This is a genomic window from Paenibacillus litoralis, from assembly GCF_046244365.1.
In the GTDB taxonomy this organism is placed as follows: Bacteria; Bacillota; Bacilli; order Paenibacillales; family NBRC-103111; genus Paenibacillus_V.
On sequence record NZ_CP176395.1, the window covers coordinates 6875108 to 6990450 of the forward strand.

The 115343-nt window shown below is 53.0% G+C and carries 98 protein-coding genes, 2 pseudogenes and 1 other annotated feature (2 of these 101 running past the window's edge); of the genes and pseudogenes, 35 read left to right on the top strand and 65 right to left on the bottom strand.

Features of this window, described 5'->3' with window-relative positions:
• Positions 1-1060, top strand: the 3' portion of a protein-coding gene (locus ACKGJP_RS28905; protein ID WP_409342232.1) for a response regulator. It extends 86 nt beyond the left edge of the window; only the last 1060 of its 1146 coding nucleotides appear in the window; the start codon falls outside the window, past its left edge; its stop codon occupies positions 1058-1060.
• Positions 1061-1240: 180 nt separating this feature from the next.
• On the opposite strand, the gene ACKGJP_RS28910 is transcribed toward ACKGJP_RS28905, so the two are convergent.
• From ACKGJP_RS28910 to ACKGJP_RS28960, 11 genes are all read right to left on the bottom strand, one after another.
• On the bottom strand, positions 1241-2038 hold the full coding sequence (locus tag ACKGJP_RS28910; RefSeq protein WP_409342233.1) for a polysaccharide deacetylase family protein: 798 nt from the start codon (positions 2036-2038) through the stop codon (positions 1241-1243).
• 63 nt (positions 2039-2101) lie between these two features.
• Positions 2102-2554: a VOC family protein gene (locus ACKGJP_RS28915; protein WP_409342234.1), complete on the bottom strand. Its 453-nt coding sequence runs from the start codon at positions 2552-2554 to the stop codon at positions 2102-2104.
• Between the two features lie 167 nt (positions 2555-2721).
• Positions 2722-4281: an FAD-dependent oxidoreductase gene (locus ACKGJP_RS28920; protein ID WP_409342235.1), complete on the bottom strand. Its 1560-nt coding sequence runs from the start codon at positions 4279-4281 to the stop codon at positions 2722-2724.
• A gap of 17 nt (positions 4282-4298) precedes the next feature.
• Positions 4299-5045, bottom strand: a complete 747-nt coding sequence (locus tag ACKGJP_RS28925; protein WP_409342236.1) for a sugar isomerase domain-containing protein — start codon at positions 5043-5045, stop codon at positions 4299-4301.
• A 64-nt stretch (positions 5046-5109) separates the two neighbouring features.
• On the bottom strand, positions 5110-5988 hold the full coding sequence (locus tag ACKGJP_RS28930) for a MurR/RpiR family transcriptional regulator (protein ID WP_409342237.1): 879 nt from the start codon (positions 5986-5988) through the stop codon (positions 5110-5112).
• A gap of 244 nt (positions 5989-6232) precedes the next feature.
• The gene (locus ACKGJP_RS28935) at positions 6233-7171 is read right to left on the bottom strand and encodes a metallophosphoesterase family protein (RefSeq protein WP_409342238.1); all 939 of its coding nucleotides are present in this window, start codon (positions 7169-7171) and stop codon (positions 6233-6235) included.
• Between the two features lie 215 nt (positions 7172-7386).
• Complete coding sequence (gene asd, locus ACKGJP_RS28940; RefSeq protein WP_409342239.1) at positions 7387-8472, bottom strand: aspartate-semialdehyde dehydrogenase; 1086 nt, start codon at positions 8470-8472, stop codon at positions 7387-7389.
• 116 nt (positions 8473-8588) lie between these two features.
• Positions 8589-8846, bottom strand: a binding site (T-box leader).
• 152 nt (positions 8847-8998) lie between these two features.
• Complete coding sequence (locus ACKGJP_RS28945; RefSeq protein ID WP_409342240.1) at positions 8999-9514, bottom strand: ABC transporter ATP-binding protein; 516 nt, start codon at positions 9512-9514, stop codon at positions 8999-9001.
• 5 nt (positions 9515-9519) lie between these two features.
• Positions 9520-11739: a peptidase domain-containing ABC transporter gene (locus ACKGJP_RS28950; protein ID WP_409342241.1), complete on the bottom strand. Its 2220-nt coding sequence runs from the start codon at positions 11737-11739 to the stop codon at positions 9520-9522.
• Positions 11740-11763: 24 nt separating this feature from the next.
• Positions 11764-12540, bottom strand: a complete 777-nt coding sequence (locus ACKGJP_RS28955) for a peptidylprolyl isomerase (RefSeq protein ID WP_409342242.1) — start codon at positions 12538-12540, stop codon at positions 11764-11766.
• Between the two features lie 91 nt (positions 12541-12631).
• Positions 12632-12961: a hypothetical protein gene (locus tag ACKGJP_RS28960; RefSeq protein ID WP_409342243.1), complete on the bottom strand. Its 330-nt coding sequence runs from the start codon at positions 12959-12961 to the stop codon at positions 12632-12634.
• A 718-nt stretch (positions 12962-13679) separates the two neighbouring features.
• On the opposite strand from ACKGJP_RS28960, the gene ACKGJP_RS28965 reads away from it, so the two are divergent.
• From ACKGJP_RS28965 to ACKGJP_RS28975, 3 genes are all read left to right on the top strand, one after another.
• On the top strand, positions 13680-15158 hold the full coding sequence (locus tag ACKGJP_RS28965) for an Lsa family ABC-F type ribosomal protection protein (RefSeq protein ID WP_409342244.1): 1479 nt from the start codon (positions 13680-13682) through the stop codon (positions 15156-15158).
• 260 nt (positions 15159-15418) lie between these two features.
• Positions 15419-16453 (top strand): Cfr family 23S rRNA (adenine(2503)-C(8))-methyltransferase, encoded by a 1035-nt coding sequence (locus ACKGJP_RS28970; protein WP_409342245.1) that lies wholly within the window; start codon positions 15419-15421, stop codon positions 16451-16453.
• Between the two features lie 174 nt (positions 16454-16627).
• Entirely contained in the window at positions 16628-16831 is a 204-nt protein-coding gene (locus tag ACKGJP_RS28975; protein ID WP_409342246.1) for a CD3324 family protein, read from the top strand.
• 203 nt (positions 16832-17034) lie between these two features.
• Here the strand turns inward: ACKGJP_RS28975 and ACKGJP_RS28980 are convergent.
• From ACKGJP_RS28980 to ACKGJP_RS29010, 7 genes and pseudogenes are all read right to left on the bottom strand, one after another.
• Positions 17035-17106: pseudogene (locus tag ACKGJP_RS28980) on the bottom strand (acyl-CoA dehydrogenase family protein); the annotation flags it as partial.
• 224 nt (positions 17107-17330) lie between these two features.
• A complete protein-coding gene (locus tag ACKGJP_RS28985) occupies positions 17331-18098 on the bottom strand; it encodes a Cof-type HAD-IIB family hydrolase (protein ID WP_409342247.1) in 768 nt (255 codons plus the stop codon).
• Between the two features lie 31 nt (positions 18099-18129).
• Positions 18130-19290, bottom strand: a complete 1161-nt coding sequence (locus ACKGJP_RS28990) for an ROK family protein (protein WP_409342248.1) — start codon at positions 19288-19290, stop codon at positions 18130-18132.
• A gap of 88 nt (positions 19291-19378) precedes the next feature.
• On the bottom strand, positions 19379-20485 hold the full coding sequence (locus tag ACKGJP_RS28995) for an SGNH/GDSL hydrolase family protein (RefSeq protein WP_409342249.1): 1107 nt from the start codon (positions 20483-20485) through the stop codon (positions 19379-19381).
• A gap of 46 nt (positions 20486-20531) precedes the next feature.
• Positions 20532-21374, bottom strand: a complete 843-nt coding sequence (locus ACKGJP_RS29000; protein WP_409342250.1) for a carbohydrate ABC transporter permease — start codon at positions 21372-21374, stop codon at positions 20532-20534.
• 27 nt (positions 21375-21401) lie between these two features.
• On the bottom strand, positions 21402-22349 hold the full coding sequence (locus ACKGJP_RS29005) for a carbohydrate ABC transporter permease (protein ID WP_409342251.1): 948 nt from the start codon (positions 22347-22349) through the stop codon (positions 21402-21404).
• A 63-nt stretch (positions 22350-22412) separates the two neighbouring features.
• Positions 22413-23864 carry an ABC transporter substrate-binding protein gene (locus ACKGJP_RS29010; protein WP_409342252.1) on the bottom strand — a complete coding sequence of 484 codons (1452 nt, stop codon included), beginning with the start codon at positions 23862-23864 and terminating at the stop codon, positions 22413-22415.
• 312 nt (positions 23865-24176) lie between these two features.
• Here ACKGJP_RS29010 and ACKGJP_RS29015 point away from each other — a divergent pair, with 312 nt between their 5' ends.
• Positions 24177-25349, top strand: coding sequence for an ROK family protein (locus ACKGJP_RS29015; protein WP_409342253.1), 1173 nt, complete (start codon positions 24177-24179; stop codon positions 25347-25349).
• A gap of 131 nt (positions 25350-25480) precedes the next feature.
• Here the strand turns inward: ACKGJP_RS29015 and ACKGJP_RS29020 are convergent, their stop codons facing one another.
• The gene (locus ACKGJP_RS29020) at positions 25481-29527 is read right to left on the bottom strand and encodes an FIMAH domain-containing protein (protein ID WP_409342254.1); all 4047 of its coding nucleotides are present in this window, start codon (positions 29525-29527) and stop codon (positions 25481-25483) included.
• Positions 29528-29988: 461 nt separating this feature from the next.
• Here ACKGJP_RS29020 and rplD point away from each other — a divergent pair.
• Positions 29989-30267, top strand: a pseudogene (gene rplD, locus ACKGJP_RS29025) (50S ribosomal protein L4); the annotation flags it as partial.
• Between the two features lie 344 nt (positions 30268-30611).
• On the opposite strand, the gene ACKGJP_RS29030 reads toward rplD, so the two are convergent.
• The 3 genes from ACKGJP_RS29030 to ACKGJP_RS29040 all read right to left on the bottom strand — a co-directional run bounded on the left by ACKGJP_RS29030 (position 30612) and on the right by ACKGJP_RS29040 (position 35087).
• Positions 30612-32714 carry an ABC transporter ATP-binding protein gene (locus ACKGJP_RS29030; RefSeq protein WP_409342255.1) on the bottom strand — a complete coding sequence of 701 codons (2103 nt, stop codon included), beginning with the start codon at positions 32712-32714 and terminating at the stop codon, positions 30612-30614.
• Complete coding sequence (locus tag ACKGJP_RS29035; protein WP_409342256.1) at positions 32711-34594, bottom strand: ABC transporter ATP-binding protein; 1884 nt, start codon at positions 34592-34594, stop codon at positions 32711-32713. The genes ACKGJP_RS29030 and ACKGJP_RS29035 overlap by 4 nt, the downstream gene beginning before the upstream one ends.
• Before the next feature lie 214 nt (positions 34595-34808).
• A complete protein-coding gene (locus tag ACKGJP_RS29040) occupies positions 34809-35087 on the bottom strand; it encodes a hypothetical protein (protein WP_409342257.1) in 279 nt (92 codons plus the stop codon).
• Positions 35088-35224: 137 nt separating this feature from the next.
• On the opposite strand from ACKGJP_RS29040, the gene ACKGJP_RS29045 reads away from it, so the two are divergent.
• Positions 35225-36208 (top strand): metal-dependent hydrolase, encoded by a 984-nt coding sequence (locus ACKGJP_RS29045; protein ID WP_409342258.1) that lies wholly within the window; start codon positions 35225-35227, stop codon positions 36206-36208.
• Between the two features lie 188 nt (positions 36209-36396).
• On the opposite strand, the gene ACKGJP_RS29050 is transcribed toward ACKGJP_RS29045, so the two are convergent.
• Positions 36397-36618 (bottom strand): alpha/beta-type small acid-soluble spore protein, encoded by a 222-nt coding sequence (locus ACKGJP_RS29050; protein ID WP_113035009.1) that lies wholly within the window; start codon positions 36616-36618, stop codon positions 36397-36399.
• 124 nt (positions 36619-36742) lie between these two features.
• On the opposite strand from ACKGJP_RS29050, the gene ACKGJP_RS29055 reads away from it, so the two are divergent.
• The gene (locus ACKGJP_RS29055) at positions 36743-36919 is read left to right on the top strand and encodes a DUF5325 family protein (RefSeq protein ID WP_409342259.1); all 177 of its coding nucleotides are present in this window, start codon (positions 36743-36745) and stop codon (positions 36917-36919) included.
• 82 nt (positions 36920-37001) lie between these two features.
• On the opposite strand, the gene trpS is transcribed toward ACKGJP_RS29055, so the two are convergent.
• Both trpS and ACKGJP_RS29065 read right to left on the bottom strand, forming a co-directional pair.
• Complete coding sequence (gene trpS, locus ACKGJP_RS29060) at positions 37002-37988, bottom strand: tryptophan--tRNA ligase (protein WP_409342260.1); 987 nt, start codon at positions 37986-37988, stop codon at positions 37002-37004.
• Between the two features lie 407 nt (positions 37989-38395).
• Positions 38396-39445, bottom strand: a complete 1050-nt coding sequence (locus tag ACKGJP_RS29065) for an FUSC family protein (protein WP_409342261.1) — start codon at positions 39443-39445, stop codon at positions 38396-38398.
• Between the two features lie 439 nt (positions 39446-39884).
• Here ACKGJP_RS29065 and ACKGJP_RS29070 point away from each other — a divergent pair, with 439 nt between their 5' ends.
• Positions 39885-40835 (top strand): aldose 1-epimerase, encoded by a 951-nt coding sequence (locus ACKGJP_RS29070; protein ID WP_409342262.1) that lies wholly within the window; start codon positions 39885-39887, stop codon positions 40833-40835.
• A gap of 202 nt (positions 40836-41037) precedes the next feature.
• On the opposite strand, the gene ACKGJP_RS29075 is transcribed toward ACKGJP_RS29070, so the two are convergent.
• From ACKGJP_RS29075 to ACKGJP_RS29105, 7 genes are all read right to left on the bottom strand, one after another.
• Entirely contained in the window at positions 41038-43221 is a 2184-nt protein-coding gene (locus tag ACKGJP_RS29075; protein WP_409342263.1) for a family 20 glycosylhydrolase, read from the bottom strand.
• Between the two features lie 26 nt (positions 43222-43247).
• Positions 43248-44840: a response regulator gene (locus ACKGJP_RS29080; protein WP_409342264.1), complete on the bottom strand. Its 1593-nt coding sequence runs from the start codon at positions 44838-44840 to the stop codon at positions 43248-43250.
• A gap of 49 nt (positions 44841-44889) precedes the next feature.
• Positions 44890-46662 (bottom strand): sensor histidine kinase, encoded by a 1773-nt coding sequence (locus tag ACKGJP_RS29085; protein ID WP_409342265.1) that lies wholly within the window; start codon positions 46660-46662, stop codon positions 44890-44892.
• Positions 46663-46759: 97 nt separating this feature from the next.
• Complete coding sequence (locus ACKGJP_RS29090; protein WP_409342266.1) at positions 46760-48403, bottom strand: extracellular solute-binding protein; 1644 nt, start codon at positions 48401-48403, stop codon at positions 46760-46762.
• A gap of 136 nt (positions 48404-48539) precedes the next feature.
• A complete protein-coding gene (locus tag ACKGJP_RS29095) occupies positions 48540-49430 on the bottom strand; it encodes a carbohydrate ABC transporter permease (protein WP_409342267.1) in 891 nt (296 codons plus the stop codon).
• 12 nt (positions 49431-49442) lie between these two features.
• Positions 49443-50408, bottom strand: a complete 966-nt coding sequence (locus ACKGJP_RS29100) for an ABC transporter permease (protein ID WP_409347284.1) — start codon at positions 50406-50408, stop codon at positions 49443-49445.
• A 313-nt stretch (positions 50409-50721) separates the two neighbouring features.
• The gene (locus tag ACKGJP_RS29105) at positions 50722-51216 is read right to left on the bottom strand and encodes a hypothetical protein (protein WP_409342268.1); all 495 of its coding nucleotides are present in this window, start codon (positions 51214-51216) and stop codon (positions 50722-50724) included.
• A 209-nt stretch (positions 51217-51425) separates the two neighbouring features.
• Between ACKGJP_RS29105 and ACKGJP_RS29110 the strand changes: the two genes are divergently transcribed.
• Entirely contained in the window at positions 51426-51659 is a 234-nt protein-coding gene (locus tag ACKGJP_RS29110; RefSeq protein WP_409347285.1) for a small, acid-soluble spore protein, alpha/beta type, read from the top strand.
• A 132-nt stretch (positions 51660-51791) separates the two neighbouring features.
• Here ACKGJP_RS29110 and ACKGJP_RS29115 read toward each other — a convergent pair whose 3' ends face one another.
• The gene (locus tag ACKGJP_RS29115) at positions 51792-52193 is read right to left on the bottom strand and encodes an O-methyltransferase (protein WP_409342269.1); all 402 of its coding nucleotides are present in this window, start codon (positions 52191-52193) and stop codon (positions 51792-51794) included.
• A gap of 247 nt (positions 52194-52440) precedes the next feature.
• Positions 52441-52665 (bottom strand): hypothetical protein, encoded by a 225-nt coding sequence (locus ACKGJP_RS29120; RefSeq protein ID WP_409342270.1) that lies wholly within the window; start codon positions 52663-52665, stop codon positions 52441-52443.
• Positions 52666-52934: 269 nt separating this feature from the next.
• Here ACKGJP_RS29120 and ACKGJP_RS29125 point away from each other — a divergent pair, with 269 nt between their 5' ends.
• The 3 genes from ACKGJP_RS29125 to ACKGJP_RS29135 all read left to right on the top strand — a co-directional run bounded on the left by ACKGJP_RS29125 (position 52935) and on the right by ACKGJP_RS29135 (position 54724).
• Positions 52935-54179 (top strand): methyl-accepting chemotaxis protein, encoded by a 1245-nt coding sequence (locus ACKGJP_RS29125; protein WP_409342271.1) that lies wholly within the window; start codon positions 52935-52937, stop codon positions 54177-54179.
• Positions 54180-54302: 123 nt separating this feature from the next.
• Positions 54303-54485, top strand: coding sequence for a YycC family protein (locus tag ACKGJP_RS29130; RefSeq protein ID WP_409342272.1), 183 nt, complete (start codon positions 54303-54305; stop codon positions 54483-54485).
• Positions 54482-54724, top strand: coding sequence for a hypothetical protein (locus ACKGJP_RS29135; protein WP_409342273.1), 243 nt, complete (start codon positions 54482-54484; stop codon positions 54722-54724). The genes ACKGJP_RS29130 and ACKGJP_RS29135 overlap by 4 nt, the downstream gene beginning before the upstream one ends.
• Positions 54725-54845: 121 nt before the next feature.
• On the opposite strand, the gene ACKGJP_RS29140 is transcribed toward ACKGJP_RS29135, so the two are convergent.
• Both ACKGJP_RS29140 and ACKGJP_RS29145 read right to left on the bottom strand, forming a co-directional pair.
• The gene (locus tag ACKGJP_RS29140) at positions 54846-55556 is read right to left on the bottom strand and encodes a DUF2225 domain-containing protein (protein ID WP_409342274.1); all 711 of its coding nucleotides are present in this window, start codon (positions 55554-55556) and stop codon (positions 54846-54848) included.
• Between the two features lie 65 nt (positions 55557-55621).
• On the bottom strand, positions 55622-56017 hold the full coding sequence (locus ACKGJP_RS29145; protein WP_409342275.1) for a globin: 396 nt from the start codon (positions 56015-56017) through the stop codon (positions 55622-55624).
• A gap of 188 nt (positions 56018-56205) precedes the next feature.
• On the opposite strand from ACKGJP_RS29145, the gene ylbJ reads away from it, so the two are divergent.
• The 3 genes from ylbJ to ACKGJP_RS29160 all read left to right on the top strand — a co-directional run bounded on the left by ylbJ (position 56206) and on the right by ACKGJP_RS29160 (position 59133).
• Positions 56206-57453, top strand: a complete 1248-nt coding sequence (gene ylbJ, locus ACKGJP_RS29150; protein ID WP_409342276.1) for a sporulation integral membrane protein YlbJ — start codon at positions 56206-56208, stop codon at positions 57451-57453.
• A 121-nt stretch (positions 57454-57574) separates the two neighbouring features.
• Positions 57575-58249, top strand: coding sequence for a PilZ domain-containing protein (locus ACKGJP_RS29155; RefSeq protein WP_409342277.1), 675 nt, complete (start codon positions 57575-57577; stop codon positions 58247-58249).
• A 74-nt stretch (positions 58250-58323) separates the two neighbouring features.
• Positions 58324-59133, top strand: a complete 810-nt coding sequence (locus ACKGJP_RS29160) for an NAD kinase (RefSeq protein ID WP_409342278.1) — start codon at positions 58324-58326, stop codon at positions 59131-59133.
• Positions 59134-59475: 342 nt separating this feature from the next.
• Here the strand turns inward: ACKGJP_RS29160 and ACKGJP_RS29165 are convergent, their stop codons facing one another.
• Together ACKGJP_RS29165 and ACKGJP_RS29170 are read right to left on the bottom strand one after the other, a co-directional pair.
• Positions 59476-59781 (bottom strand): hypothetical protein, encoded by a 306-nt coding sequence (locus tag ACKGJP_RS29165; protein WP_409342279.1) that lies wholly within the window; start codon positions 59779-59781, stop codon positions 59476-59478.
• A gap of 130 nt (positions 59782-59911) precedes the next feature.
• The gene (locus tag ACKGJP_RS29170) at positions 59912-62164 is read right to left on the bottom strand and encodes a helix-turn-helix domain-containing protein (protein ID WP_409342280.1); all 2253 of its coding nucleotides are present in this window, start codon (positions 62162-62164) and stop codon (positions 59912-59914) included.
• 192 nt (positions 62165-62356) lie between these two features.
• Between ACKGJP_RS29170 and ACKGJP_RS29175 the strand changes: the two genes are divergently transcribed.
• From ACKGJP_RS29175 to ACKGJP_RS29190, 4 genes are all read left to right on the top strand, one after another.
• A complete protein-coding gene (locus tag ACKGJP_RS29175; protein WP_409347286.1) occupies positions 62357-63316 on the top strand; it encodes an ABC transporter permease in 960 nt (319 codons plus the stop codon).
• Positions 63317-63349: 33 nt separating this feature from the next.
• Complete coding sequence (locus tag ACKGJP_RS29180) at positions 63350-64234, top strand: carbohydrate ABC transporter permease (protein ID WP_409342281.1); 885 nt, start codon at positions 63350-63352, stop codon at positions 64232-64234.
• 133 nt (positions 64235-64367) lie between these two features.
• On the top strand, positions 64368-65942 hold the full coding sequence (locus tag ACKGJP_RS29185) for an extracellular solute-binding protein (RefSeq protein ID WP_409342282.1): 1575 nt from the start codon (positions 64368-64370) through the stop codon (positions 65940-65942).
• Between the two features lie 269 nt (positions 65943-66211).
• A complete protein-coding gene (locus tag ACKGJP_RS29190; RefSeq protein WP_409342283.1) occupies positions 66212-66373 on the top strand; it encodes an LPXTG cell wall anchor domain-containing protein in 162 nt (53 codons plus the stop codon).
• A 150-nt stretch (positions 66374-66523) separates the two neighbouring features.
• Here the strand turns inward: ACKGJP_RS29190 and ACKGJP_RS29195 are convergent, their stop codons facing one another.
• The 3 genes from ACKGJP_RS29195 to lipA all read right to left on the bottom strand — a co-directional run bounded on the left by ACKGJP_RS29195 (position 66524) and on the right by lipA (position 70266).
• Entirely contained in the window at positions 66524-67543 is a 1020-nt protein-coding gene (locus ACKGJP_RS29195; protein ID WP_409347287.1) for an efflux RND transporter periplasmic adaptor subunit, read from the bottom strand.
• A gap of 20 nt (positions 67544-67563) precedes the next feature.
• The gene (locus tag ACKGJP_RS29200; RefSeq protein WP_409342284.1) at positions 67564-68397 is read right to left on the bottom strand and encodes a YutD-like domain-containing protein; all 834 of its coding nucleotides are present in this window, start codon (positions 68395-68397) and stop codon (positions 67564-67566) included.
• 987 nt (positions 68398-69384) lie between these two features.
• Positions 69385-70266 carry a lipoyl synthase gene (gene lipA, locus ACKGJP_RS29205; RefSeq protein ID WP_409342285.1) on the bottom strand — a complete coding sequence of 294 codons (882 nt, stop codon included), beginning with the start codon at positions 70264-70266 and terminating at the stop codon, positions 69385-69387.
• A 425-nt stretch (positions 70267-70691) separates the two neighbouring features.
• Here lipA and larE point away from each other — a divergent pair, with 425 nt between their 5' ends.
• Genes larE through ACKGJP_RS29220 form a run of 3 tightly spaced genes read left to right on the top strand, consistent with a single transcriptional unit; the run spans position 70692 to position 73494 of the window.
• A complete protein-coding gene (larE, locus tag ACKGJP_RS29210; protein ID WP_409342286.1) occupies positions 70692-71549 on the top strand; it encodes an ATP-dependent sacrificial sulfur transferase LarE in 858 nt (285 codons plus the stop codon).
• Positions 71546-72322, top strand: a complete 777-nt coding sequence (gene larB, locus ACKGJP_RS29215; protein ID WP_409342287.1) for a nickel pincer cofactor biosynthesis protein LarB — start codon at positions 71546-71548, stop codon at positions 72320-72322. The genes larE and larB overlap by 4 nt, the downstream gene beginning before the upstream one ends.
• 32 nt (positions 72323-72354) lie before the next feature.
• Entirely contained in the window at positions 72355-73494 is a 1140-nt protein-coding gene (locus ACKGJP_RS29220) for a LarC family nickel insertion protein (protein ID WP_409342288.1), read from the top strand.
• 62 nt (positions 73495-73556) lie between these two features.
• On the opposite strand, the gene larC is transcribed toward ACKGJP_RS29220, so the two are convergent.
• From larC to nagZ, 3 genes are all read right to left on the bottom strand, one after another.
• Positions 73557-74030, bottom strand: a complete 474-nt coding sequence (larC, locus tag ACKGJP_RS29225; RefSeq protein WP_409342289.1) for a nickel insertion protein — start codon at positions 74028-74030, stop codon at positions 73557-73559.
• A 75-nt stretch (positions 74031-74105) separates the two neighbouring features.
• Positions 74106-74267 (bottom strand): hypothetical protein, encoded by a 162-nt coding sequence (locus ACKGJP_RS29230; protein ID WP_409342290.1) that lies wholly within the window; start codon positions 74265-74267, stop codon positions 74106-74108.
• Positions 74268-74425: 158 nt separating this feature from the next.
• Positions 74426-75724 (bottom strand): beta-N-acetylhexosaminidase, encoded by a 1299-nt coding sequence (nagZ, locus tag ACKGJP_RS29235; protein ID WP_409342291.1) that lies wholly within the window; start codon positions 75722-75724, stop codon positions 74426-74428.
• Positions 75725-75892: 168 nt separating this feature from the next.
• Between nagZ and ACKGJP_RS29240 the strand changes: the two genes are divergently transcribed.
• Positions 75893-76921 carry a M23 family metallopeptidase gene (locus ACKGJP_RS29240; protein WP_409347288.1) on the top strand — a complete coding sequence of 343 codons (1029 nt, stop codon included), beginning with the start codon at positions 75893-75895 and terminating at the stop codon, positions 76919-76921.
• Positions 76922-76966: 45 nt separating this feature from the next.
• Here ACKGJP_RS29240 and yunB read toward each other — a convergent pair whose 3' ends face one another.
• Positions 76967-77782 (bottom strand): sporulation protein YunB, encoded by an 816-nt coding sequence (gene yunB, locus ACKGJP_RS29245; protein WP_409342292.1) that lies wholly within the window; start codon positions 77780-77782, stop codon positions 76967-76969.
• Positions 77783-78010: 228 nt separating this feature from the next.
• Here yunB and ACKGJP_RS29250 point away from each other — a divergent pair, with 228 nt between their 5' ends.
• Positions 78011-78343: a DUF1904 family protein gene (locus tag ACKGJP_RS29250; RefSeq protein ID WP_409342293.1), complete on the top strand. Its 333-nt coding sequence runs from the start codon at positions 78011-78013 to the stop codon at positions 78341-78343.
• A 78-nt stretch (positions 78344-78421) separates the two neighbouring features.
• On the opposite strand, the gene galU is transcribed toward ACKGJP_RS29250, so the two are convergent.
• Positions 78422-79309 carry a UTP--glucose-1-phosphate uridylyltransferase GalU gene (galU, locus tag ACKGJP_RS29255; RefSeq protein ID WP_409342294.1) on the bottom strand — a complete coding sequence of 296 codons (888 nt, stop codon included), beginning with the start codon at positions 79307-79309 and terminating at the stop codon, positions 78422-78424.
• 388 nt (positions 79310-79697) lie between these two features.
• On the opposite strand from galU, the gene ACKGJP_RS29260 reads away from it, so the two are divergent.
• The gene (locus ACKGJP_RS29260) at positions 79698-80759 is read left to right on the top strand and encodes a stalk domain-containing protein (RefSeq protein ID WP_409342295.1); all 1062 of its coding nucleotides are present in this window, start codon (positions 79698-79700) and stop codon (positions 80757-80759) included.
• A gap of 142 nt (positions 80760-80901) precedes the next feature.
• Here the strand turns inward: ACKGJP_RS29260 and ACKGJP_RS29265 are convergent, their stop codons facing one another.
• Both ACKGJP_RS29265 and thyA read right to left on the bottom strand, forming a co-directional pair.
• The gene (locus tag ACKGJP_RS29265) at positions 80902-81075 is read right to left on the bottom strand and encodes a hypothetical protein (protein ID WP_409342296.1); all 174 of its coding nucleotides are present in this window, start codon (positions 81073-81075) and stop codon (positions 80902-80904) included.
• Between the two features lie 118 nt (positions 81076-81193).
• On the bottom strand, positions 81194-82027 hold the full coding sequence (gene thyA / locus ACKGJP_RS29270) for a thymidylate synthase (protein ID WP_409342297.1): 834 nt from the start codon (positions 82025-82027) through the stop codon (positions 81194-81196).
• Between the two features lie 257 nt (positions 82028-82284).
• Here thyA and ACKGJP_RS29275 point away from each other — a divergent pair, with 257 nt between their 5' ends.
• Entirely contained in the window at positions 82285-82596 is a 312-nt protein-coding gene (locus tag ACKGJP_RS29275; protein ID WP_409342298.1) for a YbjQ family protein, read from the top strand.
• Positions 82597-82709: 113 nt separating this feature from the next.
• On the opposite strand, the gene ACKGJP_RS29280 is transcribed toward ACKGJP_RS29275, so the two are convergent.
• The gene (locus ACKGJP_RS29280; protein WP_409342299.1) at positions 82710-83534 is read right to left on the bottom strand and encodes a phytanoyl-CoA dioxygenase family protein; all 825 of its coding nucleotides are present in this window, start codon (positions 83532-83534) and stop codon (positions 82710-82712) included.
• A gap of 244 nt (positions 83535-83778) precedes the next feature.
• Here ACKGJP_RS29280 and ACKGJP_RS29285 point away from each other — a divergent pair, with 244 nt between their 5' ends.
• Both ACKGJP_RS29285 and ACKGJP_RS29290 read left to right on the top strand, forming a co-directional pair.
• Positions 83779-84591, top strand: coding sequence for a helix-turn-helix domain-containing protein (locus ACKGJP_RS29285; protein ID WP_409342300.1), 813 nt, complete (start codon positions 83779-83781; stop codon positions 84589-84591).
• Between the two features lie 72 nt (positions 84592-84663).
• Positions 84664-85434, top strand: coding sequence for an exodeoxyribonuclease III (locus tag ACKGJP_RS29290; RefSeq protein WP_409342301.1), 771 nt, complete (start codon positions 84664-84666; stop codon positions 85432-85434).
• A gap of 71 nt (positions 85435-85505) precedes the next feature.
• Here the strand turns inward: ACKGJP_RS29290 and ACKGJP_RS29295 are convergent, their stop codons facing one another.
• The 3 genes from ACKGJP_RS29295 to ACKGJP_RS29305 all read right to left on the bottom strand — a co-directional run bounded on the left by ACKGJP_RS29295 (position 85506) and on the right by ACKGJP_RS29305 (position 88080).
• Positions 85506-86312 carry an aminoglycoside adenylyltransferase domain-containing protein gene (locus ACKGJP_RS29295; RefSeq protein ID WP_409342302.1) on the bottom strand — a complete coding sequence of 269 codons (807 nt, stop codon included), beginning with the start codon at positions 86310-86312 and terminating at the stop codon, positions 85506-85508.
• Positions 86313-86389: 77 nt separating this feature from the next.
• Positions 86390-87400, bottom strand: a complete 1011-nt coding sequence (locus ACKGJP_RS29300; RefSeq protein WP_409342303.1) for a LacI family DNA-binding transcriptional regulator — start codon at positions 87398-87400, stop codon at positions 86390-86392.
• 134 nt (positions 87401-87534) lie between these two features.
• Positions 87535-88080: a DUF402 domain-containing protein gene (locus ACKGJP_RS29305; protein WP_409342304.1), complete on the bottom strand. Its 546-nt coding sequence runs from the start codon at positions 88078-88080 to the stop codon at positions 87535-87537.
• Between the two features lie 221 nt (positions 88081-88301).
• Here ACKGJP_RS29305 and ACKGJP_RS29310 point away from each other — a divergent pair, with 221 nt between their 5' ends.
• On the top strand, positions 88302-89213 hold the full coding sequence (locus ACKGJP_RS29310; protein ID WP_409342305.1) for a serine hydrolase domain-containing protein: 912 nt from the start codon (positions 88302-88304) through the stop codon (positions 89211-89213).
• Positions 89214-89737: 524 nt separating this feature from the next.
• Here ACKGJP_RS29310 and ACKGJP_RS29315 read toward each other — a convergent pair.
• From ACKGJP_RS29315 to ACKGJP_RS29330, 4 genes are all read right to left on the bottom strand, one after another.
• Positions 89738-90631, bottom strand: a complete 894-nt coding sequence (locus ACKGJP_RS29315) for an N-acetylneuraminate lyase (protein WP_409342306.1) — start codon at positions 90629-90631, stop codon at positions 89738-89740.
• Between the two features lie 84 nt (positions 90632-90715).
• Entirely contained in the window at positions 90716-91555 is an 840-nt protein-coding gene (locus ACKGJP_RS29320) for a carbohydrate ABC transporter permease (protein WP_409342307.1), read from the bottom strand.
• A gap of 8 nt (positions 91556-91563) precedes the next feature.
• Positions 91564-92466: a carbohydrate ABC transporter permease gene (locus ACKGJP_RS29325; protein WP_409342308.1), complete on the bottom strand. Its 903-nt coding sequence runs from the start codon at positions 92464-92466 to the stop codon at positions 91564-91566.
• 99 nt (positions 92467-92565) lie between these two features.
• Positions 92566-93915, bottom strand: coding sequence for an ABC transporter substrate-binding protein (locus tag ACKGJP_RS29330; protein WP_409342309.1), 1350 nt, complete (start codon positions 93913-93915; stop codon positions 92566-92568).
• A gap of 184 nt (positions 93916-94099) precedes the next feature.
• On the opposite strand from ACKGJP_RS29330, the gene ACKGJP_RS29335 reads away from it, so the two are divergent.
• On the top strand, positions 94100-95899 hold the full coding sequence (locus tag ACKGJP_RS29335; RefSeq protein WP_409342310.1) for a sensor histidine kinase: 1800 nt from the start codon (positions 94100-94102) through the stop codon (positions 95897-95899).
• Positions 95877-97490, top strand: coding sequence for a response regulator (locus ACKGJP_RS29340; protein ID WP_409342311.1), 1614 nt, complete (start codon positions 95877-95879; stop codon positions 97488-97490). Before ACKGJP_RS29335 ends, ACKGJP_RS29340 begins: the two co-directional genes overlap by 23 nt.
• A 476-nt stretch (positions 97491-97966) precedes the next feature.
• Here ACKGJP_RS29340 and ACKGJP_RS29345 read toward each other — a convergent pair whose 3' ends face one another.
• Positions 97967-100396, bottom strand: a complete 2430-nt coding sequence (locus ACKGJP_RS29345) for a LamG domain-containing protein (RefSeq protein WP_409342312.1) — start codon at positions 100394-100396, stop codon at positions 97967-97969.
• 385 nt (positions 100397-100781) lie between these two features.
• Between ACKGJP_RS29345 and ACKGJP_RS29350 the strand changes: the two genes are divergently transcribed.
• From ACKGJP_RS29350 to ACKGJP_RS29360, 3 genes are all read left to right on the top strand, one after another.
• On the top strand, positions 100782-101192 hold the full coding sequence (locus tag ACKGJP_RS29350; protein ID WP_409342313.1) for a VOC family protein: 411 nt from the start codon (positions 100782-100784) through the stop codon (positions 101190-101192).
• Between the two features lie 376 nt (positions 101193-101568).
• Positions 101569-101850: an ArsR/SmtB family transcription factor gene (locus tag ACKGJP_RS29355; protein WP_409342314.1), complete on the top strand. Its 282-nt coding sequence runs from the start codon at positions 101569-101571 to the stop codon at positions 101848-101850.
• A gap of 69 nt (positions 101851-101919) precedes the next feature.
• Complete coding sequence (locus tag ACKGJP_RS29360; RefSeq protein WP_409342315.1) at positions 101920-103122, top strand: MFS transporter; 1203 nt, start codon at positions 101920-101922, stop codon at positions 103120-103122.
• A gap of 147 nt (positions 103123-103269) precedes the next feature.
• Here the strand turns inward: ACKGJP_RS29360 and ACKGJP_RS29365 are convergent, their stop codons facing one another.
• From ACKGJP_RS29365 to ACKGJP_RS29400, 8 genes are all read right to left on the bottom strand, one after another.
• On the bottom strand, positions 103270-103548 hold the full coding sequence (locus ACKGJP_RS29365; protein WP_409342316.1) for a hypothetical protein: 279 nt from the start codon (positions 103546-103548) through the stop codon (positions 103270-103272).
• Positions 103532-104155, bottom strand: a complete 624-nt coding sequence (locus ACKGJP_RS29370) for an SAM-dependent methyltransferase (RefSeq protein WP_409342317.1) — start codon at positions 104153-104155, stop codon at positions 103532-103534. The genes ACKGJP_RS29365 and ACKGJP_RS29370 overlap by 17 nt, the downstream gene beginning before the upstream one ends.
• A gap of 141 nt (positions 104156-104296) precedes the next feature.
• Positions 104297-105385, bottom strand: a complete 1089-nt coding sequence (serC, locus tag ACKGJP_RS29375; RefSeq protein ID WP_409342318.1) for a 3-phosphoserine/phosphohydroxythreonine transaminase — start codon at positions 105383-105385, stop codon at positions 104297-104299.
• 343 nt (positions 105386-105728) lie between these two features.
• The gene (locus ACKGJP_RS29380; protein WP_409342319.1) at positions 105729-106160 is read right to left on the bottom strand and encodes a DUF2269 family protein; all 432 of its coding nucleotides are present in this window, start codon (positions 106158-106160) and stop codon (positions 105729-105731) included.
• Positions 106161-106167: 7 nt separating this feature from the next.
• Positions 106168-106518 carry an ASCH domain-containing protein gene (locus ACKGJP_RS29385; RefSeq protein ID WP_409342320.1) on the bottom strand — a complete coding sequence of 117 codons (351 nt, stop codon included), beginning with the start codon at positions 106516-106518 and terminating at the stop codon, positions 106168-106170.
• 382 nt (positions 106519-106900) lie between these two features.
• Positions 106901-112294, bottom strand: a complete 5394-nt coding sequence (locus ACKGJP_RS29390; protein ID WP_409342321.1) for an S-layer homology domain-containing protein — start codon at positions 112292-112294, stop codon at positions 106901-106903.
• Between the two features lie 255 nt (positions 112295-112549).
• Positions 112550-113923 carry an extracellular solute-binding protein gene (locus ACKGJP_RS29395; RefSeq protein ID WP_409342322.1) on the bottom strand — a complete coding sequence of 458 codons (1374 nt, stop codon included), beginning with the start codon at positions 113921-113923 and terminating at the stop codon, positions 112550-112552.
• A gap of 444 nt (positions 113924-114367) precedes the next feature.
• Positions 114368-115343, bottom strand: the 3' portion of a protein-coding gene (locus ACKGJP_RS29400; RefSeq protein WP_409342323.1) for a hypothetical protein. It continues 752 nt past the right edge of the window; only the last 976 of its 1728 coding nucleotides appear in the window; the start codon falls outside the window, past its right edge; it ends in the stop codon at positions 114368-114370.

The window sequence follows — 115343 nt, forward strand, 5'->3', positions numbered from 1 at the left end:
CGCCGCAGCTTTCACCGATCCCGTCAAGGCCGTTCAGGCGGCGGCGGAGCTGAAGCCCGACGTTATTTTTCTCGATATCGACATGCCGGAACTTTCGGGGATGCAGGCGGCGGAAATGCTTCACAGCGTATGCCCTGCTGCGGATCTCGTTTTCGTTACGGCTTATAATGCGTTTGCGACGGAAGCCTTCGAGCTGAATGCGCTGGACTATGTCCTGAAGCCGGTTCAACGCGACAGACTCGTGAAAACCGCCCGCCGCTTGGAGCAAAAATGGGCGCAGCCCGCCACTAAAACGCCGCAGACGAACAACCTGTTCATTCGCTGCTTCCAAACGCTTCGTTTCGAACGAAAAGATGCGGCGCCGGAACCGATCCGATGGCGGACAACCAAAACGCAGGAGCTCTTCGCCTATCTGCTTCATCAACAAAATCAACTGGTTCATAAGGATGTGCTGATTGAGGCGCTCTGGCCGGAGTATGTTTACGATAAGGCGGCAACACTCCTGTATACGACCATCTACCAACTGCGCAAAAGCTTGAAGCAAGCCGACATTAACGTAAGCATCAATAATGCAAGCGGAGGTACCGGGTATACGCTCGATTTGCTGGAGGCAGCCGTCGATACGGTCGAATGGGAGCGAAGCATTAAGGAATTGCTCCCACTCCAGTCGGACAGCTGCGAGGAACATCAGCGTTTGGTCGACCTTTATTCCGGCGACTATTTCGGCGACTGCGATTATGCGTGGGCGGAGAACGAGCGGCAGCGCTTGCGGGCGATGTGGCTTCAGCTCGCCAAGCAAGTGGCGGCATTTTATGAGGACAACGGCAGGTTTGCGGAAGCGATATCGCTGTACCAGCGCATTTTGCAAGTTCAGCCTTATTATGAAGAAGGCCACTGGATGCTCATGAAAATGTACGACAGTCTGGGTGAGCGCGCCGCCGTAGAAGGACAGTTCAAGAACGCCCAACATTTGCTGGTGCAGGAGCTCGGCATAGGGATGCCGGAGACCATCGAAAGCTGGTACGAGCAATGGAAGCTTCACAACATGAGGCAGCCGTAAGCCCTGGGGCGATGGCGCAGCGAGTAAGACAGACGGCAAGATGATCATATGGCGCGGACCGCGTCTAGCCTATGTCTTGCTTTTCCGCTTACGGGCGGCGAGGATCGATCGCCGCCCGAAAAGGACCTTCTTTCCCCACAAAAAAAAGAGACCTTTACGGTCTCTTTTTCATTAAATAGCCTACAAGCGGACAACCGCTCCCGGATCGATCTTGAGCGACTCGTCATTCACTCCGATCCACACCGGGATGGCGGAAGGATTATGGACGATCGTACACCGGGCGGAGAAACGCAGCCGCTCGACAGCCTGCATATAGGCTGCGATTTCGGCATTGGTCGCATACCAGATGTCGTCCCTGTTGCCCGCAAGCTGTCCGAACTGATCCACGATGTCCCAGTTTCCGTCGTTCTCGAACTCGTAGCTGTGCCCCCATACGTAAAGCATGGACATCTTAGGGTATTTGGGTTTATGGGAAATAAACTTCTCCCCGTACTCGAGCATCTGCTTATGATGGCATGTCGGGTTCCACGTCAAGAAACGGCTGGGCATATCGAACGTCCCGGTGCTGTTAACCGTCCGCGCATACTCGATTCCAAGCGCAGGGAGCATCGAAACGACGCGCTCATTGTACGTGCCGAATGGGTAGCTCATCCCTTTCACCGGGTAGCCGACCAGCTGCTCCAGCATACTCCGGTCCTCCGCCAGCTCCGTAATGATCCGTTCGGAAGGCGTCTGCTCCAGAAAAGGATGATTCACCGTATGGGCGGACACCTCGTGTCCCTCGAACAACGAGGCTGTTTCCTCTGCCGTTATGAAACCTTCCCGGCCGAGCGTGCCTGAATTCAGATGAAACGTCCCCTTCAGTCCGTACTTGTTAAAAGCCTGCACGAGTCTACGGTCATGCACCCGTCCGTCATCAAAGCTTAGCGTAAGCGTCTTAAACCTTCCACCGGGAAAACGGTCAAAACGAATTTGCATCCTGCTCCACTCCTTACACTCCCTTATTTTCGCGCGCAAAGCTGCCGGTCCCGCCGTATCCGGTTACCCCGGCTGATAGTTAAGCTTGATGATATTGCCGTTGGGATCCCATACCGTAAACACGGTGCCGCATCCTCCGCGGTCCGCAATTTCCCCGACCTCTACTCCATTCGTCCGGAGTCTGTTCCAAACGTCCTCTGCCGGTTCGCCGATCTCCATGATGAGAAAAGGCTTGGGCTCCCCCTTTAGCGTAAAACCCAATCTTTCGTTCCCGTCGGTTTGCTGAAGCATGATCGGTACGCCGCCAGAAGGATAAATGAATATTTCCGTCGACGTTTCCCAGATCGAAGGCGGATTTTTGCGCAGATCGATAAAGAAGCCAAGCTGCCCGACATAAAATTCAATCGATCGCTTCATATCGGACACAGGCAGTTCGATCACCATCATGCTTTTCACTCGCGCAGCCTCGCGGCTGACCGGCAGTTGCTCCATATCGATTCCCGTTTGTTCCGGCAAAAGGACCCTCCCTTTCCTTACCTTCTATCACCTATATAATTACAATTTTCGGAGGAGGTCAAGAAAATTATTTCTCGCCAACCAAGCGCCGGCTCCGCCAAGCGCCCCGACCCAAGCAAAAAGCCACCGACAAGTTGTCGATGGCTGTGCCTCACAGGTAGACCGGCTTATAACGCTTGAATAATCGGCCAGCTTAACTCGATTCCGTTCAAGGAAAGATAGGCTTGGAATTCCGCGAGCTTCGCGTCATCGTTACGCACCTGTGCCGGTTCAAATCCTTTGTGCAGGCAAAATGCCGCCAAATAACCGGCTGATTCTCCGATGTTCCATTCTACCGGGTGCAGCCGGTAGCAGCCGTTCGTAAGGTGCGTGACCCCGATATTTTTGCAGGCGGGCAGAAGGTTTCTCACGCGGACCGGAATCATGCTGCCCATCGGAATCTGAAACGGATGACACGAGTTGTAAAAACCCGCTCTTCCTCCCGACGTCGGATGCAAATCCATCCGGTAGCTGCCGATCCCGACCGAATCCGCGAACGGCTCCGCTTTGTCCCGTACCGCGGGGCTTAGATGCTGCTCCAGCACGGTAAACTCCGCTTGAATCCGCCGCGACTCGCGAATGTACGGCGCCATGGCCATCCCATCCTCCGTTCCGACGACGTCCTTCCGCAGCCGTAAACCGGGGTATCCCGCTCCGCCGTCCGGTCTCGGAGCTTCCGTTTGCAGCCAGTACAATAGCGAAAAGCTTAGCTGCTTGGCCGCTTCCAGATGACGCTGCCGCTCTTCTTCGCCGACGTCGATGATCGGTCCGAGCCAATAATCGTTTTGCGGCCAATTGACGAGGGTAACGTCGCTATCGAATGCCCCCGGTTCGAACAACTCCTTATCGATAACCCGGCGATACTCCCAGAGCGAAAAGTAATTTGGACGTTTAAACAGCGAATAGCCTTCGACAGGACTATGCTTCGGGGCCGACCAGCTGAGATGATGGCCCGGCCAAAAATCGGCTTTGTACTGCCGCCAGAAGGTATAGTCCCGCGGCTTGTCGATCGTGAAGTCTTCTCCTTGCTTATAGTCCAGCGCGAAGCAATACGTAAAGGATTGCATATCGAGCGGTTCCGGATCGCCCGGTAGTGCGTTCGGCTCGCCGGTTTGACGCTGCGATTCGGCGCCTGTCACATATTCGACGCCGGCGAGAGGCAGCAGATCGCCGCACTCCGTAGCATCCAGAAAATAGGGTGCGCGCAGAACGGTGCAGTCGCCCGTTTGCGTGTTTCGCACCGTCACGGAAACGACCTTATCGCCATCCGTTTCGGCCTTAACCGGCACGCATCTGTTCATGATGGCAAGACGTCCGCTAAACGCATAGGGCGCCAGCATATCCTGAAATACGGCTAACGCCGCCCGCGGCTCCACACACAGTTTGCTGACTATGGCGTTGCCGGGATTGAACCGCTCATTCGCCGCGGCTTCCGTTCGCAGCTGAAAATTGCGTTTATAGTAGGCGCGAAGCGATTGGCGAAAATTCCGGTAGCTTGACGTGCAGCCGAACTGTTCAATCCAACTGTGCTCGTCGGGAGGCACCGCCTGGCTGGTGAATTGCCCCCCGATCCAGTCGGTTTCCTCGGTCATCACGACCGTTTTTCCCATTTTGGCGGCTGCCATTGCGGCTGCGCATCCGCCTGTGCCGCCCCCGATAATGACAACGTCGCAGGTCTGTTCACGCATGGTTAGTCAACTCTCCATCAGTAGGTAATTTTCCGGTGGGTGTACTGCGCGACTATCTTCCTGTTATGCTCGTCGCCCCCGTCCACGTTGGCGCTTATATACACGGGAGGCGTACGGTCCGCCTGTACGAAGCGGCCGATGATCTCGACGGTCAACGACTGAGCGATCATCGCGCCGGCAACGCTGGAAGCCGAGCCCGTTTTTTCCTGCACATTAGGAATGTCCAAAATAACGTCCCCGTACGGACAACAGTTATCGATCACGACGTCCGCAACCTCATACAGCTTCTTCCCGCTCGGGTGCCGGCTGTCCGTATGCCGCGAGTGCGCAAGCGACGTGACCGCTATGACTGGAATACCGCGTCTCCGGCATTCGACCGCCAGCTCCACGGAGGAACCGTTTCGTCCCGAATTGGAAACGATGATGAAGGCATCCTCCGGCTGTACGTCATGCAGAGCGAGCAGGCGGTGCGCCGTTTGAGGATCGCGCTCCAGCTCGATTAAATTAATGCCCCGCTCGCCCCCTAGCGAAGCGATGTCCTCCAGCCCGACCAGCTTCATCGGCACAAGTCCTCCGGCGCGGCCGCACATTTCCATCCCGAACGCACGCGAATGCCCGGCTCCGAACACATGAATGATACCGCCTTGCAGAAGCTTTTCGCTAAGCTGTCCCGCTGCCGTTACGATCAGTTCCATTTGCGTCTCTCTTACCTCTTTGACGATCGACATAATTTCATCGAATACCTTTTTTGCTCCGAAAGTCATGGAATGCCCTCCTATACAAAATGTAATCTATCATTTCCGCATGGCTAGATTTGCCGGCGGCGAATCAATAGAGCTTGTCGAGTATCGAATCCGTCGTTTTCCAGAGCTTCTTTTTGGATTCCGCCGTTTGCTCCGTCAGATGAAGGGTCAGCATAACGGTCAGCAGCTCGATGACATACAGAATCGACGCTTTGCTTTTGAAGCTCTCCACAATGTTCGACATGCCCCGCTGGGCGCAGACAAGACGTATATCGGACACCTCGGTGATCGGCGACTTCCCTTGCGCCGTAATGCAGACTGACGTCGCTCCGGTTGCCCGGGCGGCACGAATGGCCGTGACGATATCCTTCGTACTGCCTTGCTGTGAAATGCCGATGACCGCGTCGCGTTCGTCAAGATGCGCGGCGGATATGGATTGCAGATGGACGTCGACGTGAGCGTCGGCCACGAGCCCGATGCCTATCAGCTTGATCTTGAGAAGCTGCGCCATCGGCCCCGACTCCCCCAGACCGAATATGACGATTCTACGGGCTGAAGCGAGTCTCTTCACCGCTTGATCAAGCGCCTCCTGATCGATGTTCGCAGAAGCGTCTACAATGCTGTTCGCTGCCGTTTGCGCCATTTTCTTCGAAAGGCTTCCCTCACCCTGATCCTCGCTTGCGGGATTCGTCCTCTCCGTATCCTGAGCGAGCCGAATCTTCAATTCCTGAAAGCCCCTAAGCCCGATCGTACGGCAAAAACGCGTCACGGTAGACTGCGCAATAGCCAATTCCTCGGCGACCTGCGTGACGGAATTGTAGATGATTTGCTCGGGCGAATTCAGCACGTAGTCGGCAATTCGTTTCTCCGTTGCGCTTAAGCTCCCATAGGCGCTTTGGATTTGAGTAAATAAGGTGGAGCCTTCCGCTGTGAAGTCGGCTTCTTTATTCCGCTTGTCGTTCATCGTTTACCTTCCCGTCATTGTGAATAATTTGACTTCAGTATACGTGTGCCGATTCGCATTTGCAAGAAAATATTTTCGATTTATATTTATAGAATAAATATTTTATCGATATCGCTGGAGTGGCGTCCCCCATACAAAATAGACCGCCGAGCACTAAATCTCCGGCAGCCTTGTTGGTATTGCTATCGTTTTTTGTGTGCTCCCGACTCGATTCGCGGCAAGAGACGTTTGCGGGGCTTGACTATCAGATGCTCAATAAACGGCTCGATATAGCGGGAGTAATCGGGTGCCCTGACACCATGCCGCTATGGCCGAGCTCCTTTGGACCGGGACCTGCGAATTCGCTGTCGGCGCCTTCGATCTGCATCCCGTTCGGCATAAGCGTCACGATAGCATACAAAGGATCCCGGTAAGGAACGACATATTTCAGATTGGGATGCGCATTCGAGATTGCTTCCGAATATCGCACGCAAGCGTACGAATCGCCTAGCCATTGGTTGGATATGCTGTTCACTTCCACATAATGGATTCCATCGACCGTCGTTACGTTGTCGACATGGTTATGCCCGTTCATGCAAGCCGCAACCTTGCCAAACCCGGCTTCCTCATTTGCTGCTGTCAATAGATTATGCATATCGGTCCGATTGACAATGCCGTCCTCCTCGTTTAGCAAGCCTTGGTGGCTGAAAATGATCGTTTGCTTCTCCGTAGCCGACAAGTCCCGGCGCAGCCAGTCGAGCTGCTCGTCCGTTACGAACGGAATCGATTGCGGAACGGCATAATACGGACTGTAATTCCCGCGTTCGAAAGCAAGCATTCGCCCATCCTCCGCCCTGAAAAAGTTCGCGTCCAGCACGACAAAATGATAATCTCCCGCATCGAAGGAATAGTAGTTGCGTTCCATCCCGATGAATGCCATGAAGGCTTCCCTCGTGCTTATATCCGTGTCGTGATTGCCGATCACATGATATTTGGGACCGGTGAAGCCGTTCCAAATACGCAAAATCGTCTCGTTCTCGGGCTTAGGGAGGCAAAGATCGCCGAGTTGGATAATAAAATCGACCCGCTCGCGCTCCATCCTTTCAATAAAGGCTTGAAGTCTTTCCGGTGCGTCATGCATGATATCCTGATGCAGGTCGGCAAATATGCCGAAACGAAGCGGTTTTCCGGTTCGGTTAGTCATCTTCTATCCCTCCGTCAACTAAACTCCAATCACTCGCACGGAATCTCTCGGTATCAGCCTGGTTCACCAAGAAAATAACAAGGAAAACCACATAATAAAAGCATCCCCTTGCATTTTATCACACGAAATTGCAAATTAAAACGCAAACCATCGAGGAAAACCGTTAGCGGTTTCCTCGATGGTTTGCGCATTGAATCGAACAGTATTCGTTGTATTTACTTCGCCTGAATGTAACCTTCCGCTTTCAGCAGCTCGGCGATCAGAACGGCACCGCCAGCCGCTCCGCGCAGCGTATTGTGCGACAGCCCCACGAATTTATAATCGTAAATGGAATCCTCGCGCAATCTGCCCGCCGAAACCCCCATGCCGCGCTCAATGTCGCGATCCAGTTTCGTTTGCGGCCTGTTCTCTTCTTCAAAATACGTGATGAACTGCTTTGGCGCGCTTGGCAGACCGAGCTCCTGCGGACGTCCTTTGAATTGCAGCCAGCGAGCGAGAATTTCCTCTTTGGAAGGCTTGTTCTCGAACGAAACGAATACCGTAGCCAGATGCCCATCCGTTACCGGAACGCGAATGCACTGCGTTGTAATCAAAGGCGCGCTTGCTTTAATAATTTCGCCGTTTGCAATGCTGCCCCATATGCGCAGCGGCTCCTGCTCGCTCTTTTCTTCCTCGCCGCCAATATAAGGGATCACATTATCCAGCATATCGGGCCAGTCGGTAAAGTTTTTGCCCGCTCCGGAAATCGCCTGATACGTCGATGCTACCACTTGGGTCGGTTTGTAATCGAGCAGGGCATGAAGTGCCGGCACATAGCTCTGGATGGAACAGTTCGGCTTTACGGCAATAAATCCGGTGGAGGTTCCGAGCCGCTTTCTCTGAGCGGCAATCACTTCGATATGGCCCGGATTGATTTCCGGAATGACCATCGGGATGTCGGGCGTCCAGCGGTGAGCCGAATTATTGGAAATAACGGGCGTGCCCGTTTTGGCGTATGCCTCTTCCAACGCTTGAATCTCATTCTTTTTCATGTCAACCGCACAAAAAATAAAATCGACATGTGCGGCAACCTCTTCCACTTTCGAAGCATCCTGAACGACGATATTTTTCACATCTTCAGGAATCGGGCTAGCCAACTTCCATCTGCCTTGCACGGATTCTTCATAAGTTTTACCTGCCGATCCTGCACTGGCTGCAATGGCCGTTACCTGAAACCAAGGGTGCTGATCCAGGAGCTGAACAAACCGCTGGCCTACCATGCCCGTTCCACCGACAATACCGGCCTTCAATTTTTTTGTCATACGATGATCAAATCCTTTCAAAATGGTAGTTTGGATAAGTCGTACAATATTTTGATTTTGTGCGCCGCGTTTTCCTTTTGCAGCAATAAAAAAAATCCCACCCCCAAGACCGATGTCTTGAGGACGAGATTTGTATGCTCGTGGTACCACCCCAGATTCGCTAAAATGTCGCCATATTAGCCTCTTCAAGTACGGCATTACAAGGGAATGCTTATACTCTAGCTCTGTAACAGGAGCTCCTGTCACACCATCCCCCAAGGTTCCGATGTGCTGCTCGGAGTCTTTTTTCAATAAAGGGTTCTTTACTCCTTTCCAGCTAACGGAGCTCTCTGTGAAAGAATCCTTTTATTTACTCGTCTCTTCATCGCATTTGAATATTGCAAATATATTATCAAAAAACGACCGTGCGGTAAAGAACATTTTTGAAACATGCGGACTTGGCACCGATTTGCAGTTGCGTATTGCACCAAAATACCAGTCCGTCACAACTAACGCACGGCACTTCACATGTGTTACGACGGTAGCGTTAATCCAACGGTTGACTGACCAGCATCTGGTAAAGGCCTTTCTCCGCCATTAGCTGCTCATGGGTCCCCGACTCTGCAATAACCCCTTGATCCAGTACGAGAATACTGTCCGCATGCCGGACGGTGCTCAGTCGATGCGCGATGATGAGGGTCGTTCGATCTTTGAGTATCGTACTCATATTCCGTTGAATCGTCTTCTCGGATTCATTGTCGAGCGCGCTCGTCGCTTCGTCGAATATCAGAATGCGCGGATTGCCGATTAGCGCCCGCGCAATGGCGATCCGTTGGCGCTGTCCTCCGGATAAGCTCGCACCCCGCTCTCCGACTTGCGTATCGTAGCCATTCGGAAATGTCATAATGAATTCATGCGCTCCCGCAAGCATGGATGCGGCCATCACCTCATCCATCGAAGCACCCGGAATTTGATAAGCAATATTTTCACGAATCGTTCCGCTAAAAAGTCCCGCTTCCTGCTGTACGACTCCGATTTGCTTGCGGAGCGAAGCGGCCTGCACCTGCTTCAGGTCGTGCCCGTCGATGCGAACCGTCCCGCTGCACTAAAAGCCATCAGTTCCCCTACGCTCAGCTTCTCCCCGATTATATATTGAGCCCCTGTATACAGAACGGTTACACCGCTTAAGGTTTGCAGCACCGTGGCGACGGAACCGGAGAAGAGGCCGATTTTCCAACCCTTCATTTGTACGAAAGTCGATTGACGGAACTTGCCCTCCACTTTCTTCCTTACCTCGTCCTCGGCTGCGAGAGCTTTCACCGTGCGCATGGAGCCCATGGCTTCCACCAACACGTTCTGCAAGTCGACATCCGCTTGGAATTGCTTCCTGCTGTTGCGTTTCATAAGCGGAGTCACAATTAGCGTCAGCGCAATGAAGCATGGAATGAACGCCAGCGCGATCCAGGCCAGCGTAACGTTATAGGCAAACATTATGCCTATGTATACGACAATCGTCATCACATTCAGCACGGCATTCATACTGTTCGTTACGAGAAAATGGCGGATGACTTGATTTTCCCCGGCGCGCGTCAAGATGTCACCCACTTTCCGCGTGGCGAAGTAGCGCATGGGCAAGCGAAACACATGCCGATAAAAACTCATGATCATGTCGATGTCAATTTTCACGAATGTACCCGCTATGACCCATTCCCTGATCGATTGAACGAGCATGGTAAGCAACGAGACGCCCAGCATGACGATCAGCATAACGTTCAGGTCATCGTAATTCCCGCCGACAAGCACCCTGTCGATCACCTGCTGCGTAAACAGCGGCAGCGCCAGGTTAATGACCTGTAATAGAACGGTCAGCCAAACGATATGGAACAGAGCCTGCTTGCGGGAGGCAAAAAACGCCCAGTAGCGCCCGAATGAAGGCATGGACTCTTCTTGCGCGAAGAAAGCATCGACAGGCTTCAGAAACACCGCGTTCAGCGTCCATCCTTTCAGAAAATCGTCATGCGAATACGTGAGTAAACCGATACCCGGGTCAGCCACGGTCACATAGCGTTCGTCCACTTTTACGACCACGACATAATGATTGCCTTTCCAATGGGCAATAGCGGGCAGCGTCTGCTCGTTCAGCCCCTTCAAGCTGCTGCGGACCGCCTCCGCTTGAAAGCCGATCGATTCCGCGGTTTTGCAGAGATTGAATAGCGTGCTTCCTTCCAAGCCTACTTGTGCCTGTTCTCTGAGCCTATGGATGCTCAACCGCTTGCCGTAATGCTGCGCGATCATAGAGAGGCAGGTTGGGCCGCAGTCCAACTCGCTTTGCTGAATGCGCTCCGGAAACCGGTTCCATATGCGCCAAGTCCGCAGGCCGCCGTCTCGCTGCCGCTTCTGTTGCCCGGCATCTTCCGCCATGCTTTCGGCAGCGTAACCTGCGCTATCCTCTGCGCTAACGTTCGTTTTCGTATTCCGAGGCGCATCCGCATTTTGTAAATAAACGGAAGCAATACCGATAATCGTTTCTCTGACTTTCGGAAATTTCATGATTAACTTGTCAAAATCGTTCTTGACCAGACAGAACACGGAAACCGCTTCGTCAGCTACAACACTGGCCTTTCGAGGATCCCCGGTCAACAGCGCCAGTTCCCCGAAAAAATCCCCTGCCTTTACCTCATTCAGCTTCCGGTTTCCTTTGCTTTCCTTAAGTACGGAAGCCTTACCGGAGCGAAGGATATAGAAAGCGTCTCCTGCCTCTCCTTCACTGACAATCGCTTGGCCGGGGGCATATTCTTTTATTATCATATTATCAAGCAAGGAGCGCAGCTCCTGATGATGCAGCGGGGCGAACAGCGCCGTTCGCTTCAAAAATTTGCGCATCGCATCATCGGCCAATTGCTCAAGCAAGTACCCCCTCAACTCGGGGTGTGCGTCGATCATTTGCATAAACGCGGTTCTGGACAATCTTAGCAGCTCTAGCTTTGTCGACGCCCTCAACGTATGTTCCTGCAATTCTTCATTCAGCAGCGCTTCCTGTCCGAAATGCGAGCCTGATTCCATTACACCTAAGTTAAGCTCCTTGCCATCCCTATCCTTGCCGATCATTCGCACTTTGCCTGTCAAAATGAGATAGAACGAATCTCCTCTTTCCCCTGCCTGAATAATGGTGTCTCCCATTTGGAAAGAAAGCTTCTCAAAGGAGGCAAATACCTCCCCTTTCTCCTGTGGCGACAGCACTTGAAAAATAGGGATCGTATCCAAAATCCTATCATGCAAATCCAGCATTCCCGTGCCTCCCGAACGATCAGCCTAATCCCCCGCCAAATAGTCCCCTAGGTTAACATCGACCTGCGATTTTTTTACAGCTTCGTCCAGCCACTCTTCAAATAGGAGATCGGCAAGCTTGATCCGAACCTCCGCGGTCAGTACGGCCGGAGACACTTCCCAAACATGAAGCAACCGATAGGAAGTACCGAACGGAAATGGCCCCACTGTTTGTCCGGCTTCCGAACCGAAAACGGACGCTTCCTCTTCACCGCTTAATTCCGCTCGACCGACCCACCCGACGTACCCGCCGTCATACTTGCTGCTGCCTTTCAAACAATAGGATTGCGCCAGCTTGTAGAGCGGCTCGCCCTCCTCTAGCTGAAAAAGAAGCTCTTGTGCCTGCTCCCTGCTGCCGATAACCAATTGAGATACGTTAGCTTTATCGAAGGAAAGCCGGTTTTCCAGAAAATAAGTATCCATACGACCTTGCGATACGATATGCTTCACCTTCTCCGTCAGCAGACGAGCTTTGGCCGTCTCGAACAGATCGGAGGTCGACAATCCTCGCCTACGAAGCCACTCCAAAGTTTCGGCCGCGCTGTATAACCCCATATGCTGCCGCATCTCATTGGCTTTCGCTTTCCACTCCAGTTCATCGATCGATATCTTGTGCTGTTCCGCGAATTCCAGTGTGACGGCTCTTCGAATGCTATCCTCAACAGCGCTAAAACCGCCCTCCATACACGCAAACTTGAGTACTTCACGCAGACGCCGTTCCGCACCGTTTACGCTAAACGTTACAAGTTTCATAGCATCCATATTAAGCCACCCCTTCACGTTGAAACGTAAAAAACCTAACTGTCGTTAGGTTTTTTACGTTTCAACAATCTCTTTTACAAGAATCCATCCATCACTTGTTTCCGAGTTTGTCTCTGAGTTCTTTCGGGACAAAACTAGGAATTGTTCCTGACCCCTTACTTGGTGTTGGGAGCATTAGGGTTGGAATTGGGTCTGAGGTTTTAAGTGTTGTTGGGGTGCCGGAAGCAAAAGGATTTGTTGGTCGTGGGGCGGGATTGACTGGAATATGTATTTCTGGCGGTTTTGTAAAATCTGGCATTTTGCCAAATTGGCCTGCAGCGAAAATGCCCTCTCCACCGGTTGTTTCTTTCATTTCCTGCTCCGTCAACGGCTTCTCCAAATCCTCAAGTTCAAAATCTTTCGATGTTTTATCATTGGACATTGCTAATTCCTCCCCTTCATTGGCACAACAGCATCAACAAAACCAATCGAAATCGGATAATAAGAATGATGAGTTCAGCATGATTGCTATAAACTAAGCTTAGTTCAGCCCAATAAAAGAATAATGAAAGATTTTGCCGATAACTATCAAGAAACCGCGTAACATCAAGCCTTCGCGGTTTTTATAAAATGACGTTTTTTTTGCCGGTACACATTTTACTGAGCCCGGTTCAGATTTCCTCGGCCTTGCCGATGAAGCTCTTTATATTCCGCTGGCGAAAGACCTGTCATTTTTTTGAAAGCCTTGCTGAATGAATGGACGGATTGGAGCATGCACACCTCCTGCTACAGCAGATAACATTTCTTTAGCCACCACCGGCAGCAGCCATTGCTCCTTGGTGGTCTATATGAGCATCTTTACCTAGTGGATTTCTTGATGGATACAAAGTTGAAATGTGAAATGGGTTGTGTTACAATGCAACTAATTAATTTAGGGGAGATGATGAGGATAATGTAATATTTCTTGCTTATTTTATCGAATGATAAAACAATAACTGTTTTATTCTTTGTTAAGCAAGAAAGTTACTTATTCTCTTCACTCAAATAAAATAACAATATCCAATCCATTAATTGGGTTGGGTTTAAGTATTTGTTTATTTGAGCTACAAGAAAGGTAACTTTCTTGTAGCTCTTTATTTTTTTTATGGAGGATTTTGACAATGTCTTTAATCAATGTGACCAACCTAACTTTTGCTTATGACGGTAGCTACGACAACATCTTCGAAAACGTTAGCTTTCAAATTAATACGGATTGGAAAATAGGTTTTACTGGAAGGAACGGTCGAGGCAAAACAACATTTCTGAACCTGCTGCTTGGTAAATATGATTACAGCGGAACCATTACAGCAAATGTCAGCTTTGAATACTTCCCCTTCCATGTTGCACACAAGGAATTTAATACCCTAGACATTATCGACGAAATTTATCCCGACTATGAGCATTGGCAGATCGTACGCGAGCTTTCGTTGCTGAAGGTGTCAGAGGATGTGTTGTATCGGCCGTTTGAAACCTTGTCAAACGGGGAGCAAACGAAAGTATTACTCGCAACCTTGTTTTTAAAGGAAAACAGCTTCCTGCTTATCGACGAACCAACTAATCACTTGGACATTCACGCACGGAAGCTGGTCAGCGATTATCTAAAAACCAAGCATGGATTTATTTTGATTTCACACGATCGCGCATTTCTAGATAATTGTGTGGACCACATTCTTTCGATAAACAAAACTCATATTGAGGTCCAGAAAGGTAATTTCTCGGACTGGTGGGAGAATAAACAAAGGCAGGATAACTATGAACTAGCCGAGAACGACAAGCTGCGAAAAGACATTAAACGACTATCCGAAGCCTCAAAGAGAACGAGTAACTGGTCGCACGAAGTAGAGAAAACAAAAAACGGCACTCGCAATTCCGGTTCGAAAGTCGATAAAGGGTATATCGGACACAAGGCCGCCAAAATGATGAAACGATCCAAATCGATTGAACAGAGACAGCAATCCGCGATTGAGGAAAATTCCAAACTCCTGAGAAACATCGAAAGCTCGGAAAGTCTGAAAATCACTCAACTTGCTTATACCAAAAAGCAAATGGTGGAATTAGAGCATGTTTCGATCTATTACGGAGAACACACTGTATGCAACGACGTAACCTTTACTGTTGAACAAGGAGAACGTGTTACACTTGCGGGTCCAAACGGTTCGGGAAAATCAAGTATTCTCAAACTAATTCTTGGCGAGGATATCCCTTTTACAGGAACATTTCGCAAAGGTAGTCAATTAAAAATTTCATACGTATCACAAGATACCTCACATCTACAGGGCAACTTATCAGATTATGCGAACCAGAACGAGATCGATGAGAGCTTGTTCAAAGCGATTTTAAGAAAACTCGATTTTTCGCGCATACAATTTGAAAAAGATATGTCTTCATTCAGCGGCGGACAGAAGAAGAAGGTACTGATCGCAAAAAGCTTATGCGAGAAGGCACATCTCCATGTATGGGACGAACCGTTAAACTTTATTGACGTCATTTCCCGTATGCAAATTGAAGAACTATTGCTGGAACATTCTCCGACAATACTTTTTGTAGAGCACGATAGTGAATTTTGTAAAAATATCGCCACCAAAATCGTCGAACTGTAATGTAACTTTTGCTTATATAAATTAGGAGGTTGAAATAAATGTTTGAAGTTGTAAATGTTCATGTGAACCGTTCATTGTCCGTTGGCACGGTTCACGATCAAACTAAACGGATGCCGGAGCATTTTCCATCTATTGATAGATGCACGTAGCGACTCTAGCTACAAGCTTCGTGGGTTTTAATTTAGTTGGTTAATGTAGATTTTAAGCACCTTTTATTGGTGCTTAAGGCATTTTCTCCGGCTCAAGAGGAGAAAAAAAACATGAAATCAACTTCGAAATACGAAATGATTCAACACATATTGTCTGAATTGAAACAACCCGCATATCGGTTCCAACAAATTGCGGATGCGATCTTCAAGCAAAGAATTGGTGAATATGACAGAATGAACATACTACCCAAGGGTATAAGAAACGAATTAATGAAGAACCTTGGCGAACGCGTTTTGAACTTAACCCCTGTCATGCAAAAGACATCCAGTCAAGTGAATAAAGTGCTTTTTTCCATTGAGGGCGGTGAACACATAGAAGCAGTTCAACTAAGCTATGAGCGCGGCTGGAAATCATACTGCATTTCCAGCCAGTGCGGATGCGGATATGGTTGCCGCTTCTGTGCTACAGGTACAATCGGACTGAAACGAAATCTAACCGCTGATGAAATTACCGATCAGCTGTTATACTTTCATTTAAATGGTCAAGCCTTGGATAGTGTTTCGTTTATGGGCATGGGAGAGGCGCTAGCCAATCCTAATATCTTCGAAACGCTTACGATTCTAACAGATCCACGAACCTTTGGCTTGGGGCATCGAAGAATTACCGTTTCCACCATCGGAATTTTGCCGGGCATCGATCGTCTGGCAAAGGAATTTCCACAGGTTAACCTGACCTTTTCACTCCATTCTCCGTTCGACGAACAGCGGAGCGAGCTAATGCCTATTAACAATCGGTTTTCGCTTAATGATGTGTTGAACAAGTTGGATCAGCATATTCGTGATACAGGTAGAAAAGTTTATATTGCGTATATATTACTTCGAGGAGAAAACGATTCAAATGAGCATGCGGAAGCCATCGCTACTTTGTTAAAGCACAGAGGTTTTTGGGAACATTTATATCACGTCAATTTGATCCCCTACAATTCAACCGACGTGACGCCTGAAAGCTTTCATCAATCAGACAAAGAACGGGTTCAAAAGTTTGTCACTATCTTAAAGTCAAAGGGAATCAAAGTCACTGTGCGAACTCAATTCGGAACGGACATTGATGCAGCATGCGGTCAGCTATACGGACACAACAAGTAAAATATAAAATTCAGAAAAGGAGAATGAATTTTGTCTCATAAAAATATTACAATCACCCATGTTCAATTCCATGCAAAGACAGGTATTTGGTGATTTTTGCATGGAATACCATCATCACCAATCATGCTGGCTTTGCTACTTGAGATATTTCATTTATACAAGGAGTGAGTCTACATGAGATATATCAACGCTAATGAAATTCTCCCAATAGAGTTGATTGAAAAATTGCAAGATTTTGTACAAGGTGAATACATCTACATTCCCGCAATAAAAGATCAACATAAAAATTGGGGAGAATTATCCGGTTTTCGTGAAGAGATTGATAGGCGAAATAGTGAAATTATACAAGCATATTGCTATCAGAAGAATAATTTATAACAAATAAAAAACGCTGAACTGTGATCCTTATTGTGGATTAATTAAAAACACTACGCTTTCAGAAGATGATCCCTGTACTCGCACGGGATCATCTTTTTAATGTCCACTGATGTTATACCAAACATTACAGAGCCGTGTTGTATATAGTTTATGTCATTTCTATCTGTTACTTTTATAACTAATGTCTCCGATGGATCCGCTCGCAAACATTTTGCGTCCCGTAATAACCGCTCGACGCGATACTCGCGCATATACCCATACCCGCCGAATATTTGCACCGTTTTTGACGGCGACGGCTGCCGCCGCGTTGACGGAAAATGTACAACAATTTTTCGTTTTGGCATCGATCCAAGCGCATATTGATGCACTTCTTGCAACATCCCTCATTAAACTAGGATTTTATACCATAATCATTGTGCAAGGTACAACAATTCTCGTTTTACCGGCATTTCCCCCTGCCTTTATGCCGGCACCAACCCCCGGCTCGCGGGGCCGACCCTTATACAATCGACCGGAACTCGGCTATGTCCAGACCGAAAATAAATTTTTGCACCACCTTGGCGACGCCGTCCTCGTTGTTGGACGCCGTAACGGCATCAGCGATCGCCTTGACCTGATCCTCGGCGTTGCCCATCGCTACACCAAGCCCGGCCGCCCGCAGCATCGAAATATCGTTCTCGCTATCGCCGACTGCCAAGACCTGCGCCATCTCGACGCCGAGCAGCCGGCAAACCTCCCGTACGCCGCTTTCCTTCGTGATCCCCTTGACGGAGATCTCCACATTGACCGGAGCGGAAGCGGTAATCTCCAGCTCGCCCCAGCCGAGCAGCTCCTCACGGATACGCGCCACTACCCCCAGATCGTCATGTTTGATGCCGAATTTCATCCAATCCGTTTCGAACAGATCTTCGCTCCAATTGCCCTGGCCGGACAGACACTCCACGGAATAGCCCCAGAAATGCGCATCCTCCCGGACAGCCAGCTCATGCAGCCGGCGTACCGTTTCGCGGGGCAAATAGGTGCGGGCCATCAACCGGTTCGGCCCTTCCCAAATCTCCGCTCCGTTCAACAGGACCATAGGCGAATCGAGCTCCAGCTCCTCCCAATATGAGCTTGCGGTCTGCACCCCCCGGCCTGTGGAGAACATCACGGTTACCCCATGGTCCACAGCTTTCCGGAGCCACTTCTTCGTTTCTTCCGTCACCTGCTTATCGTCGGTAAGCAGCGTACCGTCCATATCCAAAGCCAGCAATTTATATTCAGACATTCCCTCGATCTCCTTCGCGCTCTCTTTCCGATTACAGTGACAGGCTGTCGACAGGCACTTCAAATACACGCTTCAACACCAGGCCTGTGGCCAGAGCAGGTTCGTCTGGTTTCTGCCGCATATAACTCAGCCGCACTCCACGACACGATTCCGGCACGTTCGCCATAATCCGCTCGTCCATGGCCGGGATCAGCCAATCGCCCAAAACTTCAAAAAGCTTGCCCGTCATCAACACCTGGTCGGGGTTAAGAAACGTCACCACGTTGCTTACCGCCAAGCAGAGTGCGGTCAAAACGGTTTCGTACAGCTCCGCCGACCGCGTCTCGCCGGCTCGAACGCCTTCAGCGAACTCATTCAGCGTCAAGCCGACATTCCGTGCCAGTCCGCTTGTAGAGGCAAGCGTAGTCAAGCAGCCAGTTCCCCCGCAGTGGCAGCGGTAAGCGTTCGCGCCAGTGAACGCCTTGTAATGCCCGAACTCCCCTGCTGCGAACGTGGACCCGGTCACCAACTGATTATCGGCTACAATGGCGCCGCCTATGCCGTAATCGAATTTCAGCGTTATATTGTTCGACGAGCCCCTCAGACTGCCGTACATATTTTCATTGATCGCCAACAAATTAACGTCGTTCTCCAGGTAGAAGGGCGTATCGTACTTATTCTCCAACCGCTCCTGCAAAGGAAACCGGCCCCACCCTAATCCGGGAATCCGCAGGGCGATCCCCTTTTTGGAATCCACCAGCCCCTGTATGCTCAAGCCGATCCCCTTGATCCTGCTTCGTTCCGGCGCTAGCTCCAAAAGTTCCTCGATCACCTCGCACACAGTCGCAAGAATGTGATCTTCGTTCAAGTAGCGGTCGACAGGTCGCCTGGCTTCGCCTACAAGATCGTAGCGGAAATTGTGCAAGGCCCCCCTGACGTATTTGCCAGCGAGTTCAATGCCGATTGCGAACATATTCGTAACATTGACCGTCAGCGGAACCGGCTTGCGGCCTCTGCTGCTTGCACTGGGCGTACCCTCGACCACGATATCCTCCTGTAGCAGCCGGTTGACGATGTTGGTCACAGTTTGTTGGGTCAATCCCGTTATTTCTGCCAATTCCACCCGGGATATCGGTTCTTCGTTAAATATAAGATGCAGCACCTTTTGCTGATTGATTGATTTGAGCAGTTGCTGGCTCGTTACTCTAGCCATTCGCTTTTTTCATCACTCCTTTTGGCGTTCCGGGGTGTATACACAATTTAAGCGGCTAACCATTTGGCGAAAAATCATTACAAATCTATCAATCCGCCAGGATCCGCCGCAGCACCGGCTCCAGACCATCGGCCATGCGCAGGAAGCCCATGTCCGTCGGGTGGACGCCGTCAACAGTCGCTTCAGCCGGATCGGCGCCGAGCAGTGTTGAGCCGTCGAAGAAGAACAGACGGCGGTCTCCCTGTTCCTGCAGCTTCTGAACATGCTCCCGCTGGAACGTCAGTCGTTCCAGCCGACGGCGCAGCAGCTCGGGCTTCAGCGGCTCCAGCCCGTACGGGACTCGCGATATGACGAGCATCGGTGCCTCCGGGTGAGCTTCCCGCAGAATGCGGATAAACTCCGGCAGCGTTTTCCGGTAGCTCTCGGTGCTGCCGCTATTGCCTTCATAATCAAGGACGAGCAGCGCTGGGTCTTCAATCTGAGAAATGAGGCGAGCCAGCGCGGGCTCGCCTTTGCCGTTGCCGGAGAAGCCGAGATTAATAAACTCGTAATTGATCCTTCGGCTAAGAATATTCGTGTACGCCATTCCAGGGCGGGAAGCGCAGCCTCCCTGCGTGATCGAGGTGCCGTATAGGACAATTCGCTTCTCTGATTCATAGGCCTTGGGGGGAAGAATCCGCGCACCCGGCTCCAAACCGATCCAGACTGCCTCCACCCCTAGATACAGGGGCAGATTCAGGGTGAACTGGCGGAGATCGCCGGACTCTCCTACAAATAGTTCGCTCTCGTATTCCTGCTGCGACGGCAGAAACCTGGCCGTCCCGGCATATTGCAAGGCACCGGCTTCTCCTATGTAAGCATCGATGCCGCCTTCACCCGTAGCCGGCATGTGATACATTCCGGTCTTGGCTCTCAACCGCATCCGAACCGCCACCGACGGTGAGTTCGTTTGAAAGCGGATCTGTCCGCCTGCAGTGCAGTTAGCCAGGTCATCCACGGCGGACGGGATCTCCTCGTTCGGCTTCACCGGAAGCCGGCGGTACTGATACTCCAAGTCCCACCAGGCAAAGCCAGAAACGCGGAACGGACTCTCTAGCGGACTATGCCACTCTTTCCCGATCACTCCGCCGGTCTCCACTTTCATATTCTTATCCAACTGAATCGCATAACCTGCCGGTTGATTAGTCTCGGCCATAAACCGCTCACCTCCATGAATAATGAAACCGGTTCATACTCTACACTTAACCCTTAACCGCACCTAAAGTGGCGCCCTGCATAATCATCCGTTGGAACAGCATGAACACAATGACGGAAGGCACCATTGCAATCGTCACCCCTGCAAACAACGTAACCCAATCCGCCGTGAACTCCATCATTTTATTGGCTTGGTACATCTGCACCGCAATCGTGTATTTCTCGGGATCGCTCAAATAGATAAACGGCCCCATGAAGTTGTTATAGTATCCAAGGAATTTAAAAATCGCAACCGTAACAATCCCCGGAGTGGACAAGGGAACGATCACCCGCCAGAACACCTGGAAGATCGAAGCGCCGTCGATATGAGCACTTTCCTCCAAGTCCTTGGGCAGCGACTTCATAAACCCTCCGAGCAACATGAGATAGAACACGCTCTCCCCCAGGGAGGACAATAAGATTAACCCCGTTAAACTGTTCGTCAAATGCAGCTCCCTCATGATCACGTACTGCGGCACCAGGGCGTTAATCCCTGGAAGGAACAAGGAAAGCATAATAAGGCCCCAGATCAGCTGCCGTCCCTTAAACTCCATCCGGGTCAAGGCATAAGCGTTAAGTGTAGTAAATAACAAGCTGACTACAAGGCTTCCGCCTACATAATAAAGCGTATTTAGCAGCGAACGACCGAAGCCATATTCCGTCCAGGCTGTTATGTAGTTGGACCACTGAAGCTTTTTGGGAAGGCTCCAGATGTCTTTGAAAAATTCCGGATTGGACTTCAGAGACTCATAGAACACCCACACCAGCGGAAACAGGATTGACAAAGCCCACACATAAAGTAACAAACGCCACACGGCGTCCATAAGCGACATTTTTTCCTTCAACCTCATCTTCTCCCCTCTTTAAAAAATATGTTCCTAATACTCTACACCCCGGTTAGGCAGAAACTTATCCATCAGCAGTTTGGCCGTGATCAAGATGACAAACAGAATCATACCTACAGCGGATGCGTACCCATAGTTGATGTACTCTTTACCGAAAGCAAGGTTGAACATATAGAGACCGATTACATCCGTGGAACCGGACGGGCCGCCATTTGTCAAAATCAGAATAAGCTCGAAAGTCTTGAGCGTGCTGATCACGAGGAACAGCGCGCTGACCCGGACGACGGGCAGAATGAGCGGCAGCGTAATCTTGAATAACCGCGTCATATGCCCTGCGCCTTCGATAATAGCCGATTCATACAGCGACTTGGGAATGCCCGACATAGCATTTACGAAAATGATGACATAGAGCCCTACGCCTCCCCAAACCCATGGAGGAATCAGCGCCCACAGTGCCGTACTTTCGTTGCCCAGCCAATAAAAATGGTTCATGTCGATCCCGAGCAGCTTCAGGCCGCTGTTAAGCAGGCCGTATGTGCCGTCATATATGAACGCCCATAATAAAGCAACGACGACAATCGATAAAACGTTCGGAAAAAAGAACAGAATTTTCAGGAACTCATTTTCCACATAACTCTTGTATGTGACCAGATAAGCAAGCAGTAAGGAAATGAGCACGACCAGCACCGGTACCGTCGCCATAAAAATAAGGTTGTGCTTAAGCGCCCGCCATACATACTCGTCCTGAATCGCGGTAACAAAGTTGCTGAGCCCTACAAACTTGGAATCCGTGAGCCCGTCCCAATCCAATAACGCATAGTAAACGGATAATACATTCGGAAACAGCGTGAACAACAGATAGCCCCCGAACGGCGGCACGACAGCCAGGATGAGAAAAATCCACTTCTGAGTCCGCGCTTTATCCAATCCCATGCGGCCGGAATAAGAGGGTTTAACTTTCACTACAGTAGGTTCGGACAAGGGAAGTCAACTCCTATCAAGGGAAATGGAAAAGCGGAGAGGATCCCCTCCCCGCCTATAAACTTATTTCTTCTGAGCTTCTACGGCTTTCTTGAGCAAAGCTTCTGCTTCTTCGAGAATCGGCTTCGGATCCTGCTTGCCTAATACGATCTTCACCGTGGCTTCTTCCATCATCTTATTGGCTTTGGCCAGGTTCGGATCGGAAATGCTAACGGTTCTGTGCGGCTTATACGACCGGGCATCGTTATCCTTAATATACTTTAGAATCGCCTGCGCAGAGGTGGAAAGCTTAACGACTTTATTCGAATCGTCAATCAAATCCTTTCTCATCGGGAGGGCGCCCGCTTTTTCTGCGGCAAACTGCTGGTTATCCAGCGTCATCAGCCATAGAATGAACTCCTTGGACCACTTCTTGTTCAGATCAGGCTTGCCGGCCCACATGTATTGGAAGTTGGTGATTCCGCTTCGGATCCAAAGCTTTTGTTCCACCTTATCCCTGAACGGCACCGCCATAAAGCCCCATTTGAAGTCTTCCGGAGTGGTCTTCTTCATTTCGTTCTCCACGTGGCTACCTGTGGAAACCATCGCAGCCTGGCCTTGAATCACCTGCATCTGGGACTGGGTATGGTTTAACGCCGGCAATCCTTCCGGGAAGTATCCCTTCTTGCCAAGCTGATACAGGCGGTTCCAGTGTTCCAAGCTTTCCTCGCTCGTAAATTGAGGACTATTGTACGTTTTAAAGTTCTCGATTACCTTATCCGCATTTCCTTTGATATCGGCCAGCTCAAACATCTTTGCCGGTCCAAAGGCCCAGTCATAGTAATTAGGGTAAAGACCAGGGAAAGTAATCGGAGCCACGCCGTCCGCCTTAATTTTGGCAAGCAGGTCGTTAAACTCGGCCCATGTCTTCGGATTCTGGTTCCAGCCCTTCTGTTCGAACAGCGTCTTATTGAAGAACAATCCGCCGTAAGAGCTCGAGGTAGCAAACTCATATACCTTTCCGTTCACCCTGGTGAACGATTCGGCGAGGCCCGGCATCATGAGCTCCTTCATGGCTTTGCCCGGTACGTCCGGAAGCTTTTTGTCGAACATATCATCGAAAGGCTCGAGTTTTCCAGCTTCAGCAAGGGAAATGATACCCTGCCCTCCGGAAGGAGGCGTCGTGTTGAAAATGTCAAACATATCATTATCGTTATTGGCAGAAATCTTCGTTTGTATCATGTTCTTCATATCCGCCGATGCGGTGATGTCGAAGGAAACGTTCGGGTATTTGGCCTGGAAGGACTTTACGGCATAATCGAACCATTCCCTTCCATAGCCTCCCATGAAGAAGCCGACCTTAAGCGTCACTTTCTCCGTCTTCGACAGCCCGTTTTCGTAGACATCACCTTTAGTCTGATTCTGAGGTTGACTCGCGGAAGGCTGTTCCGTTTTTCCTGTACACCCTGCAAGCAGCGAACCCGACATAGCAACCGTAAGGCTTAAAGCCGTAAGCTTTCCAAATTTGTTTCTCATCCAGAAACCCCCTCTGATTTAATAAAGAAAATTGATTTATTAAGTTTAAGGATACAGGGTAATTGTTTGGCGATGATTATCGTTATGTACGGGATCTGTTAAAAATCGCTGATTCACGTGGTATGAACACGCTTACAATTTACACCCATTTAATAAATCAATTTTATTTAATATTATCCTACCTGTTTTTTCTTTATGATACAATAGAAATTTTTCGACAAAAATCCCAGCCTTTACCCAGTAATGACCTGCATGGTAAACTAATTTTTACTAAGAGAATAAACGTGTTCCTGTCAAGGAAGAGGTCGACTTATGTCCACATCGAAACATGCAAGCCATACGCTGCTTAAATCCATAAATCAGCAGAAGGTGCTGCATCTGATCTATTCTGAATGTCCGATCTCTCGTGTAGAGCTAGCTGGAAAAACCGGACTTAGTCAGCAAACTGTCACCAACATCGTCAACCGGCTTCTCGAGGATCAAGTGATCGTCGAAGGTGAACCGCAATCCCTTGAGAGCGGCAGCGGCCGTAAGCGCGTTCCCCTACTGCTTAACGGTTCCCGATTCAGTGCGATCGGCATCGAATTGTCAGGCACATCAGCACGGGGAGCGGTATACAACTTTCAGCACGTCCGCTTGGCGGAAGCTGCAGTGAAGGCAGACCGTTACGAGACCGAAGAGGACTTGCTCCGGGTGATCCGCAGCGTGATCGACAAACTCATGGGCCAGATCTCTGACCCTACTTGCCTGAAAGGAATCGGCTTCAGCGTCCACGGACTCGTTGACTCCTCCGAAGGTATTCTGCTTCGCTCGCCGGGGCTCGGCTGGAAGCGGATACCGCTGGCGAAGCTGCTGGAGGACGAGTACGGGCTGCCCGTCTTTCTGGAGAATGACACCAATCTGCTTGCGCTCAACGAGAATATGGGCGGAAGCCTGATCTCCTCGAAAAGCAATGTGACGCTTAAATTGGGCAATGGCATCGGTGGCGCCATCGTCGCAGAGAAACTGCTGGTCACCGGCTCCTCCTTCGTAGCAGGCGAGGTAGGCCACTATAAGGCGTTTATGCCGCCCTACGATTTTGAGTGCTACTGCGGCGGCAGAGGATGCCTAACTACTTTGGCATCCTCAAGGGGCTTGCTGCGAACGCTTGGCAGGAGTGTGGAGCAGTTCAGCGAAGCTGTCCGCGCCGGAGACCCCGAAACTGTTCAGCTTTACGAGATGGTGAGGTCAGCGATCGTTTACGCTGTTGCCAATATCGTCACCCTGCTCAACCCGGACCGGGTTCTGCTCACTGGGTTCATGCTGCCGGTATGGGGGAACTCGTTCGTTGACGAACTCAAAGCGCGAGTGATGGCCCAAGTGCCGGAAACGTGCCGGAACGTAGAGTTCCTACATCTCATCGACGTGGAGGACGAGACTGCGCTGGCCGTCGGGCTTGTCCTGCAGAGCGTGTTCAAGATCCCTCTTGACAGCTTGTCGCTGTGACTCGCAGTCACCGCTCGGTTGTCCTTCAGCAAACTGGAAACACAGGGTTGCGGACGATATTTTCGCAACAAAAGCCCCTGGAAGAGACAATCTTCCAGGGGCTTTTCGATAATTTGTGCCTTACAAGCGGGTCATCTGCCCCAGATGCGAAGCAGCGCCTCAGCTTTATCATTCAGCCACTGCCGGGCGTCCGCTGACGCCAATTCTTGAAGTGCTTTATTATTGAGGTGCTTAATAAAGTCCTCGATCTTCTTGGCTGCCTGATCCAGCTGTCCCTTCTGCACATGGCTCTCCGCCTGACTCAGCACATTCTCCAGCTGTTTGGCCAGCGGAGGGGTGACCTTGCCGAAGGCAATAAAGTGCTGCAGGCCGTTCTGCAGAGCAGGCAGGTCGATCAATGTTCTAAAACTTACCGGCTCGCTGAGCACGGATACCGCTCCCGACGAGTGTACGGCCTTTACCTGGAACGTATAGGCCGTATCCGGCTCCAGTCCCGTTAAATTGTACACCGTGCCGGTCACCGTGGTGACGGCCCCATGACTGCCGTACACCTGGTAGGTCACACTGCTTCCATCGGATGCTGTTACCGGGGACCAGCTCAACTGCGCCGAACCCTCGGTCACGTTTGCCGCCTTCACACCTTGCGGGGCTTCAACGGTAAGCCGGGTGCGGAAAGACCAAATATCCGAGTACGTCCGTCCGCCGAAGCTGTCCTCCGCCAGAGCGTACCATTCGTAATTCGTGCTGCCCTTCAGACCGTTCCAGTTGACCATGGCTGTGGAACCGCTGGCCGCTTGCGCCGATCCGATCGCGTCGTTAGCGTACACTTTTACCGTCATCGCGTCGGTCGCCACTCTTTTCACCATCGGCTTCAGGTCCAGCGACAGCTTAAATTCGTCCTTGCTCGGATCGTAATAATTGTAATCGTCCAAATACGGCGAATACGTATTAACATAGACGGTATCCGTCTCCGTATCAAAATGCAGAAGCTTCAAATATCCATTTCCGCCGTTCGGAATGCCCTGATAATCGTTAAGAATCTGGTATACTTTGCGATCCGGCTGTCCGTCCTTGTTATCGTCAAGCTGATCGGTACGCAGCGCACTTCCGGTGAAATGACCGCTCATGACCATCCATACGTTAGGATTCGGCACTACCACCTTTTGGTAAATTTGATTGCCGGTTGCGGATCTCGTTGCGTTATTTTGCAAATATTCATGAACCACAATGACCGCTTTACGGTCCGGATACTGCTTCAGAACGTTGTTCATCCATCCCATATCCTCATCATTCATGCCCCAGCCCATGTAGACGAAAATAAAATCGTTGCCGCTCGCCGAGATCAGATCATAGTGACCTTTGTTATCTTTGTACGACTCTCCGTAGTAAGGCTTATCCTTAAAGCGGTTCTCTCCGAAATACTTCGAGAATTCCGAGTAATCCGGCACTGACGTCGCGCCTCCGTCGAACACGTCATGGTTGCCCGCGACTAAACCCCAAGGAATTTGGGCGTCTTCCACCACCTTCATAAACTTATCCGCACGTTCCCACTGTCCTTTGATTCCTGCAGAGTTTACAATGTCCCCCACTTGCATCACATATTGAATATTCATCGATTCTTTGGCATCGCGCAGGAAGTTGACTTGGGACTCAAAATACTCCGGCTGAATTTCCGCGTAGATCTGTGTGTCCGGTATAGAGGCAATGGTAAAATCGTACTGCTCACGGCGCGGAATCTCGTCCTGAATCAGGACTTGGACTTTGCCGTTTCTTGCATAATTGCCGCCGTCCACCGCCGCAGAGAGGGTAAAGTCTTCCTCGGAAACGGCCACTGTGGACGTTAGGGAATCCCACTTTTCCGTTGAATAATTCCATGCGTACAAACCTACTTTACGACCCTTGAGCGAATGCCCTTCCCAGCTAAGCTCGAGACGATCGCCGGCGCCGGTTTCCGCCTCCACTTCCACTTCAAAGCGCTGATAAGGAAACTGTTCAGTCGAGTCCGAAGTGACGTAACGGTCATCGGAGGCTCCGGCCGCTGTTTGTTCTTCGGCAGTCAGCTGCGTTTCTCCCGGACTCGTCAAGGTCAGAGGGGGCTCCACATCAGCCGCATGCTTATAAGCAATCACTCCCGCATCCGCGGCGGTGATCGTTTGCCCTTTAAAGAACTTCACGTTCAGCGGGTCGCCGGTCGGATCGGAAACCGATACCTGCAGGCTCACGTTCGTGTCCGTATCCTGTGCACCGTCCGCCGGCGCCGCTAGGAGCGGCTTACCCGGAAGCTCTGCAGGAGTTGTGAACTTGATCGTTTTCTCCGTCGATTTGCCCCCGGCGTCTACAGCCTTAAGCACAAGATTATGCTCCCCCGGAGTGAGTGCCGCAGAGGAGGTGGAATACGGAACCTCAATGAGCTTGCCATCCAGTTTCACCTCGAAGGATTTGACGGAGGAAGCCGCATCCGATGCGGAAGCTTGTATATCAAAAGCCCCTTTGTAAGTGCTGCCTTCCGTAATATTCGTAGTTACTACCGGACCCTGATTGTCTACGATCACGCTCGCTGTGTCCTTGCTGCCGTCAGACAGCGACACTTCGACCCGATGAGGTCCATCAACGGCTGATGCGGTATTCCATCGGTAAGAGATCCCGTCCCAATAGCGCTCGGGAATCGTGAAATTGAAGTACACTACCGGAAGGAAGCGTCCGTTATCTCCCATGTCGAGTATGGTTGCCGGATTCGCATATTTCGGGTCGCGGATGACCGTACCGTCCGCCAAAACAAGCCGGACATTGCGGATATTGAAATCATCCAAGCCTGACTCCGGCTGGTTCTCATAATAAGGCCTGGTTACTGAACCCGCACGCAGGGCAATCGGATTCGCTTGACCGTACTTGAACAAATCGGGCCGTACCGGTACTACCATAGTTTTGTAGTCCTGAGTGCTGAACGGAATCAAGTGGAGCGTCTCAGTGCCCATGGTGGTCACGTTCTGCCCTTTGTCTATGTCGTCCGCTTCAAATACGAAATAAGCCGTTTTCTCGAGAGCATGTTCCGTTGGACTGACCGGCTGGCCGTCGATCGACAGCGACAAGGACCCTTCGGTGGCAGACGAACCGATCAGAACCCGCTCACCTGACAGAATATCGCTTTCACGAACGTTCAGCGCAGGGCTTATCTCATTTCCCGCCAGGTTGAGCGTTCTCGGAGCGGTAGACGTTTCGTTGAAGGTATCGGACGCTTGGAAATAGTAGTCGAGCGTCGGGCTCCCGAACCATTCCATCATCTCCAATGAATAGCGGAAGCGTCCGTCGGCGCCGCGCGGTAAGGTTACCCTTTTATAATTCGTCGTCTTGTTGGATTTATAATATAGATTAACGGACGCAAGCAGACGATCATCTGCCGCTTCGGCCATCAGCTCAATCGGCTTGATCAGGTCAATGCCGGAGAGATCCGTAAGATCTTTTACCGACGGCGGGACAGTGTCGTTCACAGTGCGGACAGGCTCCGCGGGTACGTTAGCCGAGTTGAAGGTTCCCGGGGAGGCCGGCACCTTCTTGGAGCTGAGCTTCTTCATATCGAGACTGCCGTCGTCCGGAACGCCGTACTCGATACTCAGATCCGCAGCTGTATCGATCACGCCTGGATTATAGCTCGCGCTCACAATGTCGGTTCCTGTACTAGTAGCCACCACGATGGTTCTTTCTCTCAGGTTGTTAAGACCCCCGGGAATCCGGACAATGTCTTTATTTTCAACGAGCGAGGTTTGAAAATGCTGATTAAAGTCAGCCACCGTCTTGGGCTCCCCTGACTGTGTAACCGCCCAGAAAACCATGACCTGCTTAGGCTGGATGATAATCTGTTCATCGGTGTAAGGCCGCCAGAACAAATCATTGCCGGGGTCTCCCGGGTACCTGTATAAAATAGAATAGTCCTTGAAGTCGATCGGCTGGTCGCTGTTGTTATAAACCTCTAGGTACTCGTAGGGATCCTCTCCCAGTGCATCGTCTCCACCGGAGTCAGGGACCAATTCAGTAATGAGCATGCGGGGGATTCCAGCTGCCGCTTCGATGGCGGCTGCGCTTTCTGCAGCTGCAGAGCTGCTAAGCGGCAACATAGAGCCGGCGACAAGCTGTGTGGCCATCAGGCAGGTGAAGCAACGGGCTAACAGTTTCTTTTTCACTTGTTAGTCATCTCCTTGTTTTCAATTTTCACAATGATTTCGAAATACAGGAAATAGCTCCATTCGTGTAGCTAATTAATTTAATAAATCTATTAGATTTATTAAATTACTGATAAATATCATTCGCCATCAATGCCACGTTTCCTCTTTGTTTTTGTAAAGGTTTTATTGAGATATGGATATAGATTATATCTGAGGGGTGTAAGTAGAGCCGCAGCATACTTTGCTACCTAATTAAATAACTCAAAAAAGTCTCATCATGATGTGTAAAAGGTTGCTTAAAAAATATCATATTCATCTCTTTCCTAAATAAAAAGTGTGCTGAAATCGTTTTCGATCATCACACTTTTATGTATACATTATTTTGTATAATAATACATTACTCATCAATTATGAAAATTATCTCTCAGTAATTTTGAAAAAATTCTCTCTAATTATGACACCACACATCTGCATTATCTAGCAAAGTACAGAACAAAGAATTCATTGTCGTCGACGAGATCAAGTTAGAAAATTACAAGACAAAGTCTATAGTAGCTATGCTTAATGCTCTTGGCGCAGAGAATAAGGTGCTAATTGTTACACCTTTGATAAATAACTTTGTTTTTAAAAGCGCCAATAACATACCTGGTGTAGAAACCGCCGTAGCTGATTCACTTAATGTATACAATGTTCTGAATTGCGATAAATTAATAGTCACTAAAGAAGCTGTCACTATGATTACGGAAATGTACTCTTAATGAAAGGCATCAAATGGTGTAAACATCAAACAAGACCGACTTCCACACAAGTTGCACAATGAGCTATATGGATCCCGACTTCGAAAAAATGTTCATATCGAAGTGCGGGGTCATGTGCATTACATCGTCCTTAAGTTATGATAAGAAGCCTCCATCCCACAATTACAGTGGTCTGGAGGCTTCTTATTTCCGTTGTTATGGTATTTCCTCTCACGACGGACGCCCTTGCCTTTGGCTACGGTAGGCGCTCGCCAGCCCCCGTTCGGGACTTTCACCCTAAAGATGCGCCCATGCTGGGCGTACCATTGACGCCACACACTCTTCAAGGCTTCCCGGACTTGTATCTATTTCGCCGACTGCATCCCGCGCTGCTCCTTATACTGCAGCTCGAAGAGCCTGTAGTACGAGCCGCGCTGCGCGAGCAGCTGGAAGTGATTGCCCATCTCGCGCACCTTTCCTTTGTGCATGACGATGATCTGATCGGCATGCTGGATCGTCGACAGCCTATGCGCGACGATCAGCGTCGTGCGGCCGCGCGAAATATTGTGCAGCGCATCTTGGACGACGAGCTCCGTTTCGGTGTCGATGTTCGACGTCGCTTCGTCGAGAATAAGAATTTGCGGACGGAAGGCGATCGCCCGCGCGAACGATAACAGCTGCCGCTGGCCGAGTGAAAGCGTAACCCCGCGCTCGCCGAGCGCCGTTCGCATGCCCTGCGGCTGCCTCGCGATAAACTCTTCCATGTGAACCATTCGTATCGCTTCATTCACCTGTTCGTCCGTGATCGCTTTGTTGTTGAGCCGGATATTCGACGCGATGTCGCCGGTGAACAGGAACACATCCTGCTGCACGATGCTGATCGTATAGCGGAGCTCGCCCAGCGGAATGTCGCGGATATCGATGCCGTCGAGCTTGATCGACCCTTTTTGCACGTCATAGAAACGGTTGATCAGCTGGATGATCGAGCTTTTGCCCGCGCCCGTCGCTCCTACGAACGCCACCGTCTGTCCCGGCGTAATGCGGAAGCTGACGTCCTTCAGCACCCAATCTTCGTCGTTGTAGGCGAACCATACGTTCTCGAACGCAATTTCCCCGCGCACCTGCTTCGGCAGGCTGACCGGCTTGGCGGCGTCGACGATCGACGGCTTCTCGTCCAGCATATCGAAAATACGCTCCGCCCCGACCATGGCGGTTTGAATTTGGTTATATTTCTCCGCCAGGCTCATCAGCGGCTGGAAAAACTGCCGGATATAATGCGTGAACGCATAGACGACCCCGAACGTAACCGCGCCGTCGATTACTTTTACCCCGCCGTACCAGAGCAGAAGCGCTATCGAAACATTGCCAAGCATGCCGATCGCCGGGTGGAAAATCGAGTTGACGATCGTGCCGACCATCCCCGCCTTATAATTTTCCTTGTTGAGCTTGTCGAACTGCTCCCACTGCCGTTCCTCGCGGACGAACAGCTGGGTAATGCGGATGCCGGACAAATTTTCGGCGAGGAACGAGTTAAGTCTGGCCAAAATAATTCGCGACCGCCGCTGCGCATTCCGGACGATATGCCGGTAGATCATCGTGAACAGCAGCAGCACGGGCAGTACCGCAAAGGCGAGCAGCGACAGCTTGACGCTCATCTGCAGCATGATGACGACGATCCCGATGACGACGATCACGTCCTTGACCAGATTGACGACAACCTGGGAATACATCTGATTGAGCGATTCCGTATCCTGCGTGACGCGAACGACCAGCCGCCCTACGGGGTTCCGGTCGAAGTAGGACATCGACATCCGGCTTAAATGCTCGAACAGCTTTTGGCGTATGGCGAAAATAATGCTTTGTCCCGTATACTGCAGCAGATTGCTCTGTACATAGTTCAGTACGGCTGCCCCTACAACCGCCAGCAGAAAAAACAAGCCCAGCGATATAAAGCCCGTATAATCCTGCTTCCGGAATTGCTTAACGGCAGCTTCATCCAGCTCCTTCGCGGCAAAGCGTTCCGTTCCGCTCTCGATGACCGCGGCGCCGTTCTCTCGAACCAGCTTGATTTCCTCCTGCTTCGCGGGCAGCCAGCCGTCGATCATCCAGTAAGCGCCATCCGTTTCAAGGATTTGCTTACGCATTGCCAGTTCTCCGACCGCCGCCTTCTCCTCTTCCGAAACGCGCACGTAGGCATAGTCCCCATACACGACAGGGTCGCCTAGCTTTTCCAGCCGGTCCGCTTCCGCCGAAGGCATCGCAGCCATCGGTTTGTTGATGCCGTTGATATGCTCGTCGATCGCCATTTTCATTAAATACGGTCTGGCCAGATCGGCTACGACAATCAGGAAGGCCAGCGCGATACATAGCACGATCATTTTCCAATAGGGCTTCGCGAACGCCATCATTCTGACAAGCAGCTGCGAATCTTTTATGCCTACGACTTCTTTCTCCTTATGAATGCTCATCCGTTCGCACCTCCCCGCAGCATTTGCGGTCTAAGCTGGGACGAGGCCGGCATGGCGGCATCCTTCGGCTCTGCGGCCGCGGCGATATCCCGCTCCACGGCCCGAATGCCCGTACCGTCGGCGGTATCGGGGAAGCGCTCGGCTTCCTCGTCGAGCATTTGCTTGTGATACAAATCCGCGTATAGCCCTCGCAGCTGCAGCAGCTCTTCGTGCGTTCCCCGCTCCGCGATCGCGCCTTCCTCAAGCACGACGATTTGGTCGGCCGCCTTCACCGACGAGATGCGATGGCCGATGATAATGGTCGTCCGGTCGTTCATCACCGAGTTCAACCCTTCCAGAATGAGATCCTCCGTAATCGTATCGACGGCAGATAAGCTGTCGTCGAAGATGAGGATGGAAGGCTTTTTGATCAGCGCCCTCGCAATGCTAACCCGCTGACGTTGGCCGCCGGATAGCGAAATCCCCCTTTCGCCGAGCGCCGTATCGAACCGGTTCGGAAACTCGACGATATTCTCGTATACTTGGGCAAGCTTCGCCGCATCCTCTACTTCATCCTCCGAGTACGGATTCGGATCGAAGCTGATATTGTCCCGGATCGTCGTGGAGAACAAAAATTGATCCTGCGGCACGATGCCGATCTGGCCTCTTAGCGTGCGAAGCGGTATTTGGTGAATATCTTGACCGTCGATGAAGACGCTGCCTACCGGCGGGTTGTAGAGACGGACAAGCAGATGGACAAGCGTGCTTTTGCCGCTGCCGACGCGCCCGACGATCGCCAGGCTGCTTCCCTTCGGAACCGACAAGCTGATATTTTTCAGGGAAGGCTCCTTCGCCTCCGGATAGTAGAAGGTCAAATCCCGTATGTCGATCCGTCCTTCGAGATGCTGAATCTCCGGCTTCGCCGCAACATCGTCCACCACCTCCGGCTCGGTTTCGAGAATGGAGGACAACCGCTCTTCGGAAGCGATTCCGCGCTGGAGCTGATTGACGACTTTGCCCAAGTTCTCGATCGGCCCCATCAGCAGAGATAAATACGTGTTGAAAGCGACGAATTCGCCCAGCGTTATCGTTCCTCTCAAGACAAGCACGCCGCCGAGCACGACCGAGATAAGGAAGCTCAGGCCGACGATGCCCGCGCTGAGCGCGCCGAAGAGCGAGTTGGAACGGACGAATCTTCTGTTCATCTGGACCGCATGCTGGTTATCCTTCGTAAAATGCTCGTGCTCCGCCTTTTCCTGTACGAACGCTTTGACGACGCGGATGCCGGCGATAAACTCCTGTACGCGGCTGGTCATATTCGAGACGGCCACCTGCATGTCGCTCGACTGCTGCTGAATCCGTTTGTTGAACCGGTAAGCCAAAATACTGAGCAGCGGCAGCGGCAGCATCGTCAGCAAGGTCAGCCAGCCGTTGACCGAGGACACCATAGCCAAAACGGTGAACGTGATCAGCACAAGCGCTTCCATTATGTTGAAAATGCCGTTCATCGTCACCTCGCGAATGACGCTAACGTCGCTGATCGCATGGGACATCAAATCGCCGATCCGCTGGTTATTGAAATACTGCGCCGAAAGCTTCTCCCAATGGGAGAACAGATCATTGCGGATACGCATTTCCAGCGTGCGGGAGAGCCGATATAACGAGATGCGGCCGGATGAACGAAAAATCGCTACGCCGACCGCTACGGCAAGCAGCCATAATGCGAACGTGCCGGCATCCTCAATCGTGAGCCGGGTCTGCTCGAGACGATCCGTAAATTGTCCGAGAATGTTCGGAATTAACAGCTGAAGCAAACACGATATGGACAATAATGCAAAGCCGAGCAGATAAGGCCATCGTTTCTCTTTCATATAACCTAGAATTATTGCCCTTCTTTTCATCCATTCCCCCCCAGTCCGGACCAGCAAAAACGCCGATTTTAACGGCATTCGGGCTATGTACCTTCTCTTCACGAAACCTTTACTTGTAAGGTTACAATGAATAACAAGAAGAAAACATGGATATCCTTACTCGAAAACATGGACTATATTACCATACCCCACAAAGGAAGGACTAGCCTACGAACGTTATTTCAAGCCCCCGTTCGGAGCTCCGCTACACTTTCCGAAACGCCCACACATGCGCCTTGGCGATGCCGCCCTCCACAAAATCATCGAGCCGCCTCCATGCGGAGCCGTCCGCTTCCGCTCGATCCGACTTTAGCTGCCTGTACGCTTCCTCGTCGGCAACGGTCCATATTTCCACGAACAGGGATTTCTGATCCGTTCCTTCATATAATTCGAATCCGGCCTGCTCGCGAATCGGCGTAATCCACTCCAGGTAGCTGTCCCTTTCGCTGTCCTTCACCCGGTATTCGGCAAAAACGGTGATCATCTTCGCATCGCTCCTTCTGTTTCCGTAATTTCCGCGCAATTTCGCGCTTGTTGCGGTTACGGATTTCATTTACAGCATAAAATGATACAATAAAAACAACACTACGTGTGAATCTCTACACCAGGAGGGATTATCGTTTGGATACCGGAACGCATTTAGTCATCGGTCTCGGTTTAGCCGGACTCGCTCACATCGACCCTGTAGTTGCCGCTGACTCCACTGTTTCGGCTGCCGTGCTGATCGGCACAGTGCTCGGTTCACAGGCGCCCGATTCGGACGGACTGCTCCGTCTTCGCGGCAACGCCACTTACATCCGCAACCATCGCGGAGCGTCGCATTCGATACCTGCCGTCATCATTTGGACGCTGCTGATTACCGCCGCCTTAGTATTCGCTTTCGGCAGCTTGCCCGTGCTTCATGTGCTTGGATGGGTTTTCGTCGCAGTCGTCTTCCATGTTTTCACCGATCTGTTCAATACGTACGGCACGCAAGCGCTTCGTCCTTTCTCTGAAAAATGGGTGTCGTGGAATATCATTCACATTTTCGATCCTTTTATTTTCGGATCGCACCTGGTGGCTGTATTCTTATGGTCGATCGGCGCAGGCAAGCCGCAATATATTTTCCCTGTGCTGTACGGCTTAGTTGCGTTATACTACATTTGGCGGACCGTCGTCCACTATCTGCTCGAATCGAAGCTATACCAGAAGGACGCCAATTATTCGGTTGGCGACCGCTACTTCCTGATACCGACTTTCCACTGGTACGTATGGAACGTTGTCAAAAAGCAGGAAAACGGCGCTTTCGTTGTCGGCGAGTTCAAAAATAAGCAGCTCAAGTGGTACGATTCGGTTTCGTGCGCCTCGCATCCGGCCGTAGACGCGTCCAAAAGCCACGTGGATATCTCGTCGTTCCTGTATTTCTCCTCGTTCGCTTGCGCCGAGCTCAAGGAGCATCCGTGGGGCTACGAGGTTCGCTGGGTAGACGTCAGATACCGGCACCGCAAGCAGTATCCGTTCGTGGCCGTTCTGCTCCTCGATACGAAGCTACAGCCGCTCGACTCTTACGTCGGATGGCTGAGCGACTCCAGACTGGAGAAGAAACTTCGGGTAGGAACGCACTAGCCGCATTCTATAATCGAATCGCTTCACCCTATCGCCGGCAACGGCGATTTCGTTTTGCCCTTTTGTTCCTAAACGGAAATCAGGGCCCGGAAGGTGCTTATGCACCCTCCGAGCCCTGTGAACGATCGGTTTATTTTCATCGTAACCGTTCGGCGCCTAATGCCCCGCGCGGCTACAGGTGAAAATGATTAGCGCGTTTTGCCGCCCGAAATCGTTTGCTCGGCAATTTGTACAAGACGGCGAGTGATATTGCCCCCGAGTGCGCCTGCATCGCGGGAAGCCATATAGCCCATGTAACCGTCTTGCGGGATTTGAATGCCCAGCTCTTGCGCTACTTCATACTTCATTTGGTCCAAAGCTTGGCTTGCTTGCGGAACGACAAGGCTGTTGCTGCTTCTCGAGTTTGCCATAATAGGTCGTGCTCCTTTCAAACCTCGTGATGTATAGTGCAAGCTTGCAAACTTATTATGTTTCCGTTCCGAAAGAATATACACGCTATTTACAAAAACATTTTTCATTGAGGAGTCCTTGTTCATGAACCGTTCCCAAGCTTTATTTTTCGCCGTTGTCGGTACCCTGCTGCTCGCTTCCATCGGCCTCGCTATCAGTTATAGAAACGTATGGCTCACGCTGCTGTGTTCGCTCGTCTCCATACTGTTTATCGGCATAGGGTTTATGTTCAAGGCGAAAGCCCGCAAGAAGCGCGGCTAAGCCGGACAAGCACAAGCCTTGCAGAGCAGCCGTCCCAAATGACAAAGAGCCGTCCCTGAGGACGGCTCTTCTTACTGCAGGCTTATTGCGGAAGGACGAAGCCCATCCGTTCCTTCGCTTCGCGAAGCAGCGGATTTGCCGCGGCTGCAGCCCGTTCCGCGCCTTTGCGCAGGATCGAGGCAAGTTCCCCGCTCTCGCGTATTTCTTTATAGCGTTTCTGGATCGGCTCCAGCGTCGCCACGACATGCTCGGCCAAATCTTTTTTGAAGGCGCCGTAGCCTTGGCCCTCGTACTTGGCTTCGATTTCGTCAAGCGACATGCCCGAGCAATACGTATAAATGCTCATCAGGTTGCTCACTTCCGGCTTGTTTTGCGGGTCGTATTTGACCTCGCGCCCGGAGTCGGTCACCGCGCGGCTGAGCTTCTTGCGGATCACGTCCGGCTCGTCGAGCATCGCGATAAAGCTGCCCGGGTTCGGGTTGCTTTTGCTCATCTTTTTGGATGCGTCGTCCAGGGACATAATACGCGCGCCGACCTTCGGAATATAAGGCTCCGGTACCGTGAACAAATCGCCGTACCGCTGATTGAAGCGCTGCGCCAGATCCCGTGTCAGCTCCAAATGCTGCTTCTGGTCGTCGCCTACCGGAACGAGATCCGCATTGTAGACCAGAATATCGGCAGCCATCAGAGCCGGATAAACGAACAATCCCGCGCCGATCGACTCCTTGCCGGCGGACTTCTCCTTGAACTGCGTCATACGCTCAAGCTCGCCCATATAGGCAAGCGTCGTCATCAACCAGCCGAGCTCCGGATGGGCCGGGACATGTGACTGGAGGAACAACGCCGATTTATCCGGGTTAATCCCGCAAGCCACGAACAAAGCCGCTACCGATTCGATCTGCTCGCGAAGAGCGGCAGGCTCCTGAGGAACCGTTACCGCATGCAGGTCAACCACCATGAAGAAGCATTCGTGATCCTCCTGCAGCTTCACGAAATTTTGCAGCGCGCCGATGTAGTTTCCCAGCGTCAGCTGCCCGCTCGGTTGAATGCCTGATAGTACTCGTTTCATTGATTATCGCCTCCTGATTTTGGTCCAAAACAATACAAAAAGGCCTCCCGCCGCAAGGGACGAGAGACCGTGGTGCCACCCTAATTCGCTTCCACCTCGCGCGTTCGAGCATCTGATGCGGAACGCATGACATCGCAGGCGGAAAGCCTTATCGCTCCGCTAACGGGGAGCTGCCGTTCAACCTACTGGCCGCATCGTTCGCCTCGCTTTGGACACGATGGCTACTCGGATGCCGTGTTCGGCTTTATGCTCAAGGACCCATTCGAAAGGCGCATCACACCGGCTTCTCAGCACCCCGGCTCTCTGAAGAGACGCATTCGCTTTCTACTCTTTCCTCTCAACGCAAAACAACTTATAAAATTACTACTCATTATACCCCGCGATTATAAAAAGTCAACAGCGTCCGTCTATCTCGCCGAAAATGCCGAATCATGGCGCACCGACGCCGCCTTGCGAATGCGGGCCAGCTTCTTCAGGCTGACGGACTTCGCGGTCTCCTGCGAAGCGGCAAACTCGCTCATGTATTCCGATAACGCTTCGTATGCCTGAAAATAGGCGAATACTTGCTGCAGATCGCGATGATCGGCATAACGGCGCTTCTCGTCCGGATGCAGCGAACGGAGCAGCATCGAGACCGGAGCCTTTTGACCGGCCAGCATCCGCTCTTGAACGTGGATCGTCAGCGTAATGGCTTGAACGAGCCGTTCGGCCTCCGGATGGTTCAGGTCCGCCTTCTGCAGCGCCTTGATCATATCGCGAATGCGCTCGACCATCGATTCGTACGTGTCGAACAGCGAAGCCGTCTCCGCCTCTTCTCCACGCCGCAGCCAGCGGTCTTCCCTAATGAGCTGGGAGACGGCCTTTCCCTTCTCGATATATGCCCGCACTTCTTCGATCTGGTCGCGCATGTAGGGCCGGTAGGGCGTCATTTTGTCGGTTTTCAGATCAAGCCGCACGTAGTGCAGCAGCACCCGGAGCATGCTCTCGGATTTCGCGAGCAGCACCTCCTCCCGTTCGCGGTGAACGGGCTTGATGATCACGTTGACGACCGTACCTACGATCATGCCGATGAGGACAAGCATGATCTGATTATAGGCCGCGCTCCCGGAAAGCTGGCTGAACGTCCCCATTGTATTGATCGTGACGATGACGGCAAGCTGAAGCGACCCGGTTCTTTTCAGCTTGATGTGGATGGCCATTACGACGAAGGAAACGGCGGCGATCACGATCGACCAATTGCCGAACAGCTCGCATACGGCGATGCCGAACAGGGCCGCGAACAGTGCGCTGGCAATGTGCGACAGCGAATGGTGCAGCGAACGGAATACGGACGGCTGCACCGCAAGAATCGAAATGATGCCGGCAAAATGCGCCGGGTCCAAACGCAGCAAACGCGCCAGTGTAATGCTGATAGCGACCGAGATGACGGTTTTGAGAACGCGAAGTCCGATGCCCATAGCTGAATTTCTCCCCTCACCCAAATGTTTATGTTATATATATTAACACAATATACGATAATGCAATACACGCGTCACGTTATCGTGATATTATATAACATATAAGTGACAATGGTCGGATTTCAAATTCGGCGATATACAATTGCTTGGTATATTAGGTTTGGACGATCGCATAGTATAGAGCTCGCTTGTAACGGGAAAATAATGCGGTCCGGGCGGTCCAAGTACCGTCCTTCGCTCCAGAAACGGGATCTGCTCTTCTTGCGAAATCGAGTCTTTTCCCGTTCGAGCCATCCATTGGCAGTACCGCCATGCTCTGCTACAATGGAAAAAGCAAGCTATGCAAACGTGCACAATGCCCAAATACGGATGAAACCAAGCCTGTGCATGTCGTCGCTTTCCTTTACGGGCAACCATTTTCGAAGGGAGTTGTAAGAAGATGATCAATCGCGAACAATGGCACGGCACTCCGGTCGTTACCCTGGAGAACGACAAGCTGCTCGTCGCCCTATGTCCTTCGCTAGGCAACAATTTGTACCGGATGTGGGATAAAACCGCACAGCGGGAAGTTCTCCGCGTACCGCCCGAACCGCAAGCCCTGATCGATAATCCCGGCCATTACGGAACGCCTCTGATGATGCCGCCGAACCGGATCCGGAACGGGCGGTTCGAATATGAAGGTCAAACGTATCAGCTGGACATCAATACCCCGCAAGGGCATCATATTCACGGATTCCTCCGCAACCACCCGTGGGAAGTAACCGCAACGGAGGACAACGGCGATACGCTGTCCGTCACATCCGTGCTCGACACGGCCGCTCATCCGGACGTACTGGCTCAGTACCCCCACGAGGTGCGCATTGAAATGACGTACGAGCTGAGCGGAACGACGCTCGTGCAGCGCGTGCGGGCGACGAACAACAGCAAGAAGGCCGCACCATTCGGCTACGGCGTACATACGTGGTTTCTGCTCGATAACGAACCGGCGAAATGGTCGCTTACCCTGCCTGTCGAATCGATTTGGGAGCTGAACGGCGATCTGATGCCTACAGGCGAACGGAAGCCGCTTGGAGAATTGTCGAACATTGCCCGGGGAATAAATTTGGACGGACAAGATCTGGACACCGTCTTTCAAATCGGGGACAACCCTTGCGAGGCCATATTGTCCAAGGAAGGCTACGAAATCCGCTACCGCGGGGAGGGGCCTTTCAAGCAGTGGGTCATTTACACCAAAGGAGTCGCGGACGAAATCATTTGTTTGGAGCCATACACTTGGGTGACCAATGCGCCGAATGTGCCGCTCGATCCGGAAGTAACCGGACTTCGCGCCATCGCGCCGGGGGAAACGCTGGAGCTCAAGATAGTGATGGAGATTGCGTATCGGGGATAAGGTCAGGCAAAGGTCTAGGCTTGCTGATCATAAAACAGAGACAGCGGAAGATCGGAACATACGAAAACGTTCCGATTTCCCGCTGTTTTTACGCTATAAGAAACGCCATGTCGATGACGATACATACCCCAGTTCTACTTCGCGCCCCTTATTCGGTTTATTCGGTCCTCCATGTTGGTTATATTTTTTCGTCTCAACTCTTCTAAAACGCATTCGCCTTCCAAGCCCCGTCCTGTACGCTGAATCGGCGGAACCGCTCCGGTCCGGTCGCCCACTCATGCTGCCTATCGATAAACCATGGCGTATAGAAAGGCCTCATGAAAACGTCGTGCAGCGCGACGAAAGCAGGCAGCGGGCGATCCGACGCCGCCAAATGGGCGAGGAAATCGGCCAGCTCGCGCATCTTCCGCTTGGTCGCTTCCAAGCGGAGCAGCGTGGACGATTCCAGCCCCAGCTTATCGTGCACCTCCGACACATACCGTTCCACCGGCGCAAAATCGGCCAAATGGTCAAGCAATCGTTCCGCTGCGGTCCCCAGCTCGCTCCGAAAGGCGGCTTCATCGGCATACTGTGCCTTGGCCGCGCGATCATAATGCGCATACACGTCTTCCGTCATGCGGAACCGTTTCGCCAGATGCTCATGCATGAGCACCGGCCCTTCCTGCAGCGTCAGGAAACGTCCTTCGCCTTCGTGCCGGCGTTCCTCCGCCTCCGCCGCCACGCGATCCCAAAGCTCCCTTGCCTGGCGGATTCCGGCTTCATACCGTTCCAGCTTCTCGCCGCCCAATATAAGACTGTACAGCTTCCACATCATCAGCACGTTGTCCGTCTGGTACAAGCATTTGCGAATGTCGACGCCGTTCAGTGGCGCCAAGTGGCGCAGCACGGCCCCGTCCTCGTCGCCGGTAACGCGGAAATAGTCGGCGATCGCGGTTGTCGCAAGCCCATATCGCTGAAGAGCATACGCGCGCTCGAACGTTTCGCCGGCCGCGGCTGCTTCCAGCTCCGTATATATCTTCGATGGGCCCGACCAAAGCATGCCGGCATCCGCGGCAATAAGCACGTTCATCTGCTCCTCGTGCAAGCCGTAAGCGTTCACCCATGCCGTCGTCATTCCGCCTAATGCGCCTGCGGCTTCCGCGTCGGCGAAAAGCTCCCGGTGCTTGCCGATCTGCGCCAGGTTGACGGATGCCGAATAGCACAGGTTCGTGGATGCGCAAGCGATCGTTTCGAACCCGGCTTCCGCGAATGCCTGAAGCGTATCGTACGATCCGCCCGTGTAATGCCAATCGTAGATGACGGAGCCTTGGGCGAGAGCGTCGACGGCATACCGTCTCTCATCGGCCGTCGACTTGGCGAAGTGTCCGATCAGCATGTCCCCCCAAATGCCGATTTGGCGGCCGCGGGCGTTTACGATGCTTTTGATGCGTGAGAAATGATCGACGTAAATGCCGATCTTGCCTTTCTCCTCCAGCTTCGGCTTGCAGCGCGGGCATTCGCCGAGGCTCTCGACCTCGTCGCCCCCCACGCAAACGATGTCGGCGCTGAAGCAGTCCAAAATGTCGCCGAGCAGCCTGTCGGAAAGGGCAAGCACCTCCGGCGAGCTTGCACACATCGTGTAAGGACTGGCGGTGCGAAAGTCTTTGTCGCTGCCGCATTCGGAAAGATGATGGTATTTCTGCAAGGATAAGAGCTCGCCGCAGTGCGCCAGCAGGTTCAGCTGCGGGATCAGCTTGATATGATATGCCTGACATAAGCTGTCGAGCGAACGGGCGTCGTCGGCAGTCATCGCGCCCGGCCCGCCCAAATGCGGCTCCGAAGGAAAGTCGAAGAACGTCTCCATGTACAAGTAAAGCGCGTTCATTTTCCAGCCTGCCAACACCTGCACGAGATGCTCCATATAGTCTTTCCGGTATTCGGTCATCCCTTGCGCAAGCGCGATCTGCATCCCCCGGTGAGCCATCGTCGGCGCATCGCCGATCCGCAAACACGGGAGCTCGCTTCCGAACTGCCGCTTCAGCTGCTTGAGCGTCATCGCCCCGTACAGATAACCGGCCGGCGCGCTTGCCCATAGGTCGATGCCTTCCGTGCCGATTGCTAGCACATAGCCTTCGGGAGCTTCCGCAAACCGGCGCAAACCGCTTAACCAAACGGCGCCGTCCTCCGTTCCGCCGGGCCCCTCCCCGAACGCGCGAAGCCGAATAGCCGCCCGGCTTCCGTCGCCGGCCGCTTCGGCTTTCAGCTCCTTCGCGATCGTCGCCCATATCGGCGAATCCTCCTCGTTAAGCTCCGGCAGCGTCATACACGCGTTTTCGGTCAAACGATAGGCGCCTGTCAACCATTCTACATGCTGCGGCATCGGCAGCAATAACAAGTTATCCTTCATAGCGGGTAACCTCCCGTCAAGTATGGTTATGACTCGAACGTCCGCCATTTCGTACGGTAATCGCTCGTACTCATGCCGGCGTAATCTTTAAATTTTTTATAGAACCAGTCGTGTTCCCGGTACCCGACCTCAAGTGCGATTTCATACGCTTTTTTGTCGGTCGTTCGCAGCAGCTCCTTCGCCCGCTCCATGCGTACCATCAGCAAATAGTCGTTGAACGAAACTTCTTCCTCCGCCTTAAACAGGCGCCCGAGGTATGCCGCATTCATGAAAATTTGATCGCCGATACTCCGCAGGCTCAAATTGCCGCCGTACTGCTCCGATACGATTCGCTTTACTTGCTCGACCGCGGTCATGGGCTGCATGGGTTGAACCGAAATCAAAGACCGCATCGTTTGCTCGCATTTGCATAAAGCGAACTCGTACAGCTTGTCGATCGTTCTTGCTTCCATGATGGCGCTGTAGTCGTCCAGCTCCGCATCGAAAATGCCCTGGAGCGGTCCTCCCTGCTCCCGTGCCATGCGGAACAGGTTGACCAGCAGCTCGAAGACGGCGGTTTGCACGACCTGCTTCGGCGCATCGCAATCGGCAAAACGCCGGCGCTGCGTTTCCAGGAGCGTGCCGACTTCATCGCGTTCCAGGCTTCTGACCGCTTCGACGATCGTCTGCACTTCCTGCACCTGCAGCAAGCTCTGTTTGCCGTCCTCCGCGGCAAACCGTTCCGGCGTAATAATCGAACGGCTGCCGAGCAGGAACTTGCGCTCCGCCATGTGATCCGCCGTATGGAACGATTTGACGACATCCTTCTGCGCATGCACCGTTTCGCCGACGCCGATCGTGACCGGCACCTTCGCGAATCTGTCGACGCACTCGACGATTTTCGCGCACAACGCCATCGTAGCCGGCTCGTTCCACGCCGATTCCGTACCGTGAAGCACGACGCCGTACCGGTCGTCCGCTTCTTCGAACATATAGCCGAATCCGCTGATGACTTCCTCCATGACGTTGCGTACCGCAAAACGTTTTATTTGGATTTCTTCGTCGGTCCAGATCGAGTCGGACTCCTCCATAAAATCCATTTCGGCGATGAGGCAGCGGAACGTCTGGCTGTCCGCCACCTCAATATGCAAGAGAGCAAACTGTTCGTCTTCCTCCCGGTTTCGCAAAAAGCCGTGCACCCACTTCTTGAGCATTTGATCCCGCATCGCAGGGATGCCGAGGTACAGCTGTTTGGCCAGCAAATGTTCATGCGCGATTTCTTGTTTAACCGCTCCAAGCAGCCGGTTCACGTCGTCTCGCGAAACCGGCTTAAGCAAATAGTCTTTAACGCCATAGCTCATGCACTGCCTGATGTAATCGAACTCCTCATACCCGCTCATGACGATGACCGGTATGCGCGAGAACTCCCGCACGCGGCGTATCAGGTCGAGACCGCTCATCTCCGGCATCCGGATATCGGTAATCATCAAATCGAACGCTTGCCGCCGAAGCGCCTCCAGCGCCTCTTCGCCATCCGTCGCCTCACCGGCGATCGTGAAGCCGAGCGGCTCCCATTCCAGCAAATATTTCATCGCTTTCAGCGCACCGGGCTCGTCGTCCACCAGCAGCACCTTCAACATGATTCTCACCACCCTCGACGGATCTGGACCATTCTTTTTGACACATTGCCTACTCATCCGCCGGAAGCTCGATCGTTGCCTTGAGCCCTTCGCCCGGTTCGCTTTTCAACCGGAGCCCGTAAGCCGGGCCGTATAAATGGCCGATTCGGCGATGAATGTTGCGCAGCCCGATACTTTTGCCTTCCGCGGAATCCGTTTCCTCGTTCATTCTTGCAGCCGTTTCGGCCAATCGTTCGGGAGACATGCCCGGTCCGTTGTCGGCCACCGTGACGCTGTACCGCTCGTCGTCCAATACTAGCGCATAGACCCGGATGTGCGTCTTCTTCTTGCTTTTCTCAAGCGCATGGACGATCGCATTTTCCACCAGGGTTTGCAGCGACAGACGCGGAACGGCGAATCTTTGCAGCTCCTTCGGCACTTCGATCCGGTAAGTCAGCCGCTCGCCGAAACGGAACTGCTGGATGCGCAAATACGTTTCGACAATTTCGAGCTCTTCGCTGAGCCTGACGATATGGCCGCCCCGCCCGAGCACATTGCGGAAGGATTGAGCCAGCAGATAGATGATTTCAGCGTTCGCCCCGTCCCCTCTCTCCAGCAAATTGCCGCGGATGGCGTTCAGCGTATTGAACAAATAATGCGGATTGATCTGGGTTTGCAGCGCATACAGCTCGGACTCCTTCGTCTTCAGCTCTAGCTCTTTGCTATTGATTTCCGCCTCGTACATATCCTTGATCAGCTTATCCATACGCTGCATCATGTCGTTGAATACGTGCCCGAGCTGGCTGATTTCATCGTTGCCCTTGATTTCGACTAACGACTGCAGATTGTCCGTGTTCGTCCTGCGGATTTTACTGACCAGCACCATAAGCCGCTTCGTCAGCCCTGTCGAGATCGCATACATGAGCATAACGGAAGCAAGCATCGCAGCGATAAAAAGAATGACGGCGATCCGCTGCATTTCGCTCACTTTGGAACGCAGCTCGTCGATCGGCGTCAGGTTGATGACCTTCAGGCCTCGTACGCTGGCCCGCGAACCGAGCTCTTTCATCGAGAGCAAATATTGCTTGCCCTCGTCCTTAAAGATTCCCGAATAGGAAGATACGTTCTCCAGCTGGTTATGGAACGGGTAATCGCTCAATCGCTGCTCCTGCCTGCTCCGCTCGTAATTGTCGACCACCACATGCCCGTCCGGCAGAACGATAATAAATCGCTGCTTCTCGTTCTCCTTGGCCACGAGATCGTACAGGACGAGATCGGCCAAATCGATGGCCATGTACATTTCGCCGCCGTTCGTCTCGCTGCTCGCCTTCTGCGTCAAGCGGAACACGCCGAACCGGTAGTACATGTCCTGCCCCAAATACGTCCACGTCTTCACGAGCGGTTTATCGGAACGTTTGCCCATCTTATACCACTCGGCTTGCCGCACGGAATCGTCGATCAGCTTGACGTCCGCGAATTGAAAGGTCGGATTGTCCGTATATACCATAACTCTCAGCACGTTGCGAAGCGATGCCCGCACCCAGTTGACGGAAGGCGTGTAATGGTCCAAATAGACTTCGTAAGAATCGAGATAGGAGTCGTATCGTTTGGTGATAAGCTCCTTCAAATCGGTGTTCGCATACTGCGCATCGACGACCTGCTCGTACGATTGCAGCATATTGTCGACGTTCTCCGCCAGCTGGGAGACCGCGTAGCCGACGTCCTCCTCCATCTTCTTGATCAGAAGATTGCTGCTGTAGCGCGTCGTCAGAAAAGTTAGCGACCCTAGCAAGATGATGGCGACCAGCGTATTGGCCATAAATATTTTCGTGCGGATTTTCAAGCGTGACCACGCCTTTCCTGCCGCCTATCGATGCGGGTCTTATATAGAAACGCCGAACACCCTGCCGCGCGCAGGATGTCCGGTATCCGTCATTCGGTTATTTAACCGTCTTATTGTAGCTGTCGACATAAGTCTTCCACGTGTCGGTCCACAATTGCTCCAGCTTCTTCTGACCGCCTTTGTCGATTTCGGCGACAAGGCTCGACCATGCCTTCTCGAATTCCTCCGGGGACTTCGCCAAAATAACCTTCGGCGTTTCCTTCACCCAGATGCCTTCGATCTTCTTGAAGATGGCGTTCACTTCCTCCGGCGCATTCAGTTGCCACAAGTATGCGGGGATGTATTCCGGCTTCGGCAGGAAATCCGCCCACACCTTCTTGCCGTATTTCGCCAAAATGTCCTTCGTCGGCTGATCGTAGTTTTTCTGAATAAACGCTGTCGTAGTCGGCGTCGCATAGTCGCCGTCGTCAAGCTTGGCGCCGTCGCCGAAGCTGAATCGGGTGTAAATGCCGCTCGTGCCTTCCTTGACCGCATAATCGGGATCCGCCTTCACCTTGTCGATGTACTCTTGCTTGCGTACGCGCTTTCCATCGACGAGATCGTAATGCTGTCCCTCGATGCCCCAGTTGATCAGCTTTTGCCCTTCGTCGGTAAAGAGGAAATCGATAAACTGGATGATCCGCTCCGGGTTCTTGGCATTTTTGGTAATGCCCCAGTTGTTGTTCGAGCCGCTGGCTACAACGGTGTTGGAATGATCCGCAACTTTATCGTTGAAATACACGGACAGTTTGGCGTATTGCTTGCTTGCTTTGCCCGCCGCTACAAGGGATTGCTCCGGACTGGTCAGCACCCACTGCGGCACGTAGCCGGCAAGTACGCGGCCTTGCGCAATTTTAGCGCCCATCGTTTCGTAATTCAAGCTGAAAATTTCTTTGTCGAGCATGCCGGCATTTTGCAGCTTGTTCAAAAATTTGTAGTAATCCTTCGTAAAATCGGCTGTCAGCGCCAGATGAACATTATTGGAAGCGTCGATGTAGAAACGGCCGTGATCCGGCAAACCCGCGGCATTGATCGCCGGGTTGTTGAACGTAAGGTCGGGACCCGCTCCAGAGAACGCAACGACCTCTTGGCCGTCGACGGTCGGATGTTTGTCGTAGTACGCTTTCAGTACGTCAAACAATTGATCGAGCGTCTTGACTTCCGGATAACCGGCTTCCTTCAGCACATCGTACTGAACGGCAAACGAGGATTGCACGTTGGCCGGCGTCTCTTGCGCGAGATTGACGTTGTACAGCGTATAAATGTGGCCGTCCTTGTCGCGCAGCAGGTCATAAAACTTGCCGAATTTCTTCTTGATGTTCGGCCCGTATTTGTCGATCAGCGTTTCGAGCGGAATGAGCGCCCCGCCGTCGCGGTATTTCTCGGCGCGCCCGTATGTAACGACATCCGGATAATCGCCCGATGCCAGCCATATGTCGTACTTCTGCTGATCGGACGGAAGGACGGGAACGTATTCGAACTGGACGCCTGTTTTCTCCGTAAGCAGCTTGCCGATCGGCGTATCCCATTTTAATTTCGGGTCGGACGTGCTGATCGTATACTTCGCGGTTTCCTTGGCTGCATTCGCCTGGGAGCCGGCCGACGGCTGCGGAGAAGTACTTCCTTCTTCGTTCTTTCCGCAGGCAGCCAGAACGGAGGAAACGAGCACAACGGACATCGTAACGGCCAATCCTTTTTTCATGCATGACACCCTCTCTTATTGGAATTATATCATCGAAGCGGCAGGCCGTCTTACAACCGCACGCTTCGTCGATCGCCGCGTCTTGGCCGGCCGATCCATTCAAGCGCTTTCATAACGCAGGGAAAGAGCGAAGCTGCTACTCTTTCATGGATCCGACCATAATGCCCTTGATGAAAAAACGCTGCATGAACGGGTAGACGAACAAGATCGGCAGCGTGACGATGATGGTCATCGTTGCGCGAATCGATTGCGGCGTCGTCGCCCGGAGCACCTCTTTATCGACGTAGCCGGTTGCGTTGGAGGTCACCTGCGACGTCGATTGAATCAATATTTTCATCAGCTCGTACTGCAGCAGACTTAGATTGGGCCTCGTATTGTATAAGTAATTATCGAACCATGCGTTCCAGTGGCCTACCGACACGAACAGCGTCACCGTTGCGAGCACGGGCAAGCTGCAAGGGATCGCGATCCGGTAAAAGAGCTGCAAATCGCTCGCGCCGTCGATTTTGGCCGACTCCATCAACCCTTCCGGAAGCGAGTCGAAGTATGAACGGATTATCAGAGCGTTATAGACGCTGATCAGTCCGGGAATGATGTACACCCAGAACGAATTCGTCATCCCTAAGCTTTTGATAAGCAAATACCCGGGAATGATACCGCCGCTCACGTACATGCTGATGATCAGAATGAAATTGAGCCACTTGCGCAAGACGTATTCCCTGCGGGACAGCGTAAAAGCTAGCATAGCCGTGCAGGCGACCGACAGAAACGTACCGGCCAGCGTCCGTACGACCGAGCGGAGCGTCGCGCCGAGCAGGCCGTCGTTCTGAAAGACGATGAGATAATTGTTCCAAGTAAACGCGTTCGGCCACACATACACCTGCCCGCGAATCGTGTCCATCGGATCGTTCAGCGAAACCGCGAACAGATTGAGAAACGGGTACAAGGTGGCGATGCCGAGCAACGCAAGCAGCAAATAGTTGAAGCTGTCAAACACATATCCGGCCGTTCCATACGATTTGCGCATGTCCGTCCCTCCTTAAACGATTCTGGCTTGTCCGGCTTTTCTGGCGAAGTAATTCACCGTGAACACAAGCACGAGACTCACCAGACTTTTGAACATGCCGAGCGCCACGCCCACCGAATATTGCCCCGATCCGAACGATAAATTAAGCGCATACAAATCGAGCACTTCCGAATAATCGATCACAAGCGGGTTGCCGAGCAAAAATTGCGATTCATAGCCCGTATTGATCAGCGAGCCGACCGATAAAATAAGCAGAATGATTGCCGTAGGCAGCAAGCCCGGAATGGAAATCCGCCACATTTTTTGCCATCGTCCCGCTCCATCCACCTCCGCAGCCTCGTACATCTCCGGATTCAAACCCGAAATCACCGCAAGATAGATGATCGTGCTCCAGCCGAGCTCCTTCCATAAGCCGACTACGGTATGAATGACCCAGAACCACTCGCCCTTGCCCATAAAATAAATAGGCGTGTCAATCAGACCGAACTTCATCAGCATCTGATTCACGAACCCGCCGTCCGGCGACAGAAAGGTCAGCACGATGTTGGCGATGACGACCATCGAGACGAAGTGCGGGATGTAGGTTACCGTCTGTATCGTCCGCTTGAAGAAACTGACGCGCACCTCGTTAAGCAATAGCGCCAGCCCGATCGCCCCGCCGAAACCGACAATCAAGCTCATGAAGCTCATGACGAGCGTATTGCGGAGGACAAGGTAAAAATGATCGTCCTCGAACAGCAGTTTGAAGTTATCGAAGCCGACGAACGAGCTGCCGAGTATGCCTTTGGCCGGATAATATTTTTGAAACGCCATAATCCAGCCCCACAGCGGAACGTAGCTGAACAGAATGAGCAGCAGGACGAACGGAACCGACATGAGCAACAGCTGGTACTGCGAGGCGAGCTTCCGAAACGCTCCTTTTGGGCTTCCCGCATTGCGATGAACGGATAACGATTGTTTTACCGGTATGTTAGCGATGTCGCTCACCCCTTGTCTTCACATGCTTCCCCGAGTGCTTTCCGGGTGTGTCTTCATTATGAGCCGCCTGCAACCGCCGCAACAACCCGGCTAGCTGTACGATCGCCCCCGTGAAGTTGTACTTCCTCCGATATCCGATCCGGAATGATCGGCATAACAAAAACACCGGAACCGCTCTTCATGAAGGCGGATCCCGGTGTTTTTCGCTACCTTTTTACTCTTTCGTGCAACGCCGGCACAGAACGCACAAGCCTCATCGCCCGGCGGGAATCCCGGCTTGCCGGAGCCGGACGCTCTCTTCCGTCCATAATGCTCAAGCTGCCTGGGCGGCCTCCAGCCGCTTGACCAGCTCCCGGACGACGGCAACCGTATCCGCAAAATACGGACGGTAGTCGAGCTCCGCAACGAAGTCGAGAAACGTCCGGCCGGCCTTCAGCACCTGCTCCCTATACGCTCGCGCATCCACAACGAAATGATCCAAGGTCCTGTACTCGTCCCCTTGGCGTTCATCTACCTCCCGAATGTCCAAGCGGCCGCCATCCGTATGTTTCGCCGCGAACGAAAACCCTCTGCATTCCGGGTCTCCGCAGCCGCATACGAAGAAAGGCATCCTCATCCACTCGTCGGCAGGCGCCCAGCGGTTCGGCTCCGTATCCTCGAGAGCGCTCAACAACAGCGCAGGGAGCCCGACGTCGACGCAAACCGGCTCTTCGACCAGCACGCTGCCTTCGATCTCGAAGCGGACATCGGCATGGATGATTTGTAAATCTTTATCGAACGACAAATTGGCAAAAGATAATGTCAGCATCTCCGTCTCCTCTTCCCGTTTGCGCCATCGCTGCCGCAAAAGGAACTTTAGCGTAATCGTATCATCTTGCGGCGGCGGCTGACAACCCGCCTCCTTGCGCCGGCTTTTTTCGAAGGATTCCTCCCACAACATTCAGGTTAAAATTACCAATTATTTTTGGAGTAACTTTTCTGAATTGGTTCATAATACCTGTACAGGAGGTGATAATGATGGCTCAAGGACAAGGACAAAACCGCTCCAGCAACTCTCTTGTCGTCCCTCAAGCAAACGCTGCTCTCGATCAGCTGAAATATGAGGTGGCGCAAGAACTGGGCATTCAAATCCCGCAGGACGGATACTACGGTTACATGGCTACTCGCGACACGGGTGCGATCGGTGGTTATATCACACGCCGCCTCGTACAAATCGCCGAGCAGCAATTGGCAGGACAATTCTCCCGCTAAACACATAACGCTTCGAATGAAAAAGGTGACTACCGTCACCTTTTTTCATGTTTCCATAGCCGATGCCGGGCAAGCGGCAACTAAAAAAGCGCCTCGGCAGAGGCGCATTACGATTATTATAAGGAATTAGTGCTAATGCAGTTCTTTTTCTTTTACGCCCTTGCGCGAGTCTTTGGAAACAAACAGCGTAGCCATGTTGTAGTTCGATTCGAACTGGACGCTTGCGTGAAGCGTATTCTGCTTCAGCGCAAATTCGAACACGATTTCACCGTGCGTCCAGTGATGCTTGTGGCGAAGGGCTTCCATCGCCATCTTGCGGAACGATTGCAGATGCGTCTCCGACAGCCCGGCGTCGCTCACTTGCAGCAAGCCGCCTTTGCTCTCGACCGGATAGTGGCGGCATCCGAATTTGCCAACGATATTGTTGCGGATCTGCACGAACACCACGCCCGACGTCATCCGGCTCAACTCTTCCTTTACTTCGCGGAAAACGACTTCAAGTTGCTTAGTCAATGGCAGTTGTTCCAAATACATCAAATTCCCTCCTTTCGCTAGTAGGATGGTAAATTCGACTCAGTTGTGTAAAATATATGTAAGTTATGCAGGTCTTATGTCACATTATACGAGGACCTCTTTCCTAATTCAACACTAATTTGCATATTTATGAAAAATTAGGCACAAACGCGAAAAAAGACGGCGAATGCTCGTCCGTCCCGGTCTATAGCCCTATTCAAGGGTGATGGATGAAGATTTCCGTGCCAGCCATACCGGGATGCATCCCTTACCTTCCGAACGGCACGTAGTCCTCTTTATTCAGTTCCAGCAGCTTGGCGATCGGAATGCCGGTGTTCTCGTGAATATCAAGCATCGTACTCTTCGGGTTCCGCTTTACGTAATCGCGCACCTGTATATACATTTCGTTCTGAACGGTCTGACAATCGCTGCAGTATGGCGTTCTCGTCTGCAAATAGAGAGTTCCGCATCTCTTGCAATTTCCCAGTGTCATCGGACTCACTCTCCCTTTCCTATCTCCCTATCTTTCGATCCCTCGACATAAGACGCATCTATCGTTCGATCCTGACAATTTTTTCTACAGCATTCGCACCGTCATCCGTCAATGCGGGGGTGCCTATATATTTATTATAAAAGGGCACCACGGCCTATACTAGGGTTTCTGGCACTAGCCGCGGGTACTAAATTTCATAGACCAATCGATAAGGCGATGGTATAATCTAGGATACATATCAATGTCATGTCGAAGGAGTTGTCGAACGTATGGGTTGGTTCTACGGAAAATCTTTCAAGAGAAAGCTCCAAATCGGCTGCTATGCGCTGGTGACGGTTTTATCGGTTTTGTTCGTCATCTTCACGCATTCATGGCTGGGCGTTCTTCTTGTGCTCGCGTTTTTCGGACTCAGCTATCCTTTTATTAACTGGTTGGAGAGAGCGCTTACAGAACCGATCGACAACATCACCAGAAGCGCGATGAACATCGCCAAAGGCGATTTTTCGCAGAAAGTGTACATAAATTCCGACGACGCCCTTGGCGAGCTGGCCGATTCCTTCAACAAGATGATCGACAGGCTGAAGGACATTTTGAAGGAAACGTCAGCGACCTCCAAGACGGTAGCGGAAGCAAGCCAGGACAGCTTCCTGCAGAACAAGAACCTGATGGAAGTCATCGGACAAGTGACGACATCCGCAGGCGAGCTGGCTGCCGGAGCCAATCAAATTTCGGAAGAGGTAGGGAACATCTCCGTTGCGATCAAGGATATCGAAACGCGCGTTACCGATTACGCGCATTCGACCAAGGACATGAACCTGCACTCCGACAAAATGGTGGATCTCGTCGATAAAGGACGGGTAGCGGTCGAATCTCAAAATGAAGGGATGAAACGTAACGTAGAAGCGACGACCATGGTGTCGTCGGCCATCGATCTTCTGGCCAAGCAAGCGAACAATATCTCGCGCATTACGCGCACGATATCCGATATTGCCGAGCAGACGAACCTCCTCTCGCTCAACGCTTCCATCGAAGCGGCACGCGCCGGCGAGCACGGCAAAGGGTTTGCCGTCGTCGCCCAGGAGGTGCGCAAACTCGCCGTGGAATCGACGGCGTCGACCAAAGAAGTATTCGGCCTGGTTCGCAGCATCCAGCAAAGCATCGACCAAGCGCTTCACAACATTCAAACGAATGAAAGCATCGTTCGGGAGCAAACGACGCTGATCTCCGAGACGGAGAAAATTTTCTCTGAAATCGTCGACAGCATTCAATTCATTACGAAGCAGATTTACTCCTTCGCCAAGGAAAGCGACTTGATGCTGGAACGGGCGCAAACCATTTCGGCGACGATGGAAAACATCTCGGCGATTACGGAGGAATCCGCCGCCGGTACCGAAGAGGTTTCCGCTTCCATGAACGAGCAGATCGCCGCGGTGCAAGGCATGGTCAAGCAGTCCGAAAATATGGCCTCTTCGGCCAATCAGCTTCAGAAAGCGATTCAAATTTTCAAGCTATAGCGTTCGAGCCGAAGGCTGCCTGCGGGCAGCCTTTGCTGCTTGCCGGGAACCCCGCCCTTGATCGAAGGCCGGCCGTATGTTTAAATGAATGCATGTAGCACAGGCAGAAAGGCGGTTTATTCGATGAAACCTTTACAAATCTCGCCGGATACGGCGGTAAAGCTGGCAAAAGCGCTTGGCGTGCCGCTTGAGCATTTGATGCATATGCCGCAGCATATATTGCTGCAGAAGATGGCGGAGCTGGCCAAGCAAACGCCGGCGGAATCCGCAAGCCCGGACAAGAGCGGTCCGGAGCAGCAATCATGATTCCTTTTGCCAACACTTGGCCGTACGAAACGATGGGACAAGACATTTACGTGCAGGAATGCCCGTTTTGTCAAGCCGCTAACGTTCTGCTGAAATTGAAAAAGGAAGAGCTGCCGGAAATCCGGGACGGACGCAAGAAGCTTCTCGTCTTCCCGTGCTGCCATAACAAAATGACGGTTGTCGATACGGATAACGATTACTTGCTCAGCGACCGGCCGATTCGGAACGGCAAGATGTAATCCGGGATACCGGCACAAAGCGAAAAAGCCCATTGAAAGAACGAATAAACCTCCGAATCCATATAGCGGATCGGAGGTTTATTCGTTTGCTTTCGCATCACTACGTATGTACGATGAAGGACTACTTCGTGTTTTGTTTCATTTCATCAGGCAGCTCCATTTGAGCCTCGATCATATCTTCCCGCGTGGCGACCCATTGCTCCCGGCTGGCGCGAATCATTGCGGAGTCCATGATTTTCTTGTCGTTGATTACCCGCCCGAACCATAGAACCGCATCCTTATACTGTCCGGTCCGCCGGCTCAGCTCCCCGATCAAATACATCAGCCTGGCGTTATTCACATCCGCGCCTTCCGTTTCGTAAACCTTGACGTAAGCGCTTAAAGCATGTTCCAGGAAACGCTGCTCCTGCTCGCGGTCTCCCTTCTCTCTCCACAGCCAGGCGATATGGTGAAGCATGCCCGCAATAATCCGGTCCTTCTCCTGCTTGATCTGCGCGCAGAGAAGGGCGAGCTTGAACGTCTGCATCGCCTCGTCCCAGCCGCGTTTGCCCCCGTAATCCCGCATGGACCAGTTGCTCCTCACTCTCTCTTCGAACGTTTTCCGCTGCGATGCGGTGAACCGGTCGGAGAAGTTTTCGGTGCTGGCAAACCCGCAGACCGGGCACACCTTGACCACATAGTAGTCCGGGTTTACTTCTTTATACCTTAAATAAAAGTCCGTATCGCTGCCGCTCGGCTTTTTGAAGCTTGGCCGAACGCGCGAGGATTCAAAGACGCTTTCGCAATACATGCAGGTCACTTGCGTTTGAAATAACGGTTCGACAGCCGTCATCCGCCGATCATCCTTTCCTTCTTAACCGTAAGTGGCACAATTGCCAGGATAGGTGCAGGTCAAGCTTAGCCGGACGAATCGTCCGTGTTGACAAAATGATAAGCCGGCCCTTGCAGCCGCTCAAGCACCACCTGCCGGAGCGTCTCGTCGATCCCGATCTCTTCGAGCGCCGCTTTCATACAGCTCAGCCACGCATTCGCGCGCTTCGGCGTGATCGGGAACGGCATGTGCCGCGCACGCATCATCGGATGGCCGTATTCGTCCGAAAATAACGAAGGTCCGCCGAAAAATTGCGAAAGAAACATGAACTGCTTGTCCATGACCGGCAAAATATTTTCGGGAAACAAAGGGCCCAGATCGGGATGCGCCTGCACCTTCGGATAGAACGCTTCAACGATACGGCGAACGGCCTGTTCGCCGCCGATCGCTTCATATATGGTCAACTTGTTCGCTTCGCTCATAGGATCGTTCTCCTGCTGTGGAATGGCTGCTCGTCCCGAATCCATACGGGGCGCCAGCGGAAACTTTTACGTTTACTCGTATTGTAGCATAAAGCGTCATGGATGTCCTTGTTCATTCATATCTTGAAGTGTAGTCTGTCCGCCGACCAGCAGGTTCAATCAAACGCCGGACAGCCGGGAGGTACTTGATGCGCTTAAAGCCATTTCATATGCTAGCTCTGGCGCTGCTTGCGGTGGGGCTTTTCATGATCGCATTCCCCTCTGAGGGAACGGCAGCGGCAACGAGAGGCATCGCCATTTGGTGGGACGTGCTGTTTCCCGCCCTGTTCCCCTTCTTCGTCATTGCGGAGCTGATGCTCGGCTTCGGGCTGGTACACTTTTTCGGCATGCTGCTCGATCCGCTCATGAGGCCTTTGTTCCGCGTCCCCGGCATCGGGGGCTTCGTAATGGCCATGGGCTTTGCATCCGGTTATCCGGTCGCCGCGCGGCTCACCTCCCAACTATGGGATCAAAACCTTGTCAACCGCGAAGAAGGCGAGCGTCTGGTCGCATTCACGACGACATCGGATCCGATTTTTTTGATCGGCGCCGTGTCGGTCGGTTTCTTTCACGATGTCAGGCTGGCTGTCGTGCTGGCTGCCGCTCATTACGGGAGCGCCGTGCTGCTTGGCTTCCTCATGCGGTTTCACGGCCGGGGAGGGAAAGCGGAGCCAACCTCATCAAGCCGTTCGTACAAGCGCCCCCCCAAAGAACAATCGCTGCTCAAACGGGCCTTCGCCGCTATGCACGAGGCAAGGCTGCGAGACGGGCGCGTAGTCGGCACGATGCTCAATCAGGCGATCAAAATCGCCATTCAGCTCATTATGGTCGTAGGCGGACTGGTCGTTTTTTTCTCCGTCGTGCTCGAGGCCATGCGCGTCACTCACTTTCTCGACTATTTATCCGCCGCCATCGGCACCATACTGGGCTTGTTCGGCATGCCGGGGCCGCTCGCCGAAGCCATCATCAGCGGATTGTTTGAAGTCACGCTCGGGGCGAAAGCGGCCGGAGCCGGAGGCGCCTCCATACCGCTCATGTACCAAGTGTCTGCCGCTGCATTCGTGCTCTCTTGGGCCGGCTTTTCCGTCCATGCGCAGATCGTCAGCTTACTCTACCGCACTCCCTTCCGCTATACGCCATTCGTTGTTGCGCGGCTCCTTCACGGTATTTTATCGGCCGGCGCGGTACTTCTTCTTTGGGACCGGCTGCAGCCCGTACAATCCGCCGCATTGACGGCGCTGGCCTCGCTTAGGTCTTCAGAAGGAGGTCCTCGCTTGGAATGGGGAACCGCATTGCCCGCGCTGCTTATGCTGTTTGCCGCAGCCGTCGCCCTGCTTCTCGCTTTTTCCGTCATCTTTGCAATAATCAAAGGGATAGGGAAACGATTTTCCTCCTGAGCCTGTCTTATACATAAGATGGTGCCTACAGCACAGGATAAGCATTGTGTTCTAAAAAGTAATTGTTTATTATGAAATTAGTCCATCCGATGGATGGCAATTCCAACAACTTGGTGATCCTATGAAATGGAACGATGTCCTTACGCAAGATATGGTCATACCTGATACCGATTGCCAGCTGATCGTCGTCGGCGAGACGAAGGAAGGCGGGCCGTTCTGCTATGAGGACAGCTTTCGCATCGAGAAGGTGACCGACAAGCAATTGACGGTCAGCTTTGACATTCGCGCTCAAAATCCGTTCGACCGATTGGAGCACGTCACCTTCGTGGAGTATTCGTTCCGCGAACGCGGCGTCCAATTTTATTCGTTCGTGCAGCTGCTCCAAATGGAAACGCATAAAGGCAAATGCTTGCTGACGCTATCGGCGCCGGAAGAGCTGCATCTTTTTCAAAATCGAAGGTATAACCGGATAACGCTACCCGTCAAAACGCCTGTCATGTGCAAAATCGTGGGCATCCGCTCCAATTCGGCAAAGCACGGCATTTCGTTTACGGGAACCATGCTCGATTTATGCGCAGGCGGACTAGCCCTCGTCACCAATTCCCGTATGTTTAAACCGCTCTTCCTGGAGGTATCGTTTCACCTGCCGGATGAGGAGGAGAAGTTTCTAGTATCGGGCGAGGTGCTCCGCGTTACCCCTTACAGCATCGATTCCTACAGGGTCGCGCTCGAATTCCGCGATACTCCGGAATCGCTGCTGCAACGAATCCATGCTTACTGCGAGCGGCACGCATGAGCAGCAAGTCCTTGGCCCGCCGCTTACGAAATTCGCTTTTGGCATACGCTTTATAGATTGAGGAGGACTGTCGCTTGAACTATTTCGTTGTGGACCGCGGGGACGAGGCTTCCCAGCGTCTAGCCGAACACTTTCACAAGCTCGCTGCCAACCATGGACTGAAGCTGGACGAGGACAAGCCCGATATCGTCCTTTCGATCGGCGGCGACGGCACCATGCTGCATGCCTTCCACAAATTCGTTACGAAGATCGATCATATCGCTTTCGTCGGGATCCACACGGGCCATCTCGGATTTTTCGCCGACTGGAAGCCGGACGAAATCGAGTATCTTCTGGCGCTAATGATTCAGCCCGCCCCCATCAGCAAGCTAAAGATCGTTCAATATCCGCTGCTCGATATTTCGATTACGACGGAAACCGGAACCGAATCGCATTTGGCCTTGAACGAGTTTACGCTGAAAGGCGTCGAGAAGATGCTTGTGGCGCAGCTCAACGTTAACGACGAGATGTTCGAAATGTTCCGCGGCGACGGCATCTGCATATCGACGCCATCCGGCAGTACCGCCTACAACAAAAGCTTGGGCGGCGCGCTGCTTCATCCTGCTATCGAAGCCATTCAGATCGCCGAAATCGCCTCGATCAACAACCGCGTCTACCGGACGCTCGGCTCTTCGATGATTTTGCCCAAGCATCATCATTGCGATATTTACCCGAAAGGGAAGCATCAATTGGTGTTATCCGTCGACCATAACCTTTCGCTCCGCAACGACGTCGTTTCCGTCCGCACGATGGTCTCGACGCAAAAAGTACGGTTCGCCCGCTACCGTCCTTTTCCGTTCTGGGATCGGGTGCGCGAGGCGTTCATCGGGTTCGAGGAAAAATAAAAAAGCAGGGTAGCATAGCGATTAATGAGTGAGAAAAGTAGAATGTCCGGCTGAACTACGTAGAGGGTATCCCTTTCCGGCCGCTCTTGTGTTCGGGAAATTTGGATTGAAAGCCGCCTAACCGCGGACATTTCCCGCCCACAAAGGCGATCGCTTGCGCTCCTCCAAGGGACACCCCCTACTTCCGTCAGCTGACATTCCTATTTTTCAACCGCAACCGAAACCGCAGGGGCTCCCCCTGCTTTTTTCTTTTTTGGGGTGGTAAGGCGAAACAAAAAAGAGCACGCTCCGGAAATCGTGCTCCTTTAAGCAAGGCTCATTAAGCCGGCCATTTATGATAGATCAATACGTTTTGCTATACGAATCCTTCTTGGCCGCGTCGATTAACAGCAGAACGGCCGTTATCAGATGCATGATCATCCCGACGAACGGAATCCACGCGATACAGGACGTAATGATCCCGACGACGCTCCCCGCCTTGCCGGATCTTTCGTTCACCGAAATGACCAGCGTGACGATGTGCAGGACAAGCATAATGATCAGCGGCACCCAAGAGAGGGAAAGGACGATGAGTCCCCCCAGAAAGGGAATGCCCAATAGCGCTTCCAGTCCGCCCGTTATCCATTTCATTAGCTTTGACGTTGGCATCTGCAAGAACCTCCTAACGTTATCGCTTTCGCTTATCCATTAGAATATGACGAAGCAGCCGCACACTATACCAAACCGCCATGAAATATGCGTCAGCCCCTCCCGCTCCCTTCCCGGCACAACCGTTTACCTACCCGACTTCTTCCTCGCGCTTCGGATTTCTGCGGTATTCCGTCGGCGTCACGCCGGAAAACCGTTTGAACGTGCGGTTGAACGAACTCATCGTTTGATAACCGACGCTCGTCGCGATATCCTGCACCTTCATTTCCGTATTCATGAGCAGATCCATCGCTTTCTTGACCCGGAAATCGCCGACGAAATCGACGAAGTTGGTCCCTGTTCGATCTTTGAAATAAGTGGACAAATACCCGCCGGTAATGTTCAAATGGCCCGCTACAAGATCGAGCGTTATATCTTCCGCGTAATGCCGCTCCAAATAATCGTTCACGAAGCTGACGATCGGATCGTGCTCTTCCTTTTTCAGCCGGATCATGAGTGCGGCCTCGCCGACCACCGTTTGAAAATACCCTTCCAATTGCTCCATCGTTTGCAGCTGGGGGATCGCCCCCGGCATCCCGCTTACGGCGCGCGTATCCAGCTGCATATCGTGCAGCAGACGGACGATCTTGTCGGTCATCTCCTCGGCGAAGCGGTGAAAACGGAGCGTGCTCGCCTGCTTTTTGGCCATTTGCCCCATGATGCGCCGGAGCGATTGCAGGACAAGGCTTTCGTTGCCCTCGCGCAGATTGACGTTGATCTCCTGCTCGATTCCTCCGTTCAACAGGAACGGTTCCTCCTTGCCGTCGCCCCCGTAAAGCACTCTTGTTTCGTCGTCGAACGGTCGCTGCTTGACGCGCAGCAGCACTTCCTCATACGCCGCGGTCATCTGCGCGGAATGCTCGTAAACCGAGCTCACGGCAATCGTAAAGAAGCAGTACCCTTTGTCCGTCGCCAGCACCGTTCGGATGTGCTCCAGCATCTGCTTCCAGCGCTCGTCCTCCCCGTCCGCATATACGATCGAAAGAATTTGATTGGCTTCGATCTGAAACGTTTGCGCATCCTCGAATTCTTTGCCGATCGCCTGGTTCAAATATTCGCGGATGAAATAAGCCGCCCTCTCCTCCTCGCCGCGCATATCCTCCCAGAACGTCATTTTGAAGGTCAGCTGAAACAGCAGGAAGCGGAAAGGCTTGTTGTCGGCTTCCGCAGACGCGGCATCGCGGTTGTCGCTGCGTATTTTTTTCATCCTATTAATAAACGAATGGTAGCGCAGCAAGCTCTTCTTTTCTTCGAGATCGCTTAGCGCGTCCTTGTTAAGCTTCAGCATCCTGCCAATGTTCTCGCTGATGAGCTCGAATTCGCTGAAGGTCCCACCCGGCTCTTTTTTCTCGTTGAGGTGGCGGATCGATTCGACGATTTTTTTGACCGGATTGTTGAACCGCATGCTGAAAAACACGGAAGCCGCAATGCTGATAATAACCGAAACGATCAGCAGCGCAACAAGCGTTACATTGTACCGGAGCTGCGAGGAAATACGGTCGTCGGGAACGATGTTCACGTACGTAAAGCCGGTATTCGCCCCTTTTTCGTAAAAATAATAAAAATGATCGGTTTTCACCCAGTCCTTGCCCGGCTCCAGCTCGGGAAGCTTGCGCTCGCCCGTGGAATCGGACGTAAACACCGGCATCCCCTGCGGGTCGAGGATATAGAAGTTATCGTTGATGGATAGGTGCAGCGCTTGGTACAGCTGTTTGGCGTCGATGAAGGCGAGTATGACATACCCGGGATATACGCTGCTTTTAACCATATAAGGAATAACAAGACCGGTTCGCAGGACGGGCGGGATGCTGGACGCTTGTTCGAATTCGGCTGCCGGGTACAGCTTGAAGGCGAACGAGCTCTCGAATTCCTTTTGCCAGAACGCGTATGTAAAATTCGCATGGGTATAGTGCTCGCCAAACATGCCTTCGGGCGAGGCTCCGCGCGATTTTTCCAGAACGAGCGACAGCTTCTTATCGTAAACGAACAAATTGTTCAGGAACAGCTGCGGGTTGGACACCGTATTCTGCAAATCCGTCATCAGCTTGTACGTTTCCGTGTAATCGACCGCTTGCCGTCCGGCATTCTGGAAGTAGGCATTGCTCAAATACATGTTAAGCGCAACGTTGTTGAGCAGCTGAAAATATTGCTCGAAGCTGTTCGTCGTACTCGCCATGTTCGTGTTGTTGTATTTGAGGATTTCCTCATGGATGTCCTGGCGGAACAAACGGAGCGCAAACATATTGAACGAGACGAACAACAAAATAATGATCAAAAAATGAATAAGCAGCTTGACGAAAACGGAACGCATTTTCAATTTGACCTGCAGTGCGGTTCGCATCATACCGACTTTCCTCCCGATTTCGGTTATTACTTTTACGGAAACTGTGCAAATCTTCGAATCCTTCGCAAAATAACGCGGAATCGGCAAATTTGCCGATAGGCGTGCCCAGATCATTTTTATAATATAAGCTTGCACCCAAAAGCAAGAGGCAGTTTTTACAAATTTTTCTGAAGGGGGATCAAAGCCTTGGAAATGAAAGCGGAAACAAAGTCGTTGCCGGCAATCCGCGATAATGCCATACCTGATAAAAAGAAGGCTTTGTCCGCACGTCTGTGGAGAGAGCGCTATTTATTCCTGCTGCTTCTGCCGGGACTGGCGTATTTCATCGTGTACAAGTACGTTCCGATGGGCGGAAATGTAATGGCGTTTCAGGATTACAGCGCCTTCCGCGGGTTCTGGCACAGCGAGTGGGTCGGGTTCAAGCATTTTGAGAAAATATTCAGCGATCCCGAGGTCGTACGCGTGCTCTGGAACACGCTTTATCTTTCGTTCCTGCAGATTGTGTTCGCTTTTCCGATCCCGATTATATTGGCGCTCATGCTCAATGAGCTGAGGAACGACAGATTCAAGCGCATCATTCAATCGATCGTCTACTTGCCTCACTTCATTTCTTGGGTCGTCGTCATCGGCCTCGTTACCGTATTCCTCAAATCCGAAGGAATCGTCAATAAACTGCTCGGCCTGGCCGGCATCGAGGCGATCCCGTTCCTGCAGGAGCCAAGCTGGTTCATGCCGCTGATCGTCCTTGAAGTCATCTGGAAAGAGTCCGGATGGGGAACGATCATTTTCCTGGCCGCGCTGGCCGGGGTCGACCCGAATTTGTACGAAGCGTCCGTCATTGACGGCGCGAACCGCTGGAGGCAGATGTGGCACATTACGCTGCCCGCCATTCGAGGCACGATTGTCATTTTACTAATCTTGCGTCTCGGCAGCGTGCTCGATTCCGGCTTCGAACAAATCTTCCTTATGCTTAACCCGTTCAACAAAGATATCGGCAACGTGCTCGACACGTACGTGTATTACAAGGGTCTCGGCGAATCGGAGTACAGCTTCGGCACGGCGGTCGGCCTGTTCAAATCGTTCGTCGGCTTGATTCTGATTATGGGGGCCAACAAGCTGGCCAAACGATTCGGCGAAGAAGGCGTCTACTAAATCGTTAAAGAAGCTGTGTTAGGAGATGACACTATGGTCCGCAAAAAAAGCATATCCGGCATTACGGCTGATTGGCTGAATATTACCATTCTCGTTCTCGTTGCCTTGACGATGCTGTTCCCGTTCTACTACATGGTCATCGTCTCGTTTACCTCCTACGCGGAGTTCGTCAAGTCGGATCTGCTCCTCTACCCGAAAAGCTTCGTCCTCGACGCGTACGATTACATTTTCAAATCCAAAGCGTTCGTCCGCTCGCTAGGGGTAACGGCGTTCATCACGGTTGCCGGGACGTTCGTCAGCCTGCTATTCACCTCGATGATGGCTTATGCGCTTTCGCGTAACATTACCGGCAAACGTTTCTTTCTGTTTATCGTGCTGTTCACGTTTCTGTTCGGCGCGGGCCTCATTCCGACCTATATGGTCGTCAGCGCTACGGGACTGCTGAATTCGTACTGGGCGTTAATTATTCCAGGGGCGATCAACGCCTATACGCTGATCGTGATGCGGCAATTTTTCTTGAATATCCCTCACGAGCTGACCGAATCGGCGCTGATCGACGGAGCCAACGATTTGCAAATCTACGTGCGGATCATCCTTCCGCTTTCGAAGCCGGTTCTCGCCACCTTCGGACTGATGGGTGCAGTCGGGCATTGGAACACCTGGTTTTCCGCCATCATTTATTTGAGCGATCCGGCCAAATGGACCGTTCAGGTCATTTTACGGCAAGTCGTCATTCTGAGCCAGTCGTCCCATGTGTTAACCGAGGGCAATGAAGCGGCGCGCTCCGCTCATATGCCGCCTCCGGAGACGATCGGCATGGCTGCCATTCTCGTCGCCACCATCCCGATTCTGATCCTCTATCCGTTTCTGCAAAAGCATTTCGCGAAAGGGGTGATGCTCGGCTCCGTAAAAGGATGACGGGTCATACACGACTTTACCATTTCGGTTATGACAAGGATAAACGGCTTCGCCATCTAATAGTCGGCGCGTTTACCGGGAAATGGTACAATGAGGATCTACTTTCTGCCATTTTGAAAGGGAGGGCTTACTCTTGAAAACGAAACGTATAGCAGCAGTTGCATTATCCGCTACGCTCGCGATAAGCGTGGCCGCTTGTTCCAGCGGCAAAACGGGAACGACGGATACCGGAAAGGATGCCGGGGCGTCAACCGATCCCAAAAACAAAAAAATTACGGTTTCCTTGATTTCCGGAACATGGGAAAATCCGGTGCCGGGGCCGGATTCCGAAGCCGTCAAAAAAATAAACGAGAAGTTCAATATCGATTTCAAGCCGCAATACGTTCCATGGGACACTTATGACGAGAAGCTGACCGTCGTCATGGCTTCGGGCGATATTCCGGACATCATCGGCATGGAGCAGACGCATACGGATCCGAACTTCACCAAATGGGCGAAGCAGGGGGCGTTCCTTCCGCTTGACGAGTTTCTGAATCAATACGAATCGTTCAAGGCTTTTCCTAAGGAAGTTTGGAATCTGATGAAGGTCGAAGGCAAAACGTACGCGATTCCCCACTACTTCAGCCCGAAAGGCGGCAAACGGCCGGTCATCCGCAAAGACTGGCTGGATAAGCTCGGTCTCAAAATGCCGACCAACTACGACGAGCTGAAGCAGGTCGCCATCGCCTTCGCGAAGAACGATCCGGACGGCAACGGCAAAGCGGATACGATAGGCTTGGGGCTTGCCAAAGGCATCTATTACGGGGCGAATTTCGGCAGCTATTGGAGCGCTTGGACGCAGAAGAACGAGAGCGGCCAGCTGATCCCGGACATTACGCCGGGGGCCAAGGAGGTCGTCCAATTCCTGACCGATCTTCACAAGGAAGGCGCCCTCAAAAAAGACTGGCCCGTTACGAACTATAACGACGTGTTCAAGGAATTCAATGCAGGCAAGGTCGGCATTTGGTTCGAGCAGCCGGGCGCCGGCGGCATCGATTTCAAGACGCTGATCGAGAACGATCCGAAAGCGGAAGTCGTTCCGCTCCCGATATTCAAAAGCCCGGACGGCAGCCAAACGATCAGCGTCGGAACCGGCTACTACATGGACTACCTGATCAATGCCAAGCTTAAGAACGATCCAGAGAAGGTCAAACGCATTTTGGGCATGATCGATTATTTCCGCAAGTGGATCCCGGCCGACCAGCAAAATCCGCAAAACGAGTACTACGACTGGCTGAACGGCGGCGAAAACAAAGGCTACAAAATGGTCAACGGCGTACCGCAAAAAAATACGGAAACCCGCTCTTCCGTCGCGCCTAACGCTTACATCATCGCAGCGGGATGGGCGCCGAACGACGAGGATTTGGATCTGTTTATCAAAAACTCCAAAAACCCGGCCGAAAAAGCGTTCAACACGGCGATTGTCGACTATTTGAAAAAGACGCCGGGCAAGCTTAACCCGGTCACAATCGTCCAATCGGATTCCCCGGCTTATACGAAAAAGTCGACGGAGCTGGGCGACTTCCTCAAGGACGAGAAAACGAAAATGATCGTCGGCCAGAAGCCGATTTCCGATTGGGACAAGATGGTCTCCGATTATATGGCCAAAGGCGGCAAAGACGTCATCGACGAGGTCAACAAACTGATCAAGGACCGCGGACTGCAATAACGAAAGCGGCGGCTAGAACAACGGAAGGGGCTGTCCCATTAGTCAATTTGGGGATTCCCCCCTCTCCGACAACCATTTCCCTACCGAATAACGCCTCCATACCGACTTGCTTAGCAGGTTGGGGGCGTTATTTCCTGTTAATTGAAGAATCACTCATTTTCTGATACCCTTCCGGGACATTCCCGCTTTTTCGAATAAAAAAAAATTGCATGCAGAAACTATTCCCCAAGTATCCAATTGCAATTGCAATTGCAAAGGAGGAGTTTCTGATGACCGCAAGTACGCTCTCATGGTTTACTTACGGAGGCATCGTCGTCCTGCTGCTCGGAATAGCCGCCTCGTTTCTCGTTATGCGAAGACAGCAGCATCATCAAAAGGACAAACCGATGAGCAGCGTTACCGTCAAACATTCTATTTTGGCGAACCCATGATAATTGCCTATTACTGATCATCCCGATTTTCTTCATTATTGTGATGATTGTTAGCTATCTGATATAAGAAAAAGCGTTCTTGGCCGGTGCAACCCGACGAAGAACGCTTTTTCATTATAGGATGGCGATTCGTCAAGCATCGACTCCGGATCACCGGTTCATGACGATCTGCTGGCCTTCCGTAAGGCCTTTCTTGATTTCAACCTCCGTCGAGGTGACGAGTCCTTTGACGACGTCGACTTCTTTGCGGCTTTCCCCTTCGACGATATGCACGAAGTCGCGTCCCTGGTAGGAGCGCAATGCGACGCGCGGAATTTTGACGACGTCGTTCTTCTCCGACAGCACGAGCTTGAATTCCACGTTGTCGCCGAACGCCGCGCCGGCCGGAAGCGCATCGAACTGAAGCAGAAGCAGCCGCGAATTGCGCTCGGCTTCCGTCGTATTGAGCGTAAAGGGAGCCGAGGTCGGACTCTGCTTCACTATGCCCGAATACGTCTTGCCGCCGTGCGTCAGGCTGACCGGCATCCCTTTTGCCGCTTCGGTCAGCGATACGCTCGAGCCGAGCGGCGTCGTGTACGCGACCTCCTTGGCTCCTTCTTCCGCAATGCCGACGATTTCGCGGTAAGCGACCGCGCTGTTACCCGGACGCAAGGCGTCGACGAATGTCACGATGCCGTCTATCGGGGCATGCAGCTTAAGCTTCTCTTGGCGTGCCTTCATGCCGGTCAGACGCAGCTCCTCGATCTGCACGTTCATCACGGCGATTTTGATCTCGCCTTCGGCAGCGCCGGCTGCTTTCGCCTTTTCCAGCTCGGCGCGGACGTTTTCCAGCGTTAGCTGCTGCTTTTTAAAATCGAGCGCGAGTGTCCCCGCATCAAGCTCCATCAGCAGATCGCCTTTCTTCACGCGGTCCCCCGCTTTAACCGGCATCGCCGAGATTTTGCCGTCGATCGTATAGCTCACGTACTCCGTACGGCCCGGCACGATAACTCCTAGGCCGCTAATTTCGCTGGAAATATGGCCTTTCTTCACATCCAGCAATTCTACCTTGTCCTTGACGGGCTTTAGCAGCTCAGGCTTCGCTTGCTCCCGTGCCGGGAGCAGCCCGCAGCCGGCCACAAGGAGCATGACGGCCACCACGGTTCCCGCTTTTAACGTTCCGCTGTTCATTCTCACTGCGTCGCCCCCGTTTACGGGCGGCCTGTCGTGCTGTTCGGCTGTGGCTGTTGGCCGCGCTGTTGATGTTTGCCCGGCTGGCCGGATGAAACCTGGCCGCGAGGCGGATGCTGCTTCTGTCCATTCGCATGCTGCTGTTTGCCCGACGAATGCTGTTCTTTCCCCTGCTGGAACCGCTGTTTCGGCGACTGGTGCTCTTTGCCGGAATGATGTCCATGCTGCCCTTTTTGCGGCCGGTCCTGCCGTTCCTGACGCTCATGCCGGTCGTGAGGCTGCTGATGACGATCACGCGGTTCGCGCGATTCCCGATTTTGCTCTCTCGGTTCTTTCAGAGCGGCCCGCTGATGGTGCCTCTCGTCCCGAATATGCTCGCGCGGCGGCGTTTCCCTGCCTTCTCTTTCGGGGTCTTTGGGACGTCCGGCATCCTGGTTCTCTCTGGATTCCTTCTGCCCCCTGCTGTTCCACTCCTTCGGAACGATACCTTCGCTCGATTCCTGCAGCTCTTCGGATCCGCCGCCGCCATTCTGCAGCGGATGTTCGGGAAGCAGCTCGCCGTTCGCCTGACGCGCGTTTTTGACGTTCATTTTCTCGATAATAAAATAGGCGCAGCCGAAATTGCAGTATTCGTTCAAGTAATCCTGCACCGTCGAAAAGGAGAAATCCTTGCTGCCCTTGGCGTTCGCTTCCTTAAAAAAACCGCGCAGCCGCAGCTGATTATAGCCCCAATCGCCGACTACATAATCGTACCGTTCCAGCACGTCGCTATACCGCTCGCGAAATGCCTCCAGATTCCAGCCGTCTTTATTTTCGGCCAACAGCTCGTAAGTATTGCCTCCTACATGAAACAACCGCTATCCCTCCTATCTCGTCCCAAAAAGTGAAGTGATGGTTCACAGCTTATTCCGCCGGTTATTTATCGAACCGGACATTTTCCCCTCGTCGCCAGATCGATAGCCTTTCCGGCTTATTCCACGGTTCTTGCGAAGCCCCACAGCTACTCCTAACCACCGGATAGAAGGCCTGTACGGCTTTTTCCATCCAACGGCGGTCGCTCCTTCGCTATACGTCTTCCTTTATAGAAGTCACAACTTATTGTGTTTTACTTCGATTATTCGATTCCATGTGGTGGACCCGGTACTCATTCAGATAACGAAATGGAAACAGCCGGTCCATGTTCTTGTCTGGGTACTCTCTAGTCCAACCGTAATAGGCTATAGTGAAGCTTGGTTCACTATTAGTGAACTAAACTTCCTTATTTCCGGTTATTTAGGCGCCTTCGCATCCAATAGTGAAGCAAACATCGCTATTTTTCCAGGAAGTTCACTATTAGTGAACTTTCCTTCACTATTGCCCTCAAAATCGCCCAGCAACCAACAGATAGTGAACTTTAGTTCACTATTTGTTACCTTAAGTTCACTATTCTAAGCAAACGCGCTTATAACGCTTCGTGCTACGCGCCTGGTGCTACATGTTGCCATACACACCCTCAAGAATCCGCATAATGCCTGTTCGCTGGTAAGTGTTCAACTAACCGCCGCCCAAACGCCGTCTCGCTGCTTCCCAGACTCACACCTAGAACACGAGACTCCACGCCGGTTGGTGGAAGTTCAATGAACCGCCGCCGAACGTTCACCGTCCCTCTACGTCCCCGACGCACACCAAAGCACACGAGGCTCCACGCCGGTTCGCGGAAAGTTCAACTAACTCTCGCCGCCGAGCATTCGCCGTTCTCGCTGCGCCCCAGACGCACACCTAGCACACGAGATTCCACGCCGGTTCGCGGAAGTTCGACTAACTCCCGCCGTCGTACGTTCGCCATCTCGGCAGCAGCAGCTTTAAATGAGCGTCTCCACCGCCGACTTTACTTGTTCATGCGCGTGGTAAGAGCTCCGTACAAGCGGCCCCGACTCCACATGGCTGAAGCCGCGTTTCACGCCTTCCGCTTTGAGCTCGGCGAATTGCTCCGGCGTGTAGTACTGCTTGACCAGCAAATGCTGCAGCGAAGGCTGCAAATATTGGCCGATCGTCATAATATTGACATCGACGGCGCGCAAATCGTCCATCGTCTGCAAAATTTCGTCCCAGGTTTCCCCGACGCCGACCATGATGCTCGACTTCGTCGGAATCGATGGCGCCATCTCCTTGGAGCGGCCAAGCAATTCCAGGGACCGGCGGTATTTCGCCTTGGAGCGTACGCGGTCCGACATGCGTTCGACCGTCTCGATGTTATGGTTCAAAATATCCGGATTCGCATCGAGCACCGTGCGCAGCGATTCCGCACTGCCCATAAAATCGGGGATCAGCACCTCAACTCCGCACATCGGCAGCTTCCGGCGAATCGCAAGGATCGTTTCGGCAAAAATCGCCGCACCCCCGTCGGCCAGATCGTCTCTCGCAACCGAAGTCACGACGCAGTGGCGTAAGCCCATCTGCTCCGCCGCTTCCGCCACCCGCTCCGGCTCCTGGAGATCGAGCTCGGTCGGCAGCCCCGTTTTGACCGCGCAAAACCGGCATGCCCGCGTACATATATCGCCCAAAATCATAAACGTCGCCGTCCGGTTCGCCCAGCATTCGTGAATGTTCGGACATTTCGCTTCCTCACAAACCGTATGCAGCGTTTTGGAGCGCATCATTTTTTTAATTTCCGTATAATTTTCATCCGTTGTAAGCTTGATCTTCAGCCATTCCGGCTTCCGGCCGATCCGTTCTCTTGGCATCCCTGGAACCCGCTTTCTCTATAGGTTGGTCATTGCGTCTTTCCCGCTATTATAGCACGAAAACGGGACCAAGGATAAACGGCAGCACCTTTCTTTCGGAAAAGTGCGGCTGAACGGCAGGCTATACGTAAAGCGGCGCTTCATCTTTCGCATCGGTACTTTCATTGTACGATGCGCTAAGCCGAAAAAAACGGCAGCCGTTGTTGGAAAAGGTGTGATTTTGTTCGATTTCGAAGCTAAGTATGGTACACTTATTAACGATAGATAACGTGTGCATGACCGATTCACGCTCGCTGCTGCAAGGCTGGTCTTTGGCTATTATGCGATACGGGAGTTTGGGAAACCCGGGGGCAGCTGCTTTAGGAAACTTACATACAACCGTGGCTTCCTGACCGGCAGTCACGATTTCGGGGGAGGCGCTTTACATGGAACTGGAACAAATACCGGCATCCGTTCGGGAAAAGGATGCGCGGCTTGGGGCCATCCTACGGGAGATGGGCCGGGTTATGGTCGCTTTTTCGGGCGGCGTAGACAGCTCGTTCGTGCTCAAAAGAGCTCAGCAGGAGCTCGGGGATCAGGTGCTTGCGGTCATTGCCGCATCCGAAACGTTCCCGTCACGCGAATTTGACGCCGCGGTCAAGCTTGCCGAGGAGTTGGGCGTCCGCATTCATAAAACGGAAGTAAAGGAATTCGAAAACGCAAGCTTCGTCGCCAACAACCCGGACCGCTGCTATCATTGCAAAACAGGCTTATACGCCCATCTGCAAACGATTGCTGCCGAGCTCGGCTACCCGTTCCTGCTTGACGGTTCCAATGTCGACGATCTGGGCGATTACCGGCCGGGCCTCAAGGCCAAGAACGAGCAAGGCGTCCGCAGTACGCTGCAGGAGGCGGGCTTCGTGAAGCAGGAAATTCGCCAGCTGGCCAAAGAGCTCGGGCTGCCGGTCTGGAATAAACCGTCCTTCGCCTGCTTGTCCTCGCGTATACCTTACGGAACCAAAATCGAAAAATACAAGATCGACCAGCTCGACGAAGGAGAAGCATTCCTCCTATCGCTCGGCCTGTATCAGGTACGCGTCAGACATCATGACAAAATCGCGCGGATCGAGGTCATGCCGGAGGAAATCCATAAGGTGATCGAGCATCGCGAATCGATTTTCGAGAAATTTAGTTCGCTCGGCTTTACGTACGTCACGCTGGATTTGGCGGGCTACCGGACGGGAAGCATGAACGAGGTGCTCAGCCAAACGACCAAACAGAAGGTGAAGGAAGCGTCCCTATGACCGAGTTGGAGCAGTTATTATTAAAAGTTCAGAGCGGCGAGCTGCAAATTGACGAGGCCAAAAAGCAAATGCAGCCGCTGCTCTCCTCCGGCATCGCCGACCTCGGCTTTGCCCAGATCGATACGGAACGCGAAAAGCGGACCGGCTTTCCCGAGGTTATTTTCGGGGAAGGCAAGTCGGCCGAGCAGATAGCCGCCATTTTCGCGAAGCTGATGGAGCATGCGGACCGGGTGCTTGCAACCCGGGTCGATGCGGATAAAGCGGAAGCGGTGGCCGCCCAGCTGAAGGGCATCACCTATCACCCTGCGGCAAGAGCGCTGACCTGGTTCAAAAAGCCGATTCTTCGCGTAAGCAGCGGCTATATTGCGGTCGTATGCGCCGGAACCTCCGATCTGCCCGTGGCCGAGGAAGCCGCGCTGACCGCCGAATGCATGGGCTCGCATGTCGAACGCGTATACGACGTCGGCGTTGCCGGCATTCATCGGCTGTTCAACCGGCTTCCGCTTATCCGCGGGGCGAGCGCCATCGTCGTCGCAGCCGGTATGGAAGGCGCGCTGGCCAGCGTGCTCGGCGGCCTTGTGTCCAAGCCTATCGTCGCGGTGCCGACAAGCATCGGCTACGGCGCAAGCTTTCAAGGCGTCGCCGCCTTGCTCGCCATGCTGAACAGCTGCGCCCCCGGCGTTACCGTCGTGAATATCGACAACGGCTTCGGAGCAGGCTATGCCGCAGGCATTATCCATAAAAATATCGCCAACCAACAGGCAGCGAAATAAGCTGACCATTATCGATAAAGGATGGGGAATCGATGAAAATCGTCTACTTGGATTGCTTTTCCGGCATTAGCGGCGATATGACGCTAGCCGCCCTGGTCGATGCAGGCGCCGACCGCGATTATGTGGAGAGCGAGCTCGCCAAAATCCGGATCGAGCCTTTTGCGCTGGAATGGAAACGGGTCAATAAACGCGGCATTTCCGCACTCAAAATGGACGTTGCGATCGAACCGGGCGCAGCCCCGACGCATCACCGCCACTATACCGATATCGTCAAATTAATCGAAGGCGCAGGGTTTAACGATCGGGTGACTGCGCTCAGCTTGGCCATTTTCCGGAAAATCGGCATCGCCGAAGCCAAAATACACGGCATCCCTGTGGAAAAGGTGCATTTCCACGAAGTCGGCGCCATCGATTCGATCGTCGACATCGTCGGCGTTGCGCTCGCTCTCGACTCCATCGGCGCGGACAAGATCGTTAGCGCGCCTGTACCGCTCGGTTCCGGCACCGTAAAATGCGACCATGGTATTTATCCGGTTCCGGCCCCTGCCACGCTTGAAATGATGAAAGGACTGCCGATCGCGCCGTCCTCGCATCGCATGGAGCTGACCACTCCGACCGGCGCAGGCATCGCCTCGGGCATCGTCGATGAATTTGCAAGCGCGCTGCCGGCAATGATCGTCGAATCCGTCGGCTATGGCGCCGGCACCCGCGACTTGCCTAATCACCCTAATGTGCTGCGGGTTGTCATCGGCAGCGCGGATACGCATTTAACCAAGTGCTCGCCGCCGCTCATTCATCTTGCGCAGGATGCCCCTCAGCCGCAGGAGCACCACCACCATCACCATCCGGCAACCGGGGGCCACAGCCATTCGCATGATCACGATCACGGCCACAGCCACTCGCATGATCACGATCACGGGCATCACGGCCACAGCCACTCGCATGATCACGATCACGGGCATCACGGCCACAGCCATTCGCATGATCACGATCACGGGGATCACGGCCACAGCCACTCCCATGATCACGATCACGGGAATCACGGCCACAGCCACTCCCATGATCACGATCACGGGGATCACGGCCACAGCCACTCCCATGATCACGATCACGGGGATCACAGCCACAATCACTCGCATGAGCCTACGGTCCGGGACAATACCGTTCTGTAAATCCTTGCATGTGCCGCAACCAACAAAAATCAGCCCTTCGACGAATCGAACGGGCTGATTTTTTATTGATCTTCCTCCGCGAACTTCATCCGAGCCGCCTCGTACACCGCTTTAAGCGGAACGCCGTGCCGCTTGGCCGCTTCCTCGCAGTCTTTGAACTCCGGCGCATATTGAACGAGCTTGCCGTCATGGTAGCCGGCTTTCACGCTAATGACACCCCATGGCGTTTCCACCTGCCGAAACTCGCGTCCCAGCCGGTGACAGGTCGCGTGCATATACCGCAGCCCTATCGTCGTCGTTTCGGCAAAAATGATATCCTCCATCGGAGAAAGGCTCCGCTCGTCGACAAGTACGTTCAGCATCAGGCCCGGACGGCCCTTTTTCATGATGATCGGAATCCACCAAACGTCATTCGCCCCTTGCTCCAGCAAGCGATCCGTCACATACGGGCAATGCTCGGGATTCATATCGTCGATATTCGCTTGAATCACGATCATCTGTCCGTCGCGATGCTCCTCTCGGTGCGCAAATGTCATCGTATGCACCCCCGTTCAACCGTTTGTTATCATATTAGCAGAACGGGTAAGGAGCGTCCATTGCGGATAAATCCATTACTTATAGCCGTTAATGGCGAACAGCGCTTCGTTGCCGAGCAGCAGCTGGATTGTGAAATAGAGCACCGGAGACATCAGCAGAACGGCGAACAAAATAATGACGATCGGCAAGCCCGAGTATGAAGCCGTTTGTTTATGATTCGTTTCCAGGTTTGTCATGCGAAATCATCTCCGTTTCGTGAAGTTGTGCCTCGCTAGAGGCTTTTCATACTTCAACTATAACGTGCGACTGTATGCATGACTGTGATAAAAGTCACAGGTCAGCTGGCAATCCTGTGTCTAATCGGTTACGCCGACAAACCGTTCCGCTGCGTCTTCTACTTTTGCGGCGTGTACTTTTGCAGAGTTTCTTTGATACGGCGGCTGACAGCTTCGACATCAAGCCTCTCGGCCGGCTTATCGGCCAATTTATAAGCCTGCTTCAGCTTCAAAATTCGATACACGCTTTCATCCACGCGGCTCATGGAAAGCTTGCCGTCCTCTACATTTTTCTTGAGCGTGCGGAGAACTTCCGTCTCCTTCTCGTTGTCGTGAGCGACAAGCACGATATCGGCTCCGGCTTGTACGGCGCGGACAGCAGCTTCGCCTATCGCATAATTTTGCAGAACGGCTCCCATGGTCATATCGTCCGTGATGACGACCCCGTCGTAGCCGAGCTCCCCCCGAAGCAAATCCGTGATGACGCCTTTGGATAAAGAAGCCGGGTAGGATTCATCCAGCTTCGGCAGCAAAATGTGCGCGACCATGACCGCCTCCGCCTTGTCCTGAATTGCACGAGCAAACGGCACGAGTTCGAGCTTTTTAAGCTCTTCCTTGCTTTTATTTACCACCGGAAGCGCCCGATGCGAATCGACCGAAGTATCGCCGTGCCCCGGAAAATGCTTCACGACCGGCACGACGCCACCGGAACGAATACCTTGCATCGTCGCAATACCAAGCCGGCTGACCAGGTCCGCACTCGGACCGAAGGAACGGTCCCCGATAACCGGATTTTTCGGATTGCTGTCAACGTCCAAGACCGGCGCGTAATTCATATTGAAGCCGAGCCCCGATACCTCTTCAGCCAGACGCGCTCCGATCTCGGCCGATAATTCGGTTTTACCGATCTGACCGATCGCACGGTTTGTCGGGATAGCGGCGAACGCGGCCGGAAGTCGGTTGACCCTTCCTCCTTCTTGATCGACGCTTAGCCATAAGGGAGCAGCAGCGTTAGCACTTGCATTCGCCGCCTTCAGCGTATTCAGCAGCTTACTCGTTTGGTCGGCACTGGCGATATTGTCCTTAAAAAGAATAAATCCGCCTACTTTATGTTTGAAAATCATATCCAATGTTTGGTTGTCGGCTTCCTTCCCCTCCAATCCGACGATGACGAGCTGTCCGATTTTTTCGTCGAGCGACATTTGTTGCATCTTCAGTTTCAGCGGATCGGGCTTGGCCGTAGGCGTCGCGCTCGGCGACGGCGCACTCGTACCGGGAGTGCCGGCGTTATTGCCCGCGCTTCCCGTTTGCGCTCCCTCCGACGGGGTGTTTTTTGCTCCGCCAAGCCCCGCACAGCCGGTCAACGCTATAGCCGCAGCGGCTACGGCAGCCATGAAGCTGAGCCTCATTTCCCGCATTCTGTTTCCCTCCTTCGCACTTGAACCTTGCACCATCATAACAAAATTGTTTCCATCCTGCCGCGCATCCATGACTTCTTCAAGAAAAGCGTAATAAAAATCCGAGGCCGACACATCCTATAAATGGCGAATACGAGCGTTCAACCAGGAGGACAACCGATGAAGCAAATGTTAACGCAGTGCCGCATGGCGCTGCGCGTCATTGCCGTTTATACGCTGATTGTCGCATGCGCCGCTTGTCCGGCCGTTACCGCCGCACCTTCAGCCCCGGCGAATCCAGCCCAAACGCTGGCCGAAAGGAAAGACCTATTCGATAAAGTGAGCGCGCTCACCGGCATCCCGTGGTACAGCCTCGCGGCGATCGATCAATACGAACGAACGATGAATAGCGCCAAAAAAAGACCTGTTCGCGAAGGCGCCCTGATCGCCATCTATTACCCTGAGCCGGAATGGGCGGGGTATTTGAATCCCGATCAAGAGGATCAAAGCCTTCATTCGATCGCTTTTTTCGGAGGCAGGGGCAAGGACGGATCCGGCGACGGCCTCGCGGATCGCCAGAACGATATGGATGTTCTGTATACGATGGCAGACTATATGCTTGGCTTCGGAACGAACAAAGACGATTTCGGCATCGGGCTTTGGGAATATTATCAGAATTCGCGCAGCGTCGAGCGCATCCAGCAGTTTTCCGCCATCTATGCAACATTCGATACGCTGGAGCTAGGCAAGCATGCTTTCCCGCTCCCTTTAAGCGCAGAATACTCCTACCGAAGCACTTGGGGAGCGAGCAGAGGCTGGGGCGGATTCCGCATTCATGAAGGAACCGACCTTTTTGCAGGCCACGGCGTACCCGTCCGGAGCACCTGCTACGGCATTATCGAGGAAATGGGCTGGAACCCTTACGGCGGATGGCGCATCGGCATTCGTGATCTGAACGGCACCTATCACTATTTCGCACACCTTTCCGGCTTCGACAAAAAGATCAAAACAGGCGATGTGCTGAAGCCCGGCCAGGTCATCGGCTGGGTCGGCAGCTCGGGCTACGGCAAACCGGGCACGCAGGGCAAATTCCCTCCACATCTGCATTTCGGGATGTACCGCGACAGCGGCCTGGCGGAGTGGTCGTTCGATCCCTATCCGCATCTGCGCAAATGGGAGCGGGAAGAACAGAACGAGTCCCGCAAGCCAACGAAATGAACGGACGCAAACCGCACCTTATGGCGCGCGGTTTGCGTCCGTTTTTCATTCTTTTGCCGGGGCTCCGGCTCCTTCGCCGGCTTCGGCGGCTCCGGTTTGCCCTTGCACGGCGCCGGATTGCACGGTCCCTGTGCCGCCGCCCTGCGACATTTTCAAATTCGGCAGCGACACGTTCGGCGGCAGCGGAGCGGAATTCCCAAGCGGGTTGCCCTTGTTATCGAAATAATACATCGGCGTATCCCCGACGACGAGCAAGTACGATATCGGCAGCTTCGTCTCGACGATTTCCGGCTCCGAATCGAACGGGATGATCACCGATACCTCGGCAATAATCCGAATGTACACCTCGACCAAAATCATATTAATGCCCGCGTTCTGGTACTGCGTGTTCAGATCGACCTTGACATTGCCGGCCGGCACGAGCCGAACCGGAATATCGGGCCCGAACGAAGCGAGGATCGGGCTGTGCATCGCCTGGCCGAGCGGTATATGCTCCGGAATGCTCGACAGCTTATCAAACAACCCCTGTACGGTGTTGATCGTGTCTGCAGTTATTTTCATATGCTCGGCATAATTAAGCATGAAACCGGTCGTTTTGCCGTTGTTGTCCTTCTGCCATTGGATCAGCTTTTCGAAGTTGGTGCCGGTTGCAATCCGGTCCGAAATGGCCGCATTGATCGATTGCGTAGCAATTTGTTTAATACGGACCTTGGCCAAATTCATCAGGGGCGGCATCAGGTTTCGCTCGATGTATATGTACGATTGAAGCGTCAGCAGCATCATAAGAATGGTTACGAAAAATACGATACGGCGCCGCTTTCCCTTTTTTGGCGCACGGCTGCGGAATCTGCGCTTGTACATCGGAGTTCCTCCCGTCGGCATGGCATAGGCCGGCAAACAATGCCCGAAGACCGGCCAAGTATCGTCTACGTATACGTATGCGCCGCCGCGTCAAAAAAGACGAGTTCCAGCCGGTCACGTTCAACCTGTCGGCCCCCCGGTTCTCCCCCACGCAGGGCGCTGCACAAGTTCTCATCGAACGGGATATTCGGTTATAATACAGGGTAAAACCGAAGAGGAGCAGATGAAATGCCGCATATCGTCATAAGAGGAATTTCTGCCGAGAGGGTGCAGACTGTCAGCAAACCGCTCATCGAGCAGCTCGCTGAAATATGCCAATGCGGGACCGATAATTTTATTATCGAGTGCCTGCATACGACCGCGATTACGGACGGGGAAATTACGCCCTCCTTTCCGTTCATCGAAGTCGGTTGGTTCGAACGGGGACAGGAAACGAGAAACCGTTTCGCCCAAGCGCTGGCCATCAACCTGCAGCTGCTTGACGTTCCGGAGCTGGAAATCGCTTTTCGCGCCTACCGTGAGGACAGCTACTACGTAAACGGCAAGCTTATCGGCGAGTGAACGGTAAGTTTATGCCGCTTACGCAAAAAGCCTTGTTCCCCTTCAATAGCGGGACAAGGCTTTTCAGATTGCGTACCGTCATCGGGTAGCTCTCTTCTCTTCCTGGCTGACGATCTGCTGCAGAAGCTCCATGAGCTGCGGCTTCAATTCCTCCCGCTGCAGCCCCATTTCGACGATCGCTTTCATATAGCCGAATTTATCGCCGATGTCGTAGCGCTGCCCCAACAGCTCCATCGCCAGCATCCCTTCTCCTGCCGCGAAGACGCGCAGCGCGTCCGTCAACTGGTACTCATTCCCCGCGCCTCTCTCCAGCTTTTGCAGAACGGGAAAAATCGTCGGCTTCAAAATGTACCTGCCCATAATCGCGATTTGCGAAGGCGCTTCGCCGCGGGACGGCTTTTCGACGAGATCGCGCACGTTGTAGAGATGGTTCTTCATGAGCTCCGCCGAAATAATGCCGTATTTGCTCACGTCTTCCTCCGGCACCCGCTGAACGCCGACGACGGTGCGGTCATATTCATGGTAAGCCTGAATCATCTGCTTCAAGGCTGGAGGATCGGACACCATAATGTCGTCCCCAAGCAGGACCGCGAACGGTTCATTTCCGATAAACTGCTCCGCGCATGAAATGGCGTGTCCGAGACCGAGCGGCTCCTTTTGCCGGATATAATGAATGTTGACCATGTCGCTGATCTGCTCGACTTCTTCAAGAAGATCAAGCTTGCCTTGCTCCCGAAGCGTGTACTCGAGCTCGAAGGATTTGTCGAAATGGTCTTCGATCGCTTTCTTGTTGCGCCCGGTTACGATCAAAATGCTTTCGATGCCGGACTGAACAGCCTCTTCCACGATATATTGGATCGCCGGTTTATCGACGATTGGCAGCATTTCTTTAGGCTGGGCTTTCGTTGCGGGCAAAAACCTCGTGCCCAGGCCTGCTGCGGGAATGACCGCTTTGCGAATCTTCATGTCTTTCCACTCCTTCATAAGGGTAGTTTATAGGTTTCGGCTCGCGTTATTCCACTTTTATCATTATACCGCACCTCTTGGTCCGCAACCAATAACGCCTGGACTGCATAGTGCGTTAGGGAACCGCTCATGCCCGTCCCTCGGGAAGCGCCTGTAACGACTCGCCTTCCAACTTCGGAACTTTTTTTGAATCATCGAGATGTCCACTCCCTGCATAGGCTTACTTACATAAAGAAATCGCGCACTTTCCCTATACCGTCCTTCTTAACTCCGCTTGTGGGTTAGCCGAATGTTCGCTGTATGCGACGGCAAACCGCCTTCATTCCGCAACATTTTAGGTGCCTTGCATGTCTATGTATATAACTTCCATATAAAGGAGTGTGTGGTTATGAGGAAATTTTCTTTCGTAACGGGCTTGCTTGTCGGTGTCGGGATTTCCGCATGTACGGTAGCTTTTGCTTCCGATAGCATTCAGGCGTTCCTGTTTCCCAGTAATGTGACGATTCATATGAACGGCGAAACGAAAGCGCTTAACGTTTACGACGAAGATCCCGTCATCAACTACAACAATAAAACGTACATTCCCCTGCGCCTGTTTGCGGAATCGATGGGAGCGACGGTCTTCTATCAGAACGCTTCACCCGAATCGGGAGACCGGCATCAAATCGACATTTTTACGACCGCCGGCAAGCTTGCCCGCCTGGAGGACCCGGAAGGCAATCTCAGCATCGACCAGCTTTCCGTCAAGACCGGCATCGACCAACAAAACGGCTTCGTCTCCGGTATCGTAACCTTCCATAAAGACATGACTAATAAAGCGATTGAAATCGAAGCGTACGACAGCAACAAGAACAAAATCGGGGCGACGGGAGAAATCAGCGTCGACGGAAGCGAGCCGTGGCAGGCGGGAGATGTACGTGTAATCCAAGCGCCGTTGTTCACCAGCGGAACTGCGGATTCCTACCGGGTTAGGGTGAATGACGGATGGGCCCTAACGACGACTCGCGGATATGTTGACGGAATACTCGCCGAAGAAGCGGGCGTCTCCTTCGGCAAGGGCAAAGTTAGCGAGGACGGCACATCGATTATTTCCAATCTGCAATTCAAAAACAGCGGCAGTCATGCCATCGCCATCTCCCCTCTCCAAATCGAATACCAAATCCTGAAAAAAAATGGCGAGAAGGAAGAGGTGGTATTCCGTTATACCGTGCCCCCTCTTGAAGGGAAGGTCCCCGCAGAATCGTGGTATACCGCGCGTCTACCTAAGTGGAGCATGCAGGGCTCGGACTCCCCCGGCACGTACGTCGCACGCATTCTCGTTCCGCAAACGCTCTCTTATACGGCAGAAGGCAGCGCCGAATCCAAAAGCATAATCAGCTTATCCAAGTTCACCAGCTGGGAATACGAGCTGGATCCGGCGTCTGCCGCATCGGAAGGTAAGGACTCATAAAAGTTGCCGCCGTAGTCCGGAAATGGCTTGCCTATGCGGCGAACCGCAACTCACTCAGCCGTACCCGATAAACGTCAAAAAGCGGTTGAGCAGGAATTTCCCTCTCAACCGCTTCTTCATGCGGCAGCCTAGACGATCTCGTTTACACAAGCTCTGCGTTCTTGATCGCATGCTCCCAGCTCGGGTAATAGAACAAAGCGCTTTTCATCAGCTCGGGATCGCTCTGCTTGACTTGCTTCTTGCTGATCGAGCCTCCGTTCGATTGAAGCTGCTTAATACGGCTGACTACCTCGTCCGCACCCATCGAAATATCCACTCTGTGCTCCTCCCTTCGCAACCAAGATTTCTTCCTATTTTCCCCAAACCGCTATAGGAGTATTCTTACGGTTACCTTTTAGTTGGAGAGAGTCTTTCCTGTTTTTCGCATAAACGAGCTATATGGCAATCTCCATTTTGATTGACGGGTGGTAGCGGTAGCCGATCAATTTAAAATCATCGATGGTGAACTCGTCGAAGTTCCGAATGTCCGGATTGATCCAAAGCTCCGGCGCAGGATAGGCTTCGCGCTCCGATTGTTCCTTTAGAGGCTCCATATGCCGCTCGTAAATATGAGCATCGTTGATATTGAAAGTGAGCGTTCCCATTCCGTAGCCGGTTACTTGAGCGATCATCCGCTGCAAAACGTAATATTGAAATACGTTCAACGGGTGACCCAAACCGATATCGTTCGATCTCGCATTTACAATCAGGTGCAGCCGGCCCTGCTTCACCAGCCACTGATTGTTCCAGACGCAAGGGTACAGCTCCATTTGGTCCAAATCGTCGATGTTCCATAAGGAAATGACATGCCTTCTGGAAGCGGGGTTATGTTTCAGCTGATCGATCAGATGATGGACCTGGTTCGTAATCTTGCCCTTTAGCATGACGGGCTTGCCCAACTGATAGCCATAGGCTTTCCCTATATTATTGTTCGCGTTGGTCCATTCTTTCCACAGCTTCACCTCGTGATCGTCGAGATAGCCGCAATCGCTGGTTCTCTGCACATAAAACCACAGCAGCTCGTGAATCGCGGATTTCCAAGGGACTCGTTTGGTCGTCAGAATCGGCACCTCTTCGTTATCAAGCTTGATCTGCTTGCAAATGATGCTTTTGGTATAGGCGGGCGTCCCATCAGCCCATTTCGTTCTGACATCGTGATCTTTGTCCCATTCGCCGTTCTCTAAAATATCCATAACCAGATTATTGTAAATTCGGTCAACTGCCGCCATCTTTAACGCCTCCATCATCCTTTATGTACGCCTATCGGTAACCGTCTTCCTCTATCTTATTTTAATAGGCTAAGCATTCGAGTCAACAACGGGAGAAGAATAAGAAGCTTCGATACCGGGAACATTACCGACGATTTCAATCAAAAAGGCTGCAACTCGGAGAAACGACATCGCCGGTTTGGGATAAATCCTCGATTTGTTGAAACGATTGAACGGGTTACACCGTATTAGGAGCATAACGAAAGGGAGGGATTGCGATGATATTTACGACAACGCCAACGGTGGAGGGCCGTCCCGTTCAGGATTATTTAGGCGTCGTGACCGGCGAAGCGATTATGGGGGCCAATATCGTGCGCGACCTGTTCGCTTCCATTACCGATATCGTCGGCGGACGCTCCGGCGCATACGAAACGAAGCTCAAGGAAGCCCGCGATCTGGCATTCAATGAAATGGGCGGACAAGCGTCGCGCATAGGCGCCAACGCGGTCGTCGGCATCGACGTCGATTACGAGGTAATCCGCGACGGCATGCTGATGGTAGCCGTAAGCGGCACCGCCGTACGCCTCTAACAAGGGAAACAGCATCCGCGCTAAGCGCGGATGCTGTTTTTTTGCCTGCCACCGTACTCTCACGATAGAAAAACCGTAAGCAGCGTCTAAGCTGCCTTACGGCTCCCTTAAAACTACGTTCGGCTGTAAACAAGCGGATTTAACGGACTGACGGCAAGGCCTCCCGGCTCGCAGCCCGGCAGGAATGCTTTCAGATCGTTCTTCCTCGCATTGCTGTCCGGCTCCGCTACAAGGGTTCCGTCGGCATAATAGATGACCGTCATCACCTCGCGCATCGTGTCCGTCGGATTGCCGGGCGCGTTGTGCAGCGTCCAGCCCGCGTGAAAAGTAGCGTCGCCCGCTTGCATCGCCCCGTAGCTGATCTGCGTAAGGCCTTTGCTTTCGACGTATTCCTTCAGCGTGCGGTGGGACTCGTCGGAAATAACCGTTTTGCTGACGTACCCGCTGTGATGGGAGCCGGATGCAAAGGTCATCGAGCCCACTTCTTCGCTGATCGGCACTAGCGGCATCCACATCGTGATCGTCTTGTCCGTATCGAGCGGCCAGTAAATTTGGTCTTGATGCCATGGCGTATGTCCGCCGCCCGGCTCCTTGAACAGCGCCTGATCGTGATAAATGCGGACTCCGCCGACCCCCATCAGATCGGCCGCAATTTTCGCAAAACGGCGGCCCAGCACGAATCGGGCAATGTCCTCGTTATGCTTCCACAAATTCCCGATTTGAATGAACGCTTTGCCGTAGGTGTCGCGTTCTTCCAGAGGCTTGTTGTGATAGTTTAACCGCATTACCTCGCTGGCGATCATCAGCTCGTAAATGCCGATTTCCTGCGGTGTCGCTACGCTGCGCAGCAGCACATGACCGTCGTTCCGATAGCCTTCGATTTGCTCCGCAGTCAGCTTATAGCTATCCTCGAACAGAAAAGAATCGTTCGTCTTCATCGCCGTATGCCCCTTTCGAATCGTTATTTCCTGTCTTCAGTATAAGGAATACAGACCTTCTAATCTTTGTATGAAGCGATCTGCTTTTTGTCAAAACTGACTATTTACCTATTCGGCGGAATGGCGCATGATTGATAAAAGACGTTGGGAATGGGGAGATCTTCATGCTTTCCTTAACCGAACGATTGGATGATACCCCGATCGTTCCCTACATTCGAGAATGCGATTATGCCGTAAGATCTCCATGGTTTCTGCACGAGCGCAGACTGCTGGATTATTTGCTCATTTATGTTCAGAAGGGCGTATTGCGAGTGAATCACGAAGGTACCTTGGAGGAGTTTACGGAGGTGAATTTTGCCTGCTGCAGCCGGGAACCTATCATACGCTGGAGGGGATTACCGATACGATAACCCCCTTCTCCCATATGGACGTCTTCTACCATCCGCAGCGAAAAGACAGCTTTCCGACACGGCCGGGCCAGCTTGACCTGACCCCCTTCGCCCATCTCATGCAGCCCCGGCTGAACGATCTGAAGGGCGTCCATATTCCTTGCCGCTTCGTGCCAAGCGATCCCTTTCGCTTTAGAGATACACTGCTGCGCATGATCGACCGCTGGAACCAGCACGATACGCTGAGCCGGCTGGAGGCCCAGAGCCTCGCAACGGAGCTGGTCGTCATGCTGCTGCAGGATCATACCGAGCAGCAGGGCATATCCGGCGAGTCCGACGCCTCGCTGAAATGGATGACCTCTTACCTGCATCTGCATTTGTCGGAGCCTCTGACCACCCGGCAGATGGCGGCACGCGCCAATCTGTCCCCTTCCCGGTTCCGCGCGGTATTCCAGGAGCGGTTCGGCATGCCTCCGCATCAGTATCTGACGCAACTACGATTGCGGCATGCCCGGGATTTATTGAAGCAGACGGATTACAAACTCCACCAGATTGCGGATTACTGCGGCTTTGCCGACGCGCATCATTTTGCCAAGACGTTCAAGAAGGAAACCGGCCAAGCCCCCGGCGCATACCGCCGCGAGCATCGAACCAAAACGATATTTTAACGGCTAGGGAAAACGGATTGTATGATACACTGGACAAAGAACTCATTTATGAAACAGCAAGGGGAAATGATAATGAAGCTGGTATCCTGGAATGTGAACGGCATTAGGGCCTGCGTGACCAAAGGCTTTACCGATTACTTCGAACAAACGGGCGCGGATATCTTTTGCATTCAGGAGACGAAGCTGCAGGACGGACAGATTAGCCTGGAGCTGGGCGAGGCCTATTCGCAATACTGGAATCATGCGGAGAAGAAAGGGTATTCCGGTACGGCCGTGTTTACGAAGCACAAGCCGCTGAGCGTAAGGCACGGGCTGGACGAAGAACAGCAGGACCCCGAGGGGCGCGTTCTCACGCTCGAATTCGACTCCTTCTATCTGGTTAATGTGTATACGCCTAATGCGAGGAGGGATCTGTCCCGATTAGCGTACAGGCTGGAATGGGAAGAGCAGTTTAAGAGCTACCTCCTGGAGCTGGACAAGCTGAAGCCGGTCATCGTTTGCGGAGACATGAATGTCGCCCACCAAGAGATCGATCTGAAAAATCCGAAATCCAACCGCAACAACTCCGGTTTTACTCTGGAAGAGCGCGAAAAAATGACACGGCTGCTGGACGCCGGCTTTACCGATACGTTCCGGCATTTTTATCCCGAGAAGGAAGAAGTCTACACCTGGTGGTCTTATATGCCGAAGGTGAGAGAGCGGAATGTCGGCTGGCGGATCGACTACTTCCTCGTTTCCTCCAGAATGAAGGACGTCCTGATCGACGCGCAGATCGATTGCCATATAACCGGCAGCGATCATTGTCCCGTTATTCTGCATATCGCGGACAACAGGGGAGCTTAGCGTAGCCCAAGAGGGAAAATAAGACGGCGGAAGCCACTCGTTCCGCCGTTTTGTTATTTTTAACCGTCCGTCTACGCCTTGTTTACATGAACGTGGATTGCCGCCAGCATGAGCCGTTTATACTCCTCTAAGTCTTCAACGCGGTATTCTGCGCTCGCTTGGACGGGGCCGACGTACGTATCCGCCGCTTGCCTCACCACATAACGGATGTGCTCGGGAATCCTTGCAAGCACCCATTGCCCGGCCTCTTCCTTGGATATAATCATACCGGTTTCGAGATACGACAAGATTCTGCATAGCGTTAGAATGCCGTATACGGGCGCTGTTTGAACAGCATCTGCCGCATGATCGACGCCGCTTAGAATAGAGGAACGAAAATCTTGTTCCGGTACGCTCGGAAAGACTTCCTGCGCAGGTTTTCCATATAGGCAAATCCCCCGTTGAAGAATAAGCGTAATATGGCAAGCAAGGTCGGGATCGACCGGCGTTTCCGCCCAGAATTGTTTATTTTCTCTGCCAATTTGCTCTTCGTATGCCTTTCTCCAATATTCGCTGCTGTGCAATTGAAAAGGTGTCGGGTGCTTCCAGGGCCATATCGCATCCAGCGCGATGACGCTTATCTCGATCGGCGCCGGTTGATTCGACAAGGCAAGAAAGAGCTTCACAAGCTCATATCTGAGCTCCAGAACCAATCCTTCGCGGAGAAGCACGATCACATCCAGATCGCTGACATCAGGATTAAAGCTGTTTAAGGCCAGCGACCCATGAACATAGATGCCGACCAGATTATGTCCGACATAGTCGATTAAGTGATCCCTTAACGCCGTAAGCTGCCTTACGATCGGTTCGGGACAATCGGTCCAGCCGTATATACTCATACCTATAACCCCCATATCGCAGCTGTCTCTGCAGCCATAATAGCAAAGAGACGCGGCGTTTCGCCGGTAATATTCACTTATAATTGAACTCGGCAAATGGAAGTGGATTCGCGAACGACAAGCTCCGGTTCGAGAAGCAGCGAACGATTTTTTTTCGCCGTTCCGTTCAACATGTTGAGCAGCAGTTGCACCGCTTGCACACCCATCTGCTTGATCGGCTGTCGAATCGTCGTTAGGCGCGGATGGATGCCGCCTGCGAACGACTGGTCGTCATAGCCGATAACGGACACGTCCGACGGCACACGGTAGCCTTCATCCTGCAAAGCTTGAATGGCCCCCAGCGCAATGAAATCGTCGGCAGCGAACAACGCGGTCGGAACGCGCTTTTCGGAAATCCAAGCTTTGACGGCGTCGAACCCGTTGCGCAAACCGAACTCCGTATTCGCCATTGCGTACGGCATCAAACCGGCGTCGGCGAGCGCCGCTTCAAAGCCCCGCTTGCGCTCCTGCGCGCTCCTGTACAGCGCCGTGCCGCAAATATGCCCGATACGGGTATGACCAAGCTCGATCAAATGCTTAGTCGCCTCGTAACCGCCTTTATAATTGTCGACGTTCACCGTAGTAGCCTTCACATCTGCATTCTGGTTATCGATCAGCACGAAGGGAATTCGCTTTTTTCGCAGCTCCAGTACGTCGTTGTCCTCGTTTGTCGGAGAAAGCAGCATGACGCCGTCAACCCGATCCTCCTGAAACAGAAAGTTTCTCTGACGTCCGGTTTGGGAGTCGTCCTCCTTATGAACGGACAACGCCAGGAAGTACCCGTGCTCCTCTAGACTTTCGTTGACGGTTCGAACGACTCCATCGAATACCGTATCCTCCAGCGTTTCCAACGTTAATCCGATGACTCCCGTTTTGCCGCGAGCGAGACTGCGTGCCGCCGAATTCGGTCGGTAATCCAGCTCTTCGATAGCCTTCATGACTCTTTGGCGGTTTTTCTCGCGTACGGACGGCGCGTCGTTCAACACCCGAGACACGGTCACAACGGATAATCCGGACTTTTTCGCTACGTCGTATATGTTGACTTTCATAGGTTCAAACTCCTCGAATGCGCGAATAATTGCCAATAAGCCAAGTATACACGCTTCCGCCTTTTATTTCTAAGAACCGGCCAGCGTATGCGGCAGCCCCTTGTTTCCAAAGCAGGATGAACAGTACCGTCCAACTAGCTTGATAGCTTCGCAAGAAGCATTTGACGATGCGGTTCCGATAAGCTTAACAATTCGAATTTCTCCTCGGTGATCAGCTCTGTGAGCCTGCGGGCTTCATCACAAGCCTGGTTATAGCAATCATCGCTAATGGCACGATTCGATAATGCTTCTTCCAGTTCATCGGCATCCTTTTGAATGACTTCTCCTGAAGGCAGCACAATGAGATCTAAATACCAGTCATAAAACCAGGGTACCTTCCGTTCGTCTAGTCCAACCTCCTGGCAAATATCGATGTACCACTGAACAATTTGTCCGGTTGAATCAAACATGGTCGTTACGGAATGTAACGAACCGATGGGAAAATGCTGCAGCCACATATATCCCTCGTCCGCAAGACACTTTTTCTTATCTCCGTAGCGAGCGAATAACGGCTCCGTTACTTGATCGATTCTGATCAGCGTGATATAGCCTGTAAAGGATTCCGTCTCCACAAACTCCTGAGCATAAGCCCTCTTCGCTACGCGTTTCCAATCCGGCCGGTCGCCGTATTTCTTTTTCAATGACCGTCTCCTCCTGTAACATGTTATATTTCGATATTCAAAGAGAAAAGAAGATTGAGAGAGCTTTGATTTTCTGAAAATCCTCGTATCAGGCATAAATAGGGGAACATGCGTTCAGGCAATTGAGGCGAACATACGTTTTTACCGGTTGATGAAAAAGAGCGAGTCGTTTACGATTAGGCGACTGGATTCCATTTCTTGTATAGAGGAGTGATTTTTGGATGCAGCTTGCCGTTCATAACAACCATGCATCATTTGCCCCCCTGCTAACGCATGTAGAGCAAACCAGGTGTGCCGTTAAGGCTACTGCCGCCGCCGTTGTCGTCATTCAGAACGACCGAATTGTCGCCGAATGGTATTCCGGCTACCATCATGCCAAGACTGGAGCTAAGCCGGTGACGGCCGATTCACAGTTTAACGTTTATTCGATAAGAAAAACCCATATTGCGCTAGCCTTGGCACTCGCCGTTATTGAGGCCGGCTTGGATCTCGACACGCCGATTCATTCGTATATAGACGATATTCCCGTAAACGAACTAGAGAAGATTACAATAAGAAACGTACTGACAAAGACCAAGCCTAAGTTTTTCGGACCGGAGAAGGTAGAAGGAGAAGGGTTGGCCGCCACAATCGTTAAGAAAGTTACAGGCAAAACGGTCGCGCAAATGATTACGGAGAAAGTACTTGAACCCCTGCAGATCAAGAAGACGGAATGGGCTTCCGTACCGAAGGAAGACCTGGTATGCGACTTTACGGCCGGCGATGGCTATGCATCCGTTAGGTTGGAGTCTAACGAAGGGCATGAACGCAATCTCTATATGAGTGCCAAAGATCTTGCTTATTGGGGCTACCTGTATCTGAACGATGGTGTCGTGAACGGACAATGCATCATCCCGAAAGCCGTGTTCGATCTTTCCGAAAGACTTAGAACAGCGCCCGGCTATGCGGATAAACGGATTATGGGCTGGTATTACGGTGAGGATTCGTTTGAAGCCTTCGGAGCGACAGGATGCCATGTGGCAGTCATTCCGAAGTATAACGCCGTTGCCGTTAGGATGTACAACCGGTACGCGGATGAACATACGGGAACATTACTGAAGTGTCTGCAGCAACACGCAGCTAACATTCTGTAACTCAAGGTCCTGCTAATTCCCTTGCCTCAGGCTGACGTCTCCACGCAGTCCTCGCCGGAGATTTACTCTTTCACTTCTTGGATCTTGTAAGCAAATAGGCCGTTAAAAAGGACAGCTGGATGGAAATTACCATGCACATAATCGCCGTATTATCGCCGCCGCGGGGGTTCAGCAGTCCGCTTAGGAGAAGAAAGGCTATGACGGATAGAACGAGCAACCCCAAGAAAACTCCAATGAATCTTACTGTTCGTTCACCCTTTTGATTGACCATGAATACCTCCAGCCATGACTGCCTAGCAGATAAGCTGCGGCCAGTCGTAATTTGATTACCTCTCCCGCTGATAAGGAATATCCAACTAGTTCCAATAGACGATATCCCTATATATTCACCCCGCATGCATGTTTTTCCTGTTTGAGGGCATCACACGCAAAAAAACGCAGCAGATGCCGGGAACCCCCTGCATCTTGCTGCGTCTCGTTCATTAAACTTTACATGCCGCAACAACCGTCATTTCATAAACCGGCTACAGCAAGAAACCGGTCTGCTCGGCAAACAGCCGAATTTGCGTACGCTCTTCCTCCGTCAGCTGTTGAATCGGCTTTCTCGGCAGTCCTGCGTCGATGCCCTGCAGCCTCAAAATTTCCCGCTCGAACGCGATGAAATCGTATTTGAGCAACTCGGCGATGACGCGGTTCGCCTTCGCTTGCAAGGCCCGGGCCTCGTCCCATTTCCCTTCGCGGAAGCTCAGGTACAGCTCTCCGAATAAGGCCGGCATGATGTTGTACGTGCTCCCGATCGCGCCGCAGCAGCCGACGGCGAGTCCCGCAAGCAAGCATTCGTCCGGCCCGTTGAACACGAGGAAATCGGGACCGCATGCTTCCAGCAGCTGCTGAAGCTCGAACGTGTCCTTGGACGTAAACTTGACGCCGATGATGTTCTCTTCCTTCGATAACTCCTCATAGAAGCGAACCGTAGACTGTACGCCCGTCATGGCGGGGAAATGGTAGAGAATGAGCGGAATGTCCGCCGCGTTCGCGATGTCGAGGTAATGCCCGCGAACCTGCTCCGGGCCATGCTTGTAGTAGAACGGCGCAACCGCCGATACCGCGTCCGCTCCCGCTTGCGCGGCATGCTTCGTCAACTCGAGGCAGGTAGCCGTATCCATCGCGCCTACGTGGGCAATGACCGGTACGGCTCCCCGTACCTCGTCCACGACTATCTCAAGAAAGGCTTCGCGTTCGGCGACGGACTGCAGGAAGCCTTCCCCCGTGCTGCCGCTTAAGTAAAAGCCGTTCACCCGTTCGTTCAACAGGTGGCGGACAAGCTTGCGGGTCGCCGGTTCGCTGATCGCGCCCGATCCGTCGTAAGGCGTAATCAAGGCGGGGATGATCCCGCTAAATGGATGTGATGCAGGCATTCGTTTTCGCTCCTCTTCTTAATCCCGTTTCATTCAATGGGTTTCTATATCGCCAGCCGGCCGGTGACACCGAACGGCCCAGCCTTATCCTTTTACGCTGCCGGCCGTCAAGCCCTCCACAAGGAACTTCTGAATCACGGAGAAGATGACGATAATCGGCAGTACGATAATGACGCCGCTAGCCAAAATCCCGCCCCAATTCGTCTGGCCCATGCTGTCCATGACTTCGGCGATGCCGACCTGTACCGTCTTGGCGTCCAGCGAGTTGGTGAAGATGAGGGAGTATTGATAATCGTTCCATCCCAAAATAAAGCTGTACAAGCTGACCGCGACCAGTCCGGGCGCCGCTAGCGGCACTACAATACGGCTTAGCGTCTGAAATTTCGTCGCGCCGTCGATCAGAGCCGCCTCTTCGAGGTCGATCGGAATGACCTTGAAAAATCCGCTCATGATCCATACCCCGACCGGAATCGTCATCGTCCCGTATATGAGCACCAGCAGCGTTTTGGTATTCAGCAGACTGAGGGCCGACGCGACCTTGTACCACGGGATCATAATGATCGGTCCTTGAATCATCTGCGCCAGGACAAGCAGCACCAGGATCAGCTTAATGCCGGGCACCCGGTACCTGGCCAAGCCGTATCCGCTGATGCAAGCGACGATGCCCGTAAGCAGGGCGGTGACGGTGCAAGCGATCGCGGAGTTGGCGAGCAGCTTGCCGAGGTGCATCCCGCTTTTGCCCAGCGCCCAGGCGTAATGCTCGAAAGTAAGCGGGTTGATAAGCCATGTCGGCTTTGCCGCGAAAATGGCCTCCTTCTCCTTGAACGTCGTATCGAGCAGCCACATAAAAGGGAGAAGCGTAAACGCCATTAGTACAAACAGGCTTGCGTATTTCCAAGTTCTCGCCCAGTTGGTTTCTTTCATGCTTCACCTCAAGTATTGTCTTTGCCGAACAGTCCGGCGTACACGGCGATAATCGCAAGCACGATCAGCATCGACAGCGTGCCGACTGCGGCGCCCTTGCCCAAATCCAAATATACGAAAGCATGCGTATACAGATAGGTCGGCAAAATGCTGGTCGCATAGCCGGGGCCTCCGTTCGTAAGCGCCCAAATCATTTCGAATTTGGTCCAGGAGCCGATGATCGACACCATCCCGGTGACGTACATGATCGGCTTCAGCAGCGGCAGCGTAACGAAGCGGAACCGCTGCCATGCCGTGGCGCCGTCGATATGGGCCGCCTCCTTCATCTCGCCCGATATGCCCTGCAAGCCGGAAAGCATCATCAGCGTAATATAGGGGAAGCCTTTCCACGTCGACGTAAGCAGCAGCGCCGGCCACACCCAGAAGGCGTCTCCCAGCCAAACGATGTTGTCCTGCAGCACGTGAAGCAGCTTCAAATATTCGTTCATCAAGCCATACTGCCCGTCGTAAATCCACTTCCAGACGATGCCGACGATGACGACCGGCGACACCCAAGGAACCATGAGCAGCCCGCGCCATAATCCCCTCAGCCGCAGCTTCCGGTTAAGAATCATGGCCGCCGGTACGGCGAGCAGAAACTGAAGGATCATGGAGCCGAAAACCCAAAGCAGGCTGTTGCGGAAAATGCTCCAGAAATGACCGTCGGCCGTCAGCAGCTCCTTATAGTTGCCGAGCCCGGCGAACGTCATCCCCTTTCCCTGCAGCAGGGAATAATCGAAAAAGCTGAGCCGAATCGTTTCGAACAGCGGATAAAATTGAAAAATGACGATGTATAAAACAACCGGCGACAGCAGCAAATAGCCGAAAGCCATCTGTTTGCGCTGTGCCAAGGTCACGGTGGCGTCTTTCACTTGCCGTCCTCCTGTCCGAACCGGCGAACGCCGGGAGCGGGCCGCCTGCGGCCTGCGCAAGCGGCGTCGCTGCTCCCGCTGGCGAACGCACGCATCTAGTTATTTGCTTTTATACTTCTCCTTCACTTTGTCGATGCCGTCCTTGATCGCCTTGTACGCTTCCTCGGCGGTCATTTTGTCCAGCAGGTACTTGGCCATCTGCTCCTGGAAGATCGTTTCCATTTCGGGTTGTCCCACAATCGTGGCCATTTGGACGCCGTTCTTGGCGAGAATGCCGTTCATATCCTGCAAAATGCGTTTATGCCCGTCAATCGATTTCGGGAATACCGCCTCCGCCTTTTTGACGATATCGTCCAGGCTGGCGTTTTTGACGGCCGTTACGTTGATCGTGGCGGCTTGCGTCGTGTTGAATTCCGGCGACGACCATTCTTCGATCAGCCTCCATACGACTTCTTTGTTTTTGCTGCCCTTGAACATGCCGACGCCTACGCTCGAAACCGGAGCTTGCGCCTTATCGCCGGATGGCCCCTTCGGATAAGCGATCGCCCGCGTTACCTTAAGAATTTCCGGGTTGATGCTGTACGAGTTGGCGGAGAAATACGTCCCTGCCGGCGTCATGCCCACCTCTTCGTTGCTGAACGCGCGGAACGCTTCGGGAGCGCCCCAGGTCGTATGCGCTTTCGGCTGGTACGGCTCCAGCTTCTTGAAATGCTCCAGCGTTTCCACGTACTTCTTCTTCGCCGCTTCGCTTGTATCGTCAAGCAGCAGCCCGTTGCTGTAACCGGCCGTGAACGGTCCGCGGAAGGCGAAGCGGGCGACGCCGAGCGGATAGCCGTAGCCGTATTTCCCGTCCTTCGTCATGAGCTGGGCGGCTTTCTCCACGTCGGCCCACGTCTGGAGCTGCTCCAGCTTCATGCCCGCGTTGTTGAGCATTTTTTCGTTGACCATCAGCGTGAAGGAATTGGCCAAGTTCGGAATGGAATAAATCTTGTCGCCTACCATCGAATATTCCAGCGTACCCGGAAGGAAGTCCTCTTTCTTCAAAGCGGTTCCCTTCCTGCCGATGTAAGGAGACAAATCCTCCAGTCCGTTCATCTGCACCAGATTCGTCACGTCCTGCGTCATCGTCATATCCGGAAAATCGTTCGAGGCGAGCATGACGGACAGCTTCTTCTCCATGTCCTGCCACGACAAGTACATGTATTCGATATTGACGCCCGGGTACTTCTCTTTCATCTTCGATTTGAACTGCTCGGCCAGCACCTTCTCCGCCTCGGACGTCCCCGGGAAAATAAAGCGGACATCCGCCTTCACCGTCTTCCAGTCCACGGTATTGGGGGTTTCTTCCGCCGTCTTTTTCTCTCCTGCGCCGCCGCAGCCCGCCAGCAGCAAGCTTAGCGATAAAGCCCCCGCCATTGCGGAAACTCCATATTTTTTGAACCGGTTCATCGTGACCCCTCCTTGTAGGTTTCGGAAACAAATTCATCGTAACGGATAAGCGAACCCCGCAACAAGGAGACAAAATCAAGAATTGGCGGATTAAATTTAGATGTTGCCGCCTCCCTCTTCCGCCTTCGCCTGCCGCGTTTTATAATAAAACCAGCCCGAGAATCCTTCATCCCAAGGAGAGCCTATGCTTCCATTCGCCAAGCTGCAAACCAAAATGCTGGTCTCCTTCTTGACGCTCGTCCTCGTACCCGTGATCGCCATCGGGACCTTCTCTTATTTGATCGCAACCCGCTTTCTGGAGAAGCAGACGCTGCAGAACCAAGCGCAAACCGTTCGCCTGACCGCAGGCAATATCAAGGGCATGCTCGACGACGCGACCGATCTCTCTTCCTATATCGTGCAGAACGAAACGATTCAGACGCTGCTCAGTCAACCCGATCCGTCTGCCGCCGATACCCAAAAGGCGATTTTCAATTACGTCTCCAATTTGAAGCAGGCCAAAACCTATATCTCGTTTCTCATTCTATATGGGGAGAACAACTTTCTGTTCCGCGACTTTTCGCAATATTACCGGCAGGTGGTGCCTTACGACGATTTCAAGGAATCCCCGCTGTACGTCGCCGCAGCCGCCCGCAGCGGTCAGCCCCATTGGGACTATTCGGGGGATCCGTTGTTTATTTTCGGCCAAAATTACGACGACATCGTCTTGAACCGGCTGATCGTAAGCATGTACGATGCCGATAAAAAGCTGGGGATGTTCTTCCTCGGCGTGAAACGGGATGCGATGAAAAGCCTCATTCAGGACGTGCAAATCAACCAGACGACGAATTTGCTGCTGTTCGACGACAATTATCACTTGATCGCCAGCAAGTTCGACGATATGGCCGTCAGCAATCGGCTGAAGAACAACGTAGGCGAAATCAAACGGCTACAGCGCACCGACGAAACGTTCGAATACGCGATCGGCAAAAAAAAATATTTGGCCGCAAGCAGCGCCATAGCGCCGTACGATTGGACCGTCGTCAGCCTGACGCCGATGGAGGACATCCGCAGGCAGCACGGCATCATGCTCAGCACGACCGTCGTGCTGTCGCTTTCGCTGATCCTCGTGGCGGTCGCGCTTTCCGTCGTGCTCTCGCGCGGCATCACCTCTCCGATCAAACGGCTGTTGAAGTCGATGAACAGCTTCAAGCTCGGACAGCCGCACCCCGAGCTGACCGTCCGGTCGCAAGACGAAATCGGGCACCTGACGCAGAAGTACAACGAAATGGTGCACGACTTGAACGACCTGATCGAGAAGGTGTACATCAGCCAAACGAATCAGCGCATGATCGAGCTGCGGACGCTGCAGGCGCAGATCGAGCCGCATTTTCTGTACAATACGCTCGACTATATTTTCTTCAACGCCAAGATCAACGGGGACGACCGGACCGCACAGGTGGTGCACTCCCTCAGCGAATTATTCCGGCTCTCGCTCAACAAGGGCGAGGACTTCTACAAGCTGGAGAACGAAATCAAGCAAATTCAGGCTTACGTCAACATCCAGCATGCGCGGTTCCCGAACCGGTTTATTCCCGTATACGACATCGACCCGGCGATCGGCGGCTACTATACGATGAAGCTGCTGCTGCAGCCCATCGTCGAGAATGCGATCCTGCATGCCTTCGAGCCGGCCGGGGAACGGCAGGGACTCTTGTCGATCCGCGGCCATCTTACGGACGATGCCATCGAATGGAACGTGCAGGACAACGGCTGCGGCATGACGGCGGAGCAGGTCGGGCAGCTGCTGCACATCCCATCGCGGAGCACGGGAGGATACGGGCTGCGCAATGTGAACGAACGGCTGCAGATGATGTTCGGGCAGCCTTACGCGCTGCAAATTGACAGCCGTCCAGGCTTCGGTACGACCGTCACCGTGCGGATCCCCATCATCCTAGACGAAGAACAATGGAGGCGCCTCTATGAAAATCATGGCCATCGATGACGAGCTCATCGTGACGAAAGGATTGCGCGTGCTGCTGCCGTGGGAGGAATACGGCTTCGAGTGGCTGCCGTCCGCGGAGAACGGCGCTCAGGCGCTGGAGCTCATGGAGCGGACGCTGCCGGACGTCATTCTCGTAGATTGCCGCATGCCGAATATGGGAGGCCTTGAGCTGCTGGCCGAGATTCATAAAAGGCGATGGCCGATCAAAGCCGTTATCCTAAGCGGCCACGACGAATTCGACTACGCGAGGCAAGCGCTGCAGCTCGGCGCATCGGATTATTTGCTGAAGCCGCCGGATACGGACAAGCTTCGCAGCGTCATGCTGCGGTTGAAAGCGGTATGGGAGTATGAAAACCGGCAGACGAAGCAGCAAAAGGAAAACTTGCCGGTGCTGCGGGAACGGTTCATGAGAAACCTGCTCGAAGGAGCCAGAATCAGCGAACCGCTGTTTATGGAGAAGGCTTCCTCCCTCGGCGTCCCGCTTGCGCTGCAGCCGTTTCGGATCGTACTGCTGCAGATCGGGCAGGATCCGGATGCGCCGCGCGATTACCAGTACGACGACCAGCAGCTGATGAAGTTCGCGATCGAGAATATTATCGAGGAAACGCTGCGGCATTGGGAGCGCAAAAGCCTGTTTTGGGACCTGCCCGATCGCATGGCCGTCATTGCGCATCCCCCCGCTTCCTTGGATGCTCTTCGCCGGGATTTGCGGCAAACGGCGGTCAACATCCGGCAAACCTTGCAGTACATTGTGACCGCCGGGGTAGGAGCGTCATGCGAAAGGCTGACTGCGGACGCGAAAACCGCTTATGGGCAAGCGAAAACGGCGCTCGAGTACCAATATTACACGGGTCCGGGCGAGGTCATTTTTATCGAGGAGATCGATTGGGAGAATGCCGCCAGTAAGGAACCGGAGCATCCCGGCTCGGAATGCCCCACGGACCCGAACGCCTCGGCGGCGCACGAACGGCTGCGCATGGCGCTGAAGATCGGAAACGAGCTGGAGCTCGAGGCATGGCTGCAGTCGTTTTTTGCCGACTTCTATGGACGGGAGGCTTCCGTACAGTCGACCAAATCGCTAAGCCTGCAGGCGATGATGGCGGCGTCCAACGTCATCTCGGAGCTGCATCCGAAGCTGCCGCCCGACCAGTTGCTGACGACTGCGCATATTCAATCGGTTTTCTCGGCTGCGACGCTGGAAGCCCTCCATCAGCTGTGCGGCTCGTTCCTCCGGGATTTGCTCCGGCTCACCGTAGACATGCGCAAATCGGGCAAGCATCATGTTATCGAGGCGGCGAAGGCGATACTCGATACCCGCTTCGCCAGCAACCTCTCTCTCGAAAGCGTCGCCAAGGAGGTTTACGTATCTCCGGTCTATCTCAGCTTTCTATTCAAACAGGTCGAGGGCGTCAACGTCACCGACTATGTCACGCACGTTCGGATCGAGAAAGCGAAGCAGCTGCTGCTCGCGACCAATCTCAAAACCTACGAGATCGCCGGCCAAATCGGCTACCAGGACGAAAAGTATTTCAGCCGGCTGTTCAAGAAAAGAGTCGGTTTGACGCCGACGATGTTTCGTCAGCAGGGCTGATTTTGGGGATTTGACCGGCAAGGCTCGGTAGCGTATTCGGCAAACCGGCCTCCCGGGCCCTTCCTGAATCACTTTTACATGCTCAATGCGTGCAATTCGCTCCCGTTCGCACAGACTCCGATTGGCGGTTCCCGCTCGAATCAACGGAACGTCGATGCCTTATTTCGGTTATTCGCGGTAAAATCGGGATGTCGCGGAACCAGAGTATCTTATTGCTGTAAAATCGTCGATTTCTTAGCGCGAAACGGCCGAATAACGTACCGTCGTTCCGCTTTCGAAAGAAATCGAGAAAAAATGCGGAAATAGTGAACATACGTTCCCATCCCACTCAAGGACGGTAACCACAGGATAAGAAAAAGCCTCCAAAACCACTTTATAGTGGAGATGGAGGCTTTTTTCTGCTTCTATTCCTCGACACGTTCCATACTAGCCGATTTTACGGATGAATCAAGCATACTAGCCGCTCAACGGACGAATCACTGCAAAGCCGCTATATCCGATGGTGTCAGCGCATACCGGTATATGCGGACATCGTCGATCAGCCCGTTCATCGTATTGGTTCCGTTCACCCCGACCGTCAGCGGCAGAGCGCTGGCAATGCTGCCCTGCTGAAGGCTCGTATCCTGGCCCGCCAGCACCCCGTCGACGTACAGCCGGATACCCGCGCTCCTGTCGACCACCGCCGCCACATGATGCCACGCCCCGTCCGCATAGGCAGCCGCCGATTGCGCGGCGTCATACGTGCTGCCGTAATCGAGCAGGAATCGGATCGTGTTGTCGCTCTCGAACCGCAGCCAGAACCCGGCGTTCGTATCGCCCTTCTGCATCAAAAACTTGGTCGTGCCGGTCACCCCGGTCTTGACCCACATCGATATCGAGAAATTGTCCGTCCGCCCGAAGGCGGCATCATGGTAAAAAGGATTCGGCAGCGTAACGTAATCGCCGTTCCCGTCAAAACCTAGCGCGTTCCCGTATTTCCCGCCCGCACTCCATACCGCGTTGGATACGGAGCCGTCATAGGCGAATGCCGTCGAATCGGCCGCCACGCTTCCGGCGCTCTCATCGAAAGTCCAATGCCCGTACTCGCCGAACATCCGGGCGATTTCCCAGTCGCCGATCGCATAATTATAGAGGCTTACGCCGTCGATCAAACCGTTCATGGCGAGCGTTGAAGCATGGCCGATCGTAAGAGGCAGCGCGCTGGACACATTGCCGCCCGTCAACGCGTTATCCTGCCCGGCGAGCACGCCGTCGACATACAGCCGAAGCCCCGCGTCGCGATCCGCTACCCCTACGACATGATGCCATTTGCCGTCGGCGTAAGCCGCTGTCGACTGGGCGGCATCGTACGTGCTGCCGTAATCGAGCAGAAACCGGATCGTATTGTCCGTCTCGAAGCGGAGCCAATACGCCCCGTTCGTATCGCCCTTGCTGGCAATGAACTGCGTTTTCCCCGTCGTGCTTGTCTTCACCCAAGCGGAAAGCGAAAAGTCATGCGCCGTACCGAAATCGAATGACCCGTCGGCGGGATCGCCCAAAGTAACGAAATCGCCGTTCCCGTCAAAGCGCAGCGCCCTGCCGAATTTGCCGTCGGCTTCCCGCGTTGCGCCGACGATGGTTCCGGGATAAGCGCCGGAAGCCGAATCCGCTGCGACGCTGCCGGAGGCTTCGTCCAGCTGCCAGCTGCCGACCGTCAGGCGGTCCCACCAAATACGGGAGACAATCGCCCGATTCGGAAAGAGCGAGTTCCATTCGTTGCTGGATACGATACTAAGCCCGGGCATGACGTTGTAGGTGCCGAAATTGCCGAGCTGCGCCCGGTTGTCGGTAATCCCCATCGCAACGCGTTCCGTGCTCTTGATCAAACGGAGCGTAACCGGGTCGATCTTGGCCATCCAGAGCGGCGCGCGGTAACGGTAAATCGAAGCGTTCGAGGCGTCCTCCCTCGTATACACGACATACAGAGCATCCGGCTGCGTGATCCAATGCATTTGCGTATTCATGCTCCCCGATACCGGCGTGCCGTCATCCCATGTCAGGACGACCGCCGGCTGCCAGTTGATCCCGTCGCTGCTTTTGGCCAGCCGGTTCTGCGTATCGTCGCGCAACGTCATGAAATATTCGCTGCCGAATTTGGCCAGCGACGTTTCGATGCCGGAGCGGTTCCCGTTGCTGCCCGGACTCGGCACCGCGTTGCCTTGGCTCACATAAGTCAGCGAAGTGCCGTCGAACGAGGCTCTAACGACCTGCACGCTGCCCAAGCCATCGACGGAATTGATCGGCCACAAAATATCCCCGCTTCCGTCCTCCGTCATATACGGGTAAGCGCTTCCAGAATGGCCTACACCATTCGGCCATCCAAACACATGCCAGTCGCTGCCCCACGTCGCCGTCGCCGGGTCGTATACGGCATAAGCCGGATACGTGTGCTTTTTGGCGTAGGTCGAGGTGTAGGACTGGGCCATGCCTAGTAAGATCAGCTTTCCGCTCTTCTCGTGGTACATCGGAACGGTATCGATCAGCATCCCCTGATAGCCGTCGGGCACCGTCTTCCACTGAAATTGCGGAATAACGGCCGGGGCGGTCCAGGTTTCTCCCAGATCATCGCTGGTGATGGATGAAATCTCGTAGACGACATCGCTCAAATTGGTCGGACTCTCCTTGATGTCCTTCAACAGCGTACACAGGATCTGCGGCGTTGCGCCGTTCGGCAATGCTGCGCATCCCATATGCGCCCACCAGAAGTTCTCGTGGTTATCGTTCTGATACGCGACTCTCTCCTCGATCTGATACGCCGGGGCGGATGCGTCGGCTGCAAGGCCGCTCAACCCGACCGAGCACCCGATTGCCCCAAGCGCAACCAACACGTACTGAAATAACCGACGTTTCCATTGACTCGATCCCATTGAACAATCTCCTTCCGCGGTATCGTCCATGCTTGCGGCCGACAAGCAGCTATATCGTAACATACCGCGGAAAGCCCGATAACCGGACTCGCTTTAGATTTGGTGGACTTATTCAAGTTTTAAGGAGCAGAACGGAATTCGTGAGCAGCAAAATCGAAAAATACGGCGTTTTCCCATAAGGGTAATGAACAAAAAAACCATGTTTCGCCTCGGCGTTCATTTCCATCTCCCTTTCGTTGAACGAATGGTCTTGCAGCCCGATTGCAGCCAGGTTTACCGTGCAATTCGAACGATGATGTTAAATAGCAATCTATAAGAAACATCGTCCAGCGTCTTATGCTAGAATCAAGATATAACCAATCAAACGATGAAAGGACGTACACGGATGGCTAAACACACGACTTACCTCTTCACGGAGGACGCAAAAGCACAGGCGGAATTCTACATTCAAGCGTTCGGCGGAGAAATCGTATCGGTTATGACGCACGGACAGCTTCCCGATGCGAGCGAAGCGCTCAAGGACAAGGTCCTTCATATGAGCCTGATTGCCGGTGGCGTTACGTTCTATATGTGCGATTCCGTATCGGAGCCGGTAAACGGAGGGAATGCCGTTAACCAGTGTATGGAATTTGCTACGGAAGCCGAAGCGCACGAAGCTTTCGATAAGCTTGCGGAAGGCGGTACGGTGAAGCACCCGTTGGTTCCGGCATTTTGGGGCTCCTTGTTCGGACAGATCGAGGACAAATTCGGCATACAATGGATGATCACCACCGAATCGAAAGCGGGCCAGTCCTGATCTAACGCCATTCGCTTCATGAGGCCGTCAAGTTGTTTCTTGACAGGCCTCTTTTTGGTCTTGGATACCTCTTCCTGCATCCCAGCCGTTGGCAAGCAGAACGTCTCCATCGGATGACGGCCCGATCCGCCCCCCAGGCTTTCAGAATATCCGGGGTTGCTCTCCCAGGACCGCTCCTTCGTTATAGCTTTCAAGTTATGCGAAAAACGGACGCTGCTTCCTATTCTTATTCGAGAAAGGATCGCTCTTCCCCTTTCATTTCCATTTTCCCGGCAGCCCATTTTTGCACGACGCTGTTTACATTCGCGCCGAGGTGTGGTATTTTTAATTTCGATACATATAGAAATAACGAAAAACGGCAAGGGATGAGATCACGATGGCAGAAGACAACGCGGAAGTACGGCAAGCCGTTAAAGTTTACAAGGCGCTCGGGGAACCGACCCGGCTGAAGATCGCCCTGCTGCTAACCGAAGAGCGGAATTTGTGCTGTTCCGATATCGGAAGCAAGCTGGAATCGGTCGCCGGCTCCACGCTATCCCATCACCTGAAGCAATTGACGGATTGCGGCCTTCTGAACCTCCGTAAAGACGGAACGTACATCTACTACAGCGTGAACCGCGAAATGGCGCTAAAATACGCGCCGTATTTGCTGGAATAATTTTTTGTTTTTATTTCTATATATTTAGAAATATAAAAATAATGGAGCGGAGAGAGGAGCAAGACCATCATGTCGAACGCATGGAAAATATACATGCTGGCTGTCGTCAGTTTTTTAGTCGGAACGTCTGAGTTCATCATAGCGGGAATTCTGGATAAGGTTGCGGAGGATATCGGGGTGTCGGTGGCCGCAGCGGGCCAGCTCATTACCGTTTTCTCGCTCGCTTACGCATTCGGAACGCCGTTCCTTATGGCCGTCACGGCGAGGGTGGAGCGGCGGAAGCTGCTTCTGTACGCCCTAGGCGTATTCGTTGCCGGCAACGGTATCGCCGTCGCCCTCCCCGGCTTTGAGTTTCTAGTCGCCTCTCGCGTCATTCTCGCCCTCAGCACAGGCGTATTCGTCGTCACGGCATTGACCGTCGCCTCCAAGCTGGCGCCGCCCGACAAGCAAGGGAGCGCAATCGCGACGCTCGTTATGGGCTTCAGCACGGCTCTGATCGTAGGCGTCCCTCTAGGAAGAGTGGTCGCTTCCGCTTACGATTGGCCAATCATTTTCGGCGGGATCGGCGTTCTGGGGCTGTTCGCTATCCTCGCCATTTCCTTCACCATTCCTCGGACGGACGGCGAAGAGCCTGTACCGCTGCGCAAACAGCTGGCGTTGTTGAAAGAACCGAGAATCGTCGTCGCCTTGTCGATAACGTTCTTCTGGATAGCCGGTTATTCCATCGCCTATACGTATATTTCGCCGTTTCTGCTTACGGTTACGGGAATGAGCGAAAAGGGGGTAAGCGCGGGATTATTCGCTTTCGGCATCGCAAGCCTGATCGGCTCGAAGCTCGGAGGCTTCGGCACGGATCGCTGGGGCGTTCCCCGCACGCTGATCGGCGGCATGCTGCTTCACGCCATCGCGCTTATCGCGCTGTCGCTTGCCGCCCATTCTCCGGCCGTCGTCTTCCCGCTGCTTATGCTATGGTCGTTCTCCGCCTGGTCGTCCGGCCCGACGCAGCAATACTACCTGCTCTCCCTTGCTCCGGAAGCATCCGGCATCATGCTTAGCCTGAACAGCTCGGTGATGCAGCTGGCCATGGCCGCCGGCGCGGGATTCGGAGGCGTTATCGTGGAGCAAGCATCGCTGACGTCCGTCAGCTGGCTCGGTGCGGCCGGAGTCGCCGTCGCTGCAGGTACGGCTGCCCTTTCCCTCGGAATGTCGCGATCGCGTTCCCGTACTTTGCAGAAGCTGCAGGAACGAACCCTGCGTAAGGCAGGCGCGTAAATCACAGCCGGTTCCCGTCACCGGCGTCTTTGACTCAAGACATCAGCCACGCGAAAGCTGCGAATACATGCAGGCTTTCTTAGATAATGAAAAACGCTCGCGGCAATGGAGGACTGATCGCCATTCGCCGGTGAGCGTTTTTTGTTGCTATTTCTCGTAACCCGCCTTGCCCTTCTTCATCATGAAATCCATTTCCGCATCCAAAATCATTTCAACCTTCAGCTCATCCAGCTTCACATCGCGCCGGCTGAGCACGTAATCCACGATATCGTCGCTGTCGATATTGACGTTGCCCTTCGCATCCGGCTTCGCCTTGTCGACGAAAGCCTGCTCATGCTTCAGCACGAGCAATACGAGGTTAGCGTCGATCTTCGTCTTTCCGGCTATGTATTTTACCAGTTCTTCTTGTTTAACGGGGGCGCTCAATCTTCTCATCTCCTGTCTTATCGCTATAGGGTTCCGCCGCGTAAACATAGACCTTCGTGCGGTACGGATCGCCGCAAGTCACCACGCGTTCCGGCCGCCAGCCCGGCAAGGCAAAGCAGACGCTGATGATCCGAGCGCCCGGCTTCATGCTTTTGCCGAATAAACGGCTAAGACGCTTCATCGCACCCGGATATAAGTAGCATACGACCACATCCGCTTTCTCGTACGGGTAATCGTACAAGTTCCCACGAACGAACGTCACGTTATCGCGACTGCTCAAAGCACGGGACAACGGAGGAAAGCTCCACCGGGCGGCCAGCCGGGAGAACCATAGCGGTACGGGGGAATTTTCAATTCCCGTAACCCGTCTCCCCCGGCAATGCCGCGCCAGATGAAACGCCATCGTTCCCCAGCCCGAGCCCGCTTCCACGATAGGGCCGTTCCCGGTCAGCCCGTTAACCTCGGCGGCTACCGCCGTGCGAACCGCCAGCGATGAAGGCATGGGAGATATTCCGTTCCTCCAGCTCGCATATACGATCGACACCATGGCCAAGAATACGCCTCCAGCCGCAAGGACCGACACGATTAGATTCATGGAACCGGCCATCCCGCTCGCCTCCGTACGTCTGCCGCCGCTTGCCGCAAACCCAAAATTCGCTTACCTATTATACCTTTCGCCCCGGCCGCTCTTCAACCTCGATATGGATAAGACAACCGCAGTTGGGCGGACCGCCGCCATGGAGCTCCATCAGCCGTTTGTCCTTTGGAATTCGGCCATGAAATCGGCAAGCGCTTGGCAAGCTTCGAGCGGCACTCCATTATATGCGGACGCCCGCAGCCCGCCAACGCTTCTGTGCCCGGACAATCCTTCGAAACCGTACTTCGCGGACGTTTGAATGAAACGCCGTTCCAACGCCTCGTCAGCCATTTTCCACGTGATATTCATATCGGAGCGGTCGCCCTCGTTTACGATTCCCTTATAAAACCCGCCGCTGGCATCGATCGTATCGTATAGCAGGCTTGCCTTCTCCGCGTTTCTGCTCTCCAGCGCCTTCACGCCGCCTTGCTCGGCGACCCATTTCAGCATGAGATTCATCATGTAAATCGCATGAACGGGCGGCGTATTGTACAGGGATTTCTCTTTTGCAAACGTCTCATAGCGTAAAATGACCGGAATATGCGACGAAGCGCGCTCCAACAACTCTTCTTTCACGATCACCGCGGTCACGCCGGCGGGACCCAAGTTTTTTTGCGCACCCGCGTATGCCATGGCAATCTTCCGCATATCCATCCGGCGGCTTAATAGATCGCTGGTCATATCGGCAATGAGAGGAACGGCTCCGGTATCCGGAAGCGCGTTATATCGCGATCCTTCGATCGTGTTATTCGTCGTCACGTGCAGATAGGCAGCATCGGCATCCAGTTGCAGCCCGGACATGTCCGGAATTCTCCGCCACCCTTGTTCCTTCGAGCTCGCCGCGATGCGCGTATGACCGATATACTTGGCTTCCAAATATGCTTTCTCCGAAAAGCTGCCTGACAGGACATAATGAGCGGTCTTATCCGGCGGCAAAAAGTTGAGAGGGAGCAGCGCAAATTGCGTACTGGCCCCGCCGCCCATAAAAAGTACGCGGTACCCGCCGGTAATCCCCAATAGTTCGAGCAGCAGCCGCTGCGTTTCCTCGTTAAGCTCCTCGACATAGGCGCTTCGGTGGGACATTTCCATTACCGACATGCCGAAGCCCTGAATGCTCACAAACTCCGCCTGCGCCCGTTCCAGAACGGGAAGCGGCAAAGCCGCCGGACCCGGATTGAAATTGTACACTCTTCTCGTCATTTCTAGTTTCCTCCCGCATCGTATAGTGGCAAAAACGCAAAAAACGCCCTCATCCGATTGGGACGAGGAGCGTCAGCTCGCGGTGCCACCCAATTTGAGATTCGCCGTTGCCGGCGCTTCTCCACTTGGTTCCGCGATAACGGGCGGTTCCGGTTAACTTAGAAATGCCTTATGGGAAGGCTATTCTTGGCGCAAACGCCTCCGAGTTGGATGCTCATCATCGGCATGATCCGTGTTATAAACTTGGAGTAAAATATATCCTGATTATAGCATTTTGTCAATCGGCATTCATCGATCCTGCAGCCGGCTCCGCAACAGAACTCCTTGCAAAGACCCGCACGTCCTACCAAAGATCGGGCTTCGCCACCATAAACCACAGCATGGTCATCAGCAGAAAAAGGTAAATCCAAACGGAACGAAGGAGTGCCCGGACGACTTTGTCCTTATCTTGACCGGGCTCGTTTAAGGCCCTGAGCTTCGGCGAGAAAGCCCGGGCCAAAAAAAACAACGAGCTGACGAGGATAAGCACCGTCATCACGATCCATGGCGTTTTCCAAGACCAACCTCCCACGATGGCAAGCAAAACGCCCGAGAGGACCAGCACATGTCCCAAGTGTTTCGCCAAGCGGATCGCGAACCGGAAGGTAACCAGATAAGCGTCCAGCGCCTCCCCTTCGGCCTCCCGCAGTTTGCGGACCATCGGAATGAGAACGAAGAAGGGGCCGATCGAAATAATGGCGCTTACGATATGTACGTAAAGCAGCAGCGTATGCAACGGTCATCTACTCCTGAACAGGCCGGAATTCATGAACCCATACCTTCATGTGCGGCAGCCAGGGCATGCCGGCATGATACGAGAGGATGGCTTCCTTGTAGTCTTCAACGGTCGCAAATCCCTCGTGCTTGGCATGTTCGTCGGTCAATTCACCAAGCGTCTGCCGATAAACCCGTTCCACCACATAGTCGCGGCCTTCCAGCGTCATGATCTCTCCGACATCCGCGTACCGTCCGTTGCGGCGGGTTGCCGTCTTTTGCCCGCTTAAGACTTTATCGATATCCGACTGTTTGGTGATTAAGCGCTCGATCGTACATGTTTTCGGCGGCAAGTCATTGGAATCCGTTTGATTGTTCATCGTTTTTGTTTCCTCCTTAGCGTCAATTAGCTCACTTTATCATAAAAGGCTGCCGATTCCAAACCTAACGAAGTCCGGTCCAGAGAAGGCTCGGCTTGTGACTAGCTTCTTCTTGGCTTTGGACTTACCGGATTCGTGTAACGGCAACGAGTGTTGTAAAAAATGCAGCATTTTCTGGTGATGTCTACTGTCAGCGGCGGCAGTTGCTCCTCAGGGTCTAAAGGCCATTTTGCGAAAAAGTAGGTTGTTAAAAACGCCGAGGGGAGTCCGTGGTGGTGTGCGAGTTACGTTGGCTCTCGGCGAGGGAACGGGGACCAAAAAGGCTGCCCCGAAGCCACATCTGTGACTTTCGGGACAGCCCTTCCGACTGACTGCTTTATGCTTACTTATACGCACGCTCCATAACGTTAACCAGCATCTGGGCGCTCTCCGCGCGCGTGGCGCCGGACAATGGAGCGAGCCTACCGTCTCCCTGCCCTTGCATCCATCCCCGTTGGACGGCGATGCCGATCTCTCGGGCAGCCCAACCGCTAACTTGAGGCGCATCCTGGAATGCCGCCAAATCATTCTTCTCCGTCAAAGCTCCGCTCACGGACTCCCACGCCCGTACGAGCATGACAGCCATTTGCTCGCGGGTGACGGCTGCATTCGGATCAAATCGGCCGGCGTCCACTCCTTGCACGATGCCGGATTTGACCGCCGCTTGAACCGAAGCGTAATACCAGTCGCTCTCGCGGATATCTGCGAACGCGTTAGCCGATTTCTCCGCCTCTCCGATCCCGAATGCCCGGACGAGCATCGTGACGAATTGCGCGCGGGTCAACGTTTGCGACGGAGCAAAATCCGTGCTCGTCACGCCTTCCACGACATGCTTCGCGCTGAGCGTCCGAATCGCTTCATTCGCCCAATGAGCAGCAGGAACGTCCGCATAGCTGCGCTCGTATTTCAGTACGGCATACGTGCTGAAATGGCTTAGCTCCGCCTCCAGCGCATCGCCGGACCGCCGGCCTCCCACGTACTCCAGCTTGCCGTTCTCGCCGATATAATAAATGCCAAGCAATCTGGCGTCGCTATCCTTGCCGATCGCTATTCGCACTCTAACCGGCTGCGTGAAGCTGCTGTAAGGCGTGCGTTTACCGTCAGCGGTAACGACCGCGAGCTCCAATTGAATCATGGACCCGGCCGGCCGGATGCCGGCAAGGGACGAATCCCCTTGGATTTTCGCCGCGATCTGCGCGATTTGCTGCTCGCTTAGCACCTTGGCGTTCAACGCGATGCGCGCGGAACGGTCGCCTGAAGCTCCAAGCTTATCCGCAACTTCGGCCAGCAGGGCGGCCGGTACTTGCAGGGTAACCGACTGGCTCGAGATTTCGAGCACGCCGTCTTTCAGCAGCTCGGCTGCCCGGATCGGGAGCAGCACCTCGTTCGTCTCAGGTCCCAGCGCGATGGTTGCCTTGCCGTCCTGAGGCTTCAATTGCTCATCGGTTACGTTCAGCCGTCCTTTCGGCATCTCCTTCTCCGGCTCAGGCGCCGGTACGGAAGGCGCGGTTGGCGGAACGTAAGGAACAGGGGCTTTTACCTTTATGATCGTGCTTGCTGCGATGCCCTTATAAACGGCTGTTACTACGGTAGAGCCGGAGCCTATTCCCGTCAGAGATAGACCATTGACGCGGACGATGCCTTCGGAAAGCGGCGACAACGCCACCCCGTCGGACAGCGGCAAGCCCGCGGACATGCCGGTATAATAGCCGTAAACCGTTGCCGTTACCGTTTGCCCAACCTCGAGCTGCGTCCCGGATAGCGCCATCGTAATGGACTCCGGAACGGATGAATCCGTTGGGTTTGTTGGATCTGTCGGATCAACCGGACCCGGCTCCCCGGTTTTCGCAATTTGCAAAGAGGCGAATGCCTCGTGTCCGGCGTAAACGGCCTTGACTACGGTGTTCCCTTCGGCCATGCCGGTTACGGTCATGTTATCGATGGTCACCAGATTGGCCGGTTCCGCGGTAAGCGTTACTCCCCCGCTAAGCGGCCTGCGCTCCGCTTGATCGGAGCCTGCCGATTTATACAAACCGTAGACTTGAGCGGTTACACTTTCGCCCTTGGCGACTTGAGCCTTCGAAAGCTCGATGCCGATCGAATCGAGAATCGGACTGCTCACGCTGACCGTGACTTCTTTCGAATGACCGCCGTAAGATGCGGTCAGCGCAACTTGCCCATCGGCTGCTGCAGTTACCGTATTGCCCGCTATCGTGACGACGCCTTCCGGTCCTGCGCTTAGCGCCAGCTGGGGGGTAATGTCATAAACAATATGGCCGTACACGGCCTTCGCAACTACGGCTGCGGATTGTCCGGGGCTCATCGCCAATCGGGATGCGGACAATTGCAGATCGCTCAAAGGATGAACCGTAACGGACGGTAAGCTCATCGCCGCGCTCTTTCCGTAGCCTTCCATATTCGCATATACCGTATAGCGATGATTGCCTGCGGCCGGAGCAGGAACGGTCACCGTCACGGGACTATTTTCTCCCGCGCCGGCGGCGGTCGCAACCGTTCTTCCATTCTCCTTCACGACAATCGTCGAGTCGAGTGTCGCTCTTGCCCGGAAGCTTAGATTCGTCCCTTCCGCCGTATGGGATAACGGCGTGCTGTCGAGCTGAAAAGCCGTACGCTTCTCGGGGGCGACAACCGTCGATAACGTCACGTTATCGTAATAAGCGGAGGCTACAAAAGCCGCGCTGCTAACCAGCTTGATTCCGATATACTTGGCCCCTTTGGGAGCCGTATTGCTGAAGGATAACGTGTCCCACTGCTTCAATGCGGCCGTCGCTTCCAGGCTCATCGTGGTGCCGGCTACCGGGGTCATCTCTTTTTTGGCTTCATTATAGTATCGAATTTGCACATAAGGACGGTTGGAGCTGCGTCCGGCAGGAGGATCCGTCCGGTACACGTCGGCTGCAATCGTATAGGTGACTCCCTCCGCAACGGGAATGAGATCGCCATCGGCCGCCACCGTTAAGGTCGTGTCATTATCGAGCAGATACAGGCTATTCAAGCCGTCCTTCACGACAGCGTCCGATAGCTTGATATCCGACTTCGTTTTGTCTTTCAACGTTTGCGGATCGCGGATGGTCCAGCCCGGAATCGTTCCGTCCGTATTCACGTGCTCGAATCCCGGATTCGGCACGTCAAGCTGCTGTAGAGCAGGACCGGTCGGCGGAGCGTCGCTTGGCGTCAGCTTCACTACCCGAACGTTATCGTAATACGAATCGGTCTCCCACGCGGTCGAACAGAACAGAACGAGCTTCGCCGTAACGGCGCCTGCCGGAGCCATGCTGCTAAACTCCGCCGTTTTCCACGTTTTGGACGGTCCCGTATGATAAACCGCCGGCGCCGGCGACAGACTGATCTCTTTGCCGTCCGCATCGTAAAACTTCATCGCGAAAATCGTCCGGCCTTTGTCCAAATAAATATCCGACTTCGCGGTATACTCGAAGCCCGGTTCTACCGAGAACGGAATCGAGATCACGCCCGCCTCCGCCGCTGCCGACGTATCGGTTAACCTCAGACTTTTGCTTCCATGGTTCGCCTTCTCTTGGCTAACTTGATAATCGGCGGCCGCGTTGCGCTGCCCGAAGGATTCCCATCCCGGAATCGTTCCGTCCGCGTTCACCTGCTCGAAGCTGCCGTTCATGACCGGTATTTCGACGTCCGCATAAACGGGAGGCTGCTCCTTCTTCACTTTGACCCGCTTAAGCATGGAGGCTTCGCTGTAATACAGGTTGCCGTCGGGCCCAAGCGCCATCAAATTCGTTTTCGTTCCCGGTATGACGGTATGCGCCATCGTTTTGGTATCGATCGCGACAAGCTTGCTGCCGAGCGTCGTATATAAGATCCCTTCCGCATCCCACTGCAGCTTCACGGGCGTCCAAACATGATCGTAGACCCAATCCGTCGGGACGATTTCCTTCTGCTTCACGGTTTTGTACGTAACGGGGTCGATGGCGAAAATCGTGCCGTATGCCGCCCCCCACAGCAAGCCGTCCGGACCGAAGCTCAAATTGCCGATTGCTTTGGCCTTCTTGCCGCCGGCCTGAGCAATGTCCGGCGTAAAGGTTGTGATGAGCTCTTTTTTGGCAACGTCCCACACGAACATTTTGGCTTCCGAATCCGTAGGGGCAATATCGAGCCCGCCCCACACGGTCGTCGACCCGTACAGCTTGCCGTCGCGGTAAACGAGTCCCATGATGCTCTGGTCTTGAATCAGATTGCGGTACGTTTCCCACTTGGAGCCGTCATAGACGGACAGTGCGCCGCCGAGCAGCCCGATCTTAGGAACCGTACCGACGAAAAGCTTACCCTCGCCCGTCTCCAGCGCGAACGGCCGGTCCTGCGAGGAGCCGATCTCGTGAATTTTTTTCGGGTTCTCCCCGCGCAGGAGAGGCTGTTTCGTGTCCAGCTCGTGAATATACGCTGCAGGATACTCCCCGAAGATGACTTTATCCTCCCATGCGATCATCCCTTCGGACTGCCCCATGTTGAACAATTCCTTTTCGGCCGTCTCAATGTTGTAGCGCGCGGCATAGGTGCCTTGATAGCCTGAGGTATACAGCAGCCGGTCCGGTCCGAAAATAAGCGATTGGATCGAAACGGGAGTGCCGGATACGACCGGGGTTAAGGTTTTGACCTGCATCGATTCGAAGTTGGAAGCGACCACCTGCCCTCCGAACATGACGGTTACGAGCGACTTGCCCGGCAGCTCCGGATCGCCGATATCGACCCATTCGCTGTTGCGAAGGTAGGTGCCGAAGGCGAGACCGGTCGGTTTGATTTCCTCCGTCGCCAAGTCGAACGTTTGAAACTCGCCGTTGGCCGGGAAGTATACTTTCCCGTTGCGCTCGGGTGATACGAACATGCCGCGGTAATTGGAAATGATTTTGTCAGCTAGAAACTGCTGCTTCTCCAGATCGTAAATCAGCAGCGTATTCGGCGTCGAGCTCATCAATATAAACAAATAATGACCCGCGATATTCATCGTGTATACCATCGGCGCATGAGCGGCATCGAACACGTCGTTCGGAGGCAAAGGGATTTGCGTTTTGGCGCCGGTAGCCGGGTTCATCTTGTAAAGCGCCCCTTTGGACCCTTCGCCGACGTACAGCTCGCCTTTGTAATACTCGATGGTCTTGGCGTAACCCGCATCCGCTGTAAAAGGCTCGTAGTTCGTAATCGCCTTCTGGGCAGGATCGTACTTGAACACTTTGCCTGTCGGGTATGCCCCGCCGTAGACGACATCCTTCTCGTCGACGACCAGGTTATACAAGGTGCCTGCGCCGGGGACCGTTCCAAGCGAGGCGACCTTCCGGGTCGCGGGCGAATAGACGAACAATTTCGGACCGCTTGCAATGTACACGTTGCCTTGGCTGTCAAGCACATGTCCCCAAGATTGCCCGCCGCCCTCCAATTGAAATTCCCGAAGCAGCGTGTAGCTTTTCAAATCCACGACACTGAATATCGCCGGCGAGGAAGCGCTTCCGGTAACGGTCGTATATAAGACGTCCCTGCCGTCTTCCACCCCATATGCGCTATGCAGGGTATTCGGCGTCGTAACCATCGTGCCCAGCTCTTCGGGCGCCGAGAATACCCGGGGAACGACGGCGGATGCCGCTTCGGCGGGCGTAGGCGGATAGAACGGGATCGATACCGTCAAAGCCAGCGTTACGGCGATCGCCCAGGAGACCGTCTTCTTGCACCCTTTGATAGCGATTTCAAACATCTCTTCACTACCTCTCTTCTTCCATCATTTTCGGGAAAACACACTCAACTGAATCTAAACTAGATCAAATACCAAGAAATAAACAAGTGAAATGACTAAAATCTCTCATGTTCTAGTTCAAATCTAGTTCATATTCAAGGTCATCTTACCACAACCCCAAAAAAACCGTCAATTGAAAATTACCCGCTCACAAAAAAAATCCCGCCTGCTAAGAAGAGGCGAGATTTCGATGGTCAATGCCTTGCCGGACAACCTTTAGTTCTCCTGCGCAAGCTGTCTGTTAAACATGGCGATCAGTCCGTCATCGTCCACTAATAACGAGAAATACTGCTCCAAGCACTCCCCCAGCACTTCGACTTCGCGAATCGACAGCTGCAATTGATTATGGGCGGCATAGTTCGGAATCATTTCCCGATGAATCTCCAAGCGCGACGGTTTGTTAGGCAGCTCGTTCGGAACCGTTTCGGTCACCCACTTACTGGCTGGAAGACTGAACGAATTGCGGCGTATGAACGATTGGATCTCTTCCGATACGAGAAAGTCGGAGAAACAGACCGCCGCCTCCTTGTTAGGCGACATGGCCCCTACCGCGATGCCTGTCGATAACAATAACGTGTGGTTGTTGACCGACCTCGGAACCTGAGCGATCTCAAACGGAAATTCCGCATCGACCAGCTGATTCAAACGATAATAAGTCGTTAGAATGACGGATGCCTTCTGCTGCTTGAACAGCTTCTCCGCATCCTGGTAGCCGAACGACATGACAAGCGGGAATACTCCTTCCTCATGCACGAGTTCCCGTATAGCGTTCAGTCCATCCATCATCTCCCCTTGAACGGGGACAATCATCCCTTGCTCGTCCCGGACAAACCGGGCATCGTTCTGCAGCAGAAACATCGGCCAGCGGTTCGTCGAGGACAAGTGGAAAAATAGGCCGAAGCGGTTCGGCTCGGTCAATTGGCTCAAAGCCTTGCGCAGATCCTGCCACGTCCAGCTGCTGTCCGGCTCCATGACCCGCCTTTTCTCAAAATGGCTCTTGTTGTAGCATAAAATAACCGGCGAGAAAATGATCGGCCTGACGCCAACCTTCCCGTCCTTCTCGGCAATCAACGCATGCAAGAAGGGATACGTGTCCGGTTCAGGCGCGAAACTCTCCAATAGATGCAGGTGATCGTCCTCGCGGAAATGCAGATAGTCCGTATAATTCAAGGTGACGGCGTCCACTACGCCAAATTGCAGAAGCTGTCTGATATGATCGGCATGGGAATAGGGCAGCGCCATAGTCTCCACACGAATATGCGGATATCTTTCATGGAACAACTCGATCAAACGGTTGATATGGAACTCGTCGTTCAGCGAGGGATAAACCCCGAATCGGATGGTCGTTTGCGCCGGGCGAGCCGTAACCTGATTGCCTACCCGCGGCAGCTTCTGTATTAGACCCTCCTCCACCAGATTCTCCAGCACCAGACGCACTGAATTTTTACTCAAATGAAACTCTTCCGCCAAAGCCGTTTCTGCAGGCAGAAAATCGCCGGGCTTGTAAGTCCCGCGCAAAATATGGTTGCGTATAGAGGATAGAAGCTCATTGGTTCGGTGCTGAAAGGATTTGCGGTCAGATTTCGCCATAAAGGAGTCTCCTCAAAAAAAGATCATAACGGTTGCAGCTCGTCCCATGCAGATAAAGAAAAAACGAGTCCGGCAGAAGGCTGCATCCCATCCCTTAGGAATGATTCGCATCCTCTTCCTTACTCGTTGTCGGGTTTACCGTTCAAACCGCTTGGGCGCCGAGCGAGTCTATTTTGACACAAAGCTGGTCCGAATAGCAAGCGATCTTTCCACAAACTGGACAAAAAAGCTCCTTTGTGGGTGATATTGTGAGCTGTAATTCACTTTGTCATTGAAAACACCCCGAAAAGAGATGTTTTGTAATGAAGATTTGGCACTTACTGTAATAACAATTGTCATATACGGTGAGTTTATGTAATAAGTATTGGAACAAATAGTAAAATTCGTTGTGTAAATCTAATAATACGTGCGCAACAAGTGGCTCCTAGATGGTCAATTCAATTATTAAGAAAGAGCTTTTTTGAGTTCCATTACCAATTCGCTTATTATTTTATATTGTAATATTAAAAAGCCATCTTTTTTAAACTGGGGCAGACATCCATTTAAATCCTCGTCCAAAAAACTATAGTATGTAGGTTTGAATCTATCCTCTAATGATAAGTGATGGGTAGAATGACGATATAGTTTTATTTTGTGCAAAACCTTTTGTACACCTGGTTGATTTACTTTAAAATCTGAGAAAAAGTAAACTTTACTGAGCCCCGATCTTTTCCAAACTTTTTCGAAAGTTTCTACAAGTGACTGATTAATAACATTGATAAAAGTTTTAAACGTAATTTCATTAGTAGCCAAAGGAGAATCAAGTAACTTCTGAAGATCCGGTATAGATTCATCACCTAAGCAACCAACACCGTTAGCTGATTTTAGTAATTCGTCAAATTGGCTAATTAACTCAGTTGCTACAAGTAAATTATCACTTAACCACTTTTGAGAAACTGCAGGTATGTTTTTAATTTCATCTTCTTCCTTGAGAAATTCTTTCATTATTTCTAATATGTTTTGTTCTGATAAGATATAACCCTTTTCTTTAAAACAATACTTACTTTTAGGCAAATCTATTTGAAATCTTTCAAAGTCAGTAATAACACCTTCTGTTTCATCAGCAATAACTAATTTATTAGTAAAACTAGGCATTTGTTTAATGATGAGGTTATTTGATCTTTTTAATTTTCTTAGTTTATCGTATTGCTCTTTAATATATGAACCTGTAAATTCTCTTCCACTGAAGATAACGATTACTTCTACTTTTTTATCTAATGCTCTTTGAATACACTCTAGCCAATAATCTGAAAAGCCACAAATATCGATCATTGGAATTGAAACGACCAGCTTTTTCTTAACCATATCTAATAGATTATTCCACTTTGTAAATATCTCTCCTGGACCAATACAAGGGTTTTTAATATCTAGATTTTCCATT

Bases quoted from the DNA above. Each gene is read 5' to 3' on its own strand.
- ACKGJP_RS28910 (WP_409342233.1), bottom strand. From the start codon at position 2,038: ATGCAAATTCGTTTTGACCGTTTTCCCGGTGGAAGGTTTAAGACGCTT.
- ACKGJP_RS28920 (WP_409342235.1), bottom strand. From the start codon at position 4,281: ATGCGTGAACAGACCTGCGACGTTGTCATTATCGGGGGCGGCACAGGC.
- ACKGJP_RS28925 (WP_409342236.1), bottom strand. From the start codon at position 5,045: ATGACTTTCGGAGCAAAAAAGGTATTCGATGAAATTATGTCGATCGTC.
- ACKGJP_RS28930 (WP_409342237.1), bottom strand. From the start codon at position 5,988: ATGAACGACAAGCGGAATAAAGAAGCCGACTTCACAGCGGAAGGCTCC.
- ACKGJP_RS28935 (WP_409342238.1), bottom strand. From the start codon at position 7,171: ATGACTAACCGAACCGGAAAACCGCTTCGTTTCGGCATATTTGCCGAC.
- asd (WP_409342239.1), bottom strand. From the start codon at position 8,472: ATGACAAAAAAATTGAAGGCCGGTATTGTCGGTGGAACGGGCATGGTA.
- ACKGJP_RS28950 (WP_409342241.1), bottom strand. From the start codon at position 11,739: ATGCTGGATTTGCATGATAGGATTTTGGATACGATCCCTATTTTTCAA.
- ACKGJP_RS28955 (WP_409342242.1), bottom strand. From the start codon at position 12,540: ATGGATGCTATGAAACTTGTAACGTTTAGCGTAAACGGTGCGGAACGG.
- ACKGJP_RS28960 (WP_409342243.1), bottom strand. From the start codon at position 12,961: ATGTCCAATGATAAAACATCGAAAGATTTTGAACTTGAGGATTTGGAG.
- ACKGJP_RS28965 (WP_409342244.1), top strand. From the start codon at position 13,680: ATGTCTTTAATCAATGTGACCAACCTAACTTTTGCTTATGACGGTAGC.
- ACKGJP_RS28970 (WP_409342245.1), top strand. From the start codon at position 15,419: ATGAAATCAACTTCGAAATACGAAATGATTCAACACATATTGTCTGAA.
- ACKGJP_RS28975 (WP_409342246.1), top strand. From the start codon at position 16,628: ATGAGATATATCAACGCTAATGAAATTCTCCCAATAGAGTTGATTGAA.
- ACKGJP_RS28985 (WP_409342247.1), bottom strand. From the start codon at position 18,098: ATGTCTGAATATAAATTGCTGGCTTTGGATATGGACGGTACGCTGCTT.
- ACKGJP_RS28990 (WP_409342248.1), bottom strand. From the start codon at position 19,290: ATGGCTAGAGTAACGAGCCAGCAACTGCTCAAATCAATCAATCAGCAA.
- ACKGJP_RS28995 (WP_409342249.1), bottom strand. From the start codon at position 20,485: ATGGCCGAGACTAATCAACCGGCAGGTTATGCGATTCAGTTGGATAAG.
- ACKGJP_RS29000 (WP_409342250.1), bottom strand. From the start codon at position 21,374: ATGAGGTTGAAGGAAAAAATGTCGCTTATGGACGCCGTGTGGCGTTTG.
- ACKGJP_RS29010 (WP_409342252.1), bottom strand. From the start codon at position 23,864: ATGAGAAACAAATTTGGAAAGCTTACGGCTTTAAGCCTTACGGTTGCT.
- ACKGJP_RS29015 (WP_409342253.1), top strand. From the start codon at position 24,177: ATGTCCACATCGAAACATGCAAGCCATACGCTGCTTAAATCCATAAAT.
- ACKGJP_RS29030 (WP_409342255.1), bottom strand. From the start codon at position 32,714: ATGAGCATTCATAAGGAGAAAGAAGTCGTAGGCATAAAAGATTCGCAG.
- ACKGJP_RS29035 (WP_409342256.1), bottom strand. From the start codon at position 34,594: ATGAAAAGAAGGGCAATAATTCTAGGTTATATGAAAGAGAAACGATGG.
- ACKGJP_RS29040 (WP_409342257.1), bottom strand. From the start codon at position 35,087: ATGATCACCGTTTTTGCCGAATACCGGGTGAAGGACAGCGAAAGGGAC.
- ACKGJP_RS29050 (WP_113035009.1), bottom strand. From the start codon at position 36,618: ATGGCAAACTCGAGAAGCAGCAACAGCCTTGTCGTTCCGCAAGCAAGC.
- ACKGJP_RS29055 (WP_409342259.1), top strand. From the start codon at position 36,743: ATGAACCGTTCCCAAGCTTTATTTTTCGCCGTTGTCGGTACCCTGCTG.
- trpS (WP_409342260.1), bottom strand. From the start codon at position 37,988: ATGAAACGAGTACTATCAGGCATTCAACCGAGCGGGCAGCTGACGCTG.
- ACKGJP_RS29065 (WP_409342261.1), bottom strand. From the start codon at position 39,445: ATGGGCATCGGACTTCGCGTTCTCAAAACCGTCATCTCGGTCGCTATC.
- ACKGJP_RS29070 (WP_409342262.1), top strand. From the start codon at position 39,885: ATGATCAATCGCGAACAATGGCACGGCACTCCGGTCGTTACCCTGGAG.
- ACKGJP_RS29075 (WP_409342263.1), bottom strand. From the start codon at position 43,221: ATGAAGGATAACTTGTTATTGCTGCCGATGCCGCAGCATGTAGAATGG.
- ACKGJP_RS29080 (WP_409342264.1), bottom strand. From the start codon at position 44,840: ATGTTGAAGGTGCTGCTGGTGGACGACGAGCCCGGTGCGCTGAAAGCG.
- ACKGJP_RS29090 (WP_409342266.1), bottom strand. From the start codon at position 48,403: ATGAAAAAAGGATTGGCCGTTACGATGTCCGTTGTGCTCGTTTCCTCC.
- ACKGJP_RS29095 (WP_409342267.1), bottom strand. From the start codon at position 49,430: ATGCGCAAATCGTATGGAACGGCCGGATATGTGTTTGACAGCTTCAAC.
- ACKGJP_RS29105 (WP_409342268.1), bottom strand. From the start codon at position 51,216: ATGCTGACATTATCTTTTGCCAATTTGTCGTTCGATAAAGATTTACAA.
- ACKGJP_RS29110 (WP_409347285.1), top strand. From the start codon at position 51,426: ATGGCTCAAGGACAAGGACAAAACCGCTCCAGCAACTCTCTTGTCGTC.
- ACKGJP_RS29115 (WP_409342269.1), bottom strand. From the start codon at position 52,193: ATGTATTTGGAACAACTGCCATTGACTAAGCAACTTGAAGTCGTTTTC.
- ACKGJP_RS29120 (WP_409342270.1), bottom strand. From the start codon at position 52,665: ATGACACTGGGAAATTGCAAGAGATGCGGAACTCTCTATTTGCAGACG.
- ACKGJP_RS29125 (WP_409342271.1), top strand. From the start codon at position 52,935: ATGGGTTGGTTCTACGGAAAATCTTTCAAGAGAAAGCTCCAAATCGGC.
- ACKGJP_RS29130 (WP_409342272.1), top strand. From the start codon at position 54,303: ATGAAACCTTTACAAATCTCGCCGGATACGGCGGTAAAGCTGGCAAAA.
- ACKGJP_RS29135 (WP_409342273.1), top strand. From the start codon at position 54,482: ATGATTCCTTTTGCCAACACTTGGCCGTACGAAACGATGGGACAAGAC.
- ACKGJP_RS29140 (WP_409342274.1), bottom strand. From the start codon at position 55,556: ATGACGGCTGTCGAACCGTTATTTCAAACGCAAGTGACCTGCATGTAT.
- ACKGJP_RS29145 (WP_409342275.1), bottom strand. From the start codon at position 56,017: ATGAGCGAAGCGAACAAGTTGACCATATATGAAGCGATCGGCGGCGAA.
- ylbJ (WP_409342276.1), top strand. From the start codon at position 56,206: ATGCGCTTAAAGCCATTTCATATGCTAGCTCTGGCGCTGCTTGCGGTG.
- ACKGJP_RS29155 (WP_409342277.1), top strand. From the start codon at position 57,575: ATGAAATGGAACGATGTCCTTACGCAAGATATGGTCATACCTGATACC.
- ACKGJP_RS29165 (WP_409342279.1), bottom strand. From the start codon at position 59,781: ATGCCAACGTCAAAGCTAATGAAATGGATAACGGGCGGACTGGAAGCG.
- ACKGJP_RS29170 (WP_409342280.1), bottom strand. From the start codon at position 62,164: ATGATGCGAACCGCACTGCAGGTCAAATTGAAAATGCGTTCCGTTTTC.
- ACKGJP_RS29175 (WP_409347286.1), top strand. From the start codon at position 62,357: ATGAAAGCGGAAACAAAGTCGTTGCCGGCAATCCGCGATAATGCCATA.
- ACKGJP_RS29180 (WP_409342281.1), top strand. From the start codon at position 63,350: ATGGTCCGCAAAAAAAGCATATCCGGCATTACGGCTGATTGGCTGAAT.
- ACKGJP_RS29190 (WP_409342283.1), top strand. From the start codon at position 66,212: ATGACCGCAAGTACGCTCTCATGGTTTACTTACGGAGGCATCGTCGTC.
- ACKGJP_RS29195 (WP_409347287.1), bottom strand. From the start codon at position 67,543: ATGAACAGCGGAACGTTAAAAGCGGGAACCGTGGTGGCCGTCATGCTC.
- lipA (WP_409342285.1), bottom strand. From the start codon at position 70,266: ATGCCAAGAGAACGGATCGGCCGGAAGCCGGAATGGCTGAAGATCAAG.
- larE (WP_409342286.1), top strand. From the start codon at position 70,692: ATGGAACTGGAACAAATACCGGCATCCGTTCGGGAAAAGGATGCGCGG.
- larB (WP_409342287.1), top strand. From the start codon at position 71,546: ATGACCGAGTTGGAGCAGTTATTATTAAAAGTTCAGAGCGGCGAGCTG.
- ACKGJP_RS29220 (WP_409342288.1), top strand. From the start codon at position 72,355: ATGAAAATCGTCTACTTGGATTGCTTTTCCGGCATTAGCGGCGATATG.
- larC (WP_409342289.1), bottom strand. From the start codon at position 74,030: ATGACATTTGCGCACCGAGAGGAGCATCGCGACGGACAGATGATCGTG.
- ACKGJP_RS29230 (WP_409342290.1), bottom strand. From the start codon at position 74,267: ATGACAAACCTGGAAACGAATCATAAACAAACGGCTTCATACTCGGGC.
- nagZ (WP_409342291.1), bottom strand. From the start codon at position 75,724: ATGCGGGAAATGAGGCTCAGCTTCATGGCTGCCGTAGCCGCTGCGGCT.
- ACKGJP_RS29240 (WP_409347288.1), top strand. From the start codon at position 75,893: ATGTTAACGCAGTGCCGCATGGCGCTGCGCGTCATTGCCGTTTATACG.
- yunB (WP_409342292.1), bottom strand. From the start codon at position 77,782: ATGTACAAGCGCAGATTCCGCAGCCGTGCGCCAAAAAAGGGAAAGCGG.
- ACKGJP_RS29250 (WP_409342293.1), top strand. From the start codon at position 78,011: ATGCCGCATATCGTCATAAGAGGAATTTCTGCCGAGAGGGTGCAGACT.
- galU (WP_409342294.1), bottom strand. From the start codon at position 79,309: ATGAAGATTCGCAAAGCGGTCATTCCCGCAGCAGGCCTGGGCACGAGG.
- ACKGJP_RS29260 (WP_409342295.1), top strand. From the start codon at position 79,698: ATGAGGAAATTTTCTTTCGTAACGGGCTTGCTTGTCGGTGTCGGGATT.
- thyA (WP_409342297.1), bottom strand. From the start codon at position 82,027: ATGGCGGCAGTTGACCGAATTTACAATAATCTGGTTATGGATATTTTA.
- ACKGJP_RS29275 (WP_409342298.1), top strand. From the start codon at position 82,285: ATGATATTTACGACAACGCCAACGGTGGAGGGCCGTCCCGTTCAGGAT.
- ACKGJP_RS29280 (WP_409342299.1), bottom strand. From the start codon at position 83,534: ATGAAGACGAACGATTCTTTTCTGTTCGAGGATAGCTATAAGCTGACT.
- ACKGJP_RS29285 (WP_409342300.1), top strand. From the start codon at position 83,779: ATGGTTTCTGCACGAGCGCAGACTGCTGGATTATTTGCTCATTTATGT.
- ACKGJP_RS29290 (WP_409342301.1), top strand. From the start codon at position 84,664: ATGAAGCTGGTATCCTGGAATGTGAACGGCATTAGGGCCTGCGTGACC.
- ACKGJP_RS29295 (WP_409342302.1), bottom strand. From the start codon at position 86,312: ATGAGTATATACGGCTGGACCGATTGTCCCGAACCGATCGTAAGGCAG.
- ACKGJP_RS29300 (WP_409342303.1), bottom strand. From the start codon at position 87,400: ATGAAAGTCAACATATACGACGTAGCGAAAAAGTCCGGATTATCCGTT.
- ACKGJP_RS29310 (WP_409342305.1), top strand. From the start codon at position 88,302: ATGCAGCTTGCCGTTCATAACAACCATGCATCATTTGCCCCCCTGCTA.
- ACKGJP_RS29315 (WP_409342306.1), bottom strand. From the start codon at position 90,631: ATGCCTGCATCACATCCATTTAGCGGGATCATCCCCGCCTTGATTACG.
- ACKGJP_RS29320 (WP_409342307.1), bottom strand. From the start codon at position 91,555: ATGAAAGAAACCAACTGGGCGAGAACTTGGAAATACGCAAGCCTGTTT.
- ACKGJP_RS29330 (WP_409342309.1), bottom strand. From the start codon at position 93,915: ATGAACCGGTTCAAAAAATATGGAGTTTCCGCAATGGCGGGGGCTTTA.
- ACKGJP_RS29335 (WP_409342310.1), top strand. From the start codon at position 94,100: ATGCTTCCATTCGCCAAGCTGCAAACCAAAATGCTGGTCTCCTTCTTG.
- ACKGJP_RS29340 (WP_409342311.1), top strand. From the start codon at position 95,877: ATGAAAATCATGGCCATCGATGACGAGCTCATCGTGACGAAAGGATTG.
- ACKGJP_RS29345 (WP_409342312.1), bottom strand. From the start codon at position 100,396: ATGGGATCGAGTCAATGGAAACGTCGGTTATTTCAGTACGTGTTGGTT.
- ACKGJP_RS29350 (WP_409342313.1), top strand. From the start codon at position 100,782: ATGGCTAAACACACGACTTACCTCTTCACGGAGGACGCAAAAGCACAG.
- ACKGJP_RS29355 (WP_409342314.1), top strand. From the start codon at position 101,569: ATGGCAGAAGACAACGCGGAAGTACGGCAAGCCGTTAAAGTTTACAAG.
- ACKGJP_RS29360 (WP_409342315.1), top strand. From the start codon at position 101,920: ATGTCGAACGCATGGAAAATATACATGCTGGCTGTCGTCAGTTTTTTA.
- ACKGJP_RS29370 (WP_409342317.1), bottom strand. From the start codon at position 104,155: ATGGCCGGTTCCATGAATCTAATCGTGTCGGTCCTTGCGGCTGGAGGC.
- serC (WP_409342318.1), bottom strand. From the start codon at position 105,385: ATGACGAGAAGAGTGTACAATTTCAATCCGGGTCCGGCGGCTTTGCCG.
- ACKGJP_RS29385 (WP_409342320.1), bottom strand. From the start codon at position 106,518: ATGAACAATCAAACGGATTCCAATGACTTGCCGCCGAAAACATGTACG.
- ACKGJP_RS29390 (WP_409342321.1), bottom strand. From the start codon at position 112,294: ATGTTTGAAATCGCTATCAAAGGGTGCAAGAAGACGGTCTCCTGGGCG.
- ACKGJP_RS29395 (WP_409342322.1), bottom strand. From the start codon at position 113,923: ATGGCGAAATCTGACCGCAAATCCTTTCAGCACCGAACCAATGAGCTT.